We start from the raw sequence: 115,343 nt of genomic DNA, 5'->3' as shown, positions 1-115,343 counted from the left end.
TAACTTTGGTGAATGGAACTTTCCACCTTTTCGCGCACCTCATCATACGGCCTCACCTGTATCTTTAGTTGGTGGAGGAAATCCACCGAAACCTGGAGAAATATCTCTAGCGCATCATGGGGTTTTGTTTCTGGATGAACTACCTGAATTTAACCGACAAGTTCTCGAAACATTGAGGCAACCACTGGAATCAGGAACAATATGTATTTCAAGAGCTGCTGCTCAAATAGAGTTTCCAGCGAAATTTCAGCTCATCGCAGCAATGAATCCCTGTCCATGTGGACAATGGGGTAATCCTCAAGCGAACTGTTTATGCAGCCCTGATCGCATTAAGCGATATCATGCCAAAATTTCAGCACCTTTATTGGATCGTATTGACATGCATATCTCCGTGCAAGCGCTCACTCAAGAGGAATTAATTACCCCGAATATTAATCCTAAGAAACAAAGTGCTCTTATCCGAGAACGAGTGATTAAAGTACGAGCCAAACAATTGGAGCGACAAAATTGTCTTAATGCCCATTTAGGAGCAAACACATGCGAACAAATGTGTGCATTAGGTTCTCAAGAACAAAATTTTTTACGACAGTCTATGCTGCAACTCAAACTGTCTGCTCGGGGATATCATCGTTTATTGAAAGTTGCACGAACTATTGCAGATATGAACGAAAGCAGTGAGGTATGCTTAGATCATTTACAACAAGCATTATCCTTTAGGCATGCTTTACGCACCCCGGGATGAAGGGAAGAGTCATTAAGAAATTTCCCTTCACCCTATGAGGGAGAGGGCTCCAGTAAGGGCTGATGAGGGTATTGATTAGGCTATTAATAGCCTAATTCCAAATTAAACGCTAAATTGATTAAACGTATAAGATAATATATTACCGGAACAAACACTCCTAATCCGATAATAATTTTCATTGTTGATATTGAATAATGCAATGTTTCACCAAATTGGATCTCCTTATTTCCATAGAGTTTTTTTCTTTTACCTAAAAGATAACAGAGAAGCCATAAGCCATAAAAAGAAGAGGAGAACAAACTGATTCGTACTAGAGCATTGGTCATTTTCTGGTTGTTTACATAATCAACAGGAATATTAATAAGAAAAAGACAGAAGAGCCAAAGAAACATTGTTTTTGCTGAAACCTCTTGTTCTTCTAACGCGACAAACCAAATGAGAATCATGGGAAAAATTAATAAAGGAAAATAATAAACCCAGCCAAAAGGACTCATAAATAACATCATGGCCAGGGTCAGGCAAAATGGGTGGTGATTTATAGTCTTCCTTTCAGTTGGTCCTAATTTTCGCCAATACCATAAGAGCACAATAAGAAATAGAACGCTATAAAATAGATTAACCAGTTTTAAATGAAACATGTTAGGGAGTTTCTCACTCCCAAAAAATAGACGAAAAAAGAAACCATAAATTGAGGCATTCCAATTATCACCATACCAAAATACGCCTCTCATCATCCTAAAATAGTGCTCATAAACCATGGAGCCATGAATGAGTAAGGGAAGAAATGAAGCAATTAATAAGGTAACCAGCATGACTGCAAAAACTTGTTTACGACCTTGTTTTAAAACATAGAAAAATAACAATGCAGGAAACAATTTGACCGCAATGATAATACCCCAGGATATACCAGCAAGATAGTCGCGATGATTTAAATAAAAATAATACCCCACCATAATGAAAAACAATAAAATACAACCAAATTGCAGAGTCACAAGATTCATTAGTGTTGGAAAAAAAGCAAAATAAAGTAGATACAAATTGACCTTGTGTTCCTGCAAAAATCGCTTAGAAAAAGCATAATAAAAGGTGATGGTTATACCAATTATTCCTAAAATGAAAGACAGACAAACCCAAACAATTAATGCATCGGAATAACTTAATCGTGTCAAAAAACCAAATCCCCACAAAACAAATGGTGGATTTAAATTAGCCGGTAATATCTTTATGGAGGGCAAAAAAGTTGTATAGAAATTTCTATAAGGATTTTCGCCCTGTATTAATGCGTGAGACGATAGATAAAAAGAAGCGAAATCAACGCGTTGATAATCCTTAAAAATAAAATAGAAAAGCAAACAGTAAAAACTCAGCAATACTAAAATGCATAACTGCTGATAACGATTACTCATGGGTATATCCTTGGATGTTCCGTATTAAATTTCACTGCCCCTGTGAATTCCTAAATCCTACCCTCGATTACTTAAAGCATCAAAAATTGCCATACGCACAAAAACACCGTTAGCAACTTGGCTCAGGATAAAAGAGTTTGCTCCATCTGCAACATTACTGTCTATTTCGACACCTCTATTTATAGGTCCTGGATGCATCACCATGACTTCAGGTTTAGCATAAGCCAGGCTTTCTTGTGTTAGAGCAAAATCACGCCGATAAGAATCGAGATCCAAATGATCGGATTCTAATAAACGCTCATGCTGTACACGCAAACAAATCACTACATCTGCATCAGTTAATCCATCGCGTAAATTATGGGTTACTCGTCCATAATGCACCGTCTTTGGTTGCCAAAGCTCAGGAGCAACCAACACAAGCTCTCTCACTCCTAATTGGGCGCAAATACATTGAAATGAATTGGCCACTCGCGAATGCCTAATATTTCCTAGAATAGCTATTTTTAAGTGCTCTAGTCGCGGTTTTTGCTCAAGGATCGTCATCATATCAAGCAAAGCCTGACTTGGATGTGCATGGGTGCCATCACCTGCATTAATTATATGAACTGAATCCCCAATTTGATTCGCTAAACTTTGCTGTATTCCATCTTGGCGGTGACGAATCACAAAATATTGGATTCCCATAGCAGCAAGGGTGCGAACTGTATCTTCAATGCTCTCTCCCTTTGTCTCTGAAGAGCTCTGTAAGTCTAGATTAATCACTGGCATAGATAATCGATTGGCGGCCAATTCAAAACTTACACGAGTTCGAGTACTGTTTTCATAAAATAAGTTTGCAACAGTATTGTGTGCATACGAAGGATAATGATTATGGTGTTTGAAATAAACTGCGCGTTGCAGTAAAGACTCAATCTGTTGTCGTGATAATTGACTAATTTCTAAAAAATGATTCATAAAACCCTTATCTTTTTAACTTAGCCACCATGTTGCAGCCACTGCTCAAGTATAACACAAGCCGCTATACTATCTACTTCAGATTGTTTGATTTTACGATATCCACCTTGTGCAAACAATTGTTCTCTGGCCTCAACTGTTGTGAGTCGCTCATCAACTAAATGAACAGGTAAAGGAAATCGTTTACGCAATTCTTTGGCAAATCGACGCGCGGCAGGGGTTGTATATAATTCACTACCATCAATACACGTGGGAATACCAACGATTAAGGCTTGAGGTAGCCATTCCGCAATGACTTTGGCAACCGCATTCCAATCAGGAACACCTGCACGAGCACTTAAAGTTGCAAGGGGGGAAGCACTACAGGTTAGTTGTTGACCTACTGCAACACCAATACGTTTGTAACCAAAATCAAAACCTAAATAAACAGGACTAGGCATGGCCGATATTTGAACTCAGTTGACTCATTTTGATCCCTAAAGTGGCCCCTGCATATTCCCAACGATCTTCAAAGGGGACCTCATACAGAATCTCGGAACGATAGGGACAAACCAACCAAGTATTTTCTAGAATTTCTTTTTCCAATTGACTTTCCACCCATCCAGCATAACCTAAAGTAATTAAAACATCTTTAGGACCTTTATCTTCTGCGATGGCACGAATAATATCATTTGATGTAGTTACCGTCACCTCATCTTGTAGAAACAAGCTGGATCGCCAACCACCAAATTGTTTATGAATCACAAATCCCCTCTCAGGTTGTACTGGCCCACCGAACATTAAAGGCTTTCTGCTTTGCTCTATATGAACAGGCTCAATATGTAATTGTTCAAAAACAATAGCGAGAGGAAATTGCATGGGACGATTGATGATTAAACCTACAGAACCTTGTTCATGATGTTCACAAACATAAATCACTGTTCTTTCAAAATTAGGATCATTTAGGGACGGCATTGCAATTAGCAAATGATTAGCCAATGAGCTTATAATTGCCATGAGCCCTCCCGAAAAGTTAATTAGTTATAGGTCTATATTAATTATACACCAATTGCATATTTTTTATGCAAAATATTTAAAAATCATGCACGACTGTTACTTTTACATAAAGTGTTGCTTGCAGAGAAAATGGCCTTCCCGCAGTATAAGATACTGATGAGGAATCGGTATCCTGCGCTCCCTCAGGACTTCCTAAAGAAACCCATTTATTTAATGGCACCATCAACGTTGTATCAATATTTTGGTTATCAAATTGTTGTCCACCTGCGGGATTTTGTTGTTCACGTATTCGACGCACTTTTAATTCTACCTTGGAGCCACGCATAATAGGTTGGACCAATAATCCATTTTTAATCTGATGTTGTTCGTAGGATATTCCTGTAAAATATCCTGCACCTACAGAGGTGACGATTGGCACTTCTTCTCCAGTAGATACGAATGCAGATTCGCCGCTCATGACTTTAACTGATTGTGAGCGCTTTACTTCAGCTGGAGATTGCGAGCTATAGGTTACAGAGTTTTCATTTTGTGCACTGAGCCAATTAGGGTCCCCTTGATAAATAGAAATTTTAAATGTTACAGGAGGCACATCAATTTGATGCAATACGGTTCTAATTTGGGTTAGTGTTTGGGGAGAAACCTGAACAATTAAAGTTTGCCCAGAACCACTTATCTTTTCCCCAGATTGCAACAGGGGTTGCACTAATTGGATAACTTTTTGGACTGGGACATAGTGCAGTTCAATCACCTTGGTAATTAGCGTTTGCGAAAATACATTATTTGCCAACAACAATAAGCCGATTAACCAGAATCGCTTCATCCTGAACTCCTTGTCCCTAGTCATCATCCATGGATTTCAATTAAGGAATATTTTTATTGTGGTAAACCCCTAATATTTTCAATTGTAGACCAATATAAAAAATCAATGGAGTAAAATAAAAATATTTTTATTTTTAGGGCTGTTTACAATTCCCCCACGGGTCTGGGGCAAGATGTTGCAAATACACGAGTATGTAAGTATCGGAACGCATAAAATTGCAAAATTTTGGCCAAGAGGGTAGAATTGCAACCAGATTTGGTCTTGAAAAATCAATGAACAAAAACGAAAAACGATTTGAACCCTAATTCAATAGTTTTGTTCCTGAAAAAGTTTGGGTATACTTCTCCGAAATTTGCTTAAGAGATGCGAACATCATGGGTAGCATATTTAATATGTTTGGTCCTTCACCGATAAGACCAATAGAACAACACATGCGAAAAGTACACCAATGCGCTAAGCAGCTCTACCCATTTTTTGAAGCAGTCCTAAAAAAAGATTGGACAACTGCCAATAAAATAAAAGAAAAAATAATTTCTCTCGAAAAGGAAGCGGATTTAATCAAAAGAGATCTACGCCTTCATTTGCCAACTGGACTTTTTCTCCCTGTTTCGCGTACTGACCTTCTTGAACTTCTCAGTGCCCAGGATTTCATTGCAAATAAAGCAGAAGACATTGCGATACTGATCGTCAGTAGACAAATGATCATTCCGGAGACGCTCATTCCGATTTTTATGCCTTTTTTAAGCCGTTGCCTGGATGCATCAAAACAGGCATGTAAAGCAATCAATGAATTAGATGAACTGCTGGAAACAGGCTTCAGGGGCTCTGAAGTTAAAATCGTGGAAGAAATGATCTTGACACTTTATGAGATTGAACATGACAGCGATGAACGTCTAGCAGATATCAGACATCGTATTTTTGAAGTCGAAAAAGAGTTATCTGCAATTGATGCAATTTTCCTCTATAAATTGGTCCAATGGATTGATGATTTAGCCGATGGTGCTCAACATGTGGGCAGTCGTCTTCAAATTCTAATAGCTCGGTAGTCGAATTCTATGGATTATTCAATTATATATCTTCTTGTAGCAGTCGTTTTGTGTTTTATGATGACTTGGGGTGTTGGCGCTAATGATTTGGCCAATGTCATGAGCACTACCATGGGCTCAAAAGCAGTTACAGTCAAACAAGCCATGTTGATCGCCATAATTTTTGAGTTTGCCGGCGCATTTTTAGGAGGGACTGGTGTTACAGAAACGATGCGTGATGGAATTATTAATTCCAGTCAACTCTCAGGACAACCATTAATCCTTATTGAAGGGATGTTGGGGGTTTTATTAGCCTGCACTATTTGGATGAATCTTGCGAGTTATCTTGGAGTCCCTGTTTCTATTACTAATGCATTAGTAGGGTCAATGGTCGGTTTTGGTACCATAGTATTAGGGACGCAAGCAATTCACTGGAATCAAGTGAGTCGCATTGCCATAAGCTGGGTTACTTCCCCAATGATTTCAGGAATTACCGCTTTTATATTATTTACCAGCATCCAACAAACTATTTTTGTTAAAAGCAATCCACTAACTAAAGCAAAATTGTACATCCCTATTTACCTTTTTCTCATTGGCTCTATTTTGTCATTTATCACTGTATTTAAGGGACTTAATCATTTCCACATTCATCTGAATTTTAAACAAAATTTAGCGGTAACCCTAGCAACCAGCATCCTTATTACGATTATAGGAATGATCATTATTAAGCGTATTCCTGAACCCCATAGAATAAGACGCAGAGAACGATTCATACAAGTTGAAAAGTATTTTGCAGTACTTATGGCTATGACTGCATGTGCAATGGCTTTTGCACATGGTTCAAACGATGTCGCCTTAGCTGTTGGACCACTCTCAATCATTCATAGTTTGGTCATGAGTTCACATCAAACCTTTAATGCGACTGACTATCCTGCATGGATTATATTATTAGGCTGTGTAGGTGTGGTAACTGGACTGCTTATGTACGGTAGAAAAGTAATTGAAACCGTAGGTAGTGCCATCACGGCGCTTACACCCAGCCGTGCCTTCGCAGCAACGCTTTCTGCTGCAACAACCGTTGTGGTAGCAACAAGTACAGGAATTCCGGTTTCTGCAACACAGACATTAGTTGGGGCAGTTCTTGGAGTAGGGTTGGCACGAGGTATTGGTGCATTAAACTTGATTGTCATTCGCAACATCTTCATGTCATGGGTTCTAACTTTGCCTGCTGCATCTATTTTAACGATTCTGGCTTATAAATTATTGCATTTCGCTTTGGGTTAAAGCGGAATAGATTTGTCTACTCCTTAAGGATTTGTAGCCGGGCTACACGTTCTTAAGAAGTTACAAAATGAAGCCAGGGAAACGAAGAATAGATTAAAATTCTTCCCAGATTTCACCCTTTTCGTTCTTATAATCTTTATTATCACGCATCAGAAAAATACGTTTGTGTTTATTAATTTCTTTTATTTGCGATGCAGACTTATCATGAGTTGCATCAAATTCATATAAAAATTTATCATAAGGACTTACATACGCTTTATCTATATCGTTTGAGCTCATAACTAATCCAAAATAACTTTAATTTAAACCGGGTATTTTATAGCTTTTTCATCTAAGTTACCATTATTCTAACTTTAAAAGAAATTAGAGGCGACGATGAGTTTGAAAAAAGCAGAGTTACATGTCCATTTGGAAGGATCGATTACTCCTAAATTAGCAGCAAAACTGGCTGCTCGTAATAAATTAGTGCTCCCTGAAGGCCTCGTCGCTCCCGATGGAAAAAGTTATTTATCCAAAGATTTTCTCGATTTTTTAAAGGTATATGATACGCTCGCAGCGGTAATCCGATATCCCCAGGATTATTATGATATTACTTTAGACTACTTACGCGCTCGTGCCCAAGAGGATGCAATTTATGTAGAAATGATGTATTCCCCTGATCATGCTGAACTCTCCAGCAAGATCCCTTCCGCAGAGCATTTGACGGCAATTCAACAAGCAATTGACGATGCGAAAGAACAATTCAACATAGTAGGACGGATTATAATGACTGCAGTTCGTCATTTTGGTGTTGAAGCAGTAGAACGTGTTGCCAAACAAACTCATAAAGATAGATTTCCTTGCGTCACCGGATTTGGTTTAGGAGGTGATGAAGCAAAATTTCCTCCTAAATTATTCAGCAAGGCGTACCATATTGCAGCTGATGCAGGTTTGCAGTGTACCGTACATGCTGGCGAATTTGCGCCCGCAAGCGGGATGGTCGAAGCGATGGAAAATCTACCAATCCAACGCATAGGACATGGTGTTAATTCAATTTACTCACCAGAAACCATGGCTATGGTAAAAGACCGGGATATTACTTTAGAGGTCTGTCCTACAAGCAATATCTTTTTGGGTTTGTTTAAGAACATGGGGGAACATCCTTTTCCTAAGTTTTATGATGCAGGTATAAAGATCAGCATCAGTTCAGATGATCCACCCTTTATGAGTACTACCTTGGGTCAGGAATATCAACGAGTACAAAAATCTTACGGATATAGTGATGAGACAATGAATAAAATTACACGCATGGCTATAGAAGCCGCTTTTGTTGATGAGCAAACTAGAGCAGAGCTTTTAGCAAAAATTTAATTCGCTAATCTGAAAGTAAAATAGCCTGGTAGCAGCCAAACTGCCCCAGGTTCTCATTGCTAATTAAAATTTATGTATAGACTAAAATAAATAATAAATAGATAAGGAAATCTTATGCGTATTATATTATTTCTAGTTTACTCTTTGTGCTCTTTTAATTTGCTGGCTCAACCAGTTCTCATTGGTACATCAGACTATGGGCCACCTTTTGAAATCGCAGCAAAAGATAAGACTGATTTTTATGGCTTTGAAATTGATCTTATGAGAACAATATGCAAACGTGCACAACTTGACTGTCACTTTAAAAGTTTTAGCTTCAATGATTTATTTAATCAACTTCGAAACAACCAAATCGACTTAGCCATAGGAGCGATCACAATTACCCCCGATCGACAAAAAGATTTTCTTTTCAGCCTCCCTTATCTTATAGGCGGAGGACAATATGCAACTAAGGTATCGAGTTCAATTAAAACGATTCATGATATTAAGGGCAAAACTATTGGAATGGAAAAGGGAACCATTTTTAAGGCCTGGGTTGAATCACAATTTGGTGATACAGTTCAAGTAAAGGAATATGACACTTTAGCAGACGTATTACAAGCCCTTAATGACAATGAAGTCGATGCAGTTCTACTTGATAGCGGTACCGTTGAATTTTGGACTGCGAATAGCAGTGACCAATTGAAGTCAGTTGGCGCTCCAATGGGAGCAGGATATGGTATTATGGCTAATAAAAATAATGAGACCCTCATTGCTACAATTAACAAATATCTTCTTGAATTAGAAAATGATGAAACCTATTTAAAATTATATCGACGTTATTTTTGAGTATGAAGAGATTCAGTAAAAGTAAAATCGGTTATTACTCTCTACGAAGCATCTCTAGGCAAGGCTAATCATTTCGATGCATTTCACCTAATAGTTGTTCAATATAACGTCTGCACGTCAAAGGGTTGTGTAAAAAATTAATGATGCGACGCGTACCACCAGTACCTGTAATACAGACCATCCCATAACTCAGAATGCTGCCCAAGATCGATTGACGGATGTCTATTGCTTCAATCTTACTTAATGGGATATCAATCGTTTGTCTCACAATAACCCCAGTGCGAATAATAACTTGATTTCTCTTGATTGTGATGGAAGAAAAATAATAGGTCATCCAGGTCATACCAATCCATATCAAAGCTAAAGCAGCAAGACCATATCCAACCTTGCGTAGAAAATCTACCTCTACATAGTTAACAATTGCCAAAGCAGCACATAAACATAGAACTGGGTAAAAAAATATTATCCAATGCATTCGGGCAAAAAAAATAACGTTTTTATCGTATGGCTTGTCAAACATTGATTCACCTATAATTCTGAATTGTCTACTAAAAAAATTATAATATTGTATTTAACTCATATTTACTATTCTATACTTTGCACGAAGTATATACTAACTTTACTAAATATTTTTCATTTAAGTAGAAAATGCGTTCTATCAGCCATTGCCTAAATAAACAACTTGCCGACATATGCCAACGCTCTGTTCAGTTAGAAGAACTTTCAGATAAAGTGAGGCAAATGCTTCCTGAAGCTTTAGCAAATGCATGTTATGTAGGAAGTTTTAATAAAGGCTGTTTGCTATTAACAACTACCGATGCTGTCTGGGCATCACAATTACGTTATGCTGTTCCTGAGTTGCGGGATAAATTACGCAAAGAAGGAGGAATGTATCAACTGTCTTCAATTAAAGTAGCTGTTATTGAATCAATGGTTCACTATGAAAAATCCACATCCACTTCAAAACATGTATTATCAGAAAAAGCTAAAGAAATTATCATTAGCGAAAGTCAACAATGTAATTATGAACCGTTACAAAAAGCATTATTGCATTTAGCAGATGGGGATGATTAATTCAATATAAATCTAAATATTGTAGCCATTGTAGCCTGGGTGCTGCGAAGCGGAGCCTGGGAAAAATTTAACTATCTAAACCCGGGTTTCGCTTCGCTGCACCCAGGCTACAATTAAAATAAAAAAATTTAACGATTTGTTTCACTTAGCGCTGTTGCAAAACAGCGAGTCACCCACCCTGAACCAAGATAAACAAAACAATCGTGCAAATAATCAGTTAATTCTTCTTCTTCCATCATGTGCTCTTGACCAACAGGCTCAACATCATGGTGAAAATAAGTTTTAAAATAACGCATGGAAAAATCAACATAATCTCGTGTATGGAGAATAAAGGCATGCCACAGTTCATCAAGAATGAGTAAGGGCCCAAAAAGATAGGTCTTCTTACCTTGTTTTGCTCTTTGTACATTTAACCACATCCATGCGATTAAATCTGCAAATAAGACTTTAACTTCTTGCTCAGAAAACTCAGGATGATGATGGCAAAAATAATCTACTACCACCTGATTTTTGTAATCAAGCAGAGTAGATAAATCAATGTTGCTCATCCGCAACACGCTTTTTTAGTATTTGTTTTTTGTGTTACATAACGCACAATACGACAGATCATTTCTTCTTGAGTCATCATCATCCCCACAATTAATTATAAATAAACGGTGCAGACAGTCTAACCAATGTTCATAATGGAAGCAATTTAATTATCAAAACTCATCCTGAATATTCAGGATGAGTGAGAAATTACCAAATCACACAGCGTTTTTTATTCACCATTGGACTGTCATTTTGAATATGAAAAGCTTCCTGAAATTGAGGTATATTCGCCAGACTTCCATTTACTCTATATCGAGCTGGTGGATGAGGATCCGTAGTTACTTGATTACGTAGTTGTTGGGGTCTCATATTCATAGCCCATACGTGTGCTGTTGCTATGAAAAATTGTTGGTCTGGTGTCAAACCATTAATGGTAGGCGCATTTTTATATGCCTTCGAATGTTTAAATGCTCTATAGGCAAGTGTAATACCTCCTAAATCAGCAGTAGCCTCTCCTACGACCAGTTTTCCTTGCACATGCAAATTATCATCCACAACATATTGTGAAAATTGGTTTACAATGCATTGGGTTGCATTATTGAATTTCTCGAGATCGCTTGGAGTCCACCAATTCTTTAAATTACCATGTCCATCAAATTGCGCCCCTTGATCATCAAATCCATGAGTCATTTCATGTCCCATTACAAAACCAATTGCCCCATAATTCATTGCTGCAGGCGCATTAGGATCAAAAAATGGCGATTGGAGAATTCCTGCGGGAATATTTAAATTATTCATTGAGGGATCATAATATGCATTGATAGTCTGTGGCGTCATTCCCCATTCAGTTCTATCTATAGGTTTACCGATTTTATTCAGATCACGCTGAGTTAAAAACTCATTGGCTCTAATTACATTCAATACATATGGACCTCTATCCACTTTCAATTTGGAATAGTCCCACCACTTGGAAGGATAACCAACGCGTTCCTCCATCATATCAAGTTTTTTTAATGCAGCTTTGCGTGTAGCGGGGGTCATCCATGATAGGGTACTGATGTCTTCACGTAAAACGGTGCGAATATTTTTGAGGATATCCAATGCTTGTTTCTTATCTTCTGGAGAAAAATAGCGCGCTACATACATTTTACCTATAGCAAAACCTAATGCACTATTTTCTGTACTAACTACTCTTTTCCATCGAGGTAATATTTTCTCGGCTCCGGTCAGAACAGCAACCATTTTGAAATTCTGATCGACAAAAGGTTTTGATAAGTAGGAAGCAAAAGCATCAATTAAATGCCAACGCAGATAAGTTTTCCAATCTTCCAGGGACACTGTTTTTAATTGTTTATTCATATCCTTAAAAAAATCAGGCATTGCTAAGTTAATACTTTTAATCCGGGCTTGCCCTACTGCTGAAAAATAAGCAGGCCAGGAAAAATCGGGAGTTATTTGGGTTAGTTTCGCTCTATCCATAATATGGTAAACCGCATGGGGATCACGTTGTTCTACCTGAGACATAGAAACCTTTGCCATTTGCGTTTCTAATTTCATCACTGTATTGGCTTCCATTGCGGCTTTATCTGGAGCATCACCCAATAATTCAAACATCTTGGCAATATGGTTGACATAAGCCTCGCGAATTTGTTTGAATTTAGCATCTTCTTTTAAATAATAATCACGATCAGGCAAACCTAGACCGCCTTGTGTGGCCGCACCGATCATCTCTTTACTGTTTTTAAAATCTTGCATACTCCCAAAATTAAAAAATACATCGACACCGATTTGATGTAAGTGTGCTATTTCACTTTGCAGATCGATTAGATTTTTTAAATGATTAATGCGATCAAATTCAGATTGTAGGGGTTTAATACCGAGTTGGTTAATACTGTTTTCATCCATACCACTATAATAAAAATCACCAACTTTTTGTTCTATACTACCTGGCTTGGCATTGGTATTTTCTGAGGCTTTGATTAACATTTGATGAATAATATCTTGGACTTTCTCGTTAATCATATTAAAGCTTCCCCAGCTTGAATAATCAGGCGGAATTGGATTATTTTTTTGCCAACTACCATCAGCATAAGAATAAAAATCTTTAGCCGGTGAAATATTGGTATCCAACCAATTCATATGAAGTGCTTGTTCAGCTGGAGTTTTTTGTGGTTCAGTAGTTGCAGAATATATTGATGCACTGCATAACAAAGCAAAAGTAAAAAGACCTACATTAAGTTTCATGCCACAATGCTCCTTTACTAACATTTATCGTTAATTCACTAAGAATCTGAATAAAATGTAGCACAGATGGAGGCAAAATCATAACTAGGAATAGGTACGTTCATGCATATAACTATGTACCCATGTGTAGCTTTTTTCCGTAATTGTCAAGTTCTATGTTAATATTTACTCAATCGATTGGATTTTAGAACAGGTTATGGGGATATTTTTCTAAAAAACACAGCATACATCAGTTTCTTGCAAGATGTGCCAAATACAGCCGTTACCGCATAGGGGCTAAGCGCTTACTGTTTTCCTGGGTTCCGCGATTAAGTCTTTACCAAGCAACATTCTTATGCTTCAACTGGATAAAATTCAGTTTGCATTTTAGGAAGATATTCTTCAGTATCAAAATAAGTATATTCCCACGCGTCTTGTCTTGCCATTAATTCACGTAATAATCTGTTATTTAATTCATGGCCTGATTTGTAACCTTCGAATGCACCAATCAAACTAGAACCTAATAGATACAGATCACCGATTGCATCCAATACCTTATGAGAAACAAACTCTGATTCAAAGCGAAGTCCATCATCATTGAGAACACGATAATCATCAACAACAATGGCGTTATCTAAACTTCCGCCTTTAGCCAAATCACATTCTCTTAATTTCTCATAATCGGAAAGGAATCCAAATGTACGTGCTCGGCATACCTCCTTCACATAAGACGTTGTAGAAAAGTCAAAACTTACTGTTTGTGGTTTATCGTTAAAAGCCGGATGATCAAAATCAATCGTAAAGGAAATTTTATATCCATTGTATGGATAAAATTGGACAAATTTCCCATTGTCTTCCACGCGAATGGGCTTAAGAATACGTATGTACTTTTTAGGTGCATTTTGCTCGCGTATCCCTGCTGATTGAATCAGGAAAACAAAAGGAGCGGCGCTACCATCCATAATAGGCAACTCAGGAGCGTTTACATCAATATAGGCATTATCGATACCCAAACCTGCCAAAGCAGAGAGTAAATGTTCTACAGTTGCGATCTTAACAGGTCCATGATGTAAGGTAGTACATAACATCGTATCACCAACATTCTCATAGGAAGCTAGTATTTCTACTACAGGTGATAGGTCTACTCTTCTAAAAACTATACCTGTATTTACAGGAGCTGGTCTCAAGGTTAGAAGCACTTTTTCACCGGAATGCAATCCTACACCAGTTGCCTGGATCACCTTTTTAGGAGTTCTTTGATTTGTCATTCAGTGCTCACCTTGTTCCTCATATATCATTTTTTTAAATTTTTATCCTGCACGCAAAACTTTGTGATCGTAGCAACATTTTAATATTTAGTCTAATTATTTTTGTGCCTAAAGCTTAAATTTCCCTTCATCGACAATAAAGCAGATGAAGGGTCAAATTACTTATGCCTCTTCTTGCCGGCGCAAAAATGCAGGAATATCCAGATAGTCCACATCTGGAATACTATCACCACTTTGTTTTACAGCAGAAGACATACTTGATTGAGCTTGTTTGCGTACAAGAGCTGGTCTATCTAATTGCTGATAGTCCAAAGAACCATCACTACGAGTTGTTTCTAACAAACGGGCGCGATGAGATTGTGGTTGCATTTGCTGATGACGCTGTCTTGCATCCCCTAAACCAGTCACAATCACTGTGACGCGCATTTCATCCGTCATTTCAGGATCGATTACTGTTCCGACTACTACGGTTGCATCATCAGAAATAAACTCCTTGACTACATCGCCAACTTCCTCAAACTCACCAATTGACATATCAAGGCCAGCAGTAATATTGACGAGGATTCCACGGGCACCTGAAAAATTCACATCTTCCAATAAAGGAGAAGCAATCGCCGCTTCGGCAGCTTGGCGCGCTCTTTGTTCACCTACAGCGCTTCCTGTACCCATCATAGCCATGCCCATTTCGGACATCACTGTGCGGACGTCCGCAAAATCTACGTTAATCAAACCTGGACGGGTAATTAAATCAGAAATACCTTTTACTGCGCCAAGTAACACATTATTTGCTGCTTTGAACGCATTCAGAAGACTAATGTTCTTACCTAATACACTTAGTAATTTATTGTTAGGAATAGTGATTAATGAATCAACATGTTCAGCTAAACGACGAATTCCTTCTTCAGCTGCCAATGCTCTTTGTTTGCCTTCAAATGAGAATGGTTTTGTAACAACAGCTACGGTTAGAATACCTAATTCTTTGGCAATTTCCGCAAAAACAGGTGCAGCACCAGTTCCAGTTCCACCACCCATTCCTGCAGTAATGAATACCATATCTGCGCCACTTAAGATTTCTCGAATATGATCTCTATCTTCTTCTGCCGCTTCGCGACCTATTTGTGGGTTTGCCCCTGCACCTAAACCTTTAGTCAGCTCATCACCCAATTGAATGTGTATTTTTGCATTTGAGCCTCTCAATGCCTGAGCATCGGTATTAGCACAAATAAACTCAACTCCATCAATATTTTCTGCAACCATATGCTCAACAGCATTACCGCCACCGCCGCCAACACCAACTACCTTAATCACTGCATTATTACTATGCTGTTGGCCTTCCATTAATTCAAACATAACCTGCTCCCCTCACATGTTTATTCTTTTTAACAAAAAATCCGGCAATGCAACTCTTAATGGAATCAATTACCAATTTTCGTTTTAAATGTTATTTGTAACCTAAAAATTCCCCTGGAACCATTCTCTCATACGTGCCCACAAACTTTGGGTGTTATCATTCATTTTAGGTACATTGTAGTTTGATTCATATTGTTGTTGGTAACCTTGTAACAACAAACCTACGCCTGTAGCAAATGAAGGATTTTCAGTAGCCTCAGCCAATCCAGAAACATAATGAGCGCAACCTTTTCTCACTGGCATTTCAAAACAAAGCTCCGCAAGTTCAATACCACCCCTAACATTGGCAGCACCACCAGTTAAAACAATACCAGCAGCCATTCTGTCTTCAAAACCGCTACGTCGCAATTCATTACGTACTAAAGTAAATAATTCCTCATAACGCGCCGAAACTACATCGGATAAAGCTTTAGCTGATATTTTTCTTCCTGGCCTGTCGTTTACACTGGTAACTTCTAACATATGATCTGAGTTCGCTAACTCAGTTAATGCACATGCATGATTCAGTTTAATTGATTCTGCTGCTTTTGTAGGTGTACGTAGCGCCATAGCGATATCGTTGGTCACTTGATCACCAGCGATAGGAATGACCGCTGTATGTCGGATCGCTCCTTCGCAAAATATTGCAATATCTGTGGTTCCTCCACCAATATCAATTAGGCAAACACCAAGATCTTTTTCATCGTCAGTTAGTACAGCATGGCTTGAAGCCAATTGTTCAAGAATAATATCATTTACTTCTAAACCACAACGACGCACACATTTCACAATATTTTGTGCAGCACTTACTGAGCCAGTAACAATATGTACACGAGATTCAAGACGTACTCCTGCCATACCTATAGGTTCGCGAATGCTGCCTTGGTGATCTATAATAAATTCTTGAGGTAAAACATGTAGAATTTTTTGATCTGCAGGTATTGCTACGGCTTTAGCTGCGTCGATCACCCGTTCTACATCCGCCTGAGATACTTCTTTATCGCGAATAGCAACAATTCCGTGTGAATTTAAGCTACGAATATGGCTACCGGCAATACCAGCAAAAACAGTCCTCACCTCGCATCCTGCCATAAGCTCCGCTTCTTGAACAGCGCGTTGGATGGAGTTTACCGTAGCCTCTATATCAACCACAACACCACGTTTTAGGCCACGAGAAGGATGTCGACCTATGCCGATGATTTCTATTGAGCCATCCGATGTCACCTCTCCAATTAATGCGATTACTTTCGAAGTTCCAATATCCAAGCCAGTGATAATATCTTTTTCTATTTTTTTTGCCATTATCGTTCCGTTTGTTGTTTCCACTGCACTGCCATACCACGTGGATAACGCAGGTCCACGCTAGACAATTGCTCAATTTTTTCGGCAAACACTGCAGGATATGCTTTACAAAAACGCAGCAATCGTTCTTCTAACTCTTTCTTTCCTAAATATATTTTTATATCATTACCTAAAAGCAATACCCAGGATTGATTTTCTCGTAAATGCAGTCCAATAGCGTTTAAGCCGTACATTGATAATATCTTACTCAATTTTTCGTAAACTTGTAAGACTTCTGCTTGTTGAGATAATGGCCCTTTTAATCGGGGTAAGTTTAAACCCTCTGGAACAGCACCCTCATTAAATAATCTGCCGTCTTCAGTCATTAATGAATTATCCCAAATTGCGACTGGTTTTTTTTCAACAAGTCTTATTTTCAATGTATCTGGCCAAACACGCTCCACAGTTGCCGTATCAATCCAGTTCATTTCATTTAACTCATTCTGTAAGCTGCTTACTGATAAAGTAAAGAAGCTATCACTTAAATATTTTGCTAATACCCCTTCCAGCTCCTTATGAGTTACGTGCTCGTAATTTGCAGCAACTTTGATTGTAGTAATTGGAAACCGTTGCGCATCGGATACATAGTAATAACCGAGTCTACAAGCCAAGAATATGGCACTAAAACTTAATACCAATAACCAACAGATATAGCGCAAATTTCCAGAGTCAACATCCCTATTTTTATTCATGGCTTTCACAAATAGTTGGTTACTAAATGCTGGCGACAATGCTGATGTACCATAGCTATACGAATCAATTCATCCAATAATTCAGGATATGATAGACCACTCGCCTGCCATAATTTTGGATACATGCTAATTGAAGTAAAACCAGGCAAGGTGTTTACCTCGTTAAAATAAATGGTTTCGGTCTTGTCATTCACAAAAAAGTCTACACGGGCCATACCCTTACATTTTAATCGGATAAAAATATCTGCAGCTGCCTTTTTTAATTGCTCATATAAGCTTTGACTCAACGGAGCAGGTATAATCAGATCTGTTTGCCCACTCTCCAAATATTTCGCAGAATAAGAATAAAAACCGTCTGGATGATTAACCCTTATTTCCCCGGCAATACTAACTCTTGGTTCACCCGATGGGACAGTGCTCTCAAGAACTGAGAGTTCAATCTCTCGTCCAGAAACAAATGATTCAACTAAAATCTCTTCATCATAGCGTAAGGCATCATCTACAGCGACTAACAATTCAGCCATATCTTTTGCTTTATGGATACCTACACTGGAACCCATTGCACACGGTTTAACAAATAAAGGCCATCCAAACTCTTCTGCAACCCGCTGACAAAAGTGTTGTCTTTCAGATGCTGAACTGTGCCAAGACAAAAGCTTATAATTTGCTGACTTTAACCCATTGACACAGACTATACGTCTTGCCATATCTTTATCCATTCCAATGGATGAAGAAAGTACATCACAACCAACATAGGCCACACCTGATAATTCAAGCATCCCTTGCAAGCAACCATCTTCATATAATGGGCCATGTACTACAGGAAAAACTACATCTGCATCAACAGAGAAACGTCCATTAATAAATAAACCAGCTAACGGTTTTGCATGTTCTGTAACCACTGGAAGTTTTTCTTTATAGGCAAGTAAATCCTGATATTGATGCAGATAAAATAAGCCATCTTTATCCATTGCTATAGGGATAATGTTATATTTTCCAGCATCTAAATGCGCAAGAACAGATGCAGCTGAAATCAAAGAGATTTCATGTTCTCCAGATTTTCCACCATAAAGAAGAACCAGGTTGAGAAGCTTGGACATTAGCGGTCTCCGATTATATGAACTTCGCGCATCAACTCAATTGTTGTCTGCTCACGAACTTTAGTTTGTACCAAATGAATCAATGCTTTAATATCAGTTGCGGTTGCTGAACCTCGATGATTGATAATAAAATTTGCATGCTTCTGAGAAACCATCGCACCTCCAACACGCCAGGTAGTATATTCAACCGAAGGCTCATTATAAAGCAAAGTGCCCGGATACTCACCATTAAGGTTGCAAACATTCTCAGTTGGACTCATGTTGCTCTCACAATTCTTTCATCAAGTTCACAGCAATTTGGCCAATACTTCCAGCACCCTGCATCAAAATCACATCACCATCTTTAATTAACTGATTTAGCTTTGTTTTAAGCGATTGCTCATTCACAAGAGTTACTTTTTTATCTTTATTCCTAATTTTCTGTGCCAAACTCTCACTGGTTATCCCAGGAATTTCAGGTTCACCTGCTGAGTAAATGTCAAATAAGAACAATTCATCAGCAAGACTTAACACATCTACAAACTGATCCTGTAATGATTGAGTTCTTGTATAACGATGGGGTTGAAATACATGGACGAGCCGTTTGTTTGGCCAAACATGTCGAAATGCATCTATAGTTGATAGAATTTCTTGAGGATGGTGACCATAATCGTCAACAATAAGAGCCGAACCATTCTCAAATCTCTTCTCACCTAACATTTGAAAACGACGACCAACACCTTGGAACTTTGCCAAAGCACGTACAATAGAAGCATCATCAACACCTAATTGTGTTGCAATTGCAATGGCAGCCAAAGCATTTAATACATTGTGACGGCCTGGATACTGAAATTGAATTTTTAAAGCGGTATAAGGTACAGGACGTACCACAGTAAACTCACTAAGCAGTTCATTTTGCGTCCAATTAATCGCACGGTAATGTGCTTCTTCAGCAAACCCGTAAGTCAAAGTAGGTCGTTCAATAGCTGGAAGGATTTTACGCACTTCTGGGTCATCGATACATACCACTGCTAAACCATAAAAAGGCAAATGATGTAAAAACTCAAGAAAAGTTGTTCTTAATTTATCGAAATCATTCTCATAGTTATCCATATGATCTGCATCAATATTTGTCACTATTGCCATCATCGGTTTTAAGAATAAAAACGACGCATCACTTTCATCGGCTTCAACAACAAAATATGGGGATTGACCAAGTTGAGCATTGACTCCCAGACTATTTAATTTTCCGCCGATCACGAAACTAGGATCCAGGCCACCTTCAGCCAAGAGACTACTTACAAGACTTGTTGTTGTCGTTTTACCGTGGGTACCGGCTACGGCAATACCATGACGAAAGCGCATGAGTTCAGCAAGCATCGCAGCTCGTGGGATTACTGGAATCATTTGTTCACGAGCAGCCACAATTTCAGGATTCCCCATGCCTACAGCAGAAGAACGAACTACAACATCAGCGCCTTTTATATGTTCGGCTTTATGTCCCATATAAACGGGAATGCCTAATGATTTTAACCTTTGTACCGTACTGCCTTCACCCAAATCGGAACCAGTAATACGATACCCTTGGTAATGTAATACCTCAGCGATACCACACATACCAACCCCACCAATTCCAACGAAATGTATTTGTTCTACACAGCCCATCCTTGAAGCTATAAATTGTCCCGAATTAGCCACAAACTCCCCCTTATGCTGACAATGCCCCTGTGGACCTGTCACGAAATGAACCTTACAGCTAGGATCCCATCTTGCCATGATCTTGCTGCGTTCTTCAATCGCAAAATGCTCAATGTACCTAGAGTACACCTACGCTTTTATTCAATCAGAACGCAACAACCCTATACCAATCTGAGCGCTAGCTGTAAGGTTCATTTCGCGACAGGCCCTAATCCCAGAGCTTGCCAACGATTTTCATGATCGATGCGCAATAATAACGCAATTACAACACAATTGATAACCATACTTGCACCGCCATAGCTCATTAATGGTAAAGTTAGTCCTTTTGTGGGTAGTAAACCCGAGTTAACTCCCATATTAATAGCGGCTTGTAGCCCTAACCAAAAAGTTAAACCATAAGCAGTATATGAAGCAAACAATCTCTCTTGTACATAGGCATTGTATGCAATAGTCATCCCTCTAATTACTAATATAGTGTATAAGATCATGACCATTAAAATACCGATTAAACCCAATTCTTCAGCTAAAACAGCAAATAAAAAGTCGGTATGTGCTTCTGGTAAATACAATAATTTCTGAATACTTTCCCCCAAACCAGCGCCAAACCACCCTCCTCGACCAAATGCTATCAAGGACTGAGTCAACTGATAACCACTATTATACTGATCTGCCCAAGGATCTAAAAACGCAGTTAAACGAGCCACTCGATAAGGAGATGAAACCGCTAAAAAGGCCAGTGCTGCCATAACGACAAACATTAAGCCTATATAATAGCGTAATTTTACACCAGCTAAAAATAACATGGCCATAACCGTGCCTGAAATGACCACCGTAGCACCAAAATCAGGCTCAAGTAATAACAAAAAGGAAACAACTCCCAAAATCACCATGGGCTTAATAAAACCCAAAATACTGTTACTGACTGCTTTTTGTTGACGTACTAAATACCCCGAAAGATAAAAAATCATAGTAAGTTTTGCGAGTTCAGATACTTGGATACCTATTGGTCCTAAAGCTAACCATCGTCGGCTGCCATTGACTGTACGACCTATCCCAGGAATTAGTACAATAAGCAAAAGCAACAAACAAATTAACAGCATTGGCATGCTGATACGTTCCCAAAAACTGCTATCCGTCCGGATCACGATGAGGGCAATCATTAAACCTGCAAATAAATAGCATGCCTGACGAATTAAAAAATGAAATGGTTGATGGAAATATTTAGTAGAGATCATGACTGAACTTGAAGCGACCATCATCAGCCCAATGATCAGCAAACCAATAACTACACTAATTAGCCATTTATCATAAAGTGAAATAGGCCTGCTAACAGGTTTTCCCCTTTGATTTACATGTCTAGGCCGCATCGGTTACAATCCATTCACTAATAAAGCAAACGATTCGCCGCGATGATTAAAATCACGGAACATATCTAAACTAGCGCATGCTGGAGACAATAAAACAACATCGCCTGGTATTGCCTGCGATTTGGCTACCGCTACAGCATTATCCAATGAAGAAGCACGTGAGATTGGAACTACATTAGCTAAAGCAACCTCCATTTTATCTGCGTCTTCACCAATTAAAATGATGGATCTTACATAAGCAGCAATAGGTTGAGCCAACTCACTAAAATCGGCACCCTTTCCTTGCCCACCTGCAATAAGTACAATTTTTCCCTGCATAGAACCTCCTATTCCATTAATTGCAGATATGGTTGCACCAATATTCGTCCCTTTTGAATCGTTAATCCAATCAACGCCATCAAGAGTTCGCACCCATTGGCAACGATGAGGTAACCCCGTAAATGAAGTCAAAACGTTCCTGATGTGTTGATGTGAAATACCTGCCACATCGGCCAAAGCAGAAGCTGCAAGCGCATTAAGCCAATTATGAACTCCTTTGATCAATATAGACTCAACAGGCAAAATACACAGATCACCCTTTGCCAAATATATTTTATCTTCCTGAGTGATCAAACCCCAATTGTTTTTTTCAGGTGCGTCAGCGCCAAAAGAAATATGATTAACCTCGGTATTTGGAACAGTATAGGGATCATCGCGATTAAATAGTGCAACGCGCGCTTGATGATACACTCGTTGTTTGGCTTGGGCATAAGCCTCCATAGTATGGTGTCTGTCTAAATGGTCGGGAGTTACATTCAAAATAGTCGCGGCAATTGGAGCTAAAGAATAAGTTAAATCTAATTGAAAGCTAGATAATTCTAAGACCCACAAATCATACTGATGCCCATCATGAAGGATATCGAGGACGGGTGTTCCTATATTTCCGGCCACAGCAACTCTATATCCTGCAACCTTCGCCATTTCCCCTACTAAAGTAGTAACTGTTGATTTCCCATTAGTTCCAGTAATTGCAATTACCGGGGCATGAATCTCTCGAGCCAAACATTCTATATCACCATATACCGTTACCCCCATCTGCATGGCTTTTTTCAAAAAAGGAGTATCTAAAGGCAACCCGGGGCTTGCAATAATATCTGACAGCTGGGCTATTATTTCGTCAGGAATATGTTGTGTATAAACTGGAACATCGGGAAATTCTTGAGTAAACTCAGCGACACTTGGAGCTTGGGCACGTGTATCAAAAGCAATAAAGGGCTTATTTTTTCTACGTAAGTATCGTGCTACCGACACTCCCGTTTTACCCAAACCAGCAACTAAATACAAAGGATGAGTCATGAGTGTATCCTTTTTATCGAAGTTTCAAAGTGGCTAATCCACATAACACAAAAACAACCGTGATAATCCAAAATCTGACAATTATTTTAGGCTCTGACCATCCTTTTAATTCAAAATGATGATGTAAGGGTGCCATTCGGAATAATCGCTTACCATGAGTGTACTTAAAATAACCTACCTGTAAAATAACAGAAATTGTCTCAATAACAAATAAGCCACCCATCATTAATAAAACCAATTCCTCTCGGATAACTACTGCAACGATACCTAAAGCAGCCCCTAAAGCTAAAGAACCTACATCCCCCATAAATACCTGTGCGGGATAACTATTGTACCAAAGGAAACCAAGCCCTGCGCCAACAATCGAGGAGCAAAAAATCGTTAACTCCCCTGTATTAGGAACATAGGGTATCCCTAAATAAGGCGCATAGACGGAGTTACTGGAAGCATAAGCAAAAATCCCCAAGGCGCCAGCAACCATGACTATAGGCATAATCGCTAAACCATCCAGGCCGTCAGTCAAATTCACTGCATTGGAACTACCGACAATTACAAAATAACCGAGAATAGGAAAGAAGATCCCTAAACCTATAGTTAAGGATTTAAAAAAGGGTACCGTCAACTGAGTATGGACAGGTAAGCTCGCATGCATGTATAAATAAATTACTGCAATAAGGGCAATTACTGATTGCCAAAAATATTTCCAACGTGCAGGTAAGCCTTTGCTGTTTTTTAATACTAATTTACGATAATCGTCCACCCAGCCTACGACTCCATTTGCTAAGGTTACCAAAAGAACAAGCCATAAACTGGACTGTTGCAAATCGCCCCAAAGCAAACAGCTCACAGTAATAGCCAACAAGATTAAGACCCCTCCCATAGTTGGGGTTCCTGCTTTTGACAAATGTGTTTGGGGACCATCATCCCTTACCATCTGACCAATCTGCAAACTACGTAACCAACGAATCATCACAGGACCACAGACTAACCCGACTATAAGTGCAGTCAAAGAAGCTAAAATAGATCTAAAAGTTAGGTATTGAAAAACTCTTAACGCATGATACTGTCCTTGGAATAGCTGCGTTAGCCAGTAGAGCATAATTGTTCCTCTTGTTAACCCCAATTAAAGCCTATTTACAATTCGTTAGACTGAATCGCAAGGCCTTGCGACCAAGATAACAGGCTCTATGGTTTTTTGTTAAATAACGCCCAACAGAATAATGGGCCAAAAAAGCGGCCAAGCATACCATAAACCTATATACCATTCAGCATCATATAAAAAAAAATTCTAGGCTCATAACTCAGTTACTTATTGTCATACAAGTCAGACACACTCCATTCAATCTATATCAATTGGTGTACAATCTTTTCCATTGCACTGGAGCGAGACCCTTTTACCAAAACAACTGTATCTGGTGACAACTGCTCTACTAGACTTTGTATTAATTGTTCCTGGGTAATAAAATGCTCACCACCGGCACCAAATGATTCAGCAGCTAATTTGCTGTTGGTACCACAGCTGAGTAACTGATTAATACCCAACCGACGAGCTGCAAATCCAACTTCCTGATGATGCTGAGTAGCCCAAGTACCCAACTCACCCATGTCCCCGAAAACAAAAATTTTTTTCCCTGGATGCTCTGCTAATACCTCTAAAGCAGCTAAAACAGAGCGTAAATTTGCATTATATGTGTCATCGATTACAGTAGATTTATTTTTTCCCTCAAGAACAGTCAAACGTCCTTTTACCCCACCAAATCGATTTAATCCCTGTTGAATCTCTTTTATGGAAATACCTACTGCATGGCAACACGCTGCAGCAGCTAGGGCATTACGAACATTATGCAGGCCGGGAACTTTTAATTGAATATCTGCTTGTCCATTAGGTATGATTAAAGAAAACTGTCCACAACCAGAGGCATCTAATTGCACATCTTGCGCGTAAATGTCAGCTGCATGATCTAATGAAAAACGGAGTACTTTTTTGTCAAGCAATAGCTCATCCCAAAAATGAGCATAAGCATCATCGTCATTCACTACCGCAACGCCAGCAAGAGACAAACCTTGATGTATTTCTCCTTTGGCACGGGCAACACCATCTATAGAACCGAAACCCTCTACGTGTGCAGGAGCAATGTTATTAATTAATGTTACATCGGGATGAACAATTGCAACCGTATGTGCGATTTCACCAGGATGATTTGCACCTAACTCAAAAACTGCATAACGATGTTGGTTATTCAGTTGTAAAACACTCAATGGTGCACCAATATGATTATTGAAGTTCCCTCGAGTCGCATGAGAGGGAGAAGGTAAAATGGAAGCGATCATTTCTTTGGTTGTGGTTTTCCCATTAGATCCAGTCAGCGCAATAACAGGGCAATGTATATCCTGCCGGTGTGCAGCTGCTATTTTAGCCAAAGCTTGTATTGGATCTGGAACAACAAACTGCGGTATGCGCACACCTTCTACAGCATGACTAACCACTGCGGCTACTGCTCCTTGTGATTCTGCTTCCTTGATAAAATCATGTCCGTCAAAGCGATCACCCCGTATGGCGATAAATAAGCTTCCTGGTTTTAGTTCACGACTATCAGTACAAATACCGGTAAGTTCAGCACTGATCTGACATGGTTGGGCAAGTAATGCAGCAACAGTATTTAAGTTCATAATATTAGGGCTTGGCTAAAAGTCTAGTGTACTAACACTTGAGCGTAGAGTTCAAGGGGGTAATTGCAGTAAAGGAAACTAATTCTTCTCCCTTATAAACACGGTAGCCTGGGTGCAGCGCAGCGGAACCCGGGTTCCGCTGCGCTGCACCCAGGCTACCGTGTGCTACAAATATAGATTCAGATTTATACAGCAGCGAACTCAAAATGGGACTGATTAATTTGCAAAAGACGGTGATAGCGAGCAATGCGTTCTTCCGTCAAGGGCTTACGCTGGTCGTCTAGCAAATGGGCATCTAGGCCTTCACTTAATTGTCGTGCAGTTTCCAACATAACAGCAAATCGCTCTATATCGATACCCGGATTTTTTGAGGAGTGCATGTATAAACAAAGACCACGCACGCTAAAGGCACCAATATTTTGCAAGTCAAAAACTCCCGTAGCAGTTGCAGCTGCTAAGCTGCACAAAACTGGACCTTGGCCGTTGGGAAATTGATGACGATGAAATAAACTCCCTTCGCCAAAACGTAAACCAGCCGCCAAAACAGTTTGTAACAACTCATATCCTGCAAATTGTCTGTTTTCCTTTGCCAGCAAAAACATCATTAAGGTAGTTGAAGCATCCGTTTTTATTGAGGACTCCACTTCCATTTTCGGTGCTGGTTTCGGCTCAATTTCTATCTTTAATTTGATTTGTTCTTCATCATCCAGCGGCATCAAACGTGGTTGTGAGGTTTTTGTCGTGGAATTTTTAAATAATTGCACATCCTCATCCGCTTCCATTTCATCATGGAAATCCGTAGTATTAATTTTGCGTACAGCAATAATGTCATCATTATAATTCTGTGTGTTATCTGAACTCTTTTCTGGTGTTCCCAGATTAGGCTGATAACGTTCTGGATTTAAGCTCTGTCTTCGAGCTTTCATTAAGCGCCCAATTGCTACAATAACGCCTACTAACAACAGGACATTAAGAATTAAGCTCCAATTTGCCTGCATCATTTACTCCATAGCCAAAGCTTGTGTTACATCAACCGCAACCAAGCGAGACACTCCAGGTTCACGCATAGTTACCCCAATCAAATGATCTGCTAATTCCATTGTAACTTTATTATGTGTAATAAAGAGAAATTGTACGAATTGTGACATCTCTTTCACCAAAGCGCAAAAACGCCCCACATTTACATCATCTAAAGGTGCATCAACTTCATCTAGCATACAAAATGGTGAAGGATTTAACTGAAAAATAGCAAAAACTAATGCTACAGCAGTCATTGCCTTCTCTCCTCCGGATAACAAATGAATGGTACTGTTTCGTTTCCCCGGAGGTTGTGCCATTACTACAATACCAGCTTCCAATAGATTATCACAAGTCAATTCGAGCTGCGCTCTCCCACCACCGAACAGACGTGGGAAAAGTGCCTTAAAGGAAGAATTGACCTCTTCAAAAGTATTTTCCAAGCGTGAGCGAGTTTCTTTATCCATTTTCTCAATAGCAGTTTCTAGAGCTGCCAATGCTTGACTTAAATCATCATACTGTTCATCCAAATATATTTTACGTTGTTGTTCTGTTGTAAATTCTTCAATCGCAGCGAGGTTAATAGCTCCCAAACGCTTGATTTTTTCAGAAAGAGCAATTAATTCATCTTCACGCATAACCTGAGTTACGCCTGGAGGTATTTGTTCAAGTAATGCTTGTGCCTGCAGGCCGGACTCATCAAGCGATTCCTGTACAGAGCTGGCACGTACTGTCAAAGCCTGTTCTTCCATTCGAGTTTTGCTTATTTGTTCTTGGATACGCTTTACTTCAAAATCAAAGTTTAAAATATTTTTTTCGCACTCTTCAAGCATCATCCTTAACTGTGATAATTGTTCTCTACTTAAAGTTAATTGCAATTCTATTTCACCATGCTTTTGCAATTGTTGAGCCAGTTGCTCTTTGAGTTCCTCTCCAGGGCCTTCTGTTTGCAAGCAAAGCATTGCTAAGTTTTCCAAACGTTCTTGCAAAATATTTAAACGTTCTTGTTCTCGCTGGATCCGATCATTGAGTTGCTGTATTTTGTTCTTTTCTCTATCGTACTCCAGTTCCGCATGATGCAATAGAACTCGAGACTCTTCCATCTGCTTATTTTTTGATGCTAAGGTTTGCAACCCGTTTTGCTTTTCTCGCAAGCTGTGTTCTTGTTGTTGCTCATACACTTGACATTGCTCTTCCAAAGAATGCAATTTCTCTTTGATAGTACATTGTTCTGCTGCCGTTTCTTCCAAAATAAGTTTCAATTCCTCACATTCAAACGCTAAAGCAGTTGCCTGCTTTTCAGTCTGCACAATAGCTTGTTCATTCGCACTCAAGGCCACACTATTGGTTCTTAATGCCTCATTACTGGCATTGACATTCAACTGTTGTAACTCAATATCTTTTAAGCCTTTTTGTAACTGCTGATGCGTATCATCACGTTCAATCCTTAAGGAACCGATCTTCTCTTGCAACTCCTGAACAACACCAGCTAATTCAGTAATTTTTTGTTGCCGTGCCAATAAACCTAACTCATCCTGTATCTCAGGAGTAGCGAATTTCACCCATCCTTGACCTAACCAGAAACCATCAGGCGTTATGATTGATTCATGCTCCGCCAATGCAGGAAGCCAACTTAATGCTTCATCAAAATGTTCTGCAGTATAGATATGTTCTAAGGGATATACATTTGCTGGAATATTTCCTTTTATTTTATCGATAAGACGAGGATAAGACGTGGGTTCAATCTTGATTTTTCTAAGAGTAACGATACTTTCGCCTTGCCGTTCACAAATAGCGCGTTGCGGCCATAATTCTTCAAAAGTTTCAAGAACATATGCATGTAATGCCTCGTTAAGCACACGTTCACAAGCAGATTGCCATTTGGTTTCAACCTGTAAGATATCCACTAGCCGAGGTTTTTCTGACCATTCATTAATGGCATTTTTACTGCTTTGCAGGCCTTGGCGTGCTGCACGCTGCGCCGCCATTAATGCAGCATGTTCACTGTTCGCATGATGAAAATCATCTTGTAACACATGCAGCTGCTGTTCTATATTCTGTAACTTAGCGCGTAATTGCTCTGTATTTTCTTGACTTTGCTTTAGTTGCAATGCATCAAACTCTTGATCAGCAATTAATTTAATACGCTGTTTTTCTAAGCTATTTTGGAGTTGTTGTAAATCCTCTATCGAAATAGTTTCTTGTTCTAATTGCAGCTTTTCTAATCTTAAAAGTGTTTGTTGATATTTTTCGTCCAAATGGTGTGCGTTCACCTGAGTCACCTGAAACTCTCTTTTCAGATTGCTCGTATGAGTTTGAACTTCTTGCCAGCGGAGATCCCATTCTGTTTGTTGCGTTTGAGTATCTTGCCAATCAGCTTCCAGTTCTTTAAATTGAGTTCTCAATTGCTCAAGTTGCTTTTCTCGATCGTGTGCATTCTGCTGACAATGAAGCAATTCCTCTTTATCGTGTTTGAGCTGTTCTTCAGCAGCCTGCCAATCTGCTTGCATTTGCTGTTGATCCTGCACCAAACGTTTCTTTTCGCGTGTTTGTTGCTGTATGGTTTCTTCCAAACGCGCAATTTCAGTGCCTAATTGATAGAAACTTGCCTGAATTTGTTGTGTTTGTTCATCCACATCATGAAGTGTTTCATTCAATTCAACTCGTTCTTTATTTGCTTTGGCTAGTGCACTTTGTTGCTGTTCGTAATTAACAGCTAATTCTTGTATTTCACGTTGTTTTACTTCTTGCTGAACAATAAAATCATGCCATTTCAGAGCTAAAATTTCTGCTCGACACAATTGTTCTTCGTCTTTAAGAATGAGATAACGTTCAGCCGCCTTGGCTTGTCGTTCTAAACGTTGCAATTGTTTGTCCAACTCATCTCGAATGTCAGCAACACGAGTGAGATTTTCCCGGGTATGATCAATACGTTGTAATGTCTCACGTCGACGTTCTTTATATTTGGAAACACCTGCCGCCTCTTCAAGATACACCCTTAAGTCTTCGGGCCTGGCTTCAATGAGCTGAGAAATAGTCCCTTGGCCAATAATTGAATAACCACGCGCTCCAGCACCAGTACCAAGAAAAATATCGGTAATATCTTTACGTCGACAACGACTACCGTTTAAATAATAAGAAGAATCACCATCCCTAGTGACTACACGCTTTACTGCGATTTCACCATAACTGGCAAAAGGGCCAGTGAGACGCCCAAGACTGTTATCAAATACAAGCTCAACAGAAGCCTGACCTACAGATTTACGATTGGAGGAGCCATTAAAAATCACATCGGTCATGGATTCACCACGCAAATTTCTTGCCGAGCTTTCCCCCATAACCCAACGTACCGCATCGATAATGTTTGATTTTCCACAGCCATTGGGCCCAACAACGGCAACCAACTGGCTCGGAAAATGAACTACTGTTGGGTCAACAAAAGATTTAAACCCGGCTAATTTTAATTGCTTCAAATGCATAGTATGGCAATTATTAAACAAAATAAGCGGCATTATAACTGAGGATGGGCAGGCTATCCACAGGACCTCTTCGTAACAGAGTGCTTGCGTAGAAATGAGACGGAATTGGGTGCTAATTTGACAAACAAATGAACAACGATATAATTCCTCCTTTTAATAGAAAATGGATGGATAATGAAGCGCTTACTCAAAAAATCACTAAACCTAATTACACTTAGTATTGCGTTTCTTTTTGCAAATCCAATTTTTTCAGATCCACCGAACTTAACTTTAGTAAAAATCGAGCTCAAAAATTATCATGACTCGGGTCTTTATCAAAAAGAGTTAACTCAAGTGATTCAAAAAGCACAAAAATATATTGATCAACAGGCCGAAATAAATCAAAAAGAAAAATCACATAAAAAACTCGCGCTTGTTTTAGACATTGATGAAACCAGCTTATCGAATTATCAATACATGATTAAACGTGATTTTGGTGGAAATCGTAATCAATTTCATAAAGACATCATGGCCGCTAATGCTCCAGTAATTAAGCCCATGCTTACCTTGTATCGTGATGCACGTAATCATGGTATCAAAGTATTTTTTGTTACCGGAAGAAATGAGTCTGAACGCCAAGCCACAGAAAACAATTTACATACAGCAGGTTATAATGGATGGTCAGGTCTGTATCTACGCCCAATGAATTATACATCCAAATCCATTATTCCGTTTAAATCGCACGCACGAAAAATGATCACCCAAAAAGGGTATACCATTGTGGCATCAATAGGCGATCAATACAGTGATCTTAAAGGCGGATATGCCCAAAAGGTTTTTAAGTTGCCAAATCCCTTTTATTATTTACCTTAAGCTTTTTTAGGGCCATCAGGTATAATTTCATTTGTATCCTGATGGACAAGATCTTTTAAAACAAGCGACATCAACAATTGAATTTGTCGTTCATACATTTTTTGATTATACCCACCTTCTAATCCCCAATACATCTTTACTATATCGTTTTTATTTTCTTGATACAGTTTAAATAAACTCTCGTAAAAATAAGTTAAGTCTGTTGCATTAAAACGAGTTTTCCTTGCCTCTGTGGTTCCCATTAAATAACCATCAACATACTTTCCACAATAAGCAGTTTCCTCTTCATGTGAATCCCAACCTGTAGGTAAAAATAGAGCTATTTGTTGATCATTCTTTTGAGCCTGCTTGATTTGCTCCTCAATTTTATCTATTGCAAAAACCAAGGCGGGATGTACCGAACCTGGTTTACGTGTCGTGAGACTTAGGTCTACAGCAAAATAATGTAAATTTTCTTGTTGCCATGACTGAATTTTTTGTCCTTCATCTTCTCCACTCTTTTTGAATGTTTTCGTAATGTATGCAGCATCTTGTCGAGGATAAACCCTCGAATCAAAAACATCGATGTGACATATATCCCTATCTGAAGCAAGGTTCATTAAAACATCACATAAACCATTGTCTCGATTGACATCGGTCCCAATAATAATGTGTTTGAGCGGTTTACCGTTTAAGCTTTGCATGTACTTAAGTAATATCGCGGTTTTGTTTAAAATACAAAAGCCACTTCCTTCATCAGCGAACGCATGATGACTAGGTAATCCAAAAGAAAAATGTACTTTTTTAGAATGAAACATGGTCATTGCAATATCTTTGATTAGTACTTCAAATGTCCTCGGAGTAATAAGAATATCTGAATTTAATTGCTTCCATCCTTTTTGTTGTGCTTGCATACAATTCATAATAATTTCCTGTAAATATTCTGATGTATGCACCGCCAATAATGCTTGAAGAATCTCATCTTTTTCAGGAAATTTGGCGAAAATGGCCAATGCAAGCTTCGCATCACCTTTATTCATTGCCGCAAATAAGTGATTCCAGTGCTCAGGCAATTTCACAACATCCGTAGTGGCAACCGGTAATGAAGAATCTTTAGATTGAATTTTCACGATCGCTTGGGTCATGTGCTTGAGACGTTCGAACTGATCCTCATCAGCACCAGCTGGCATCCCATGCATTTGTTCTATATCTTTGGCAGAGGGAATTTGAATACAACATTCTTGCTCTTTATGTGAATCAGAAGAAGTCTTATTTTTATAGAAAAGTTTATGTCTCATCTTCATTTACCTGAAAAAGTAAAAAAAGGAGCTCTTATCAAAGTCAAAACTCCACCGTATTTATTTAGATTATAGGGTATGACTTAATGATGCAATGAGGAAATTAATTAGATACAGCAATACTGTAAGGTGGTGGTTCACCATAATGCTCAATCCCTTCTTTAATCTCCATGAGCTCCTGAGATAAGCCTTTACGTGTTCCTGATTCGATTGCTTTTGGACCTGCAAAAAAGGTTAATCCAATTCCTGTCGCAGCAGCCAGAGAAGAGGCAATTCCGCAAACAAGTTCCATTTCAAATAAAGCAAGTCCTAATGAAATACCCCAGGCACTCAATAGGGAACTCGAACCCAAAGTAGCTAAAAAACCAGCAACACTAGCACCAATGAGTAAAATTCCGAGCACAATAAGAAGTCCGCCTAAAACTTGTTTACCCACAGAGTTACTTCCGGATGCATATTCAGCGATATCGCCCAAACGTTTCCCCACTTGCTTATCTGTGAAATTAGTCAAAACACTGTTCAGAATGAGCACAGTTCGCCCGTAAAAATGGTAATCAATCTCCTCGTGTTTCTGTTTTTTTATTTTAACTTCTGCATCAATTAAATTGACCGCATTAATTATATGCTTTTGAAGTACAGTAAGCTGAGTAGGTGTATTTTGAGCAATAAAAGTAAGCCCTTCATTAAAAATTTGTTCTTCTAAATTAGATAAATTCTGTTCTTCAATTGCGAAAAATCCTGGAGTCATTTTTTTATTACTCTCAAACCAGGCACTCGCACTAAAACCTGTTTGCATGGGGTAAGGTAAATCACCATGCTGAGCCACATGAGTACTTTCAATAAGATTTTTTAAGATCTTTTCAAATTCGGCATCGTTTTTTTCTTGTTTTACCTTGGAGTACATGTCCCATAAGAAACCACATAAACGAAGATAATTACTGCGATGGATTGGGTTTATGTACTCTGGAGTATATCCTTGAGGGTAGGAAGTCAGTAGACTCCAATATCGAACTGCAATCAAGCAAATACGCACTTGCGGGGAAAGACCGGTCAAATGAGTATCTTCGTAATTAATAAATGCGTCCCAAATTTTATCGGTTAAAGCATGCACCGACATCCGAGGATCTTCTTGTAGCGTCTTTAAAAATAACTGGGCAGCGGGAATATGCTCTTTTAACCAGGCACGACGAGAAGACAATTCACGCAGACCGGTCTGGACTTCAATAATTGTCTGCTCATAAGGTTTCATACTTTTTTTGAGCTCATCACGTTGTTTTTGAAAACGGGCTAATTCCAATTGCAACATGATTATATCTACAGTTTGAGTATAGCCTCCATGGTGATGATGCCCAGGATGCATGAAATCCTGGGTGGTACCCATATTCATATCAATCTGGGACTGTATTAAGGAAATGCGTAAGTTTATAGGATCTAATTCTTCTTGGAGTGGTCTCAGGTGTTGCATTTGCTCTTCAATAAATTGCAAATTTTCTCTTATTTGCAGCTCAAGTGGAATTAATTCTTCTTGCCAGGATTGGAGGTTAGTGTAATTGTAAATAACAGGATTAACTGAAGGCATAATGATCCTCACACGTGGGTTGCATTAGAAGCGCTGTCGATTATACATGGTGAGAACTATTGGTTCAATTATTTCATTTTATATTCAAAACCATTTTATCTTATTGAATTTAATGATAATTAAATCATAGGCAGATTTAGAATCCAATCTGTTCCATACACGCTATAAAGTATTTAGAAACTTCTCAGCATGCTTTTGCTTTTCTTAAAACATACATCTATATATAGCCTGATACCCAAGCAAAGAGATACAATAGCAAAGTTCCTAAAAATTTTTAAGGACAATGGTTAATGAGTATCAAAAAAACTTTTGGTTCCTATTTTTTTCCATTTATTTTAATTACCGCTATTCTATTAGGAGGTCTCACAGGCTACTTTTTTGGGCCAATTACCCTCTACTTAAAACCTTTTGGCGAGATTTTTCTTAACCTCATTTTTACGGCGATTGTCCCTTTGATTTTTTTTAGTGTTACTGCGGCAATTACACGGGTTGGCTCCATCGGAAAGCTGAGTAAAATCGCTTTTTATATGGCGGTTATCTTTTTATTTACCGGGATCGTAGCCGCAGTTTATTCCCTTTTTATCGTAAGCATATTTCCCCCAGCTCAAGGAGTTGCATTACCACTCAATGTCCCAGAAAAAACATCTACCTTGAGTGTCTTCGATCAAATTGCTGGTATTTTTACGGTTCCTGAATTTAGCAATCTGCTTTCGCATCAACATATTTTAGCGCTCATTGTATTTTCAATCCTGGTGGGTATTGCAGTATCGAAGGCTAATGAAAAGGGAAAAATTTTTATTGATTTTTTACAGGCAGGCGAAGAAATTTTTATGCGGGTTTTTGCTTTGATTATGTATTATGCGCCAATTGGTTTTTTTGCCTATTTCGCTGTGTTAGTTCATGATCTAGGACCTCAATTGATGGCTAATTACCTCCGAATTGCTGTCCTATATTATACATTTGGAGTAATTTATTTTATTATTGCCTTCACGATGTTTGCCTATTTAGCTGGAAAAACTCAAGGTATAAAATTATTTTGGAGCAGCATTTTTCTGCCCGTAGTTACATCGATTGCCACATGCAGTAGTGCCGCCAGTATTCCTGCTAATTTAACGGCTGCAAAAAAAATGCAAATCGCTCCTGAAATTTATGAGACAGTAATTCCTTTAGGTACAATCATTCATAAAGATGGTTCGGTAATAGGTGGTGTGTTCAAAATTGCTTTTTTATTTGGGATCTTTCATTTAAATTTTTCCAGCCCCAATGTACTGCTTACCGCTTTAGGAATTTCTTTATTGGTTGGTACTGTAATGGGGGCAATTCCGAGTGGAGGAATGCTTGGTGAGTTACTCATACTCAGCGTATATGGATTTCCTTCTTCAGTTTTAATAATAATAGCGGCAATTAGTATTATTATTGATCCACTGGCAACTATGCTTAATGTGACATGCAACACCGTAAGCAGTATGATGATTGCACGCCTTGTAGAAGGGAAAAAATGGTTAACACGCGCGTAAGTCGGCGCTCGTTCATTGAGAAGGTAAATTTATGAAGCAACCGTATAAAAAATTATGGCGTTCACGTAAAGATCGAAAAATTGCAGGAGTATGTGGCGGTTTAGGAGTTTATTTTGGCGTCGACCCAGTATGGATGAGAATCATTTTTGTTATTTTTTTCTTAGCCGGAGGCACAGCATTTATCGCATACATCCTGCTATGGCTGATTATTCCTTTAGAACCTGAAGACTGGCAAGATGCATAAGCATACCAATTATTTGATTTAGGCAGAAAAAAATGACTCGAGGATTAATCGCTTTTCTGATTATAAGTTCTTTTTTCATGACACCCGCTGTATGTGCTAATGAAAAAAGAAACTCTACTCAATTATTCCAAAACATTTTTTCGTCATGGACAAATGCGTTCAACCGCAAAGATTTAGAGAATTCGTGTAACTTATTTTCTCCTGATATTCATGCTAATTATCAAGGTGCCCCACAAAAAAACTATCAATCAATCTGCAATAGCTTTAAGAAGATTTTCCAGGAAGATCGCGACTATAAATACCGTTTCAAACTTCATCAAATCTATCGTTCTGACAATTTAGCAAGTGTTAGGGTCACTTGGTACCTACAAATTTCAGAGCACGGAAAAGTAATTTCAGAAACAGTAGATGAAGGGCTCGATGTCTTTGAGCAAGATCAAACAGGTCATTGGAAGATAGTAAATTATCTAGCATATCCTAAAGCCGATTAGACGGTAAGTTGGGACTTGGCCCAACCTACGAATGACTTTAAAATAAAGAGTTGATTAAGAAAATCTGGGGCTTAAAATCGTGCCCCCACTACCACTCTTACAATTCATCCTGTAATAGAACAAAGGACAACGCATTTAAAACTGCTGCTATTCTAAGTACCGATTGAACCGCAACTTTATCCAACTCATGTTCCAACAATTGCCTAACATGAGAATGGATGCACATGCCACAACCATTAATTGCTGATACTGCCAGTGCAAATAACTCAAAGTCAGCTTTAGGTACCCCAGGATTTAACATACCATTCATGCGCAAATTAGCCGGCATGGATGCAAGCTCTTTATTTTCTGCCAAATGAATTGCACGATAATACACATTATTCATTGCCATCAAAGCAGCTGCGGTTTTTACAGCATGCTCCAACTCAGTAGAGATATAAAGCGTTCCATCTGTTTTAATAGCATCTATAATACGCTTATTTTTCAACGTATAGGCTACAGCCAACGCAACCCCATAAAATTGGGTTTCTGTTAATCCTGATTGTGGAATATTACCAAATAAGCTACTGACATTAAGACGAATATCCTTAGCAAAATCAGGTAGCGCTTGTTTTAATTGTTCTATAGACATAGGATTCTCCTTTTCAGAAGCCCCATAGGAGCTTCTGCAATTTTTGCTAGAATTATAACGTTTCGCCACCAATAGGACGGTTGCATGGACATAATTCATCAGTTTGCAAGGCATCCAAAATACGTAATATTTCTTGAGGATTACGACCAACATTTAAAGAATTAACACTTACATGTTGAATCACATTGTTCGGGTCAACAATAAAAGTTGCTCTTAGAGCACAACCACTTTCCTCTTCTCTAATGCCAAATCCATCAGTGAGCTGCCCACGAACATCTGCAAAACTGTATTGATTTAACTTATTTAAGTCTTGGTGCTCTCTTCGCCATGCCAGTTTGACAAACTCATTATCAGTACTTCCACCCAATACCACTGCGTCCCTATCATTAAATTCACCATTTAATTTGGCAAATTCCACAATTTCTGTTGGGCATACGAAAGTAAAATCTTTAGGATAGAAAAAAATTACTTTCCATTTTCCTGGGAAACTTTTTTCAGTAACAACCTCAAAAGCACTCACACCATGTTCTTCATGATTATTAAAACCAGGTTTTACTGCAACAACAGAAAATTCCGGAATTTTTTGACCAACAGTTAACATAAATTTCTCCTCAGTTCGTTTATTTCAATTAAATTATAGTTATGGTCTATAATTATTTAAAATGAATAAAATAGATAACTTTAATCGGAAAAATCGATGAGCAGATTAGTAAGCCTAAAGCAGTTACATTACTTAGTTACACTCTATGAGCATCAGCATTTTGGTCGTGCTGCGGCAGCGTGTTTTATTAGTCAATCCACTTTAAGTGCAGCAATTACAAATCTTGAAGAAAGTTTGGAGGCGCAATTGCTTGAACGTGATCACAAAACTTTTCTATTCACTCCCCTAGGTGAAGAAATTGTTCGTCGCAGTCGATTGATTATCGAACAAAGCCACGATCTGGTAGATTACGCACGCAACCAAGGAAAAGTAATGCAAGGGGAAATTTATTTGGGCGTAATTCCTACTATTGCTCCTTTTATTCTCAGTGAATTACAAAATCTGTGTCAGAAAAATTACCCAGAACTCACTTTATTTATCCGAGAAGATACGACAGATAATGTTTTGAAGCATTTAGGAGAAGGCAAACTTGATCTCGCGATTTTGGCATTCCCCTACCCAATCCAAGATTTGCAAACACAAATATTATGCAAAGATTATTTTAAACTCGTCCTACCTAAAATGTGGGTACATAAAGGTTTTGACAAAGAAATCAGTGAATTACCTGAAAGCAGTATTTTTCTGCTTGAAAAAGAACACTGCTTGACAGGTCATGCATTACAAGCCTGTCAATTAAAAGAAAGCAAAAAAATCAATCACTTTTTTGCAACCAGTTTACATACCCTAATTCAAATGGTAAGCCATCAACCTGGCATTACCTTTTTGCCCAATCTTGCAATTAACAGTGGCATTCTTACTGGCACTGATTTAGTGGCCGTTCCTTTAAAAACGGATCATGCTTATAGAGAAATTGGGGTAGCCTGGCGCACAACTTCTCATAAGACTCAGAATTATGCCTTACTAACGAAATTGATTCAGCAGATTGTTGTTGCGAAATGTACTGAGATTACTTGAAAATCGAACCATGAGCAGCACTAAGAAGCTGAAGTAGTCCGAAACGGACACTTATTGTCATCACCCATGATAGGACGAGTCTAGGAGTTGTGCTTCATCATCGTAGCCATGATAGGATGGATTTTGCAGTTGTGCCTCATCATCGTAACCATGATGGGACGAATTTAGCAGTTGTGCCTCATCATCGTAACCATGATGGGATGAATTTAGCAATTGTGCCTCATCATCGTAACCATGATGGGACGAATTTAGCAGTTGTGCCTCATCATCGTAACCATGATGGGACGAATTTAGCAGTTGTGCCTCATCATCGTAACCATGATGGGGCGGATTTGGCAGTTGTGCCTCATCATCGTAACCATGATGGGGTTCATTCTGAAGAGTTTTGCTATGATTCGTTAAAACTTCTTTTTGCTTGAAATGTTTTAGGTTTTTAGTCCAAAAAAAACTCAATTCAAAAAGGCTCCCGGGACGCCCTGCTGATTTTTCTTGCCCCGCAGCTTGTCGTGAATTTAATTTTAGTCCAAATTTTGATGTTCTATTGTTGAAACTGGCTAATGGTTTTAAGGTATCGATCGTATGTTTTTCTACGATATCTTTGGCCTTATACTGGTTAATTATTTTTTGGGATGGATTCTTTGAATGATCCTCATAAATTAAATCTGGATTCTGAGCAACAGAATAATAAAATTCAATTTCAGGTTGCATCTCACTATTAGTCGGTGTGTAATGGCCACTTTCATTACTGACCAAACACAGCCTCCCTTTTTCAAATATAAAAGAGCCAGCTGATAATACTTTTTTGCCATTACTTAAGTAAGAGTGATGCGCTACCTCTTCTTCTTTACATGCAAAAATTTTTCCCTCTAATGTGCGAACATAAATATATTTACCATCTGGTAAGACACCATTAGGAAATGAAAAAATGCCATCCTTAACTGTCAATTGACAGGACATTTGGGCAACAAAAGGCTGAAGATAAAGAGATAGTTCAAATTTTTCTTGTAGTTCTCTTTGTTTCTTACGTTCTTTACGAAAATCATCCTTTAATTTAATACCTAACCTGGTTTGATATTTTCGCATCTATTATTACTGAATTAATTTATTTCGAATATTTTAATATAAATAAACTTAAGGGATTCTTAAAATTAAACATATTTAACAAAATAAGGACTTATTGATATTTATTACTTCATCTCGTCGCAAACGAAGTAGTCTCTCTATAGGGAACTCCTACTCAAAATCTCTCATTTAGTGCTCGTGTTGCAAGTAACTCTGATGGCCTCCGTAAAGCGAGTTGAGTTGATTCTTTATTTTTCGTTCCTTTATTCGAATTCATCTTCTTAAATAGAATTCAATGTATTATAGTTCTCCCAAAAACTTATGGAGGACATTATGCGGAACTACATCACTTCAATCCTATGCGTTATTCCATTTTTAGCATCAATAAATTCTTATGCAGATGTAAAAAAATCAGTGCGTACTCCCCAACTGTCTAATGAAAAAGTATCTGTCTGGACAACGGTAATCTACCCTAATAAAGAGCAAAGTCTAAAAATGCATCGGCATGAACACGATAGAGTTGTTGTTGCTTTAGATAGTGGAGAACTGAAAGTAGTCAATAATAAAGGAAAAGAACATTTCCTAAAATTGGAAAAAGATAAAGCATATTATCTCAAAAAAGATGTTCCTGGTGAATTGCACACGGATGAAAACATGGGCAAACACCCAATCCGAGTTGTCGTCATAGAATTGAAAAAATAAACGGTTTCGCAAAAAATGCGAAACCGCCAGATGCATTCTTTTATGATTTTTTTACAAGGTTTTTATTTTGAAAACGACAGTGGTGACCATGATGGTGAATGGGCAGTAATACACCTAATTTTTGGTACGTTTGGAACTGAGTTTGAGTCCATAACGTATTTATCTTCGCGTTAAGCGTATTTCTTTTTTCCACCAAGCGGGATATATCGCTCCATTTTGCGTTAGAAGTAGCTATTTTACCTCTTATTTGCATGCTGAGTGCGCGTTTTTCTTTAATTAAAGGAGCCATTTGCGCACGAAGACTTTTCCTGATTTTTGCCAGCTCAGAACGCTGTTCTGGAGTTAATAACTTACCTACATGCTGGCGATACTGCCCAGTATGATTTATAGAGGCTACCGCAGCCGTTGCTGATGGTTGGGCTGTTGCAATAGAAGCACCTAAAACACCCAAAGACAAACTACTAATTAATAAAAAACGTTTAATCTTCATTTCATTTCTCCTATAAAGTTACATTGTTAAGTCTAATGAGGCAATGTAATAGGAATATGACAAATGAGCGGTTTATTGTAACAACACTGTTACAATGCTAAACATGGGGAATTTTATTGATATAATGTAGGTTCTGTTTACAATTCTACTATCTTGGCCAAAATGGAATGATTTTATGTGCTCCGATACTCACATACTTCGTGTATGCTGCGTTTCGGTGCTCCAAAATCATTCCATTTTGGCTCAATCTAGCGAATTGTAAACAGAACCTAGTCTGTAAAGTTTTAAGCAAATACATTACGACAGCCACATTATTCATATCAGGTGATTCATGAGCGCAAGAAAAAGTCACATATTGATTATTGATGATGATCAAGAAATTACGCACTTGATTAATGATTACTTAATTAAAAACGGTTTTCGAACCACTTGGACATTGAATGGCTTGAATATCAAACAGTTATTAAGAGAGAATAATTTTGATTTAATCATTTTAGATATTATGCTGCCAGGAATTGATGGATTAAGTTTATGTCAAACAATTCGTCAAACACACAGCATGCCGATTATTATGCTAAGCGCAGCAAACAGTATTGCTGATCGAGTCGCAGGACTAGAGCTTGGGGCAGATGATTACATTTCCAAACCTTTTAGTTCTCGTGAATTGCTCGCACGAATCAAGGCACAATTAAGAAGAACCCAAGGCGAATTAGAAAATGATCGTAAAAAACTCACGCCATTGCAACAAATCCATTTTGATAATTGGATTCTCGATCGCAACACTCATTCTTTGATTGATAAGGAATCCGTTGCTATCCCTTTAAGTCAACGAGAATATGAACTGTTGGTTGTTTTTTTGGAGCATCCCGGACGTATTTTAAGCCGAGATCAACTCATGGATTTGTTATATGACAAAGGTTGTGATTCGCAAGACAGAACCATTGACGTCCTCATTGGTCGTTTACGTAAAAAAATAGAGCTTGATCCACGCAACCCACGATTATTGTTAACTATTCGTGGCGGCGGCTATCAATTTAAAACCAAGGTTGACTTAGTATGAGTCAATTAACTAAAACAGCAAAAAAAACCCTTGTTGGATTAATATTAGGTAATTTATTAATAATTTTTTCTCTTATGCAGCTGGGGAAATATTATTATGAAAACATCCGATCGCCACTTCCACCTAAAGCTGTACGCTCATTGACCCATCTCGTTACGTTGTTACAAAAAAATCCTCAATCCATTTGGCCTTTAATCTTAAGAAATCAAGGTATTTCGTGGGCTGAAATCACTTTATCTCCCCAACCGTTATACGATAAAAATGCATTGTTAACTTTAAAAGCTCCTGTGCTTTTTAATTTAATAAAAGAGAATAAAAAATTAGAGTTTTCGGTATTTATAAAGGAAAATAATTGGCTAAATATCAAAGTAATTTCTTTTTTTCCTAGACAAGCAAACTCCATAGTCAGCCTTTTTCTTATCTTAATTGGTGCATTACTTTTTATTAATTATTGGGCCGTCAGAACGCTGAATCAACCAATCCACACATTAATTCAAAGTCTTCATTATAGTGAACATCAAGAAAATTGGTTACCCATCCCCGTTACTGGGAATCAGGATCAAAAAGCGATTTTTAAAAAAATTAATGATCTGCAAGAAAAGGTAAATAAGCTTTTAGCAAATCGAACTCGAGTGGTCACTGCGATTTCACACGATCTACGCACTCCTCTAACTCGCTTAAAATTACGTGCCGAATATTTAGCAGATGATCCCAATTACAATAAAATAATGGCCGACATTAACGAAATGGAACTGATGATCCGTGAAACATTGGATTATTTCAGAGATGTGAATGTTGAAGAAAAACCTCAGCTCTTTGATTTGGTCGCTTTGCTTTCATCATTGAAGGATGACGCAGTTGAATTGAATTATGATGTTAGTTTTATCAGTGAAAGCCCAAAGCTAGTTTATTTTGGTACAGTAAATTTACTCAAACGTGCCTTTAATAATTTGATTAATAATGCAGTTCATTATGGCTATAAAGCGGTGATGCACCTAAATTGTTCGCAAAATAAAATAGAGATTACGATTACTGACCAAGGTCCAGGATTACCAGAAGCGGATCTTGAACAAGTTTTCTTGCCTTTCTATCGAGGAGAAAATTCGCGTTCACGCAGTACAGGTGGTACGGGACTTGGATTGACCATAGCCAGAGAAATTATTCAAATGCATCAAGGTGATATTACATTGACTAATAATTTGCAAGGAGGTTTAAAAGTAATAGTTACCCTACCCCTCAGACCTTCTTAATTGACAGACCAAAGTAGGAGGCCGAAGATATAAAAGTAGCCCCACTAAAAGTTGAAGCCGAAAACAATTATTTAATCAGAATTTGATGGAGCATTAAAAGCAAGATTAAAGACAGTATCTACGCTGACTGCTTATATATCGTCCTTAAAAACAAGATAACTCGTTATCAAGTTTTGGTTCAACCCGCCTAAGATTTTCCCGGAGCTCTGCAAGCTCTTCTGTTCTTACTTTATCAAGATGCTCTAAGGCTTCCAAATCAAGATCTATACCGTCTGCTACGCGTGAAGGATAAATCCACTTAGGGGCGAAGCAGCTGTTTTCATTTACTCGTAGTAAAATAAATCTATTTGGGTATTCATCAGTCAATGGATACCAATACTTTGACGTATTGCGTCTAGAAGTAGTAATATCGAATACTCGTGGCAAGGTCCCATCTTTAAATGTAGGGGTAGGGTAAAACGAACGATCAACGCGGCAATATTCATTCGCCACATGGACTGGTACATCACATTGTGCACGAATGACTTGATGTTCATTTGTTGTTAAAGTGTTGAAGTCAAACCCATTACGTAAATAATCTCTGAAATTTTTTAATGCATTTAGAAGTGGCGTCATATCAAAATGCTTTGAGCCTTTAACCTCGACTCCATCTTGTTCATAGGTCAATCCATTTTTTTCTATTGCTTCACAGCATTTGAGCATTGCCAATTTGGTCTCTCTATCCATATGTCGTTCCAGCATTCGACACATATGGGTATCCTTTGCCCAATAGGCGTACTCATACGCCGTAATGTTTTTAAAGGTTCTACCTGAATAGTCAGTGATTGTACCGCGCTTCAGCTGCAACTCAGGATGCATATCGACTATCTTTTCTGCTTTATCTTGTTGGCCAGTTACAGTATTCCACAGCAACTGTGTGGTTAAATCACCAAGTCGAGTGGGTTGAAATAAGGTATACATTCTTTTATGAGTCGCGACGAATGCGCTGATAGCTTTTTCCTCTTTGGCTCCATCCTTCTGGAGATGAGAGATTATTTCCTCCACAAGCTCTTTGGGAAGCTTATCAAAATAAGGAGTTCGACACATCATATCAGAAAGTAAATTATAGAAATCCAAAAGTTGTCTTTTAATTTTAATGGATAAGGGGGAAGCGGCATTGTTGTTGTTAGTCTGTTCGGCAGCAGTTTTAAAATGGGTATTAAGTTGAGAGCTTTCTATTTTTGAATCTTTCATGTCTCATAGGCTACAAGTGATTTAATTAATGCAGATTATAATGTATTTCCATCAAATTGATCAATACAAATACAATTAAGCTATGACTTAAGCCGGGATTTCTTTGAACCCAGGACTAGCATAGAACCATGTTTAATAAAGAATCAGGGTAATCTATCTTTTCATTATATTTTATTAACTAAGATCAGTCCTTGGTCATAGCGATCAAGCGAAAACTGTCTTATCTAGTTTGAGATCGATTTTACCTATCCCCTACCTCCTGCGGCGTATGCGCAGGATCCAGTCTGGTACTACATTCGGGGTGCCACGAGAACGTCGCGGCACTAAGTTAATCTAAGCTTTAAATTAAATTTATCGAGCCTTCCAAACGAGTCTTAAGCAAGAAAAGAATCGCTTTTTTCTTCTCAGAAGCAAGATTATTTTCTTGAACCCAATTCAAACAATATTCAACAAATGCAGTAAGCTTTTCTTGATTAGTTTGTGTCGCTTCATCATGAGCATGCATTTTTTGATAATTACTTTCCAACTCATTAGCAACCGCATCCATCATTTTTGGATCAGGATTTTTGGTATTTTCTAAGCCCTCTTGTTTGCTCACTACTGCAATTTTTTCTAAAAGTTCGTCCACCTGTTTTGAGGTCACTTCATTAGATTTTACGGATTTTTTCGCAATTGCTTTAAAGTTATTTTGGTTATTACTTTCCCAATACTCTCTGTCTCCCTGAAAAGCAATTACCGTCATCAGCACGCGAGAATCAATTCCTTTCTGCTTGAATAAAGCCTTATTTGTAATATTAAAAGTCCAGTCATTTTTCAGTCTAAAAAATGGTCGATATAAAGTTGCCATTTCTTTATCCGTTACTGGGTCATAAATTGTGAAGGTTGTTCCCCAAAAATTCATACTTGCCTTAGCCAATTTTGTGTACCCATCTTCTCCATAGATGTCGAAGGTTGGGAAAAAGGCAAATAGTTTCTCATCGGCGGCCCCTATAAAATTTTCAAAATTATCATAAACATCAAAATGAGCGGTCAAAGAAAAGAATTTTGAGCGTGCATAGGCTAATTTATTGTCAAAAGGATCAAAAAATTCATAGGTCAACAAAAGACTGAAAAATTTTCTATATAGAGTACCTAATTTTCGTGTTTTTGTTTCTATGTCATAGCTTGTTGTTAAACTGATCCAGTGTTCTTTGATATACATCTCATCTGGAATTTCCGTATTTGAAAAGGCGAAACTTGTATTGATGCTTATCAATAATGAAAACAAAATGACAATTGCATTTTTCATATAGACCTCATTCTTATTAATTAATATTCCATCTATTAGATGGCCTGTGGACAATTCAAAAGGTTAAGACAACATGAGGAGATTTTAGAGCCCCAAAACGTAGCGACACGAAGTATGTGAGTATCGGAGCATATAATCTTCTCATTTGACTTAGACAGTAGCATTGTCATCAGACCCTATCTTTTCAGAATGAATTTGATACACTTAAATTCATTCATGATAAGAACAAGGCCGATTATATTGATATACTCTTAAGGGAATATTAAGGTGAATTCGACATAAAGAAATAGCCGAACTCACGTCAATTTAGCGGGCAGACTCTTAACATCAGGATTTTTTGAATAGGCATCAAGAATTTCGTTAATTAATTGTTCTACAATGCTTTCTTTTAGTTCATCTTCAATTAAACCTACTTTTTCTTTCATATTATTCAATCGAGTTTCTAATTCTTTGGCAACTGAACCATTAGGAAATAATGCAGCCAACACACGTCGTGCTTCTCCTGGACCAAGATGGCGATACAAATGGTTTCTCACTGTAGCATCCTCAGCTGTGGTACTAAAAGCCCATAGCTCAACTGGACCTAGAGTCAGTGTAAGCAACTGTACGTTAACCCCACTTTTAGTAGCATATTGCGCTAGAAAAGTTCCTCCTCCTTGTCTTGGACCATGTACTCGAGTACGTAAAGCTGCTTTTGCGGTATCAGATAGTCCAAATATCGAAGTAGTTTTTTCGACTGCCTGCGAAGGTCCTGCATCCATGATGTAAATCGCTGTAGCAAAATCAATCATTACCGGATCAAAGTCATCAACTGCCTGTGATAATAAGGCAATTTGTACTTTCCATTTACGCCCTTCGCGCATATCAATAATAACTTGCTCACGTACTGCAGCGGATTTTGAAGTTCGGTGAAACTCGTCGTACACAATACGTTTGTGATCTTCTCTAATTTCTTGCACTCGTTCTTTATGATATTCCTTATATTGCTCCGGAATATTATTGAGGCTCTCTTCAGTTAAATAATAGTGTCTTGCCAATACATAACGTGCCAGCATATACATTACTGCAGTTTGTCTGTCTGCGGCATCCCCCCCGCTTTTTGCTACCTCATCAAGGTCAAGTGACACAACTCGCGCATCACCAATATCAAAACTCGTCACACGTGACAAAATAGGATATTCACGAACTGCGGCAGAGATCATTCGCGAAAATGCGTTAATTAATGATTCACCAGTCGGTGCTGTAATTCTTTCATAGAGATCTTCAATCGATGGGGTACGACAAATTGATGCAGCATCAGCCAATAAAGGCATCGCATAACGTTGGGCCAACATCGCTTCATGTACAAAACCTGCTGAATACAGTGAGTCTGTTACTTCCCACCAAGTTGATTTTGAATCACGAACAAACCCAATTTCTTCCAAAATACTGTCAATGAATTCCTCTACTCCAGGAGAATAAGGCGACGGATTAAATTCATCAGCCAAACTTTTATATAATTCATCGACCACCATACCCGCAAGATCTGGCATACCATCATAGGGTTTTTCTGCGCCCAGAGGCGTCGTTAATAAAGTAATAAAGTTAACTAAAAAAGCTCGTTCTAATGCAGTAGGATAACGACATCCCAACTGTGTATCAAAAGGATTAATTGAGTAATCAGGAGTCATTCTCAAACGATGATAAGCAACCAGGTGACGCTTAGATGCTGGAAGTGCTTCCTTCAGCAAAGAAATAAGCCCGCTACTTGAAGGCCCAATATCAATAATTGCAATACGTGGTAAACGTAACAGTCCACCTGATAAACATAGAGCGAGGTTAACTGCATTCGATAAAACAGATTTACCCGAACCTGGGCGCGCATATACAAGATCGATCCAGGTTGTTTGTTCCGTAGATCCCGGCTGGAAGGGCCAAGGTTTGCCATCAGGTGTTCTAAAAAGTAGTGCTCCCTTTAGCCAAGGCGATGCAGGGCGGGTAATTGGTAATATTGAAATCACTGCGCTTAGAGGCGCAACAGTAGGAACTGCGGTACTATTCAGCGTAGCACCTAACATGCCAGAAACAAAACCACCGAATGGATCACCGCAAATTTCAGAAACGTCGGTTGATCCCCAGCCCTCAATTGCTTTTACTAACTCAGAACTGCGTTGCCTCAATAATGCCATTCTATCTTCAGGCGCCCAAGTTGTTGCAACAACTCGTAAACGGACTACGGATTCATCTGTATTTAGCTGTATGTATTTTAATAAATTAACTGAATCGCTGATCAAACGATTTTGTGCTGAACTAAAAGTTAAAATCGCGGCTAATAAGCCTTTAAGTTTAATTGTGGCAAGTCCTTCACTCTCAATCAGAAAGGAGATTCTCCAAGGAATATGCGCGGGTAATATACGTGTAAATAATTGAATAAATGGTCTAATGTCTTTGGGGAATAAATCAATGTAGGTTGATGAATAAATCTTGTCTCCGACCCTAACTGTACGTAAATCTAGTACCTCCGCGTCACGGGGAAATACTTGCTTCGCTAATGAAGGCCATAATAAATCTGAAGGATCTCCTTCAAAAGAATTAATCTCTCTAATTGTAACCTTATCTCCAGGCAAACTTGGTCGCCAATCATCAGCAGTATAATCTGGATCCGCTGTCATACGAACTGCATGTATTGCATCATGTACTTCCATTAATTTAGCAAAAATATGAAGTGAATCGAGATCATTCATAACGGAACGAACATAAGCATCATGCGTATCACGCAACTCAGGGATGGCAGCATAGATAGTTTGGCTGTTTTTAAAAGGAGGGGCCTTCATATCTTTGATCATCTTAAATTTAGTTTTGGTTGCTGCTTTTAATTGCTCAGAGGGTAAATTGAATGGTCGGGTAATCAGTACAAAATAGACGCGCTCTTCTGCGCAATACTGAGCCATATAGTTGACTCGTTCTTCAAACAAGTCCGTTAGATTCAATTCAAGTCGTTTTGCAGTTGCCGTAGCTGGTTCATAAGTGTCTTGAATCAATTTTCTTATGTTTTGTTTATCATGGCTAAAATAAACCTGTAAAGCATGTCCTGGACGCCCCATTGCACCTTGAAATGAGTTGGTTAACCCTGCAACTAAGTTTTCAAACTCTGCAGCACCTACAAGAGCAGATACTCCTTCAATTTTCAAAATCGATACTAAAGAACCATCGTGATTGACCAACACAGTTGGGCTATCCGCTGTTTCCAACTCAATATATGATTCAGTTGTTTGCTTGAGCGAAGTACTTAGCCAGGCAAAGAAGGTATCTATCCCTTCAAAAAATGATTCTGACCAATGCGCCATTCCCTTACCTCACGTTTAACTTGAAATTTCTTCTAGTGCACTTGCAGCCCATTTTTCAATTTGTTTACGAAACTTAGCTCTTGAAGGCAATAGAAGTATATTTTTAAATAATTTAGATCTTCTCTCTTCGTCATTCACACCTGCATCAATCATTAACTGACCAAATATCGCAGGATCACTTGTTCCTTCACCAAACTTTTCCTCCACAAGTTGTGAGCGAAATTTGAATGCTCGATAAATATTCTGCGCACTCGATTTATATCCTGTATCATTAGTAATCGCACAAAATAATACATGACATGTGCTATTTAATTCAGGTTGGGTTAGTTCAGGAAGATAAATTAATGTACCCCCGCCATAACCACCAACACCGACGGATTCAACAAAAAAACACTGTGCACAGAAACAGCAAGAAGTCACCAAATTTTCTAACTTGTTGTTAGCATAATTATTATCAAGATTAACCACTTCTTGAAATAAACGCGCCTGAAATCCACAAAAGCGACAAGTATATCTATCTCTTTGAAATACTTTTTGCTCAAACGCCTTAAATCGTTCGTCAACCTTTCTGGCAGAATACAAACGCCATGAACCAGGCGTAGCCATTAATTTTAATTTGTTTTGTTCTTGATTAACTGCCATATCCTCGGCTCACATTAAATACAATAAACTTATATTGGCAATTATTCTTTTTTCATACCCATTAAAAGATCCTCTTCTCCTTAACGGAGAGAGGATCAAAAATGAATCTTACCATTATTATAAAAGCAACTGCTATGTATTTGCCGTCACTTTTTTAATATACTGTTCCAGTAGGACCAGCAGTTGTACCACCACTACCCCCGAACATTGTTGACCCAGTTACTCCTAAAATTGAAGGTAGGAACAATAAAGCGGCAGCAATAAAAACTAAGGCAATTGGTGTACCTATTGGAATTTGGGTCGGGTTATCTTTGTGCTGTTTAAATTTCATAATAGCACCGATTGAAAATCCCAATCCAGCCAGATAAGAACCTGCAGTTATCAATTTTGTCAAGCTTGTAAATGACCCAGTAATGTTTGATGCCATATTCCCTATGGATATCGAAGTTCCGGAAGCTGCGGCATCTTGACTAACCAAGGCCAGTAAACTTAGGCAAATGAAACTGCCTAACCAATATGTGTAATTAGATTTACTAATGAGTTTGCTCTTCACCTTTTTCTCCTCAAATTTAAATTTTACTAAAACTGATTAAATCAAAAAAATCATACTTTCTGTTCTGTTACGATGCCCCATATAAAGTATTATTAATCATCTCGAGTGTACCTACAATGTTAATTGCTAATATTCCTCCAAACACATGAATTAAACCTTTACCAGTCCCACCTGGTGGTTGTCCTTGCGAGGCGGAACGTGCAATCAATACCCATCCTCTTACGAAAGCGACTAAACCGATAACCTGAATAATAATTGTTAAAGGCCTTCCTACGACGCTTCCAGTACCGAACAAAGTATCAAGTGTAGGGTTACTACTACTTACCGGAGCGTACGAGAGAACATTTGAATAACCGAATGTAGTTACCATCAATGCCGAAAAGGCCGATGGAAAATAAATAAATACCGCTCCAACTAACAAATACATAATTGGTTCTTTAATGCTCGTATTATTCGACATCATCGTACGAGCCTCGCCATACACTTTTAAACTATAGACGGCTTTAAACAAAAAGGCACATCCAATCAGATATGCACCCCCTGTAATCAAGCGTTCTACAGGAATCAACGAATTTGCGATATTAGTTAATATATTTACCTGACCCGATATCCAGCACGCTACCGATCCGCCTGTACATGTATCAGCCATACAAACCTCAACTATCTTCTTGACTAAACCTAATTACTCGCCCGGAACTTGTTAAAACTCGCCCTTGCATAGAGTCGATTAGTCTAACAGTCCCATATCCTGCAATTTTTGTCCCTTCTCTTACTGTAAGTGTAGAACCATTTGTGCCAATTAGCCAAGCCCGACCAGGAATTACTGCATTTATATAGTAATTTATTTGTGGAGTTACTGTATGAACGCGGACAACTCGCTTTACAGGTTTGGGTTTTGTACGCTCCATTAATATATTAATTACCTCAGATTGTTTTGCTACTTGAGTATTCAATTCACTAATCATCTGATTTAATTTTGTAATCTGTGCATTTAATGCGTTTACATTATTATTGACATTACCTACTTGCTGACTCATTGAACTTACTTCAGATTGAACTGTTTGCTGGCTCGCTTCAATGGAAGCAACCTTTTGTTGTAACGCCGGATTCTCTTGTACAACTGGAGGTTGTTGTTGAACCACGGGTTGTGGCTGAATCGGTTCTTTAGGAATTTCAGTTTGAGTTACCTGGGGTTGAGGAGGTGGGGTGACTTCCGCCATGGGGGCAGGACTTACATTCTCTTTAGGAGGAGTGGGGGTAGTTTTAGAGAACATCCCACCGATAAATTTATACATCAACATTGCAAAAACAATTACGCCCACTGCAATTAAAGCATTGCGCTTAATATTTTTTCTTGGTTCCATTCCACCTGATCCTGCAGGGGTAGAACTTTTTGCATCAAACTCTGAGGTCTCCAGAGGTTCATTCTCAAGAGAATCTAACTCAGCGAACTTATACTCATCATTTTGATCATTATCTGCCATTTTTACCTGCCATCAAATTAAATAGATTTTACATCCTGAGTAAATAAAACTCCTACGGGAGTTCCGGAATAAACTTCAACAGTTGTAGGTGTATTAAATAATACTTGTGCTTGCTGTCCCCAAGTCTTACCAACGGTTGCCAAGCCAATTACAGCATTTTCCAGAGTAGATCGTCCAACACCGTTTGCAACGGTTACGTTATTACCACCACCTGTTCCACCAATGGTGACTGTTGTATTGGCTGACTGGAATGCATTACCAAAACCCTCTAAAAATGAGGAGGCAAATAATGAACCGTATCTCAGTAAATAGTGATGATTTGTTTTACTGGAAAGAGCAGTTCTTGCAGTATTCGGATCAATTGCATACGCAGAGATTGGAATTGTTCTTGGTGCACCTGGAATTGACATTGTATTAAATGTAATCACCATCTTGTTAGCATTCGAAGGTAAATTAAAGCTACCAATTAATTTGGCTCCTTTAAGTCTTCCAGAAACAATGCTCGCGAGAATGGGGCCTGGTTCATCACTGTTAACTGCAGTATCAATTACTGCAAACAGTATATCACCTGTTTTAATCATATTGACCTGAGTAACAGATGTAGAAGTGGTTTCGGTAACTGCTGTTCCTCCAGGGCCAGCTGCTGCTACTGCCGCAGCTGCTGGACCTTTTTCTTCTTCTTTACCCGCTGTATAAGTCTGTGCAGGCACACTTTTCCACTCATTAATTAATTGGTTTGCAGCTGCCAACATCTCTGAACTTTTTTGTTGGATTTTTTGTTGATATTTTTGCTCCGCTTGCAGCTGATTTTGTTTATTGATAATGGCTTGCAACTGTTGGTTACTTGCAGCAGATCCTGGTGTTACCACCGCTCCCGGCCCTTGACCTACTGTTGGTACACCACCAATATTAAATGTGCCTTGCTGTAAATTCGGAGCGCCTAAACCCGCTACTTGTGATAATTCAGTAGGACTATAACCAGCATTTTTTAAATCAGCAGCGCTATATCCTGCATCAGCTAAATCTTTAGCACTAAAACCTGCTGCTTTCATTTCTGCTGCTGTAAAGCCCGCATCTTTTAAATCCTTGGCACTAAATCCCGCATCTTTTAAATCCTTGGCACTAAAACCCGCATCTTTTAAATCCTTAGCACTAAAACCAGCGTCCTTTAATTCTTTAGCACTAAATCCCGCATCTTTTAAATCCTTGGCACTAAAACCCGCATCTTTTAAGTCCTTAGCACTAAAACCGGCAGCCTTTAAATCTTTAGCGCTAAATCCTGCATCTTTTAAATCCTTGGCGCTAAAACCGGCATCTTTTAAATCCTTAGCACTAAAACCAGCATCTTTTAAGTCTTTAGCACTAAAACCAGCATCTTTTAATTCTTTAGCACTGAATCCTGCGTCTTTTAAGTCTTTAGCACTAAAACCCGCTGCTTTAAGTTCAGCTGCAGTAAAACCCGCATCTTTAAGTTCTTTAGCTGTATAACCAGCATCTTTTAGTGCCTTTGCAGAACATCCTAATGTTTTCTTTATTGTCAGAGCACTAACACCTGCGGCTCTCGCTTTCTTCAATGACTCAACACTACAATCTGCGACACGTCCATTTGCAATAATATCTGCTGGAGTCAATCCTGCATTTTGCAAGTCCTGGGCAGTAAAGCCGGCATCGAGAAGCTGTGAAGGGGTAAATCCTGCATCAAGTAATGATTTAGCACCATACCCTGCATTTTTTAAATCAGCAGCACTACATCCATTTAATTCTTTAATTCGCTTGGCAGAAACACCTGCTGCAAAGAGTTTTTTCAGATTGGACGGGTCACAACCAGCAGCTTTAATTTGTGCATCCGTAAGAGGGGTTGCAGCACTAATTTGCGCTGGAGTGAAACCTGCATTAGCTAATTCTGCATCAGTAAAGCCGGCAGCTTTTAGTGCCTGAGCACTGCATCCAGCATATTGTTTAATCAGAGTTGCACTAACTCCTGCTGCTCTTTCCCTTTTTAAGGCATCAACATCGCAGCCCGCCTTTTTTATATCTTCAGGAGTAACACCTGGCGGAAGTTCGGCCTCTGCTGCCTTTATATCAGCTGCAGAATACCCTGCTTTGGCAAGATCTTCTGGTGAAAATCCAGCATTTAATAGATCCCTAGCTGTAAACCCTGCCGCTCTTAATTCCTCTGGGGTAAAACCGGCTCGTTTTAAATCGGCTGCGCTAAATCCTGCATCACGCAATTCTTTAGCAGTAAAACCAGCCGCTTTTAATTGCTCTGCACTACATCCGCTTATCCTGCGAATTGCAGAAGCTGTAACTCCGGCTTTCCGTAATTTGGTCAATGCCTCAACACTGCACCCAGCTTTTAATACATCTGCAGCGGATATTCCGTCTGGTAAACCACTGGCCCTAGCGATCTCCTCAGGCGTATATCCAGCTCCTTTTAATTCATCATCAGAAAAACCTGCATCTTTTAGTTCTTGGGCTGTAAACCCTGCATTACGTAATTCGCACGCATTAAAACCACAATCTCTTAATCTGGAAGCAGTATATCCAGCATCTTTAAGTTGTCTTGCATTAAATCCTGCAGCTTTTAATTCTTTACAGGGGCAAACTTGATTTAGTTCCTTTAAAGAAAAACTATCTTTCAACTGTGCGCAGCTGCATGCTTGCTTTAGATCAGTTAATTGTGCTCCTTGGCTAACAACCTGATTCACAACAGTCTTTGAACAACCACCATTTTGTAATGCTTGCAACCAAAGACTTTTTTGAGGGCCTTCTTCAGTCTCACGCGCTAAGGTAGCAAACCCTACGCCACTTTGACCACCTTGAGAGCCAATAACACCAACGCCCTCTCCCAGAGCTTGAGTTCGAATAATTGTTGGAATCGCACTGCCTCCAGTTTGCTCTGCTTTTGCTGCCTGGGTGACATTTTGCTCTTCTTGTAACTTGGCATATTGGGCTGTTGGGTTGAGTACACCAGGAATAGACTGGATGCTTCCGGGAGTATGTCCAAGAGTCGCCTCCGCCGCAGGGCCACTACTTATTGATCTTAATTTTATATACCCTATCACTACAGCAAGCAATAATAATGCTATTGTAAAAATGATAATAACTCGGGTACGAGTATTTGAAAAAAGTGATTTGATATTTTCTTTTTTGCCAGCCATTTATAACCCTTCTACCTTGAGCTGCATGACCTTCCCATGCCAGGAAACCAGTAATACCGGAGATTTACGCATTTCATAAGCATGCGTCCCATCTGCGCTGGTCATACTTGCCAGCCAGCCCGGCGACAATATTGTAAGATTTGTTCTAACATACATTCTGTCATTGACCAACCAAGCACGCGCATCTCCTCCTATAATACTCAGTCGTTTACTTCCAGGAGGCGGTACACCATCTAAAACGTGAAGCAGTAATTCACTAGCTGAGGGCGGAATCCCAGTTTCTAGTGGCATCGTTTTAGCATTTGGTCCAAAACCTTGGACGCGCAAATCAACCCGATAATCAACTGCTTTTTGCCCGGGGATCAGAGTGAGCATTACTGGAGTATTTAAACCTCTCAAACGCACAGCCAAATTACCATAATTGTATAATTTCATTGCTTGAATCATTATTGTATTACTTGTTTTATCCCATTGAATATTAAACGAATTGGGATCTCCCAAATCATAAGCAGCAATCGGCCATGGAGCTCCAGATGAATCTAGAAAAACTAACGAAGACACAAACCCTTGTGCCAAACGGATAACGGGTGGAGTAGAGCCTGGAGACAAATTCACAAATTGAGAAGTTGCTGTAGGTTTCGGTGGCGTGCCCACAGGTGAAACCTTAGCATATTCCATAGTTTCAGATAATTGCTTTAATTGAACAACCTGCTCCGTACTCATTGGATAGATAGTTCTTGTCATATCTTTAAATGCTTTATTCTCAATAACCTCTTCATCACTTTGACTTACAATTTGCGGCGCATTGGGATTAGGCGCAACATTTGCAGGAGGCATTTCAGGTCGTGCAGGTGCACTGTAAATATTATTAGCAAGAGGAATCGGAATATTTGGTCCTTGTTGTTGTGCTGCGGGCGGATTTTGCGCCGGATTTGGATTTTGTCCTGCTTGAGGTTGTCCCGCAGGTTGTTGTCCTGGTGGTAGGTTTTGTCCTGCTGGCTGATTTTGTGCTAAACGTTGTTGCAATATGCGTAACTGTTGTAAAGCCTGCTGCGCACTATCCCCGGACTGCTCCTGTGCATAAGTAGGAGCAGGCAGCCAATAGGCTATACCATGCAACAAACAAAACTTTAAAAACCAGCTCAGCTTTTTCATTAAGACACTCCACCTGTGGCAGGTCCTACAACAAATTGCGATATACCTATTCCTCTAGGCGAATTCAAAGTAGAAACACGGGTAATTAACATGGTAACCACATTATTTTGTTGAGTAAATTCACTGGCGCTCTGATAGGTTACCAATATAGGCATTTGTACTCGCCATGAAAAGTTTCCATTCAACACGCCTTTTTGCAAAATAATGGGAGCTCGTGTTGCCACAGCAGAAACAATTAGTTTTTTGGCCTTTACTGCATCTAAGTTATTTGATTGTTGTAATGCACTTAGAAATTGATCCCAACCTTCAGGGGTAAAAAACCCGGATGAAGCTTGTAGTTCGTCTCTATAGTTAACAAAATTATAAGTAAATGCAGCAATAGCAGCCTGATTCGCCCATTGCAATACAGCAGAATCCGACTGGTTTGGCTCATTTAAAGGGAAAAGCGGAGTGATGCGACCGTTTATGCTGGTCGCAAAATATTTAGGGGCTGGTGGATGAGTAATCATGTACACCAATAGCGCAGCTAAAACAATATTGACAAGAAGAGCAATTAACAACGCAAGTATTACCTTACGTTGGCTGTCTTTATAAAATTTGTTTCTTAATGCTACAACTGTCAAGGAATCTTCAGCCATAATATCCTCTATTTATTACTTATTGCGGTATCAATTTATCCTCATTCTCCGCAGGCGGATCAGGAGGAAGTAACGCGTTCGATGAATAATTTGGAGCCGAAAGAGGCTGCAATTGAATGGGTGGTGCTATACCACTCGTTGCATAAAAATCTCGTTCAGGCTCTGTTAAATGAATATAAGCGATTAAAACTCCAAAAATGCAATTCAATATCAGGGAAAGAATCAATGTAATCAACCCGCGTCTGTATGAGTTAACGTAGAAATTCTTACTGCTTTTTATCAATTCCCATGTTTCACGACTCATTATTTCCCCTACGCCACGGCTCGCCTAAATGTTATTTCTACCCTAGCATTTGCTGAATTATCACCGCCTTGAGTGAATGAAATAATAGGTTTATCACTACCTAACCCCTGTGTAAAGATAAAACGACTATCTACCCCTTGAGACCAAAGATAGTCACTAACAACTCTCGACCGGGCTAAAGTTAATGCATGCTCTCTTTGTGGTGATACATATTTGTTGCTGTAACTGGCTATATTAATTGCAATTTTACGAAATTGTTTCAGGAACACAACAATTTCATTTAACAAAGGATAAGATTTCCATTTTAGACGTGGTGTTTCTGGCTCAAATAAGTAGCTGGCAGGAATACTAATCATATAATCCTGACCAATGGTAATTACTTTTACCCCTTTTCTATTGAGTCTTTTAGCCAGCTTCATGATAGTAGCATCACAGGCGCCCAGAACCTTACATGGATATTTAGGTTCATCTTTTTCTAGCGCCCAATAGTCACCCTTGCAGGCAGTTAACATTAATATGGCAACCAATCCAACAGCCGGAATTAGATTAATACGTACTGATCTCACTCACTATCCTCATATCTCAATAAATGATTCTGACTGTAGCTCTGTTGTGTGTTCCATCTTTGAGAAAAACATACAAATCATTACGTTACAATGAATTCAATAAAATAGCTATTTTTTTAAAAATATATTTATTTCTTTACATTTTTCTGAATAAAAACAAATCGCCAAGGATTATTTTTTCGCAACAATGAAAAAGAAAATAGACTCATTTTGAAACGCGCAGTAGCGAGCAAAATGCAAGGAAAAGCAAAGCATGGGAGTAGTATACACGCGAGTATATGAGGTTTCGAACACCGCACCGACGAAGCAGTTTGCTGCAAGTAGAATTTCGAAAGAAGCCTAATAGCCAAATCGCATATGCTCATAGATAAGAAATTAACTCAATAACTCATACGAAAAGGTATGAACGGCTTCACCTAACTCAATTTTCTAGTATCGAAAAATAATTATGAAAAGAAAAATGAATTATTCTGAGCTGAGCCTTAGTTGTATTTCGCTTAACTATTCTTCAGTTTTTTTACTTGCATTCTCACGTTCTGTAGCAATTTTTTCTGATAAAGTCCTGACCATGTCAGTTAGCTCATCTGGAGCAATAACATCCCTTTCTTCTGGCGGATAACTCGTTGCCAATTGGAAATCTTTAACCAGCTCATTCGCAACCGTACCAGCATATTTATCTTTAGCTCCAGCCAAACGCTCAATATTCATCATCTGATTACGTGTTTCATTAATGGGTAGTAACGCTTCAGAGAATGTAGCCTTATCACTCGCTAAAATTGGCGGGCCATTTGGATTTTCTCGCAAATTACTAAATATTGTTAGTGCACCTTCTACTTCTTCTTCAATCAAATCCTCAACTGGTTCAGGTTCATTATGACCATGAAATGCAATTAAAGCAGACACGCCCCGCTCTATGGGCTCTTCTATGGGTGATTCGCGTAACAGCTTGGAAATAAGGGTAATTTCTTCATTTTCAACTGTCTTATTAATTGACAAATCGCCACTTTCCAAAATGGATTGGAATGAGACTAATTGCTTTTGTAATCTCATTAAATAATCGTCTGGAGGAGCTTCTACCTTTAAAAATTGATTTAATTTTAACTGCTTTACAGGTTTAGGATTCGCATAAAACATTCGTGCACGTACAATTTTTGACTTGAAAAATATATGCGCTTCACCTTCTGTTTGTTCCTTTAAATCCAATAGATCAACACGAGCTCTCTTTTCAAATGAAGAACTTTTACTGTCCATATACGTATTAGCCATGCTGGTATCTTTGGCTTGAAATGAATCAACCTTGGTGACATAAGCCTCGCCTGCTGTTTTAGTGAAGAAATCCCAGGTTTCGGTCGGGTCTTCCAATTTCATACATATTTTAATGTTTGTATTTGCACCGATAGATGCCGCTTCTTCTTTGGATGCTTTTTGGAATGCAGGTAAATCTTGTCCTGCGAAAATCGCAGAGAATCCTAGAGAACGCGCTTGTGCAGGAACCACTGCAAACCCTTGAACAGCATAATATCCATACTCATCAAGGATACACATATAAGGAGTAGGTGCATTGGTTGGTTTTCTCAAGATTACATCTCGATAGTCCCCTTCGACATCTTCTCCCAAACCTGCTGCCATCATCGCTTTCAATGAAGAGACAATAATTTTACCTAAGTTAGATAACTCATCTGGAGATTTTTCCAAAGCGGGCAGTAGTACAACAAGAATTCTCCGATTCAACACCACGTCCTTAAAATCTACCTCGGCCAGATTGGTACGAACAATATGCCCATAAGTATCAGCCAGGGATGAAAACGCTCTTACCAACTGCATGGTAATAAAACCGTGCTGCTCTAGAACCTGTGATACTTGTTTTCCTTTTTTCTCTTTATTATAACCTGGCAAAGTACCTAAATAGTTACGTAAAGGGTCGGTAACCAATTTTGGAATCTGCTCAATATTAACACTTTCCTGATTATCGCGTGGAAATATTTTATCTACGACGATTGTTTCTAATCGGGTTAAATCAAAGTAGTTACGGATGGTATCAGCATCTAAAAGAATTGCACCTTCATCACGCATATAAACCAGAAGACGCATTAACGCTTCGACGAAAGCGATAGCACGGCCTTTCCACATATCACCGTCTCCGCCGCCTTTTGAATCGCCCATCAAACTCACTACAAGTTGGGTCAACATACTAGAAGACCCTTGAGAGAAAGGGTTAAACGTATTAGACAATCTTTTTTCTTGTGGACCAATAATATCTCGCGCACCAGTCATAAAGTTAATCAGAAGTAAATCATCTTCACGCCCCATGCTGCGGACCATAGAAAAAACTTTAGCATAGAGTGAGTTATCCCCTTTACCATCGACATAAATAAAACCACTACCTTGTACCAAAGCATTAAAAGCAAGAGAGACCAAACATTCTGTTTTACCGCTACCGGTGGAGCCGAAAATTAACGCATGGGTACGCATATCATCATTAGCAAACCATAATTCATGCCCCGTTTTGCGATCGTTACCAAAAAACGCTATTCCTCGGGCCATATTGGGCTTGTTCACACCCGGCTTCATATCATTATAATCTTTTACTCGAGAAATTTGAGGAAGACGGAAAGGTAGCTTTTGTTTTCGTGTGTAGCTATAAAGAAAACATCCTCCTCCAATAAGCATCAAAAGAGTAGCTACTTCTGAGAAATAATACGCCATGGCTGACAAAGTAAACAGAACAATTGAAATGTTCGTAGGATCTGCAAAAAAATCCGCCACCCGCTGCCCCAAAGTCCGGGTGTCCCTAAGTAGGAGGGTGGGATCTAACTCATGACGTGATTCAATACCGCGCATCATGGCTCTAACTCCTGCATTTGTCGGGGTGTTAACTTAACTTCTTTTATGGCAATTTCCAAAGCTTTAATCGCCTCATCTACCATAGGCACTAAAGAACGTCGTCCCATTTCTTTCTCAGCTTTCCAATGAGAGAAAGGGCCTGCAACCTCTGAAAAGGGAGTTTGTCTACCAACACAATTGAGCATATACCATAAACGCCTATCAACAGGTCTTAACCATAAAAACTCAGAACTCGGAACAACCCCATCATCCCGAGCCTTCTCAAGTAATGATGCCATTACACTTAAAGTATAGGCGTGTTTTGAAACAACTTCCTGGATAATTTCTGTATTTTTATATTTTTCTATTACTGGTCTAGCAACAGAATAATCAGGTTTTCCTGAAACATAAGTTCTATCTAACACAGCTAAAATATTGTTTGCAGCATCTCTATCCCGATTAATACGTGCCATAAAAACAGCAGCTAAGGCATAAGCTTGTGGCGAACAATGCTCAAAACCATCCCAATAAGGGCCTAATTGCAGAGTAAAAACTCGTTTTGCATCGCCTCTTCTAACTCCCGCCGTCATCTCTTGGCCAGGTACAGGATTGTCTAATAAAACATCTTCTTTTTTTAATAAATTGTATTTACGTGCAAATTCCATTGGGGTCAAAGCCATAGACCATGGGCCTTTATTTATATCCTGAGCTGCTAAATCTTCTTTTACTATAGGCATGATTGCAGGCCAGTTAAATTGTTCTTGCTCACGCAGCTTTTTCATATCGTAAATTTTACGGAATTTTAAAGTGATATTTGATTGATACAGAAACCCTGCTAAAAAAAGGAGGACAATAACTACTGGATAACGCATGAAGTCGCCAACAGCACGCGTTGTTTCTAACAATTGATTCCAATCCACTGCATTAGGATCTATTGTTTGCATAATCTGAATCAAGCTTGCGAGCTGATCACTATGAACAAAAAGGTTGACAAGTTTTGCTTGCAAAATATTAATTTGAAAAACAACCATCACAATATACTGATGTCCCATTTTCCAAATAAGAAACACAGTAATAAACACCAGCACCATGACCCATATTGGACCCATGCCACTATCTTGACCCTGTTGTTGCGGTTGTTGTGCCATTAGTGATTACTTCAAAAAGTTTATTTCTTTATAAGTATATACTGCCCTAGTATAAATTTGCGAGAGATTCGCGAGTATATCTGTGCTTTACATCACAACAAAGAGATATGATAAAACTCACGATTCTTTAGTCAAGCGACCACGTGAATATTTATAAATACCACTGATGTGAACAAAACGAGTAACATTCTCTAAGTCTAAAGATCTATCTTTTAACGTTAATAAAGGATTTCCTAACCTATCATATAAGATTTTATCTGGAGCCAGGTGAATAACATCGGTATTATTGATATAGATGCCTACGTAAGCCTCATTCTGCTTGTTTTCTTTTGATTTGATTAATTCTCTCACCTGATCTTCATTTCCATAGATTGGACGAGAAATCATTTGACGTGGCAAATTAATGATTATCCTTTCCCAAGATTGAATATTAGAACCATCCGAAGTATATAAAGAAACAAAAACTTCTTGCTGATTCCCTCTCAAAGCTAGACGATTTGCTAAATTAGCATCTGATTGAATTTGTGCTTGACTGCGCGCATTAATTTTTTTGCAAAAATTATCGCGAATTCCGATTAAACGATTACCAATTGACCGTAGAAAATTCGACTTATCCCAGGGCCCATTTTGAATCGCATAATCCAATGCTTTAAGGATTGCGTCATTATGTTCTTCTCTGAAATCATCTTTATTCATCACGTCAAATGTAACCTTATAAGAAATGAAACACTCTGCAAAAATCCAAGGCAATATTAGGAGTATAACAGTAATTTCTATGTATAGAAAAAGAAAAAAGATAAAATTCACAAAGAGCCTACGCACTCTTTGTAAATTTCATAAGTGACTAAAATCTAATCAATAAACTATTATTTCATTCCATAACTGGTATTTTCAACTTGTTCTTGTTCTTTAGTCTGAGCCTCAGCCTCACCTTTAACATCTTGAAGGTTTTTCTTAAAGTTAAAGTCTTGCTGAACGCCAAGTTTTTGCAATTCTGCTTCTAAAATTTTCTGAGCTTGTTCAGGCGAAGCATTTGCAACTGTTTGTATCAGGTTTAGATTCCCACTTACCTTTTGAAGATCGCCATCATTACCTTTCATTGACGCCAAACGTCCCACAGTTTCCTTCAATGCCTCAACGCCTTTAGCCACTTCCGTAGATGCGTCTCCAGAGGGCTTAAAAAATCCAAATTTATCTGTTGCCATCACGACACCCCTAAACATAAAACCTTTAATTAACATAGTTTATCAAAATCAATTATAAATGCATCTAAAATTACCAGTACTTACGATTTCTTTACAATATATTTTTTAATAACACACCTAGTCGTACATCAACTCATCTAGAGGGGTATAATCACGACTTGGACCACCTTGTATCAACTCATTTAACACATCAGTCATACATAATAAACGCAATACGTTGGGTGTTACCTCATCAAAAACAACCCTAAGCCCAAGCAAAGCACCTTCCGCTTCATCAAACGAAGCCCCTAATCCATACCCAAGGCATAAGGAACACAATTGATCTGCTCGTTTAGCAATTGCGGGTAACAAACCTGTATCGGCAAAAACCTCCTCATAACTCACAAATCTATCATTAAGATAAAATTTTGCGTTTAAACTTGCAGCAATAACGGACATACTTTTGCTAATATCTCTCTCCATGTTATCGCCACCATGGTTTTGAAGACCTGACTGATCCAGCTAACGTGCTTCTTATCCACCTTAAAAAAACTGGCACTGTAAAACCATAATGCTCAATGATCCCAAAAAACACTGCGGAGATTAAAACAAGTATTCCTGTCCATATTCTAATGTGCATTAGAAATAAAAATATAGGGAATGCCGCTCGAGCATCAACTATAAAAAACCGAGCGCTGCGAGCAGAATCTCTCCAATGTGCTGTTTCAGCAAACCCTGCCATATATATGCCTCAAATAAAAAATAAACCCTTTTAAAAAAGTATATACCTAAATACAGGCTTTAGCACCTTTGTCTTAAGAATATTAATAATATTTTTACTACAATTCGTACTTTTAATGAATATATATCTATGAATATTTTATGATCTTAGCTTTGAAATAAAAACCCTCTCTGACTAGGAGAGGGTTACATGTTACGGATGATTGCTTTTTTTATACGGATAACGGTTACTAAAGAAATTATTTTTTATCCATTGGGGAAGGTCCATTTTGCAAAGGTTGCCCTAAGATATTCGTTAGGACATTTTGCATTTTTAATTCCTCAGATGGTTTTGCAGAAGGCATTAATTGATGTTTCGGTGCAGCAACCTCTTCGCCAACTTCCTCTATCTCCTGCGAAACATCTGCAACCCGAGGGTTGTTCTGTCCAGCAGTCAGTTTTCCTAACATTTTAGAAGTACTGAATTGACTCATCTGAACTCCTCCTATTACACCTATACCTATAACTTAGCATAAACAACTTAAGGAATTATTAAGAACAATTAAATTTTTTATAAAAAATACTATTGAGTAGTGAGTCTGTTTTACGTTATGTTAAAACAACCTATTAGAAAAATAGGTTCAATTGTCATTTATGGATAAATGCAATTGCTCAATTGACAGAAAGAGTCAGGGCGATTGAGAACAATAGAGTCTGGAAATAAGACTCTAGAAAAGGAGGAAACATGGCTAAAGGTGAAGTTAAATGGTTTAATAATGCCAAAGGTTGGGGTTTTATTATTCCAGAAAATGGCGGCGATGATATTTTTGTTCATTTCTCGTCGATTCATGGCACAGGTTATAAAACATTAGTTCCAGGACAAGTGGTCAACTACGATGTAGAAACTGGCGATAAAGGTCTACACGCAGCTAATGTAATTGTGCTCAATGAGAATGCTGATGCTGAAATGGCTTAATTAGCTAACGCAGTATCATGGTGGTGCTGCGTCCATTAGCCAGGAAAGATCAAATTTTGCGCAAATACTGAATTACAAACCGTCTTCATGTATGATGGCCTTATTCTATTTAAGGTCTGAATTGCTGATGAAGCGTGGTTTGTTACTGATAAATCTTGGCACCCCTAACAGTACAGAGATCTCTTCTGTCAGGAGTTATTTACGCGAATTTCTTACCGACAAGCGGGTTGTCGATCTACCGGCATTGTTTCGCTACATCTTAGTTTATGCATTCATTATACCGTTCCGTACAAAACGTTCGGCTCGTGCTTATCAATCTATATGGACTGAACAAGGTTCTCCTTTGCTGATGCATAGCCAGAATTTAGTGAACCAAATACAAAAAGAAGTTGGCGCAGAAAATATAATTGCTCTTGGCATGCGCTATGGAAAACCGTCTATTGAAACAGCTTTAGAGCAGTTAAGACATTGTGAATCCATTACTATTTTACCCTTATACCCACAATATTCATCTGCTGCTACTGGCTCATCTATTGCAGAAGTCATGCGCATCATCAGCACCTGGGATCTCATTCCATCAATCACCATTATTAGTGATTTTTTTCAACATCCAGCATACCTGAACGCGCAAGCCCAAATCATTAAATCGTGTCTTCAAGAACAAACCCATGTTCTTTTTAGCTATCATGGAATTCCTGAACGTCAAATCACCAAAATCAGTTGTAAATCAATTTGCGCCGAATCTTGCCCTGCTTTAACAGACAATATCCATGGATGTTACAGAGCCCAATGTTATGAGACCAGTCGTTTATTGGCACATAAACTGGGTTTGTCTGCCAATAGTTACAGTACCGCTTTTCAATCAAGGCTGGGTAAAACACCCTGGGTAAAACCTTATACCGATCAAATTCTTGCTGAATTGGTTACCAAAGGGGTTAAAAAACTCATTATTGCTTGTCCTTCATTTGTTGCTGATTGTTTAGAAACACTAGAAGAAATAGGTATCCGTCTCCAACAACAATGGACAACACTAGGGGGCAAAGAATTGATTCTCGTTCCGAGCATGAATACCGACCCTTCCTGGATAAAAGCCATAATCACAATGACAGATATTCAATCTGATTCCCAATGTAGGAGCATCTTGTGACTCTGCAATTAATTCTCCAAAAAGTATGGAGTGCCCTATTTTCTAAATATAAGATTATTGGATTATCAAGCGTAACTATCGCGGCCTTAAGCATTTACTCTATATTTTATTATCATGCGAAAATAGCTCCTCCCCCTGCCACTAAAATAGTTGAAGTAGTTACTGTAACGCCATCTACTATTGAAAAAACAATCAAACTTATAGGAACCATACGCCCAAAACATGCAACAATACTTGTTGCCAAAGGATCTGGAATGCTCGATACCCTAATGAGCTCAGGACAAACTGTCAAAAAAGGTGATTTAATTGCTAAAATAACCAATCCAGACATCGAAAGAAGCTATCAACTTTCTAAACAAACGGAACAACTGGAAAGCACGCAATACCAACGTCTCAAAAGTTTGCAAAAAACAGGCTTTGTCAGTGCAAGAGAAGTAGAGGAGAAAAAAAGAATCTGGATCGATTCACAAAAAGAAAAGGCCAGAACTAAAATAGAACTCAAAAATATGCGCTTTTATGCACCATTTGACGGCGTAATAGGTGCATTTAAAATTAAAGAAGGAGCACAAATAACTGAAGGCGTGCCTATTGTTACCATTTACGATCCTCATTCATTAACCGTAGAACTTGATATTCCCTGTACAAATAATCACTCAATTGAAGAAAACCAACCTATTTATATATTTGATCAACTTTTTCATTTAAGTCATGTCCAAAAAATGATAGATGATGAAACGCATATGTGTCCCGCTGATGTTGATATACAATGTACTCATTGCTTAATCGGCGCAAGTGTATCAAGTCAACTCGTAGTGAATAAAAAAACAGGAACATTGATTATTCCAACCCAAGCCTTATTTCTCAAGCAAGGTAAAACACATGTTTATAAGGTAATTGATAAAAAAATAGAACTTGTTGCTGTTAAAACAGGAATACAGGAAAAGGATAAAGTAGAAATTATTTCGGGATTAAAATCTGGGGATAAAATAGTGAGTAAAAATCCCGAACGACTCTATCCAGGACTGGAAGTCTCAATTTATAAAGGTTAACCATCCGGTTATGAAATTTACGAGTTATTTTTTAAAACATCCCGTTATTTCAATTATTCTTAATTGCATGATTCTGCTCTTGGGAATATTGTGTTTCCATTCATTACCCTTGAGAGAATATCCCAACATCAGTTTTCCAATCATTACAATAAATACCAGTTATCCCAATGCCAGCCCTGAATTAGTCGAATCTGTAGTCACTAATGTATTAGAGGATCAACTTGCTGGGGTAGAAGGATTGGAGATGATGACTTCGCGTTCTAATGCAGGAAGCTCATACATTACCTTGCGCTTTCGTCCAGGAACTCCTATGGAGAAAGCTCTGAATGCTACGCATGAGGCAGCACGGCTAGCACAGCTTCCTTCAACAGTAAAAACTCCCATAATCGAACGCCAAAGGCAAGCAGATGGTTTACCTTTTATAGGCATTGCACTGGAATCCTCATCACTTAATTTCGGAGAGCTCACGCATTATGCCAATTTGAATCTTAAAAATGTGTTTCGTAGTCTTAAAGGGGTTGCCTCAGTCGAGGTATGGGGACAACCGTACACTTATGCCGTGCAATTAGATCAAAAGAAGTTATATACATTTGGAATTAATGTCGATGAAATTGCTTATGCAATTGCCAACAACCGCTTATCTCTACCCGCGGGGAATTATCAAAACAGAATCCCTACGACGCTTGATTTTGAATTAAAAACCCCAGAAGATTACGAAAACCTGGTAATTAAAACTCAAAATCATCATCCTGTTTTTCTTAAGTCATTAGCTCAAATTCAATTAACTACGGATAACAACCAATTCCGCGTCAAGGTCAATGGCCATCCAGGCTTAGTGCTTGCGATTAATCGTGCAAATGATGCAAATCCGATCGAAGTATCGCAAAGCGTTCGCAAGGAACTGATGGCCTTGAAAAAAGGGTTACCCGATGACATCAAGACTAGAATTATTATTGATCAATCCGAATTCATTAAAGCATCACTTAAAAACATCCAATCGTCTATTCTTGAGTCCATTTTATTGGTCTTAGTCATCATTTTTATCTTTTTGCGAAATGTGCGCGCTACAATAATTCCACTAATTGCAATCCCAATTTCACTTTTTGGCTCTTTATTATTTTTGAAAATTGCCGGCTTTACTATTAATCAAATGACTCTTCTTGCGATGGTGTTAGCAGTTGGTTTGGTTGTCGATGATGCCATTATTGTTCTTGAGAATATATGGCGTCATATTGAAGATGATTTATCACCCATGGATGCAGCACTTAAAGGATCAAAGCAAATAGGTTTCGCTATTATCGCTATGACGCTCACTTTAACCAGTGTTTATGCACCGATTGCTTTGATTGATGGCATGATTGGTCAGTTATTCATTGAATTTGCTGTTGCTTTGGCCGGAAGTGTATTCATCTCGGGAGTAGTTGCCCTGACACTTTCACCTTTAATGTGCGCTACCTTCCTACACAAAAATACAAACCATTTATGGCCTGCTATCGATAAATTCCTGAGTAAACTGGCACAATACTACTATAAATTACTGAGCATTATAATTTACCGAAAAAAAACCATGCTGTTTATACTCTTCCTGTCACTCGGCCTAAGCATATTTTTTTACAAAGTGATGCCTAGCGAAACAGCCCCAAAGGAAGATCGCAGTTTGATAGGAATCTATACCCCCCCTCTATCCGGGGATAATTTAGATACATTGGAAGCCAATACAAAACGCATACAACAATCCATAGGCAAAATTCCTGAGGCAAACAATACATTAACTTTTCTTGGAAATTGGGGTAGCAGCATCGTCATGCCTTTAAAACCCCATAAGCAAAGAAATCGTTCCGCAGAGCAAATTGTTAATTCATTAAAACCGAAAACAGAACAATTACCCTCTGTGGATGCTTCCGTCTGGAGTTGGGATTCAGGCTTACCTGGAGTAGATGATGCGCGCAACAACTCGGAATTGGAACTCGTCATTTCAACTACTGAAAATTTTCGACAATTATTTGAGGCAACAGAACATTTAAAAAAGATGTTGGATCAGAGTAAGGAATTTGCCTCTACTCGCTATGATTTACGTCTTGATTCCATGGGATACTCTGTAAATATCGACAAAAATGCCTTAGCTCAACTGGGATTGACTCCTGCACAATTGGCTAAAACCATAGAAGTGTTTTTCAGTGGCGATAAATCCATGTCCTTTCAAAAGGATGGTGTGTCCTATAACCTAACCTTACAAGGTTCATCTAAACCCTGGACCTTAGATGAGCTGTATCTTACAACCCCCTCTGGAAAACGTGTTTCTTTAGGTTCAGTAGCACAAATGAAAAGACGTGCGCAACCCACTGCATTGGAACATGTCAATCAAATGCGCTCGACAACTTTATATGCTCAATTACCTAAACAACAATCCTTTAAAAAAGGCATGAATAAACTCATGAAAATAGCGAAAGAAAATCTGTCTAACCAATATAAATTGAGCTGGGCGGGTGCTGCCAAAGCCTATAATGAATCATCACACACTATGGTTTTGTTATTCGCTTTATCTATTCTCTTTATTTATGCCATTCTTGCAGCACAATTCGAGAACTTTATTTATCCATTCATTATTCTGTTCACTGTGCCTTTAGCATGTTTTGGAGCTTTATTATTTGCTTACTTATTTGGCCAATCTCTAAATATTTTTACTCAAATCGGGCTGGTCACTTTAGTAGGACTCATCAGTAAACACGGAATTTTGATTGTAGAATTTGCCAACCAATTACAAAAAGAAGGCTTTACCTTAGCCGATGCAATAAAAAAATCGTGTTCACTAAGGCTGCGCCCTATTCTCATGACTACTGGAGCTATGGTTTTTGGTGCCATCCCATTAGTGCTCTCACATGATGCTGGAGCTGAAGCCAGGCATGCAATAGGTACCGTGCTTATTGGTGGTTTATGCATAGGCACATTATTCACTTTATTTTTACTTCCTACTGTTTATTTCATAACCTCGAAAATAATAAAAAAACCTGAGTAATAAGTGCTCATTTCCAATAAGATTTCCGTTTCTAATTTAGTCTAAAATTAAAGAAAGAGATCATGGACTCGGACAAATGACTCAGACACCTTTGGAATTGGAAATATTAAAAACGGAAAAGTTAAGAACAACAATTTTAGCTTTCTTTTTTTTTGCATTATCTCTTATGTGGATAATATTTATTTCTTACGCCCCACAACAATATTATCAATATTACGGTAAAACATCCGTCATAATTTTTCCGGGTTATTTCGCAGTTGTAGGGATATATTTTTTATTGATGCGTCAAGTTATTTATCACTATATGCTCTATAAAAAAAATTTACCTATTCTTCTACGGTACTTTAACACGTTTATCGAAATGAGTATTCCCACTGTGGCTCTTCTTATCATCGACAACTTTCAAAGATCAGCCTATGTGCTTGTAATGCCGCCTATTTTAATTTATTTCATTTTCATTTTTCTGACTTCACTGACATTAAATATACGGTTATGTTTTTTTGCAGGATTAATCGCAGCATTTCAGTATTTGGGACTGTCCTATTATATTTTGCATTATACGGATACTTCACGCATTGTTTACTATTTAACAGGATGGTTTTCCTATGCTGCTCGTGGTGCATTATTGTTAGTTGGAGGCATAGTTACAGGATTCGTCACAGCTCAAATTAAGCAACAATTTAATGCCGCTTTTGATGCACAACAAGCACGTAATGAAATTGAACATATTTTTGGTATGCACGTTTCTCCTGAAGTTGTATCCAAGTTATTATCAAAAAATTCGAATGCAAGTGAATATATACCTGTTTGTATTATGTTTTTGGACATAAGAAATTTTACTCATTTTGCCGAAGAAACTGAACCAACTGTTGTTGTTCAAAATCTTAATAAACTATTTAAATATATGGTTGAAATCATCCATGAAAATAAAGGGATTATAAATAAATTTTTAGGGGATGGTTTTATGGCAATATTTGGTGCTCCTACGTCCAGTGGAAATGATGTGGAAAATGCAGTGAATGCTGCCTTAAAAATTATTCAACGTACTGAAGAAGAAATAAAAAAAGGCAATATTCCTGATTTCAAATTAGGAATAGGGGTGCATTATGGTAATGCAATCACAGGTACTATTGGTGCAAAAAACCGCCTTGAATATACAGTTGTAGGAGATGTAGTGAATTCAGCAGCTCATATAGAACAGTCCAACAAAACTTATAATACAAACCTACTTATCTCTGAAGAGGCCTTCAACAAATTATCTAATATTCAGGCTGAATTGGTCGGCGATGTGATGCTAAAACATCGTGATCATCCTATTAAATTATACAAGTTAGTTTAATCTCTGACTAAAATCCAAACGCCTCAAATGGTGGTATTCATTAGACTAAGGCCTGACCTAGGCCGATGATAAGCTTTGTGTAGGATACTGATATGGTGCAGTTTGGGGTGGGGTTCGGATTAATTCTCTCTCTATTTCTTTAATGCAACAATAAAAACTTTCACGTTGGAAATGTGTGTTTAAGTAAGCAGACAAATTAGGCCAACGTCCAGCATCTAATGGATAGCCCGAGAAATGCATATTCATAAACATGCTTACAACAGCAACATCAGCAATACTGAATTGTTCACCTACAAAAAATAGTTTATCCCCTAATTTTGCTTCCAAGTACTGCGCAACTGGCGGAAGATTTTGAGTAATCGCTCTGTCAATTGCTGTACTATCTGGTTCTCGTTGATGGTAAAGCGGAACAAGAATCGTTTGATAATAACAAGGGGCAATTGCCTGGAATAAGGCGGTATCAGCATATTCTTCAAACCATAGTGCCGTAGCATAATCTTCTGGGTTCTGTGGATAAAAGCCGGGATAGGGGTATTTTTTGTCAATATAAGCACAAATTGCGGAAGAATCAGCAAGCGTAAAAGAAGCATCTCTTAATGCTGGAATTTTGTTAAGCGGGCTTGCTTGTTGAAAATCTTCATTAACGTATTGATAGAGATTAATTGGATCAATCCAAAAAGAAACGTTCTTTTCATACAGTAATATTCGTGGTTTCCTGACAAATACTGAAGCAGGTGCTCCATATAATGTAATCATTAATATCCCTTAGTGGAAAAAAATTTTAGTTTAACGATCTGAATAAAACATCTGCGTCATACGTTCACAATAACTTAGAAAATGAGGATGGGATTTAGCATAATCTTGCAATGGAGAGGAGATAGGCGGCTGGATGATACTTTTAAGAAATGCATAAGCAGTGGCATCGATGCTGGTAGGTTCATTACCCATACAAAAGTCGCTCTGTTCCAATAAAACACTCAGTGCATGCAAGTCTGCAATACCTAATTGATAAATTTCTGTTGCACTGTGTCGACCTATTCCTTGTCGATAAAGATCCTGACTTACTTTTTTTTGAATCAATTTAGGAATAAAGTAATAAAGTGGTTTTTTAAGATGACCAAAAAAAGCCTCTTTAGTGGTTGGCCAATATCGATTATCAATCCAGCGCGAATAAACAATGACCCAGTACAAGTGCTCTTCAAGCATGCGCCTTACTGCCAACGCCTCTGCTTTTTGAGTCGCAGTTAAATGACCATCTAAAGGGTCGCTGTATTTCTGTTGCAAGTAATCGATAATAAAACCACTATCTGCTATTTTTCGTCCATCATCACTAATGACAGGCAATTTTCCCTTTGGCGCTTTGCGCGGATCAATAACGGTTACAATTTCAAAAGGAAGTTTCGCCATTCGCAAATAGGTTTCTAGCTTCATACAAAATGGACTGGGATTAGGTAGCGACCATGCAGAGGGATATTGATAGAGCTTTATCATTGGTTATTCCTATCGATGTATAGGTTGTTGTTCATTGATTATTATACCAATTTGGTATGTAAGCAAAATAAAGTAAACAAAAAATTTAATATGGTTTGGATTGATAGCAAGAGCACTGCCAAGCATGCGTAGGCTGAGCTTAACAGTCCAGCCTATGCATGTTTGAGTTAGGTTACATCACAATTAATAACAAAAAGAGTACACGCCGTTTCATGGGTGTAACTACTTTTTAATACCTCATAAGGGATAAGTACTTCCTGAACTCCTTTATAACGAGGTGCCACTTGAGCCTCATCAAAAGTAATTAATAAACCACTCAAGGTCAGATTCCAATTTTTATAATTTTCCATTCTGGGTCCAGCCCCAGCTTTAATCATTTCTGCAGGAAATTTTCTAGAACTTAACTGATTTGAACAGTAAGATGAAATTTTGTCCAAATAATTGCTATTTGGCTTAAATAAATTGCTTAACGACAGTAATTTATTATGTCCTAAGTCAAAGTTAAACGTTTGTATTTGCTGACCTGGATGAGCCATGCCTTGTACAAAAGAATCTCTCCTGAAACGAATGCTAATGTATTCAGTATGTTGAGACTGAGACACAAAACCTGCTAAATCATAATTGATCTTTAGGTGGTTTTGCATCACTTCCATCGATTGTGTTGGTGTTGTTTGGTTGATCACATGTCTAAATTGATTTATTTCTTTATCGACAAATGACTGTAACAAATGATTAAAATCTTTAGCGGTCTGAGGTAAGGGGCTCCCAACAATTTGTGGGTAACGCAGCTGAAGAAGATATCTCGTTTTTTCAGTTTGAACCGTTTTAGGGACTAATTGGTTTTTTTGATTCAACACCAACAATGGTCGTGAATCATCTTGGGCATTTGTCCAAAGTGATAAGGGTGGGAGCGGGTCAGCATAGGCAATAGAAATAAGAAAACAACCGAACACCATCAATATAACTCTATTTTTGAGGGAATAAAACATAGAGGATCCTTTTCTTAATAATATTAGATAGTTATATAGCTCAAAAAGTGGAGAAAAAGTAGGAGATTGTTAGCTTTCTCATAAATAAGGAACCACTAATTTTTCTACAATCTCCAAGAACAGAAGACTCAACTGGAGCTACTCATTTTTTATTGCAAAAACTCTTTTTTTCTTTAACAAAGCAAGCCATTATTGTCCTTAAAAGTAACAGGATCTAACAAAAATAAATATAAGGATATAAAAAATGCCAAATATACTAGTAATTGGTGGTGGAACAGGCCTAACAACAGCCTATATGTTAGAAAATGTAATGGGGTTCAACATCACTTTAGCAGAAAAGAGTGAACGTTATGGCGGTCATATTAATAGCCTAAATTTTGGTGACCACGGAATTGCAGAGGGTGGCGCCGAATTTATAGGCGCACCAGAAAGTTACCCTAATGTTCACAAACTATTTTCCATGCTAGGTGTTAAACTAAAACGCTTTGAACTGAATGCTGACTTACATAAAGTCAGTATTGAGCATGGTAAAGATGATCACCTAGTTTTACCTCCCGTTTATCATTCTGCAGAAAAAAATAATCATTCTTTGTCTGATTTTTTTGGTTGTTTTTTTACTGATCACAATGCATCACAGAAAGAAATACGTATTGATTTTGGCACTCTATTAAATAAATTTTCTGATCTATTAACATTGGAATGGGAAATTCTGCGTGCACAACATGAAAGAGAACCTGAAAATATTAATGAAGTTCAAACACTTGAAGAGTTTATGGAAGGATTTAAGAAAAAAAATCCCGGCTTTAAAGAAGAAGATATTGATAATTTTAGCAATCGAGTATTGTATCCCATAGTAGGAGCAGCATGGGGTATCCCTATCTCCGAAGCCAAGAAATTTTGCGCATTTTATGCAATGAATTATTTAGCTTTGAGTAAAGACTGGTATGATGCACCAAGTGGGCTAAGCAGTTACATGGACGCAATGAAAGCCCAATGTAAAAACCTAGACATGCGCCTTAACACAGAGGTTACAAAACTCATCCCCATTACTGATTCAGAAAGCACCAAATATCAGGCCATGCTTAGTGATGGTACTCTAATGCAAACTGAAAAAGGTATTCCCCTGTTGTTTGATGATGTTGTTATTTCTACCCCTGCATACGCATCAGCAGCTATACTACCTGATATAGATACCCAAGACATGCAAGAACTTAAAGAGGCTCTTAAAAAAGTTCGGTATTACGATACTACACTTGCTTTTCATCTTGATCCTAATTATGCCCCACCGCGCGGGACTGTGGTTCATACTCGCGTGGAAGGAGACTTAGCAGCAAATACAGCACAAAAAGACTGGAAAGCAAAAAATGGAGCGACTCCAGTGAAAAAAACATGGGTATTACCTGGTCAACCAATGCCTAATAATATTCTTAAAACGGAACACTATAAACATCCTATTATGGATAAAAACTACTTTATCGCACAGCAAAAACTACATACGATGCAAAAAAAGTATGGACTCTACTTTGGAGGAATTTTAGGCTGGAAGGGGGATTCCCACGAAGATGGAACCATTGCAGCACTGCAAGCAGCACGATCAATACATCTTAAACATCATCGAGCCCCAACTGCGAATAGACGCTTACAAAATTTCCTCGATGAAAGCGGTTACGTTATTGAACGAAATAATCAACTCAGTGCCCATGAAGAAAATAAAACATGTACATTGTCTTGACAACAAAAGTAGGACTACTCCCAAGCGCATCATATGATTTAAAAAACAATGCGCTTGAACCCTATGATTGAAACACTTGGTGCAACACAGCGGAATCTGAAAAAATAATCTCAGTTTCTCCCAGGTTCCGCTTCACTACACTCCGAACACCTATCTTCTTGAATAACCCTATACTCTGCACAATTAATTTAATGTACTATGAAATCGTTCATTTTTTTATAGGAGATTATGTTGAAAAGGATCTGTTTTTTAATGATATTTTTTGTTTCTCAAGCAATAAGTTCTGTATTTAGTACAGAAGACATCCAAAAGCTGAGACAGAATTTTTTTGCCAATATACAATCTAATGGAGCAATAGTTGCCGCCCCTTCAAAACAAAATCCAGATTACTATTATGATTGGATTCGTGACTCCGCAATTGCCATGGGTTTGATTGAAGCATGGTATGAATCCTCTCACGCATATGGATATAAAGAACGCTTATTTAATTATGTTTTCTGGACTCAAAAGCTTCAACACCAAGATGATCCATTACCTGGACAAGATATTTTGGGAGAGCCTAAATTTTATGTTGATGGCTATCCTTTTGACGGCCCCTGGGGAAGACCACAAAATGACGGCCCTGCCATAAGAGCTTCTGTGCTGACTCGTTTTGCCCAACAACTGTTAGACGATGATGAAATGGAATACGTAAAAACCCATCTTTATAATAATAACTTGGACCCATATTCTATGGGCGTAATCAAAATGGATTTGGAATACACTGCCCATCACTGGTCTGACAAAAACTTTGACCTTTGGGAAGAAGTGCTAGGACATCATTTCTTTACAGCTATGGTTCAGCAAAAAGCACTCTACGAAGGTGCAGCTCTTGCACGTCGTCTCAATGATAATAATGCGGCAGTTTACTATGAACAGCAAGCGGAGATGATAAACGCTCGTCTGAAGCAACATTTAGATCGCGATCATAAAACAATTCAAGCAACGCTTTTACCACATCCTGGCCCACAAAAAACTTTAGAACTTGATTCATCAGTGATTTTGGGAGTTTTATTTAATCCTCAAGATGATGGTTTTTTGTCTCCCAGTAGCACTTACGTTCAAAACACAGTTCAAGCCTTATATGAGCAGTTTAATTCCATGTTCCCTATTAATAAAAATCATTCAGGTGAAATTTTATTTGGTCGTTATCCGGGTGATACATACGATGGATATCAAACAAATGGTATAGGAAATCCATGGTTTATTTTAACTGCGACTATGGCTGAATATTATTATACGCTTGCCGATAACCTGCCTTTGGATAAAATACATCAATCCGAGATAGCGAAACACATCCAAGTTGGCGATAATTATTTGAAACTTATAAAAAAATATGCTCCAAACATGAAGTTAAGTGAACAAATAAACTTAAATACAGGGATCCAACAAGGAGCTCCATCACTTACCTGGAGCTATGTGGCTGTTTTACGCGCTATTGAATTAAGAGATAAACTCACAAGTAAATTAAAATAATTTCTTAATAACTATTTCGCACCTGTAGCCTGGGTGAAACGAAGTGAAACCCGGGTTTCGGTCCTACGGACCTTCACCCAGGCTACCCTATTACCCTACAGTTACCATCATCCTGAGGAGTTTACAAATGACATATACCCGAATACATGCAATCCATCCAATCCACTTTTAGGTAGACGCGAAATAAGATGGTTCTTTTTTGCCAATATCCTCGGTAGAAGGAATCTCTTTACGGCCTAATAACCGTAATGGCTTACCTGATACGATATAATTCTCAATTTGTTCCAAGCTGATATTCTTTGTTTCGGGCATATAAAAATAGGTAAAGATTAGTCCCAAAAAGCAAATCACCCCATACAAGGCAAAGGTATATTCAATACCCATCATTTTTTCCAAAAGAGGAAAACTAAAGATGACTACTGTATTAAAGGTCCAATTACTCATGGCAGAGAAACCCATACCAGCTCCACGTACGTGCAAAGGAAATATTTCAGCCATTGCAATATGCGGTATTGGACCTACACTCACTGCAAAAGAAAAAATATAAAGAATGAGGCAAGCAACTGACAAATAAGGAAGCCAAGCGACTTGATTTAAAGAAAAGATACACAAAGCCAGCAAGCTGGCGAACATACCAGAAAAACCAAACAGCAATAGTTTACGACGACCTACTCTATCGACACTAAGCATCGCAATGATCGTCACCAATAAATTAACCAGGCCAATCCCAATGGTTGCCAATATTTGTCCCGTAGTACTATTCATACCTAAATTTTTAAAAATTTCGGGCGCAAAATAAATTACCACATTAATTCCACTCAATTGTTGCAAACAAAACAACATAGTCCCTAGCATCAAAACAGGCAGTAAAGGACTCTTAAATAACAACAACCAACTTCCTTTTTTCGGTTCATTAGCTAATGTGGTTTCAATATCAGTCAACTCATGCTCGATAGAATGGCTTTTTCTTAATTTTTTCAAGGCCTTAGATGCGGCTTCACGGCGCCCTACACTGCACAGCCATCTTGGAGATTCGGGCATAAGTAAAATTCCGAGACTTAAAACCAGGGCAGGAAAAGCACTTGAAGCAAACATGGCACGCCAATCATGATTTTCAAGCAGAAGGTAATTGACTGAATAAGAACAAACAATTCCTACGGTCATTGCTAATTGATAAATAGCAACTACTGCTCCTCGAGTTTCATACGTTGCTGTTTCAGCTAAGTACAAAGGTGCCATTACGGATGCTACTCCAATTGCCAAACCAAGTACCAGTCGTGAGATAATAAGTACAGTAATCGAATCGGCGAATCCAGCGCCTAATGCTCCTAAAAAGAACAACGCACCTGCAAAAGAGAGTAAGGTACGACGGCCAAAACGTTTTACCCCCTTTGATGCGGTAATTGCACCAATCAGCATGGAGCCAAATAAAGCACCAAAGGGTAAGGCCGAGGCCATTATACCAATATGCGCTTCATTCAATTCAAAATGATTTTTGACTAACTCTAAGGAGCCAGCGATGATTCCCTCGTCATAACCAAACAAAAAACCAGCAACCGAACCAATAATTGCAACAACCCATGTCATATTCAACTCCTTGAATTGATAATCCAAAACAGCTAGGGTCAGTTTACAATTCGCTAGATTGAGCCAAAATGCTGCGCTTTTGGAGCACCGAAACGCAGCATACACGAAAGGTGTGAGTATCGGAGCGCATAAAATCGTAGCATTTTGGCCTAGATAGTAGAATTGCAAACAGACCCTAATCCCATCCTCTAACACTTTGACGTGCAGCAAAAGCGAGCTCAGTAATTAATAACCAATTGCCTTTTTTGATTGCTTCTTCGGGTACTATCCAAGAGCCTCCTACACAAGAAACATTGGGCAGGGCTAAGTAGTCAACAAAATTTACTTCATTAATGCCGCCGGTTGGACAAAATTTTGCCTGTGGAAACGGACCATGAATCGCCTGCAGCATATTCACTCCGCCAGCAGCTGCTGCGGGGAAAAATTTAAAGTGTGTATATCCCAAAATTAATCCTTCCATCAATTCAGAAACACTGGATATACCTGGAATTAAAGGGATAGTGGAAGTAGATCCGGCGGTTAATAGTGCTTGTGTTTTCCCAGGACTGAACGCAAATTTTGCACCTAAATCGGCTACTTGTTTTAATTGTTCCGGAGTAGTCACAGTACCTGCACCAATTAAGGCTTCAGGAAAGGTTTCTGAGAGTGTTTTAATCGCATCCAAAGCGATTGGCGTTCTCAGTGCAACCTCGATTACCTGAATACCACCTGCAAATAACGCTGTGGCCAAAGGTACTGCATGTTGTATTTCTTTAATTACAACAACCGGGATTACAGGTGATGTACGGAATATCATTTCCGGTTGCACCTTCTTCTTTGAAAACAACATGAAACCTCTCCTTGTAGTCGGTTATAGGCTAAATGAAACAACAGTGTAACTCGGGATTAAAGCAAATGAAATTCTGGTTATTCCCATTCCGTCATTAAAGTTAAGAAAAAACCCCTTCTTCCACTTTTGTGATAAGTGAAAGAATCCTTAACTTAATAGTTTCTCATTTTACCTAGGCCTCGATTGTTTTAAATAAACTGCAGCACCTAAAATTCCTGGCTGCTCAGCAGTAATTACATAAGTCGGAATTTTCGCATTAAAATTGCTAAAACGACCCTTTTCTTCAAAACGGGTTCTGAAATCACTGCAAGGCAGCAACGAAATTAATCGCGGCACAATACCACCTGCGATATAAATACCGCCAAACGCCGCAATAATTAATGCCAGGTCTCCGGCATAAGAACCTAGAATTGCGAAAAACTGTGCTACAGCTGCTTCAGCAATAGCACATTGTTGTGCTAAAGCCAAAATAATTATCTGCGATGCAGGAATAGGTGGCTTCTCTTTTTGATGGAAAACCGCCAATGCTTGATATAGATTTTCCAAACCATGACCTGACAATAAGCGCTCATAAGATACATGATCATATTTTTTTTTCAGATGAGAATAAATAAACCATTCCTGCTCTGTTCTTGCTCCCCAGCTGATGTGCCCCCCCTCTCCCGCATGGGCTGAGAATCCTTCCTGACCTGGGACTAGGAAAGCGACTCCGAGTCCTGTTCCTGCGCCTAATACAGCTCTTGCTCCGTTTGGGTCTGCTGTGCCTCTTCCTATCTGAAGTATTTGCTGGTTCGATAAAACAGGTAAGCTCATTGCAATCGCATTAAAATCATTCAAAACCTTCAATTCTGTCAGAGCTAATTTATGCTTTAATTCGCTGATCGAAAAACGCCAATGTGCATTGGTCATACAGATCACGTCATCAAGCACTGGGCATGCAATAGCGAGAGCAACCTGCTTAATTTCCTCCAATTTGTGTTGTTCTTTATAAGCCAATAATACTGATTCAAGACTGTTGTATGCGGCGCACGAATAAATTTCTACTTTATCCATGACCAAATTTTCTAAATTGACCCGGCTAAAGCGTGCAAAAGTGCCACCAATATCAGCAACGATCGCATACGACTTGAAATCATCAACACTCATAGCAAGACTCTTTTCCCTGAAACAAACTGCAAGCCCCCTGTTCAGCTCCCGTAAATTGTGACCTTAAACTGGCGAATAATTCTCGCCCCGTACCCAGTTGAAATGCTGCCTCATGTAAAACAGCTTTGGTTCTTAGTTCCAATTCCTGATCAGGAACTAGTAATTGTAATATACCTTGTTCCGCATCAATTAAAATCATATCTCCCGTTTCAACCCGAGAAAGCACCTCATTATTTATTGCTTCAGGTGTGACATGAATTGCAGCTGGAACTTTACCCGAAGCACCAGACATACGTCCATCAGTAACCAAAGCCACTTGATATCCTTTGTCCATGAGCACCCCAAGCTTAGGTGTTAATTGATGGAGTTCAGGCATTCCACAGGCTTTAGGTCCTTGGAAGCGAAGTACAACCACACAATCTTGATTCAAAATACCTTTTTGAAACATCTCCTCAAATTCTTCTTGGCTGGAACAAACTACTGCAGGAGCTTCAATCTTACTTTTTCCAGCGGCTAGTCCAGAGGTTTTAATTACAGCTCTTCCTATATTTCCACTTAACACTTGCAAGCCACCTTGTGGTTTAAAGGGAGTTTGCGCTGAAGTTAATACACGCTCATCAGTTGAACTAGCAGGACCAGAAGTCCATAGCAGTTGTTCATTATCTAATATGGGTTGTTGCGTATATCGTTGCAAACCGTGCCCCATCACGGTATCAACATCTTCATGTAATAACTTGGCCTCAAGCAGAGTGTGAATGAAATATGCCATACCACCGGCTCGCTGAAAATGATTAATGTCTGCATATCCATTAGGGTAAATTTTGGCAATTAAGGGAGTAACTGCAGATAATTGAGCAAAATCATCCCAATTGATCGAATAACCTGCCATGTTCGCTATCGCAATCAGATGCATAGTATGATTAGTTGAACCTCCAGATGCCAACAAAGCTACAATACCGTTAACAATATTTTTTACATCGAGCATTTGACCTATAGGCATGTAGGATTTAGTCAAATCCGTTAAAGAAAGAATCTGTTGTGCTGCATTCCAGGTTAATGCATCGCGCAAAGGTGTGTTCGGATTGATGAATGATGAACCTGGGAGTTGCAAGCCCATAGTTTCAATAATAAGCTGATTGGAATTCGCTGTGCCATAAAAAGTGCATGTACCTGCAGAATGATATGAGGCAGCTTCTGCTTCAAGCAGAGCGTTTTTATCTACCTTTCCCTCTGCATACAATTGGCGAATACGTGCTTTTTCCTCATTTGATATTCCTGAAGGCATAGGGCCTGCTGGAATAAAAATAAAAGGTAAATGACCAAAGCTCAATGCTGCCATCAATAAGCCAGGAACAATTTTATCGCAAATACCCAGCATGAGTCCGCCATCAAACATATTATGTGACAAGCCTATAGCTGCTGACATGGCAATCACATCTCGACTTAATAAACTTAACTCCATTCCCGCCTGACCTTGGGTTATCCCATCACACATTGCTGGAACACCTGCTGCAAATTGTGCGACACCTCCTGCTGCAGAAATAGCTTCTTTAATTAAAGATGAATAATTCAGATAAGGTTGATGTGCGGAAAGCATGTCGTTATAGGCAGAGACAATCGCTATATTTGCTTTGGCCATCCCGCTCAGATTCGCTTTATCCTGCTTCACACAGGCGGCAAAGCCATGCGCTAAGTTACCACAGTGGAGTAGGCTACGCTGAGGACCTTTTATACGCGATTTTTCTATATGCTTCAGATATAAATCTCTGGCATGCATACTGCGTTTACGGATGCGATCAGTGACTTGGGTTACAACCGGGTGCATTCTTTTTCCTTAAGGTGCATACAACACCTGAACATTAGCATCTTCATTATTTAGAAAAGCACTGACCGGCATCACCATAGGATCGTGCTCTGCCATTGCTTGGTGCAATACCGCCAATTTTTTTGGGCCTACTAAATGAAAAAAAATCACACGACTGTTTAATAATCTTTTTTTAGATAAACTTATTCGTTGATGAGGTGCTTTTTTCGGACTAACACGAAGTACTGCTGCAGCATGATCATCTAACCCCTCAACAAGCTCGTCAGCGCAAGGAAATAAAGATGCAGTATGCCCATCCTCCCCCATACCTAAAACCACTGCATCAAATGTGGGTAAAGAAGCAATAATACGCTCTGTTTTTTCTATGGAATGACCTTCATTATATAAACTCAGAAAATGAGCTTTAGATGCATGATTCTGGAGTAAAAATTGTCGAACCAAATGTTCATTTCGTTCGGGATCATGAACAGGAACGCAACGCTCATCTGCCAGAGTTACCGTAACATTACTCCAGGGAATATCAGTTTTTGCCAGAGCCTTAAATAAATCAATCGGAGTTTTTCCACCTGAAACCACTAAATAAGCATAACCACGTTGTTTGACTGCATCACAAAGAATCTTCGTTAACTGATCCACTAAGTCTTCAGTTAATAAAGGCGCCTCACTGAAACTATGTAACTGCATTTTGATCACCCCATACATGTGCTTTGCCATTGTATAAACGAATTACCTCTAAAGGGCCCCAAGTTCCTGATGGATAAGTATAGAGGGGGGTATCTTGTCTTTCCCATGCTTGCTTGATTTCATCAATCCATTGCCAGGCTTGCTCTACCTCTTCGCGACTCACAAACAGATATTGATGCCCTAACATCACTTCCAACAACAACCGTTCATAAGCATCAGCAATTCTTTGTGAATTAAAAAGGTGGTTGAAATTTAAATTCAACTTACTGTCCCTTAATTGCATGCTTTCACTAAGGCCAGGAACTTTGTTCATCATTTGTAACTCCACCCCTTCATCAGGCTGCAGACGGATAATGAGCTGATTAGCAGACAGTTCCTGTTTTAATTGTTTGAAAATGTTGTACGGTTGTGGTTTAAAGTAAATCACTACTTCACTTTGTTTTTTTGATAATCGTTTACCCGTCAATAAATAAAAAGGGACACCGGACCAGCGCCAATTATCAATATAGGCTTTAATTGCAACAAAAGTCTCTGTGGCTGACTCTTTGTGGGCCCCTTCTTCCTCCAAATATCCAGGAATCTGTTGTCCTTTACTTCTGTTTGCTACATATTGAGCTCGTACCGTATGTTCATGCACATGAGCATCTGAAATAGGCCGTAATGACTTGAGTACCTTTAATTTTTCACTACGAATGCATTCAGGAGCGAGACTCATTGGCGGTTCCATTGCCAGAAGCGATAGGATTTGCAATAAATGATTTTGTAACATGTCCCTTACTTGACCTGACTTATCATAGTAAGCCCATCGTCCTTCAACCCCGACCTCTTCAGCCACAGTAATTTCGACTTTATCAATAGCCTGGTGGTCCCAATTTGAGGAAAAAATCGCATTAGCAAATCGAAGTACTAAAAGATTCAATACCGTTTCTTTACCTAAATAATGATCAATTCGATAAATCTGATTTTCAGCAAAAAAATGAGCTACTTCATTATTAATTGCAATAGATGATGGTAAATCATGACCTATTGGTTTTTCTAAAACCACACGAGAGGGTTGCTTCGTTAAACCAATACTGGAAAGACCTTGGCATGTTTGAGCATATAGTGAGGGAGGAATTGCAAAATAGGAAATGGGGACTCGATCTTGTGGGTTCACATAATCTATTATTTTTGCGAAATCTTCAGATTGAGCTAAATCGATCTGACAATAGGCCATTCGGTCAACAAGACGTGACCAAACATTTTCTTCCAGCCCTTCACTTAAAAAAGTTTGCATTTTGGATTTCATTAATCCAGTGAAGTCGGTTAATGTTAAGGAGTCACGCGCACAACCAATGATACGTGTATTGGCGTGAAGCAAATGAGCGTGTTCCAGTTGATATAAAGCAGGAAATAATTTACGACAAGACAGATCCCCCAAGGCACCAAATATAATTAAATCACAAGGATACTTTACAGCAACTTCTTCGATCATGTTTATCCTAAAAACAATCATCTTTTAGAGGTTCAATACTAAATTGAAAGATAGTCCAGATCAACCGAAATCCAGATTATCTTCAAGGCCTACGCACGAGGGAAACTCTTGCAATCCGACGTTCTGTGGTTTATCTGCGGAATCCAGTTATCTTGCCAACAAGTGCACGACGTAAAATACGTAGCCCCTGATATTATCCTACAAAAGCAGGTGCAATTTGAATAAAACTGTTTACTGTATTGAATTTTCAGGATAATACCCAAGTTTTTTAGGTATATTATTGCAAAACCTCATTTTTATGCTATATGAAATAAATAAGGTAGCTGTTCGCTTCTGCCGGACATCCTATGGCTTAGCTTTGGAGCGATGACTTAGATGAGTAGTTGCCGTATTTACTTTAACCTAAATCATTATTAGGAGAAGCAGATGCTTAATAAGAGATTTTCAGAAAGACTAAATAAAGAACTGGATAATATTGGTGCTCCCGAATCAAGTGTGGAACGTATTGAAGTATTATCAAAGCTCGTTAAGATTCCAAAATTTAAAGCAGAAGCGTTACTTAATGGTGCTACAAATCCAGATGAAAAATTACTCAACGCATTAGCACAAGAATTTGAAGTGAGTGCGGATTGGTTAGTTGGTAAAAGCGATTCATCTCATTAATATTTTGTTCAGCTTGAACACGTATAATACATATATTGGCTATAATTAAATCAAAACAGTTATAACTGTGGGATATATGTATTATGCACACACCAATCGATGCATCAATTGTAGTTTCTTTAAAGCAACAAATCGATAACTATGAGAATCATGGTCCATTTTGTATCAGTCAGGAAGGTGAAGAACAGTTATATAAAGGTATAGAGGACTATGAAAGAACGCGCGCTGCCCTAGCAAAATCTTATGCAGGAAAATATGATCAAAATATAGATCCTAGTGTCGCTTCTTCTGACCCTCAGTTTTTTAGAAAGAAATTGATAGAATACATTCAGAAACATCCATTCCCCCGATATAGCGGTGACCCCAAAAAACGTGAAACCAACCCTGAAGAAGCCACCACAGATATGGAAACATTTCTTGGTAAACAAGGCGTTGAATTATACAAACTCGCATTAGACGAAGAAATGAATAGCAAAGACTTTAGGAATGCGGTCGTCATCAAATCAACCACACATTTTGCAGGACCAAAGTGGTCAGAACGTCCCGTGGTAATCGTTGGTGGCCCATCAGCCTCTGGAAAATCCTTTGCTGCTCAAGCGGCAGTGGAAAAAGCCAAAGAATTTTTAGCATCTGATTATAGTGATATGAGTGGAAATCATGTTATCGCGGCGGATGGAGGAATTGTTCGTGAAGTATCACAAATGCGTAAACTAGTCATCCAATTAGCCAACAATCAAGGATATCCTGGTATTGAAGATTTATACAGCAAATCTAAAAAATCTATGGATGGCATAAAAGACTGTGTACGTGAAGCAGCTTTTCGAACCTCTGGATTAGGTGTGGTGATCCCAGAAACTTTTACAGACCCATTAAAAGGAAGAAAACTGCTGAAACAAATTGAAAAGTTACCTGATACAAAACATATTTTTACACGTGTGCAAGGTCACGATGACGATAATTTTCGAAAAGTTGTTGGGTTTATGGGCTCAAGAAGGGCCTGGAAAACGAAAAACTTTATTGAAGAAGAATTAGATTTGAATAAATCCGGTTTAGCAGAATCAAAAGCATACGGCAAAAGCGGGTTTACTTGGGGTAAACTTTTCTCAAAAGAAGCGGAAGATTGGTTTAGAAGACATAGTAAAGATAAATTATATATGCGCATCACTAATGATCTCATTCTTTTAAAACCTGATCCCAATCACCAAGGAAATTGGATTGGCGCAAAACAAAACGATGAAGGGGCGAAGCTATTCTCTGAGAAGGTCTATAAGCAATGGAAAAGCTTAGCTTCTACACCTGATACTCCTAAACCTGACTTTATCGAGTATCACACTAAAAATTCTAAATCTCAAATTACAACATCTCCGCAAATTGACTTTCTCATAGCCCAAAAGAAAGTGGAAGAAAAAATTGCTTTAGGCCAGGAAAAAATTAAGCAAGCTGAGGAACGAAATGTTCATGAAACAAATCCTAAGAAAAAGTCCAAAAATGAAGAAAGAATTAGGTGCCTAAAGACAAGAGAGGCTTTCCTAGATGGCATTATGAGCTTTTCTCTAAAGAATTTGGATAGTTGGCATGATATTGGACAAATGAAATCTCAGGTTGAAGATCAACTTGTCTCTTTACAGCTAGACTCTAATGCGAAAAAGATCCTGAGCAAAAGAACGATGAAGACAGTCAATGAGTTCTTACAAACGCTTGAGAAAGCAAGTAATGAATTCCAAAATAATCCAACTTTCTATGAAGAGCGCAATCATACCGTATTCTTTAAGACGAAATATAACGAAGATAAAAAACAATTTGAAAATGTGGATGATCCAGAAGCGCAAGCTAACCCGAATTCTCCTGCTTAATCAGTTTAAAATTTCATGACAAATCGTGATGGCCTCCCCTGTATCAGCGAGCGTGAGGCCATTTCTACGGTTACCTATAACTCCTGAAGTGCATTTAATAAATTATCAATATCCGTTTCATTGTTGTAGTAATGCAAGGAAATTCTAATACCGCCGTCACGCTGAGTTACCCAGACATTATGGCTTTCCAGGTGTTTCATGATCTTATCTAATTCGTTGAAAGGCCCTAATTGTACAATACCCGATCGATGTTGCTTTTCAGTATTTGAAAGTACGGGAACATTTAATTGGTGCAATCGTTCTACTAAATAATCAGTAAGAGACATAATTCGCTCTTCAATGTTTGAAATGCCAATTTCTTCAATCAAATCAAGTGCCGCATTGAAACCGGAAAAAATAGTCATATTATCCCAGCCTAATTCAAAAACACGAGCAGATTGATAAAATTGGCAACTTCCATCAAAGTTCATCGCAGACTGCACACTCCTCCATCCGATTAAAGCAGGAGTCAATTGTTTGAATAAGTCTGGATGAATATAGATAAATGCTATTCCTTCACCACAACACATCCATTTATAGCAAGAGCAAACTAATGCATCAATTCCTTGCTTTTTAACATCGATAGGGAATGCACCAATTCCTTGAGTTCCATTCACAATAAAATGAGCCTCTTTTTTTAATTCCTTAATTTCTTCTAAATTAAGCTTGTACCCATTGGCATAATGAACAGAGCTGGCGACAATCGAAGAAATTTTTTCATCTTCTTGTTGCGCAGAAACTACTCGTGCAGCAAGATCTGCAGCTGAGTCAACCCATTTTACTGAATGTCCAGCATTTTCCCAGGGTAAAATGGATGAGGAAAAATCATTTTTTACAAGCAAAACAGAATTTTTGCGAGGAAGAGAATGAGCTAATGCATTCATACCGAATGAAACACTGGGAATAAAGGCAATATGCTCTTTTTCTGCATTAATTAACCGAGCAATTTTTTCTCGACATGTTTCCATCAACTGAATGTTGTCACCAAAAATTCTCCCTCCATTCAATGCTAATGATTGGTATCTATCGGTGACCGCTTGGAGTGCTTTTTTTGATAAAGCCCCTCCCCCAGCTGTCATAAAATAGGTTTGCTGATTTACAACAGGAAACAATTCTCTGTATTTTTCCCAATTTATCATTATCTTATAATCCTTCTTCACAACAATAATTTAACTCCAGCCGTTCTTTAGCTTCTTCATCACTCATACCATCTAACACATAAAGAGTGCCTGCCTTAGTTTTTGCAATCCCTAGTTTATTAGCTAATTGACCTGGCATAAAAACGTGGATCTGTTCAACAGCAACAGACAATTGATGCATAATATCTGTTTTTAGTTGTTGAATTAACGCTGAAATTTGTGCTGAATCTAAATTGTTTAATAATTCAATTCTTAACTCAATGGCACCATTTCTTGTGATAATTTGGTAATCACAAGCAATTTCATCATTTTGAAATAAAATATTTTCAATTTCGATTGGAAACGCCGAGTTTCCTGTGGTTTTGCACTGAATTAAATCCGCAGCTCGTCCCATCGCATTGATCACTGGGGTTGAGTATTCACAGCCACAGCCATGTTGTAATTTACCAAAATCACCAGTTTTATAACGTAACAGTGGCATATGATTTTTGTGAGTGTTGGTTAAAACAATATTACCTAATTCCCCCTCATTTTTTATTGGTGTATTAAAATCATCTTCTAATAATTCAATAATCAAGTAAGGTTTTGAAGGTAAATGATACTGATGATTACTACATGATACTAAACCACCACTATCGAGTTCGGTTAAACCATAAACTCCATGAACCGTTGCTCCCCCGTACATCTTACTGATACGAGCAAATTTAGCTTTGGAGATAATTTCCCCAGTTAAAATAATTTTTTTAATTGAAGATTTTGCAGGATCAATGCCTTGAGCACGCATTGCCTCTGCATAACGTAGCGTTTCCAATGGACGAGCAATCAGTAACTCAGGCTTCATACGGGCAAAAATTTCCAACATCTTTCTGGGTGAGCAAAGATGAGTTTTTACACCCGTTGGAATAGCCATAATCCCTAATTGGTTTAACGCAGCAAAATATTTTAAGCCAATAGGATTCATCTCAAAGGGTAATGCAATCACTGCACTTTTAACTTCAGTTTTATCCAAGCCAAGCCATTCATAAATAAAATTCGCGAACTCACGACTGCGTTCTGGTCCTAAATCGGGAATAACAGGAAATGGATTACCTGAAGTACCGCTTGTTTCAAAATAAGCGGGGGGTCTTTTGGCGAGTGCTTCGTCAACAAGGACAGAAATTCCTGGATATTTTTTATCAAGAGCAGGAAAATGGCGCAAATCACTTAAGTCATTAATTGAAGCTGGAACATTCTTGTAGGTGTTTTTATAAAATGCAAAATTCTCTTTTACATATTGAATCAAATCGTTAAAACGATCGCACAACTCTTTTTGATCATTTTGACCTAAAAATATACTTGACATATTAACCCCAAAAAATTGAATAAATAACTTCCGTGTTTCATTGAAGCGTTTTCAATATTTTGATGCTATGCATCCGCTAATGCTTCTTTATCCTTGGCACCTATGTTGTAATTATTGGTGATCTGCTTCATTAAAAAGTCAGCGTATTCCATAGGTTCAAATATTGGCTCTTCCTCAGTATTAACTGGTGCTATCAATGCGTGAGGATCCGGTTCAAAGAAAAGCGGAATAGAATATCTTTCTTTTCCTGAAACATTAATTACACGATGTGGCGTTGAAATATATTTGCCATTACTTAGGCGATGCATCATATCCCCTGTATTTAAAATAAAAGCACCTTCTAAAGGGGGTACATCCAACCATGTATCATCACATTGCTTCACTTGCAAACCACCAACAGAATCTTGAGCTAACAAAGTCAACGCGCCCCAATCAGTATGTGGTGCAATTCCATATTGATGCTCAGGGATCACTTCAGGCTGAGCTGGATAATATTGCAAACGTAAAAAAGTAGTTGGCTTGATAAAGAATTTATCTAAAGCGTAATAATCTTGATTCAATGATAGAGAAAAAACGCGAACTAAATTACGTAAAAGAAGTAAAACATTTTCACGATAATGGAGTAATACATTCTTAAAATCCGGTAATAAATGTTCTGAAGGCCACTGATTAGGTCCTGCAAGATTAACTCCTAATTTATAATCAGGATCTGTATCTGGTACTTCATGACCCAATATGAATGCTGCGCTTTGATTTGGTATAATCGTTTCACCTAAAGTCGATAACTTAAACCGAGATCCCTGAATCGCCATATATCCGCGAAAAAATTGATTTTGCTTTATTTTTAATTTTTCTTCTTCAGGTAAATGGTGAAACAATCTTGATTGTTCAAAAATCGTATCAAACATGTGTGGGGAAATACCATGATTAACAACATATGCGAAGCCAATATTGGTATAAACTTCTTTAAACTTTTGAGCTAAAGCGTACAAATCGTGCACTGAGCGCGCAGTGTATAAGGCTGAAACATCAATTACTGGGACTTGGCTAACTTTTATCATAAAAATTCCTTAATAAACGGCCTATAACAAAACAATTTTTGGTAAAAATGCAGCATCCCTAGCATTTTGGCATCCTAAAAAAGGATGCCTCCTGATGTTTTATTATTTCTTTTTAAAGCGTAGATAAATCCACTGGCATTTATCACCATATTCATCTGCAACAAATAATTCCCGAGTTTTAGCCATACCAGGTGTTAAGGGTTTAGGATAAATAATGTAGTCATAGCCCATTTTTGCCCAAAGTGGCATTACAATAGGACATTCCTCAATGAGATAATTCAATCCATGCTTAAATAGCGTACTAGTATCTGTAGAAGGATTAATCAATGTTAAACGATCAATATACGTCAAAACATTAGTGTGAAGAGCTGCCCTATATTCTTCATTTTCATTATAGGCAGCATCGATACGCTCTTTCAGCCCTGCATATTCTTCATGAAATAGAAAATCATCCCAACGAATAATGCTGTGTGGAACGTTCAATTTACTCAGCGCAAGAGCACTTCTTTCGAGCCACAAATCTCCTGCCTCTTTAGCAAAGATATATGCCTTTTCTTCGCCCAATCTGCCGTAGTGATTATGCTTTTGTAGGGTATCAGCTAATACAATATCACAGCGTGCAAATGGATGTTTATTAACTAATTCAATTGTTGCTAAAAACTTCCCTTTTTCATGATAAGCCTGTCCGACACTAATAAATAACAGCGCTTTCTTTCCTTCAAAATTCATTTTTTTATTTTCACTCTCGATATCCAAATCGGAATATCTGAATGACGCCTTATGTGTATTTAACTCCTCCGTGTTTAATGGGATCCATTGTTCCTCACTTTTGTGCTCGACAGAAAACATCTATAGCTTCCTCTTGAAAATGGTTGTTTTTATGCACACTCAAATTTGCTAACTCTTTAATTTTAATAACTAAAAAAACTTACAATTTGAGAGTGTGGGTGATTATATATCAATTATCAGTACTGTTTCACTATTTTTTTTTCACAAAACATTAAAAATATTCATTTTGCTATTTACTAATTCAATAAATTTGTTTTTAATGAGCTCGAAATAAACGATTAATTTAAGTACTAAACATATAGGATTAAAGATGAAGCAGATGAATCCGTTAAAATGGTATAGCAATGAGGTTAAGGAAGGCCCTGCTAATTCTCGAGAACTTTCTATACATGAAAAAAAGATAGTCATACAAGTTCTGGATCTTTTGGAACACAGTGATTTCTCATGGGATAACAGTACTGTCAAAAATACATTGCACCATGAACTTCTACCATTATTTGACGAAATCATGCACTCCCTAATTCATGTTCGAGGATTTATAACATTAACTGGATTTCCCTCTGCCAATGATAAATACAGTGCCGATGTAATTAAAAAATTCCTTTTAGCGTTCTGTTCACATCTAGGTTCCCCCTTAATCCAAAATAAAAATAATGACCTTATATTTGATGTTAAAAGCATCGAAGGAATGACTCTAGATACTAGAGATTCGCGTGGTCCCTACGTGAAAGAAGCTTTGCCAATGCATACCGATGCAGGAGCTATTCTTGGGATGTATTGTCTTGCATCAGCTGATGTTGGTGGCCATACGATACTTGCCAGTTCTCGAACTGTTCATGATGAAATACAGAAAATAAGACCTGATCTTCTTGATGTGTTATATCAACCTGTTTATGCAGATCGACGTGGAAATGAACCTGCAGGCGCATCACCTTATGATTTAAGTCCTGTCTTTGCTATGCATGGGGATGAATTACGTTGTCAATATCATCAACCTTTTTATAACGATGCGCAAAAAAAATTCCCTGAGCTACCCCGTTATACTCCTCAACAAATTGAAGCCATGGAACTATTCGATCAGGTTTCCCTGCGTAAAGACATTGCATTTGAAACAAAAGTAAAACCAGGTAGCATAATTTTTATAAACAATGAAGAAATCCTCCACGGCAGAACGTCCTTTGACCATCCTGAAAATCAAACTGTTCGTCATTTATTAAGGATTTGGTTAAATACCCCTAAAATTAAACATACCTTTCCTAGTTTTTTAGGATATCCAGGATAAAATAGATACAACAAGGATGTTGTTCACATTCATCTATTAAAAATTTCATTTGTTTTAAAATAGATATTACTTTACAATTTCCCCGCATATTTGGCTAAAAATTATCATTTATAGCTTTTTTTTAAACATAATCATTAGGATGGAACGTGTCTACAATCAGTAAAGTCGATAACTATCAGTATAAATGGTATGCATTTATTGGAATCGCCCTGCTTTCTTTTGGGTGTTATCTCGATTATACCGTAGTAAATGTTGCATTACCCACCATACAACACGAATTGCAAGCAAACCTAGTCTCAATGCAATGGATAATGAATATTTACTTCTTAGCATTATGCGTTTTAGCTACTGTAATGGGCGGTTTTGGTGATTTATATGGCCGTCGACGTTGTCTGTATCTGGGTGGAGGGATTTTTGTCATTGCCTCGATTATTGCCGGTGTTTCGTCTCATATTCATTGGTTAATTTTAGGTCGATTATTGCAAGGAGTCGGTGCTGCAATTATATTTCCCTTGGGTCTTTCATTACTACCACAATTTTTTCCTGAGCAAGAACGAGGTAAAGCGGTCGCTTGGTTTGGCAGTATAGGAGGCATTGCTTTGGCCTTAGGCCCTCTTTTAGGTGGTCTTATTGTTACTTATTTGGGGTGGAGATGGATTTTCTTCATCAATATTCCTATCTGCTTGTTAGGGTATGTTTTTTGCTTCAAATCGGTTACGGAATCGCAGACAAATTCCCAACAGGTCTCTTTAGATATAAAAGGGATGCTCTTACTTGCATTCACTATGGGTAGCATCGTACTGGGCTTAATTTACAGCCAAAGTTATGGCTGGACCGCACCAATCACTTTAACCTGCTTTGCAGTGACTCTAGTTACAGGCACTTTATTAGTCAAAGCTGAAAATAATCACCCTAATCCCCTCATTGATTTTAAAGATTATTCCAATCTACTCTTCTCATCTGGGGCTATTCTTGTCTTTTTAGCGGGGATATTAAGCGCCGTTACTTTATTTTTTGATCCTCTATATTTACAAATCATAAAAGAGCAATCAGCGGAATTATCTGGCTTTGTTTTATTTGCCATTCCTGTCTCAGTATTCTTAATTGCTTTTTTTGTAGGAAGACTAATCAGCAGCCTAGGCCTAGTGCATACTATTTTATTAGGATTATTCTTGGCATGTTTCTCTACCCTCTTACAAGTGTTTTTTACGAGTAATGCCTCAATATTCTACATTATTTTTGCATTTATTTGTCTTGGAAGCATGTGGGCAATGGGGAACACCGTTTCAATCATTGCGGCTCAAACCGCAGTAGGCCCTGAACGTGCAAGTGTTGCGACAGGATCTATGGTTACCTTATTTAATATTGGTGGCTCTATAGGCTTATCTCTTGCTATTGTTGTTTATAATTTTGTAACAAATCATTCTCTATCTTCATTATCAACGTCCAATCCGAATGGACTAAGTGAAACACAAATTTCCAGTTTGAAAGATTTTATTGCAAATCCTACTCATTCATTACAACTTTCAGAAAATGATTTAACCCATCAATTGTTTAATAAAATATTCATGAATGGTTTTACTGGCGTGATGGCGTTGCTATTTATCGCTTCTCTTATTGCATTCTCGGTTGTTTGGCGGGGTAAAAAAGCTGAAAGGAAAGCGAACTTAAATAAAGTTGCCAATGTTAAAGGCAATGGTTCCATAGCCTAATCGGTGGCCGGGTTGCTTGCAACTGCCTCTTCAACACAAGTTTGTATCGATTTTTTCGACCTATCTTCGACGTACTGCGGACAAGCGCGGTAGGTCGAGGATATGGGGTAAGTGTAAAAACTTATACAGACTTGTGACTAAGAGTCAGCTGTAAACAACCGGGCACTTACTGTTTCTTCGTCAAAAAGTAAAGAGTCTCGATTTTCACTCAAGATACGCCAAATATGGCTTTTCAGTGGGATGTTTATAAGATCTGCAACTATCCGTGAAATCGATCATTAGCACTGATCGGTTTTGCATGTTTCTCAATGTATTCAATAACTTTTCCAGCAATATTGATGCCAGTCGCTTTTTCTACACCTTCTAGGCCAGGTGAAGAATTAATTTCCAAAACTAAAGGTCCATGATTCGAGCGTATTAAGTCAACACCAGCAACTTTTAAACCCATGGTTTTAGCAGCACTGACTGCAATTGCACGTTCTTGTGGTGATAACTTTACCTTAACTGCTTTTCCACCTTGATGGACGTTCGCACGAAACTCTCCATCTTTTGCCTGCCGTTTCACAGCAGCAATCACCTTATCCCCTACGACAAAGCAGCGAATATCAACTCCGCGTGATTCCTCAATAAATTCTTGCACCAAAATATTGGCATGCATTTCTTTAAAAGCATTAATGATGCTGATGGCAGATTGATGACTATCGGCTAGGATTACTCCTTTTCCCTGTGTTCCCTCCAATAACTTAATAACTAAGGGCGCGCCGCCAACCATGCGCACTAAATCTTCAGTATCATCAGGTGATTGAGCAAAACTAGTTAATGGCATAGGGATACCTTTACGCGCTAATAACTGTAGTGAACGAAATTTATCTCGAGAGCGCGCTATAGCTAAAGATTCATTTAAAGCATACATACCCATCGTTTCCATATGACGCAAAACTGCGGTTCCATAATAAGTATTCGATGCGCCAATTCTAGGAATTACCGCATCAAAATGAGGCAAAGGTGAGCCACCTCGATAATGCACTTTGGGACAAGAAGCAGCGACATTCATGTAACAATATAATGGATTGATAATTCTAATTTCATGACCAGCAGCTTCACCCTCGGCTTTCAAACGCTTATGCGAGTACAAATGTGGATTAGTGGCCAATATTGCAATTTTCATGAAAACGCTTTCCTCAACTTTTTATTTTTATTATTAGGGTCTGTTTACAATTTGCTATCTTGAGCCAAAATGCTGCGATTTTAGAGCACCGGAACCAGCATATACGAAGCAAGTGCATATCAGAGCACATAAAATCACAGCATTTTGGCCATGATAGTTGAATTGTAAATAGACTCTAGAAATCCATGCTAAAATTTACTTATAACTGACTCATATAAATAAAGCCTAGTCTAAAAAATGTAAAAATCACATTGGTGTTAAAAAAATATATTTATAAAAAAATCCTCGATTAGGAGACCAGTACCAGATAATCTTTTGCTAATAAATCGGCATGATGCGGTGTGGTAAAAAATGCATTCAATTCTCCGTGAGGATTAAATAGCATCAAAGCACCACTGTGCTGAATATCATAGTTTGTAGCGTCATTAATTCCTTTTTCAATTACCTTCGCATAAGCAATACCCATTTCGCGAGTCATAGCCTTAATGGATTCCTCATCTCCCCGAGCCCCATAAAAATTAGGATGGAAAGAAGTCACGTAACCACGTAATTTCTCTTGGTTATCACGCTCTGGATCGATGGAGATCATAACGATGCGAGGTAAGTTCTTCACACCCTTGTCTTCAAGGATATGATACATTTTTGTTAATTCAGCCATTGTCGTTGGACAAACATAACCGCAGTTTGTAAAACCAAAAAACATTAAAGTCCATTTTCCTTTTAAGCTTTTATTATCGAATGACTTATCATCAATTCCTGTTAAACTGAACCGGTTCACAGTCCTTGGATTTTCAAGGTATGTACCATGAAACTTAGTTACATCAATTCTTTTCTTAAAATGAAAATGTTGGCCTACAAAAACCCCTGAGAATAATCCTGCAAGAGCCAGCAAAACAACTACAGTAAAGGTAACACTTTTAGCCTTTAAACTCATTTTACCCCCTTATAAGAATGTACAGGAAATAAGTCTCACAACTCGCTTCTTAAAAATATCTATTTGAATTGTGGCATGGGACTTATTTCAAAACATTCCCTATAAATAATGATCGAACAATAAAAAAACAAACAATAACATCAAATACACTATTGAAAATCTAAATGTTTGCATCGCAACTACTGGCTTATCTGTGCGATATAACTTGTGAGACCAAAATAAAAAACGCCCACCAAGCACTATAGCCCCTATTAAATAAAACAAACCACTCATTCCGATAACAAAAGGCAAAATGCTTACTACCAATAATAAAATGGTATATAAATAAACATTCAATTTAGTAAATTCAATGCCATGAGTCACGGGTAACATTGGAATTTGCGCATCTTTGTACTCTTCATAGCGATAGATCGCTAAAGCCCAAAAATGGGGCGGCGTCCAAATAAAAATAATTAATACCAACAATAATGCTTGGGGGTCCAATTGATTCGTCACTGCCGTCCATCCAAGTAATGGTGGAGCAGCCCCAGCTAATCCTCCTATGACTATGTTTTGGGACGTGGCTCTTTTTAAATAGCCTGTATAAATACCAGCATAGCCAATCAGGGTAACAAAGGTCAGCAAGGCAGTTAATTGATTTACAAAAACTACTAAAATGATCAAGCCAAGGGTTCCCATGATTAAAGCAAACCCTAAAGCCTGACGTACTGAAACATGGCCACTGGCAACAGGCCTTTTTTTAGTTCTGGCCATGATGGCATCAATTCGTTTATCCACTAAATGATTAATTGCAGCGGCACTTCCTGCACACAGACCAATACCAATTAAGGAAAAAAATAATAATGACAGACTGACCCAGCCTGGTGTTGCCAAGTACATACCAACAACTACAGTCAGCAACATCAGTAACACCACTCGAGGCTTACATAACTCAAGATAATCACGCCAAGCAGCTGACGAGGGTTGAACTACATGATCAACGTGCATCATTTTGCCCCTTACGCGTAAAATGAAGTGTACTAAATACCGTTGCCAATAATAGAGCCGCAACTCCGTTATGCGCTACAGCGACACTGATTGGGAGTAGATAAACTACATTGAGAATGCCTAAAGTAAATTGCACTAATACTAATAGGAATATCAGCACAGCAGCTTTTTTGAGATAATTGAAACTGCTTCGCAACAGGATTAATAAAACAAGCACAAAAAGATAAGTAGCAGTAATTACTGCTCCTAATCGATGAATCCATTGAATTGTTACCCGAACATCATGATCTAATAAACCACCTTGATAATTAGCCCCTACTGGTGAAAATAAATTAAATCCTTGTGCGAAATGCAAATCAGGCAACCACACCCCATTACACTGAGGGAAACCAATACATGAGATTCCTGCATAGTTTGAGCTCACCCAACCACCCAAAGCGATTTGTAAGAATACGATGATTACTCCAAGACGCAACCAAGGGCGCCATTGCGGTAAATCCTGCCCACTTAATGAACTGATTTGCAATCGAAAACGGCTTAAACAAGCAACAATAAGCATCCCGCCTAAAAGATGCCCCATGACCACTACCGGCAGTAACTTTAAGGTTACTGTCCACATTCCCAAAGCAGCTTGAAAAAAAACCAGTATGAATAATGCAGTCGGTAAATGCCAAGGCATCAAATAATTACCTTGTAAGCGCTTGCGTAGTGCATAAAAAACAATAAAAAAGATCAATAAAGCTAAAGACCCCGCGGCATAACGATGGACCATTTCAGTCCATGCCTTTCTCGATTCGATAGGAATTTTTGGATAGTGAGTCTGAGCTGCCTGTAACTTTTCTTTAGCACTCGGAAGAACCATCTGTCCATAACAACCAGGCCAATCAGGACAACCTAAGCCAGCATCGGTCAAGCGCGTATATGCCCCTAGCATCACGACTAATAATGATAAAAGTACAGCAAATGATACTACATACCGTAATAATTTATTCTGCATCAGGTTAATCACTCTTGTTTTCTGTTGTATTCAGCAACAATTTCAAATCTTTATATACATCCTCAGGATTAGCCTGAGGTGCGTAACTGAGAATTAAATAATTACCTGGATCAGCTACAAATACTTTCGATTTTGAGAATAAAGTACCTTTTGCAACAAGCTCTGTCGCAGATAATTTCGCCACTTTAAAATCTATATCCTTTAAAAAGGATTGTTGCTCTTGCGATAAAGGAGGTGCTTTATCACTGATAAGAAGCCATTGATCGACCTGGTACAATTTACGCCCTAATGCCAGACGAATTCGAGCCAAGACATCCAATTGTTTCACACATGCCTGATCACAAGTTTTTGGACTCCAAAAAATGATACTCCATTTAGACTTTCCTTCCAAAGCACCCAATTGTACTGGTGGATTCAGTAAAGTCCCTTTATTGACCCGTGCAGATCCCAACCAGGAAGGGTGCTGAAAAAACACATAAGCAGCTACTCCAGGAGTGGCGAATATTACAACTAACAACAATAAAATATAATATTTACTAGTTTGTTTTCTCATCTTTTTTCTTCAGATTTAATGCTACAAATATAATTAGAACCACCAATGCCATAACAAACCACTGCAAAGCATAAGCCAGATGCCGCTGCGGAGGCATGGATACCGTCTCCCATTCACGCACAAATCCATTTGTATCTTGCTTGTCGAGGCGAATAATAAACGGAGAGACTGATTTTTGCAAAATTTGACTCATCAATTGATCATCCACACGTTCTAAAATGATCATTTTATTCCCCTTTTCTTCCAAAGCAGGGCCCAAAACCCATTGATTTTTGCTTGGAAAGTATGTTGAACCCTGTAATTCTACTGTCCCTTTGGGAATTTGAACATTGGGGAGAACTCGGCGTGTCAACTCACCAGGTACCCAGCCTCGATCAACTATAATGATGGTGCCATCAGATAATTCAAGGGGAGATAGTACATCGTAACCAAATTGATGCTTATGATGCTGATTATCCAATAAGAATATTTGAGACAAATACTTCCCTTTCAATACGATGCGTTCGTATTGCAAAGGCAATTTTTTCTGTGAGGTCCAAAGAACTGGTTTTTGCCTTTCTTGTGTCTTTTGTGCAAAAATCATTTTTGTTTTTTCATCTGCACGAGCAACTTGCCAAAAGCCAAGGCGTACAAATAAGGAAAAAAACAAGATAGCAAGAATCAACATCGGCCAGCTTGGGGTGAAACGAAATTTAAAACAGGTTAAACTAGGCATCATTATTTAATTGTTCAAACGTTAGTCATAATCAGACGGCAATTTCAGGAGTATAACAAATGATCACCAAAATTATCATCATCTTTGCCATGATTATCATCGCTGCTTCTCTAGCAAGCGGTCTTATTTTTCTTATTCGTGATTCAGGTAACTCCAAACGAACCATTAAAGCCTTAACCATAAGAATAAGTATTTCAGTGAGTTTATTTATATTTTTATTAATTGCTTTTAAACTGGGTTTAATTAAGCCTCATGGCATTTAATTTGTAACCATTCAGGGAATATGCTTCAATCTTGGTAAAAAGTCAGGTTTGAGCTTAGGTTGAACGGAAAATATGCTGAGGAAAGTGCAGCATACATTAAATATTTTCCGTTCAACCTGAGCTCAAATCGGACTTGCTGATGATACAGCGTGAATGCTTACATCAATTTTAAGGGTATAATTATGCGTATTTTATTATTCAGTTTCTTATTCTTTTGTCATTGCATACATGCTGACACCATAAAAAACTATATGAATATTGCTAATAATATTCCGCAGATGGAAGTTAAAGCAGATCCCCAAGCCCAAGCCTGGGCTCGGTCTGCCCGCCATGTTTTGACAATAACCTGCGAAAGCATTGCTGAAACAATGATTCAGGCGAATGAAATTGCAAGAAATCAGGGTAACCCTATTTTTTGCTTACCACCAAGTGTACAACTTACTGCACCGACTCTTTGTGAGCTGATTCAGCAAACTTACAAAGAAATATCAAGCCAGCAAAGTGATAAAGACTCCATGACGGTATCACAAGTTGCCTGGTTAGGTGCGAGTAAACACTACCCATGTCAACAGAATACTGCAGCCAAAAATGAAATGATTCATGTTTCTGCGGCGTTAGGACAACCATCAGCAGTGCAGCCACCAACACCACAACCATCAGCTGAACCACATTAGCAGGGTCGGGTCAAGACCCGACCATTTGATCGATTCTTAAGTGGTATTATTTACTGAACTCTTCAAAAGCTTCTAAAGCTTCTGCAGCATACATTAGGGATGGGCCACCCCCCATATATACAGCCATGCCTAAAGTTTCTAAAAATTCTTCGCGTGTTGCTTGTAATTTAATTAACGTTTGCGCATGAAATCCGATGCAACCATCGCATTGTTTTGCAACAGCAAGAGCCATAGCAATTAATTCTTTTGTTTTTTTATCGAGTACACCGTCTTTAGTGGCGCCTTGCGCAAGAGCTGAAAATCCAGACATTACTTCCGGCATTTCCTTACGCATTTTCGCTAATTGAGTACTGATGTCTTTGGTGATTTGAGAAAATTTATCTGACATTTAGAACGCTCCTTTTTGAAACTACCCATTTCCACTTATCTTTCTTATGATTTATAAGACAAATAAGTGATTCAGTTGAGTAATCATATTTAATAATTATGCTAAGGCACACGATTATTTTGAACTGGATCTCGTACAAATACTAGTATCCCTGCCTTTGCAGAGATAAACTTTACGGGATACGTTCACTGAGCGATACACAAGGCATAAAAAAGTCTTGCATCTCGAACTCACGAAATTTACCGCATTACTTTATTAAGAAAAAGATTGATGATCAAGAAACAGCTCGATTTAGCGTTTCTTTAGCCAAAGTTAGGCGACGCGCTACTTCCCCCAATTCCGCTTTCAAATGCAAAATTGCGCTGGAGTTATGATTATGTCTCAGATGTTCTAACGCTTTAGTCATGGCTTGTTGCTGTTCTTCTAAGGTTTTAATTTCCGCCTCAAGATCATTTATCCATTGCCGCCTGGTACTTAACATCTTGATGCCGAATGAACGTTTTTCCTCTGGTTTATTGCTTGTTTGATGCATTTGACACAAAACAACCAAAACATTAATTTTTCGTCTGATTCGCTCTGCCAAATAAAAGGCACTTTGCCTATTTTGTTGTTTACTTAAAGCATGTATGTCCGCTTTGATTTCTGCAATACATGCAACACCACTTACCCCTTCATCAATCCGAAACAACCCTTTGGGCAAACGATGACTTGAAAAAAAGGAGCCGAGCTCGTTAATTTTCCATTCCAATTCAGGTAATCTTGCCATTAACTGGCTCAGTAATTCATTAGATTCAGCTGGGATATCCGCCATGCTTTTTGACCATAAATGCCCTTTCTACAGGGCAAGAAACGTGTGCAAGAATCTTTAATCAGGAACAACAGCTTCCAATGCCACTGTCTTTTCTCGCGACCAAGAACTTATAAATGGAGGTAAACACATTAAAATTAAGCCTCCAATTAGTGTCAATTCATAACGCGCCATGCTACCTACATTAATTCCATCTGGTGGAATAAAACTCACTGCCAAGGTAGCACATACACCAATAATGCCTATACCTGCGACAAATAACATACCCAACATCCCCCCTGGAATTGCAAAAGGTCGCTGATGATGAGGTTCAGCAAACCGCAATTTAATTGCTGCTGCAAACATAATGAAATACATCAACATATACAATTGCGCTGCTAAAGCAGTTAATAACCAATAAGATCCATTCACACTGGGCATAAATAAGAATAAGCCTGATAAGATTGTGACAATACTCGCCTGAGTATAAAGCATTACGGCTGGAGCACCTTTTGCATTCGTACGTTGAAAATAATCAGGCAAATTCCCATCTTCTGCAGCAACCAGTAGCCCTTTTGTGGGAGCAATTATCCAGTTACTCACACCGCCCAGTCCTCCCAAAACCAGCATTATAGCAACTACTGGCATCATCCACGATAATTGATAGCTGGAGAAGAATGCCTCGAATGCTTGCATAATGCCGGCCACTAAATTGATATCTTTGCCTGGTAAAACAATGGCAATGGCTAAAGACCCAAGAATTAAAGTACTTAAAATAATTCCTACTGAATAAATTAAGACTTTGGGAAAAGCATGCTGTGGGTTATTTACGTCATTGGCATGAACTGTCGCGATTTCTATACCACAAAAAGACATAATAATTGCAGTTAAGGACACCCACATGGATTTATCGGACGGATGTGGCACGATACTTGGAATATCAAATTGAATTTGTAAAGGATTACCTTGAGTAACCCACACGGCTCCAAGACCAATAATTAATGACATAGGCAATAATAAACCTGCAAGAGAACACAGATTACTGAACGCGGCAGATGATTTCATTCCCCGCAAATTCAATATCGTCGCGCCCCAAAATGAACTAACGATTACCGCCCAGAGAAAATAAGGATTGCTCGTTAACTGAGGATTAATTAAGTAGCCAATAGTTCCTGCGACAAAAGATAAAATCGTTGGATACCAAATTACATTTTCTATCCACTGCAACCAAATGGCCAAGAAGCCCATTTTTTTGCCAAAAGCCTGTTTTACCCATATGTAAATCCCACCCTGTCGTGGCCATCCTGAAGCCAACTCTGCTGAAACCAAAGCTGTGGGGATTAGAAAAAATAAAGCACCCAAAACAAAATAAAAAATTAATTGACTACCAAATAAGGCTGTAGCAGGCAAATTGCGTATGCTGTCCACAGAACCAACTGTTATCATAGTCAGACTGAAAATTGTCAGTGAATGTTTTTTATCGATCATCGCATTCCTTCAGTGCATTTTGGGGCTTGCAGAAGCTTAATTATATAAAAATTAGCTTAAGAAACCCTTAATAATAGGGTAATAATTAAACAAAATGTTCCTTAATTTCATTTAACAACCCGCAGATTTTTAACACGCATTGTAAAATAACATGATTTAATCAGAAAATCTCTGCCTTTTTTCCTGTCTTTATGCACAAAATCACCCGCCCTCGCATGAGAAGTGAACATTAAACTTTTTATATGTAGCCCGGATTAGCGTAGCATATACAGGATTTAGCCTAACTCAAATTACGACTTCGTCTATCCGGGCTACACAACTCCAACTTTTATACGCAGTAACCTTAAGTTGATACCATGGCCTTGGCAGTTTCATATCATAGCTTCTCTGTGCTATAGTTCCTATTTTTTTCGGGCAACATATCATGTTTGAAACCTTAACCGAACGTTTGACTCGCACCTTTAAAAATTTACGAGGACAGGGTCGATTAACAGAAGAGAATGTACAGCACGCCCTGCGTGAAGTCAGGCTTTCACTGCTTGAAGCAGATGTTGCCTTACCTGTTATTAAAGAATTTATTGAACAAGTAAAACAAAAGGCTTTGGGGCAAGAAGTCTTAACTGAATTAAATCCCGATCAAGCCTTTGTTAAAATCGTTCATGACGAATTAATCCATATCATGGGCGATGAACGTGCCGAGCTTAATTTTAAAACCCAACCTCCTGCGGTATTCTTAATGGCAGGATTGCAAGGCTCAGGTAAAACAACCAGTACTGCTAAATTAGCTCGTTACTTGAAAGAATCTGAGAATAAAAAAGTAATGGTAGCCAGTGTCGACGTTTATCGACCTGCGGCAATACAACAGCTGAAAGTATTAGCGGATCAAATAGGTGTCGCCTTCTTCCCAGCAGAAGCAAATGAACAACCACTTACCATTGCAAAAAAAGCACTTGATACAGCTAAGAAACAATATATGGATGTCTTGCTGATTGATACGGCAGGCCGATTGCATATTGATGCCGATATGATGGCTGAAATTAAGGGCTTGCACAAAGAAATACATCCCATTGAGACTCTGTTTGTTGTTGATAGTATGACAGGGCAGGATGCTGCAAATACAGCAAAAGCATTCCATGAAGCGTTACCGTTAACCGGGGTCATTCTGACCAAAACGGATGGTGATGCGCGCGGTGGAGCAGCTCTTTCTGTAAAGCAAATTACTGGACAACCTATTAAATTTATTGGTAGTGGTGAAAAAGTAGATGCTTTGGAGCCGTTTCATCCTGAGCGAATTGCCTCAAGAATTCTTGGCATGGGAGATATTCTCACGCTTATTGAAGAAGTTGAACGCAAAGCAGATAAACAAGCGAGTGAAAAGCTTGCTAAAAAACTGAAAAAGGGCAAAGGCTTTGATCTAGAGGACTTTAAACAACAGCTCCTGCAAATGAACAATATGGGTGGCATTTCCGGGATGATGAGTAAACTACCTGGTGTTGGTCAAATGATGCCTCAGCAGGCAATGAAACAAGTTAGCGATAAAGCCATGGCGCAAACCATTGCCATTATTAATTCCATGACCCCCAAAGAGCGTCGTATACCTAAGCTTATTGTGGGATCACGCAAAAAACGCATTGCCTTGGGTTCAGGAACACAAATACAGGATGTGAATAAGTTATTAAAGCAATTTGAGCAAATGCAAAAAATGATGAAGAAATTTACTAAACCCGGTGGAATGCAAAAAATGATGCGTGGACTTGGTGGGATGGCTGGTTTAAAAGGCATATTACCCGATGATTTTAAATAATTCGCAAGAATTACTTCACATGCTGAATTAATTTTCGTACAATACACGGCATTTTTACGTAACCACTCTAAAGTAGAGGAAAACAATGGTCGTTATACGTTTATCAAGAGGTGGCGCTAAAAAGCGTCCGTTTTATAATATGGTCGTTACTGACAGCCGCAAGCGCCGCGATGGTAGTTATATTGAGCGTATCGGTTACTTTAACCCTATAGCTCGTGGGCAAGAAGTTCGTCTGCACATTGATACAGAAAAATTAAGCCAATGGCAAAAAGTAGGTGCACAATTGTCTGATCGCGTAAGCGCTTTAGTCAAAGAGTTTAATAAAAAAGGCGAAGCTGCTTAATAACGTGAATAATCAGGAAAACTGGATAGTAATTGCCCGTTTTGGGCGGCCACATGGTGTTAAAGGTTCTGTTACGGTTCACTCCTTTACAGAACCTCGTGATAATGTCCTGAAGTATGCAAATTGGCATGCCTTTATAAATAATAAATGGGAGCCAATTAAACTATTGCGTGCTGAGGTACAAAATAAATCCATCATAGTCCAAATTGAAGGTTATCCTGAACGCGAATCAGTAGCTTACCTCACCAATGTAGAAATTGCAGTGCAACAGGAACAACTGGAAACACTGAAACCTGGTGAATATTACTGGCACCAACTTATAGGTATGAAGGTGATAAACCAACAAGGTGAGTCTTTTGGAAATGTCACTGAAATAATTCCTACAGGCTCAAATGATGTGTTGGTTGTAGAAGGTAATAAAAGGCATTTAATACCTTATTTACTCGGCCAATTTATATTAGATATTAATACCGAGCAGCAAGTAATTACTGTTGATTGGGATATGGATTTTTAAGTGGTGCTTCATCTCGGAGTAATCAGCTTAATACCTGAAATACTTAATGCTTTGAATTATGGCATTACGGGCAGAGCAATTGAGCAAGAATTGGTCAAAATTGATTACTGGAATCCAAGAGATTGGTCTTCCAGGCCCTATAGGCAAGTTGATGATAAGCCTTATGGTGGCGGCCCGGGGATGGTCATGATGTATGAGCCCTTAAAAGGGGCAATTATGCAGGCGCGAAGTCAAATGCCGGGTCATTGTAAAACGATTTATCTGAGTCCTCAAGGTAAGGTAATTCGACAAAATGACTTAAATCAAGTGGCAAATGACAGACAACCTTTGCTTTTTATTGCCGGGCGATATGAAGGAATTGATGAGCGTATTCTTCAACAGTATGTTGATGAAGAATGGTCTCTTGGGGATTTTGTTTTAAGTGGTGGTGAGCTGGCTGCTACGGTATTTATCGATGCAATTATTCGTTTAATACCAGGGAGTCTAGGGCATCTTGGTTCAGCGGAACAAGATTCTTTTATGAATGGTTTGTTGGATTGCCCTCATTATACTCGACCGGCAACCGTTGACGGGTTAGAAGTACCACCCGTTTTATTAGGTGGTAATCACAGAGATATAGAACTGTGGCGAAGAAAACAATCTCTGGGTAAAACCTGGCTAAAACGTCCAGATTTACTTGAAAAAATACAGTTAAGTGAAACAGACAAGCAATTGCTTGCTGAGTTTAAGTATGAACACGGTGATTCCTAAAAGAAGAACCAATTTGAGGAGTAGTCCATGACTAATATTATTGACCAACTGAATGCTGAGCAAATGCAAGGCAAAGAAATCCCTGATTTCAACCCAGGTGATACTGTTTTGGTTCAGGTGAAAGTAATTGAAGGTAACCGTGAGCGTTTACAAGCTTTTGAAGGTGTTGTCATAGCAAAACGTAATCGTGGTTTAAACTCTGCATTCACTGTTCGTAAAATTTCTCACGGTGTTGGTGTTGAGCGTGTATTCCAAACTTATAGCCCAATTGTTGATAGCATTTCAGTAAAAAGACGTGGCGATGTACGACGTGCTAAACTTTATTACCTCCGTAATTTAGCTGGTCGTGCTGCACGCATCAAAGAAAAGCTAGCGGGTAAAAAAGCAGATTAATATTTAATTCCCTCTACCCTAAATTTAATTATCCCCGCACTTGCGGGGATTTATTTTTAAGCTATTCCAGCAATAATCTACTTTATCCCATCAATCTTAATCTAGAGTTTTTCTAAAAACCAAAGTACCCAAAACAATAATAAGTATCGTAAATAAAATAATTGGCCATACATCAGGCCAAAGAATATTAAAATCAGCACCTTTCAACATAATATTGCGTGTAATTCTAATAAAATGGGTTAGTGGTATTATTTGACCGATGTATTGGGCCCAATTTGGCATCCCACTAAAAGGAAATAAAAAGCCGGAAGTCATTACAGCGACCAATATATAAGCACTTATTACCGCAACAGCTTGGAATTGTGTTTTAGCGAACGCTGAAATGATAAGCCCCATGGAGAGATTGCTCATGGAATAAAACGCCATGATGAAAAGATATAGAGATACGCTGCCATAAAATGGAACGGAGAACACAAAAATGGAAATCATTAATAAGATAAACAAAATAAGATAGCCGACAAAAAAATGAGGAATCACTTTTCCAAAAATAATATTTACTGCACTAAGAGGGGTCATTAACAGTGTTTCGAAGGTTCCTACTTCATACTCTGCAGTAATGGACATTGCAGTAAGAAGAGTGAGCGTGGTAAAAATTAATACAGAAATTAGGCCAGGTACAGTATTGTATTGTGCAATACCCTCAGGATTAAATTTAGGATGAATATCAAATACAAATGGTGCCGGGCGAGGAGCAAGGTAATCGAGTGAACCACGCAAATCGCGCTCAAATACCTTAGAAGGAAGTTCAGCTGCAGCACGAAATGCATTTGAGATTGAAATCGGATCAGATGCATCTGCTTCTATTAATACATGCGGTTTTTTTCCTCGAATTAAATCTCTGGAAAAATTAGGCGGAATGTTAATCACAAAAAGTCCTTTGCCACTAAGCAATAACTTCTCTGCTGATTTTTCTGAAGAAGAAATAGAGTCTAATGAGAAATAGCCTGTATGTTTGAAACCTTCTAACAAGGCATGGGTAAACGTGGTCTCTTCAGCAGAAATTACAGTAGTTGGTAAATTTTTAGGATTCGTATTAATCATGAATCCAAACAAAAGTATTTGCATTACAGGAATTAAGAATAAAAAGATAAAAGTAGCAAGATTCCGTTTAATCTGAATAAATTCTTTTTTAGCAACTGAGAAAACCCGCCAAAGTTCCATTTTTATCATTTATAATCTCTGCGCTCCGAATGTCGCGAGCCAAACAAAAGCATCCTCTAAAGTTGAATCGATTATTTTTCCTTGAAAAAATTCATTATTAATATAAGGTTGTATTGCCTTAGATAATTCTTCGTGATTTTTACTACTTGCATGCAAGGTATTATGAAATCGTAAAACCTGTTCCACTCCTTCAGTCGCTTCTAGTTGATGCGCCAACATTGCTAAATTGACTCCTTTTATAGCCCAGGTAGTTAAGTTCACGGTTTTTAAGATTTCCTCGATAGTTCCTGACAAGAGCGTACGTCCATAATACATGTATGCAATTTTGTCACACTTATCTACTTCATCCAAATTATGTGAGCTCAATAAAATTGTAATGCCTTCTCGCGATAGTTGGTGCATTAGGTCCCAAAATTCACGTCTGGCTTTGGGATCAATGTTAGCGGTAGGTTCATCCAATAATAACAATAAAGGATCATGCAACAAAGAAACTGCAAGGGAAAGGCGTTGTTTCCATCCCCCAGACAATGTACCTGCAATTTGATTTTTATGTTTATATAAATCAAATTTATGTAAGTATTTTTCAATCTGATTCTTTCTATCCATTACCCCATATATTTCAGCAAAAAAAAGCATATTTTCATAAACAGTAAGATCTTTATATAGACCAAAATTTTGTGACATATAACCGACAAGTGTTTTGATCTGTCGTGATTCAGTCAGAATATCAAAACCAACACATTGCCCAACTCCAGAGTCTGGGGTAATAAGACCACATAACATTCTTATCGAAGTAGTTTTCCCTGCCCCATTAGGACCAATAAAACCAAAGATATCGCCATATTCCACCTTAAGTTCAAGATCTTTGACTGCATGATTTTCATTGAATCGTTTAGTAAGATGTCTTACGTCAATGATATAATTACTTTTCTCCATAAAAATCCTATAAAAATTATATACATACAGAAAAGATTGAAAAAACCAATGCTATTTTCTTCTAAGTCTCGATATAACTTTTTTAAACAGTGAGGGCGAGTGTTCAATGGGGATCAATTTTCTTACGACCTCAGCCTCCATAATTAACACCTCACTATCCACTTTTGCATAAGCACTTTCCTTTCTTTTTATATTGGTTAAAAACTCTGCATCACCAAACATCTGATTTATTTTAACTACAGTGGAACTACTTCCCTTTAAATTTAAAAGAGCTACTTCGCCGTTGAGAAGATAATAACAGGTATCAGCGACATCTCCTTCTTTATACAAACTTGTTCCCGCAGAAATTTTGATATTTCGTGCAGTTTTTACCATAGTTTGTATTTTTTCATGAGAAAAATTTTGAAAGGTGTGGTGAGCGCGAATGAATTGAATTAAAAGAAATTCCTCACTCAATTTCTTTAAATTAGGATATCTAATTTGGGGTTGTTTTAAAAATTGAAGGAAATCATAAAGACTTATTTTAAGTAAATGCATCGTAGTTAGCGCTCTTACCGAAGCGGTACGCAAACCTGTATGCGAAGCAAAGCCCTCTGACGATAAACCAATGATATCCCCTTTTTTTACTGTAGCAATGCGCGTTTCACGATTTTTTCCTAAAGCATGTACTGTTCTAATTACTTCTGCTTTTCCCGAAATAACAAGGTAAATACAATCTATAGGATCTCCATCAACAACAATAATGTGTTCTGCCTCTACAAATTCAGACATCGCATGCCCTATCAGCTGATGAGCACTTTGATAATCAAGCAGACAAAAAAGTGGATGATGTAAAATAAGATCCTCATATCTCTCTGAATTTTTTTTCATAGGAAATCAGTACCTTTAAAATTCGGATGCTTAAGCATAGTTCTTCATTAGTCTAATGTTTTTCTAAATAAAAGGGTTGCTAAAAAAATAATAAATACAGTAAAGAGAATAATTGGCCATGTATCCGGCCATAAAATATCAAAACCAGCCCCTTTTAACATACTGTTTCGAGTGATTCTTAAAAAATGAGTCAACGGCATGACTTGACTGAGGTATTGAGCCCAGTGAGGTATTCCATTAAATGGGAATAAAAATCCAGAAATTAATGTGGCTACAAGTATATAAGCATTTGATAAACTTACAGCTGTAAACTGTGATTTGGTGAGCGCTGAGATGGCAAGTCCTGTACCTAAATTGGATATTGAATAAGGAGCTAATAGCAACAAGTAGAGAGGCAAGCTACCATAAAAAGGAATAGAAAAAATAAAATAAGCAATTATTAATAATATAAAAAAAAGTAAATAGGCCAATATAAAATGAGGTATCACTTTACCAAAAATAATATTTATAGGAGTTAAGGGAGTAATTAACAGCGTTTCAAAAGTGCCTCGTTCAAATTCTGAGTTAATAGATACCGCTGTTAGCACGGTAAACGTTGCGAATATTAGATAAGCAATTAATCCAGGTATGGTGTTGTACTGTGGAATATTTTCAGGATTGTACTTAGCCTGAATCTCGAACTCAAATGGCACCTCATCTTTAGGAGCCAGGTATTCAAGAGCACCATGTAAGTCATGCTCAAATGCCCTGGAAGGGAGTTCAGATGCGGCACGAAATGCATTTGCTACGGTAAGCGGATCTGAAGCATCTGCTTCAATTAATACATGTGGATATTTTTCTCGTATTAAATCCCGAGAAAAATTAGGTGGAATATTAATAATAAATAACGACTTGCCACTAAGTAATAGACGCTCTGCAGTTTTTTCATCTTTTGCCACTGTTTCTATCGAAAAATAATGAGTGTTTTTCAGTCCTTCCAATAAACTGCGGGTAAAAGGAGTATCTTCTGAGGAAATAATTGTTGTTGGTAAATGTTTTGGATCCGTGTTAATAATAAAACCAAACAAAAGAATTTGCATTGCAGGAGCAAACAATAACCATAAAAAAACGACTCTGTCCCTTCGAATTTGAATAAATTCTTTTTTTGCAATGGACCAAACTCGAAGAAACTTATCCCCTATCATTCACATTCCTTAATGTCGAACATTAAAAACCATTGAAATTAAGCCCAACCTGTAGAAACTACCCTGAAAAATTGCATTAAAGTTCTGTTTCAATTGCAGGAATCAGTTCAACTTCTTGCTTGACATCCAAGATAGAAAGTTTGATTTAACTGCATAAGAATAGGAAAAATTAACTATAAATATCCTATCTTAACAATAATCGAACTGACAATCATTGTTTCTCATGAACTTACATATTTACCTTTGGAAACAGATACATTATCGTTTTAGACATTGTCAACCAATGTAATTTGGTGGTACTTTTCAATTCTACCGGTTAGGTTTTTATTATTTAACAATGAGATAATATGCAAGAATTCTTCCCGAGATGGTTGATTGTTTTAATCTTATGCATAACGATTGTTGCTTGTAAAAAAGAAAATAACTCCTTACAAGGATATGTCGATGCTGATTATACCTATATATCAAGTAATTTTTCAGGAAATCTCATAAGCTTAGATACTGAAAAAGGAAACCTGGTTTATAAAGGTGATCCCCTATTTACCTTGGATGTACAGCCACAAAAATCCCAACTCTCAAAAGCCAAAGCAAATCTTGCACATGCTTTAGTAGTGACTAAGTTAAAACAATCGGATCTTGACTACCAAAGTAATTTATTTAAAAGGTATCAAAAATTGCTGGTCTCAGGGGGGGTAAGTCGTGAGGAATTTGAAGAAGTCAAAAGAAATTATAATAATGCCAAAGCGGCATTATTAGCTCAAAGAGCAACAGTCAAGTCTTCTATGGCAGAACTCACACAAGCAAAATGGAGCAAGTCGAATAAAAAAATATACTCCCCCATCTCAGGATATGTATACGACACTTATTTTACAATCGGAGAACTAGTGAGTAAGGAACGCCCTGTTGTATCGATTGTCTCTTCTGACAATCTCAAAGTTATTTTTTATGTTCCTGAACCTTTATTGGCAAAACTAAAATTAAAAAATCAAGTGATGATCAGTTGTGATGGCTGTAAAAAGGCTTATCCAGCAACTGTAAGTTATATTTCTTCTAAAACGGAATATACGCCTCCTTATATATTTAGTGAAACATCGAGAACAAAATTTGTTTATCGAATTGAAGCCAAGCCAGTAAAAACGGCATTTAGTGACTTACATCCAGGGCAACCTGTGAGTATTAACCTGACTTATAATTCAACAAGTATTGATTGAACTGATTTATTCTATGTCACTGATAGGTACACAACAGAAACGAACAAGAAGAGCAAATGCAAAAAATTTATTTGTTTTTATGTACGATACTACTCACAAGCTGCAAGGTTGGGCCTAATTTTCATTCTCCTGCAGCACCAAAGGCAACACTTTATAATAAAGGCCCTTTAATCACAAAAACAGTGAGTGCTTCCACTCCGGCAGGAAAATCACAACACTTACACTATAATCGTGATATTTCCAATTCCTGGTGGACCCTTTTTCATTCCAGGGAGTTAAACTCACTTATCGAGCAAGGATTAAAAAACAATCCTACCGTAGAGATGAGTAAAGCAAATTTACATAAAGCACATGCCAATTTGTTGTTCGTTGCTGGCCCCAAATTGTTCCCGACAGCCAGTACTCAATTTTTTGGAAGCCGCGAAAGAAATACTTTGCTTGCCACGGGAATAAATATTACACCCCTGCCTGGGCAAAAACTCCCATTTACCCTTAAGAATCAATTTGATCTTTATAATGCATCGGTTAATGTCTCTTACAGTCTCGATTTATTTGGAGGCAATCTTCGGCAAGTGGAGGCTTTGCGTGCTGAGATTGATTATGAACGATTTGAATTGGAAGCTGCCTATTTAACTTTAACTGCAAACATAGTAACTACAAGTATTACTATCGCCTCATTACAGGATCAGTTAAAAACAACACAAGACCTTATCAATTGCCAAAGAGAATTGTTGCGAATAACAACAAACAATTATAATTTAGGGCATATTTCTCGCCTTGATTTATTAAGCAATGAAAACCGTCTAAAAAAGACTCTGGCTACTTTACCCTCGATTAAAGACAGTTTAGCAAGAAAATATAATGCTCTTGCCGTACTTGTTGGATCATTACCTAGTGAGAGTCATCACATTAATTTCACCCTGAACAGTCTTCATTTACCTACGGAATTACCAGTTAGCTTACCCTCTCAACTTGTAAGACAACGTCCTGATTTACGAAGTGCCGAAGCGATGTTGCATAAAGCCAGCGCAGAGATAGGAGTTGCTACGGCGGATCTATTTCCTAAATTCAATATATTAGCTAATTATGGTTGGTTCTCAACAACCTTAAGTAACTTATTTAATCCTATGAATAGTGTATGGAGTTATGGAGGTCAGATTGCACAAACTTTACTTAAAGGAGGTGCCTTACGTGCGAAACGAAAAATGGCCATCGCGGAATACGAGTATGCATTCGCTAAATATAAAAAAATTATGCTTGAAGCCTTTTTAGATGTAGCAGATGTATTACATGCTCTTGAATTTGATGCGGAACTTCTCCAAGCTCAGGTCAATGTAGAACAAAATACACGAGCTCGATTCAATCTAATCGCCAATCAACACCAACTGGGCAAAATAAATTATATCTCTGTTTTAAGTGCAAAAGAAGCATATCTAAATGCCCATTTAAATGTAATTCGAACAGCTGCAACGCGTTATAATGATACCGCAGCACTATTCCAATCTTTGGGAGGAGGATGGTGGAATAACCCTCAAAACAAAGAATAACTTGTAATTTGGATTAAAGAATAAAAAATTATTATTATTAATCTATACTTTTAAATTATAGTTTCCCATTATCTTTAGATAGTATGAACCAAGGTTTTTTAATGAAACCCATTGCCTGGATTACTGGCGCTGCCTCTGGTATAGGTGAAGCGGTAGCCAAAGAAATGTATGCTCGCGGTTATCAGCTTATTCTTTCAGACTGTAATCAAACAGCACTACAAGAGATAGCACAGAGTACCCAGGCCGATTTTTTTGTGTTTGACGTAAGAGAAAGAAATCAAAATTTAGAGGTTGGAGCGAAAATAAAAGAAAAATACGGTTATGTTGATGTGGTTTTTCTTAATGCGGGTAAGTATGAACCGCTTGATGTGAAAAATTTTGACAGCACGATCGTTGAAGAGATCATGCAAACCAATTTCTTAGGTATGATTTATGGTATTGAGGCTGCTCTTCCTCTTTTACGAGCAAGTACTCGTCCTCATCTTGTTGGCATGAGTAGTGCCATGTCGAATATTTGCTTACCACGGGCAGAGGCTTATGGAGCAAGCAAAGCTGCAAGTCGTAATTTTTTTCAGGGATTAAGAATTGAATTGGCAAAGGAAAAAATTACTGTTTCAACAGTGCTGCCTACCTTTATAAAAACTCCATTAACAGAACAACTTAAGATTCCCCAATTCATTCTTTACAGTACAACAAAAGCTGCTAAAAAAATCGTAAATGGAATTGAACGAAAAAAGGCAGAAATCAAAATACCCGCGCTGCTGGCCAATATCACGAATTTATTGAAATATTTTCCAGATAAATTCATTTTATTCTTAATTAATCGATATGCTTAACATGCATTATATCTGTAAGTCACTCAGATAATTTTATGGGTTAAAATCTTTTTTTCCTTTATTTCTATTACATTAGGGTAAATTATGATTTCTTTTCTTTAATTGACCAAAAATTAAACTATACTATAAAAATATGTATATTAGCCCTGATTATACGAACATACTAAAAAACTAAAGCTAATTTGGACAAAATAGGTAGTAACTGTTGGATATGCAAAATTTTTAATTAGTTTATCTCAATAGTACCTAGGGATTTTTGATAATTTTAGGTACCGCCCCAAAGTTGTATAGGTGTTGTTATGAAAAAATCTAATTCAGCTCTAATCGAATCGATTGTTCTCTCAGTTATTGTATTAGGATGTACCTGGACATTGGCAATAAAATACCCCTCATTAAGATATGGTCTCTTAGGAGTATATTGGCTATACGTTTTAATCTTTTTTATATTTTCCCTGCATCTATTACCCTGGCGTCTAAAAGTTATTGATTTTATGTGATATTCTACGCGCTTTTGACTAAATCAATTTGTTGAGATGAG

Annotated in this window: 107 protein-coding genes and 1 pseudogene (1 of these 108 running past the window's edge); 35 read left to right on the top strand and 73 right to left on the bottom strand. The window is 38.2% G+C overall.

The window, feature by feature from the left end; all coding sequences use genetic code 11:
• Positions 1-742, top strand: the end of a protein-coding gene (locus tag Lstg_RS08365) for a YifB family Mg chelatase-like AAA ATPase (protein ID WP_058477217.1). Its footprint begins 770 nt before the window's first position; the window shows 742 of its 1,512 coding nt (coding positions 771-1,512); the start codon falls outside the window, past its left edge; its stop codon occupies positions 740-742.
• Positions 743-825: 83 nt separating this feature from the next.
• On the opposite strand, the gene Lstg_RS08360 is transcribed toward Lstg_RS08365, so the two are convergent.
• The 5 genes from Lstg_RS08360 to Lstg_RS08340 form a co-directional block, all read right to left on the bottom strand.
• Positions 826-2,148 carry a glycosyltransferase family 87 protein gene (locus Lstg_RS08360; RefSeq protein ID WP_058477216.1) on the bottom strand — a complete coding sequence of 441 codons (1,323 nt, stop codon included), beginning with the start codon at positions 2,146-2,148 and terminating at the stop codon, positions 826-828.
• Between the two features lie 57 nt (positions 2,149-2,205).
• Complete coding sequence (locus tag Lstg_RS08355) at positions 2,206-3,102, bottom strand: aspartate carbamoyltransferase catalytic subunit (RefSeq protein ID WP_058477215.1); 897 nt, start codon at positions 3,100-3,102, stop codon at positions 2,206-2,208.
• 20 nt (positions 3,103-3,122) lie between these two features.
• Positions 3,123-3,542, bottom strand: a complete 420-nt coding sequence (gene ruvX, locus Lstg_RS08350; protein WP_058477214.1) for a Holliday junction resolvase RuvX — start codon at positions 3,540-3,542, stop codon at positions 3,123-3,125.
• Positions 3,535-4,098: a YqgE/AlgH family protein gene (locus Lstg_RS08345; protein WP_058477213.1), complete on the bottom strand. Its 564-nt coding sequence runs from the start codon at positions 4,096-4,098 to the stop codon at positions 3,535-3,537. Before Lstg_RS08345 ends, ruvX begins: the two co-directional genes overlap by 8 nt.
• A 76-nt stretch (positions 4,099-4,174) precedes the next feature.
• Positions 4,175-4,918, bottom strand: coding sequence for a type II/III secretion system protein (locus Lstg_RS08340; RefSeq protein WP_058477212.1), 744 nt, complete (start codon positions 4,916-4,918; stop codon positions 4,175-4,177).
• 374 nt (positions 4,919-5,292) lie between these two features.
• Here Lstg_RS08340 and Lstg_RS08335 point away from each other — a divergent pair, with 374 nt between their 5' ends.
• On the top strand, positions 5,293-5,964 hold the full coding sequence (locus tag Lstg_RS08335) for a TIGR00153 family protein (RefSeq protein WP_058477211.1): 672 nt from the start codon (positions 5,293-5,295) through the stop codon (positions 5,962-5,964).
• Positions 5,965-5,973: 9 nt separating this feature from the next.
• Positions 5,974-7,227, top strand: a complete 1,254-nt coding sequence (locus Lstg_RS08330; protein ID WP_058477210.1) for an inorganic phosphate transporter — start codon at positions 5,974-5,976, stop codon at positions 7,225-7,227.
• A 93-nt stretch (positions 7,228-7,320) separates the two neighbouring features.
• Here Lstg_RS08330 and Lstg_RS08325 read toward each other — a convergent pair whose 3' ends face one another.
• Positions 7,321-7,506, bottom strand: a complete 186-nt coding sequence (locus Lstg_RS08325; RefSeq protein ID WP_058477209.1) for a CBU_0585 family protein — start codon at positions 7,504-7,506, stop codon at positions 7,321-7,323.
• A gap of 96 nt (positions 7,507-7,602) precedes the next feature.
• Between Lstg_RS08325 and Lstg_RS08320 the strand changes: the two genes are divergently transcribed.
• Positions 7,603-8,577, top strand: coding sequence for an adenosine deaminase (locus tag Lstg_RS08320; RefSeq protein ID WP_058477208.1), 975 nt, complete (start codon positions 7,603-7,605; stop codon positions 8,575-8,577).
• Between the two features lie 114 nt (positions 8,578-8,691).
• A complete protein-coding gene (locus Lstg_RS08315; protein WP_058477207.1) occupies positions 8,692-9,405 on the top strand; it encodes a transporter substrate-binding domain-containing protein in 714 nt (237 codons plus the stop codon).
• A 64-nt stretch (positions 9,406-9,469) separates the two neighbouring features.
• On the opposite strand, the gene Lstg_RS08310 is transcribed toward Lstg_RS08315, so the two are convergent.
• Positions 9,470-9,925: a PH domain-containing protein gene (locus Lstg_RS08310; protein WP_058477206.1), complete on the bottom strand. Its 456-nt coding sequence runs from the start codon at positions 9,923-9,925 to the stop codon at positions 9,470-9,472.
• Between the two features lie 128 nt (positions 9,926-10,053).
• On the opposite strand from Lstg_RS08310, the gene Lstg_RS08305 reads away from it, so the two are divergent.
• The gene (locus Lstg_RS08305) at positions 10,054-10,479 is read left to right on the top strand and encodes a DciA family protein (protein WP_058477205.1); all 426 of its coding nucleotides are present in this window, start codon (positions 10,054-10,056) and stop codon (positions 10,477-10,479) included.
• A 128-nt stretch (positions 10,480-10,607) separates the two neighbouring features.
• Here Lstg_RS08305 and Lstg_RS08300 read toward each other — a convergent pair whose 3' ends face one another.
• The 15 genes and pseudogenes from Lstg_RS08300 to smc form a co-directional block, all read right to left on the bottom strand.
• Positions 10,608-11,027, bottom strand: coding sequence for a glycine-rich domain-containing protein (locus Lstg_RS08300; protein WP_058477204.1), 420 nt, complete (start codon positions 11,025-11,027; stop codon positions 10,608-10,610).
• 190 nt (positions 11,028-11,217) lie between these two features.
• Positions 11,218-13,254, bottom strand: a complete 2,037-nt coding sequence (locus Lstg_RS08295) for a M13 family metallopeptidase (protein ID WP_058477203.1) — start codon at positions 13,252-13,254, stop codon at positions 11,218-11,220.
• 332 nt (positions 13,255-13,586) lie between these two features.
• Positions 13,587-14,501: a UDP-3-O-acyl-N-acetylglucosamine deacetylase gene (gene lpxC / locus Lstg_RS08290; protein WP_058477202.1), complete on the bottom strand. Its 915-nt coding sequence runs from the start codon at positions 14,499-14,501 to the stop codon at positions 13,587-13,589.
• A gap of 162 nt (positions 14,502-14,663) precedes the next feature.
• Positions 14,664-15,851 (bottom strand): cell division protein FtsZ, encoded by a 1,188-nt coding sequence (ftsZ, locus tag Lstg_RS08285; RefSeq protein WP_058477201.1) that lies wholly within the window; start codon positions 15,849-15,851, stop codon positions 14,664-14,666.
• A 102-nt stretch (positions 15,852-15,953) separates the two neighbouring features.
• Complete coding sequence (gene ftsA, locus Lstg_RS08280; protein ID WP_058477200.1) at positions 15,954-17,192, bottom strand: cell division protein FtsA; 1,239 nt, start codon at positions 17,190-17,192, stop codon at positions 15,954-15,956.
• Entirely contained in the window at positions 17,192-17,923 is a 732-nt protein-coding gene (locus tag Lstg_RS08275) for a cell division protein FtsQ/DivIB (RefSeq protein ID WP_058477199.1), read from the bottom strand. The genes ftsA and Lstg_RS08275 overlap by 1 nt, the downstream gene beginning before the upstream one ends.
• A gap of 5 nt (positions 17,924-17,928) precedes the next feature.
• A complete protein-coding gene (locus Lstg_RS08270; RefSeq protein WP_058477198.1) occupies positions 17,929-19,023 on the bottom strand; it encodes a D-alanine--D-alanine ligase family protein in 1,095 nt (364 codons plus the stop codon).
• Positions 19,023-19,190 (bottom strand): annotated as a pseudogene (locus Lstg_RS08265) (UDP-N-acetylmuramate dehydrogenase); the annotation flags it as partial. The gene Lstg_RS08270 and the pseudogene Lstg_RS08265, both read right to left, overlap by 1 nt.
• Positions 19,191-19,290: 100 nt before the next feature.
• Positions 19,291-20,700 carry a UDP-N-acetylmuramate--L-alanine ligase gene (gene murC, locus Lstg_RS08260; RefSeq protein WP_058477196.1) on the bottom strand — a complete coding sequence of 470 codons (1,410 nt, stop codon included), beginning with the start codon at positions 20,698-20,700 and terminating at the stop codon, positions 19,291-19,293.
• A gap of 191 nt (positions 20,701-20,891) precedes the next feature.
• Positions 20,892-22,067 carry a putative lipid II flippase FtsW gene (gene ftsW / locus Lstg_RS08255; protein WP_058477195.1) on the bottom strand — a complete coding sequence of 392 codons (1,176 nt, stop codon included), beginning with the start codon at positions 22,065-22,067 and terminating at the stop codon, positions 20,892-20,894.
• Positions 22,068-22,070: 3 nt separating this feature from the next.
• Positions 22,071-23,402 carry a UDP-N-acetylmuramoyl-L-alanine--D-glutamate ligase gene (gene murD, locus Lstg_RS08250; protein WP_058477194.1) on the bottom strand — a complete coding sequence of 444 codons (1,332 nt, stop codon included), beginning with the start codon at positions 23,400-23,402 and terminating at the stop codon, positions 22,071-22,073.
• Positions 23,403-23,415: 13 nt separating this feature from the next.
• On the bottom strand, positions 23,416-24,501 hold the full coding sequence (mraY, locus tag Lstg_RS08245; protein ID WP_058477193.1) for a phospho-N-acetylmuramoyl-pentapeptide-transferase: 1,086 nt from the start codon (positions 24,499-24,501) through the stop codon (positions 23,416-23,418).
• 245 nt (positions 24,502-24,746) lie between these two features.
• Positions 24,747-26,072 (bottom strand): UDP-N-acetylmuramoyl-tripeptide--D-alanyl-D-alanine ligase, encoded by a 1,326-nt coding sequence (locus Lstg_RS08240; RefSeq protein WP_058477192.1) that lies wholly within the window; start codon positions 26,070-26,072, stop codon positions 24,747-24,749.
• A 185-nt stretch (positions 26,073-26,257) separates the two neighbouring features.
• Complete coding sequence (locus Lstg_RS08235; RefSeq protein ID WP_058477191.1) at positions 26,258-27,070, bottom strand: cell division protein ZipA C-terminal FtsZ-binding domain-containing protein; 813 nt, start codon at positions 27,068-27,070, stop codon at positions 26,258-26,260.
• Positions 27,071-27,073: 3 nt separating this feature from the next.
• Entirely contained in the window at positions 27,074-30,568 is a 3,495-nt protein-coding gene (gene smc / locus Lstg_RS08230) for a chromosome segregation protein SMC (RefSeq protein ID WP_058477672.1), read from the bottom strand.
• 174 nt (positions 30,569-30,742) lie between these two features.
• Here smc and Lstg_RS08225 point away from each other — a divergent pair, with 174 nt between their 5' ends.
• The gene (locus Lstg_RS08225; protein ID WP_058477190.1) at positions 30,743-31,420 is read left to right on the top strand and encodes an HAD family acid phosphatase; all 678 of its coding nucleotides are present in this window, start codon (positions 30,743-30,745) and stop codon (positions 31,418-31,420) included.
• Here the strand turns inward: Lstg_RS08225 and Lstg_RS08220 are convergent.
• Both Lstg_RS08220 and Lstg_RS08215 read right to left on the bottom strand, forming a co-directional pair.
• Positions 31,417-32,697: an arginase family protein gene (locus Lstg_RS08220; protein ID WP_058477189.1), complete on the bottom strand. Its 1,281-nt coding sequence runs from the start codon at positions 32,695-32,697 to the stop codon at positions 31,417-31,419. The genes Lstg_RS08225 and Lstg_RS08220 overlap by 4 nt on opposite strands.
• A gap of 103 nt (positions 32,698-32,800) precedes the next feature.
• Entirely contained in the window at positions 32,801-34,276 is a 1,476-nt protein-coding gene (locus tag Lstg_RS08215; protein ID WP_058477188.1) for a hypothetical protein, read from the bottom strand.
• Between the two features lie 290 nt (positions 34,277-34,566).
• On the opposite strand from Lstg_RS08215, the gene Lstg_RS08210 reads away from it, so the two are divergent.
• Genes Lstg_RS08210 through Lstg_RS08200 form a run of 3 tightly spaced genes read left to right on the top strand, consistent with a single transcriptional unit; the run spans position 34,567 to position 36,528 of the window.
• On the top strand, positions 34,567-35,793 hold the full coding sequence (locus Lstg_RS08210; RefSeq protein WP_058477187.1) for a dicarboxylate/amino acid:cation symporter: 1,227 nt from the start codon (positions 34,567-34,569) through the stop codon (positions 35,791-35,793).
• Positions 35,794-35,824: 31 nt separating this feature from the next.
• Positions 35,825-36,037: a PspC domain-containing protein gene (locus Lstg_RS08205; RefSeq protein ID WP_058477186.1), complete on the top strand. Its 213-nt coding sequence runs from the start codon at positions 35,825-35,827 to the stop codon at positions 36,035-36,037.
• 32 nt (positions 36,038-36,069) lie between these two features.
• Complete coding sequence (locus Lstg_RS08200) at positions 36,070-36,528, top strand: YybH family protein (protein WP_058477185.1); 459 nt, start codon at positions 36,070-36,072, stop codon at positions 36,526-36,528.
• 97 nt (positions 36,529-36,625) lie between these two features.
• On the opposite strand, the gene Lstg_RS08195 is transcribed toward Lstg_RS08200, so the two are convergent.
• Together Lstg_RS08195 and Lstg_RS08190 are read right to left on the bottom strand one after the other, a co-directional pair.
• Positions 36,626-37,159 (bottom strand): carboxymuconolactone decarboxylase family protein, encoded by a 534-nt coding sequence (locus Lstg_RS08195; RefSeq protein ID WP_058477184.1) that lies wholly within the window; start codon positions 37,157-37,159, stop codon positions 36,626-36,628.
• A gap of 52 nt (positions 37,160-37,211) precedes the next feature.
• Entirely contained in the window at positions 37,212-37,760 is a 549-nt protein-coding gene (locus Lstg_RS08190; protein WP_058477183.1) for a peroxiredoxin, read from the bottom strand.
• Between the two features lie 96 nt (positions 37,761-37,856).
• Between Lstg_RS08190 and Lstg_RS08185 the strand changes: the two genes are divergently transcribed.
• Positions 37,857-38,774 carry a hydrogen peroxide-inducible genes activator gene (locus Lstg_RS08185; RefSeq protein ID WP_058477182.1) on the top strand — a complete coding sequence of 306 codons (918 nt, stop codon included), beginning with the start codon at positions 37,857-37,859 and terminating at the stop codon, positions 38,772-38,774.
• Between the two features lie 60 nt (positions 38,775-38,834).
• On the opposite strand, the gene Lstg_RS08180 is transcribed toward Lstg_RS08185, so the two are convergent.
• Positions 38,835-39,857 (bottom strand): hypothetical protein, encoded by a 1,023-nt coding sequence (locus Lstg_RS08180; RefSeq protein WP_058477181.1) that lies wholly within the window; start codon positions 39,855-39,857, stop codon positions 38,835-38,837.
• Between the two features lie 312 nt (positions 39,858-40,169).
• On the opposite strand from Lstg_RS08180, the gene Lstg_RS08175 reads away from it, so the two are divergent.
• On the top strand, positions 40,170-40,538 hold the full coding sequence (locus Lstg_RS08175; RefSeq protein WP_058477180.1) for a cupin domain-containing protein: 369 nt from the start codon (positions 40,170-40,172) through the stop codon (positions 40,536-40,538).
• Between the two features lie 40 nt (positions 40,539-40,578).
• Here the strand turns inward: Lstg_RS08175 and Lstg_RS08170 are convergent, their stop codons facing one another.
• Positions 40,579-41,028, bottom strand: a complete 450-nt coding sequence (locus Lstg_RS08170; RefSeq protein WP_058477179.1) for a Spy/CpxP family protein refolding chaperone — start codon at positions 41,026-41,028, stop codon at positions 40,579-40,581.
• Positions 41,029-41,359: 331 nt separating this feature from the next.
• Between Lstg_RS08170 and Lstg_RS08165 the strand changes: the two genes are divergently transcribed.
• The gene (locus Lstg_RS08165; RefSeq protein WP_058477178.1) at positions 41,360-42,088 is read left to right on the top strand and encodes a response regulator transcription factor; all 729 of its coding nucleotides are present in this window, start codon (positions 41,360-41,362) and stop codon (positions 42,086-42,088) included.
• Positions 42,085-43,338 (top strand): sensor histidine kinase, encoded by a 1,254-nt coding sequence (locus tag Lstg_RS08160; protein WP_058477177.1) that lies wholly within the window; start codon positions 42,085-42,087, stop codon positions 43,336-43,338. The genes Lstg_RS08165 and Lstg_RS08160 overlap by 4 nt, the downstream gene beginning before the upstream one ends.
• A gap of 144 nt (positions 43,339-43,482) precedes the next feature.
• On the opposite strand, the gene Lstg_RS08155 is transcribed toward Lstg_RS08160, so the two are convergent.
• The 19 genes from Lstg_RS08155 to Lstg_RS08065 all read right to left on the bottom strand — a co-directional run bounded on the left by Lstg_RS08155 (position 43,483) and on the right by Lstg_RS08065 (position 64,057).
• Positions 43,483-44,571: a hypothetical protein gene (locus Lstg_RS08155; protein WP_058477176.1), complete on the bottom strand. Its 1,089-nt coding sequence runs from the start codon at positions 44,569-44,571 to the stop codon at positions 43,483-43,485.
• Between the two features lie 340 nt (positions 44,572-44,911).
• Complete coding sequence (locus Lstg_RS08150; RefSeq protein WP_058477175.1) at positions 44,912-45,859, bottom strand: LURP-one-related/scramblase family protein; 948 nt, start codon at positions 45,857-45,859, stop codon at positions 44,912-44,914.
• 296 nt (positions 45,860-46,155) lie between these two features.
• Complete coding sequence (locus Lstg_RS08145) at positions 46,156-49,185, bottom strand: type IV secretion protein IcmB (RefSeq protein ID WP_058477174.1); 3,030 nt, start codon at positions 49,183-49,185, stop codon at positions 46,156-46,158.
• 15 nt (positions 49,186-49,200) lie between these two features.
• On the bottom strand, positions 49,201-49,827 hold the full coding sequence (icmJ, locus tag Lstg_RS08140) for a type IVB secretion system protein IcmJDotN (protein ID WP_058477173.1): 627 nt from the start codon (positions 49,825-49,827) through the stop codon (positions 49,201-49,203).
• Between the two features lie 154 nt (positions 49,828-49,981).
• Positions 49,982-50,380: a hypothetical protein gene (locus Lstg_RS08135; protein WP_058477172.1), complete on the bottom strand. Its 399-nt coding sequence runs from the start codon at positions 50,378-50,380 to the stop codon at positions 49,982-49,984.
• A gap of 67 nt (positions 50,381-50,447) precedes the next feature.
• Positions 50,448-51,029: a hypothetical protein gene (locus Lstg_RS08130; protein ID WP_058477171.1), complete on the bottom strand. Its 582-nt coding sequence runs from the start codon at positions 51,027-51,029 to the stop codon at positions 50,448-50,450.
• Positions 51,030-51,036: 7 nt separating this feature from the next.
• Entirely contained in the window at positions 51,037-51,864 is an 828-nt protein-coding gene (gene icmG, locus Lstg_RS08125; protein ID WP_058477170.1) for a type IVB secretion system protein IcmG/DotF, read from the bottom strand.
• 17 nt (positions 51,865-51,881) lie between these two features.
• Positions 51,882-55,025 carry a type IVB secretion system protein DotG/IcmE gene (gene dotG / locus Lstg_RS08120; RefSeq protein ID WP_058477169.1) on the bottom strand — a complete coding sequence of 1,048 codons (3,144 nt, stop codon included), beginning with the start codon at positions 55,023-55,025 and terminating at the stop codon, positions 51,882-51,884.
• Complete coding sequence (locus Lstg_RS08115) at positions 55,026-56,180, bottom strand: DotH/IcmK family type IV secretion protein (protein WP_058477168.1); 1,155 nt, start codon at positions 56,178-56,180, stop codon at positions 55,026-55,028.
• Entirely contained in the window at positions 56,180-56,818 is a 639-nt protein-coding gene (locus Lstg_RS08110) for a type IVB secretion system apparatus protein IcmL/DotI (protein ID WP_058477167.1), read from the bottom strand. The genes Lstg_RS08115 and Lstg_RS08110 overlap by 1 nt, the downstream gene beginning before the upstream one ends.
• A 19-nt stretch (positions 56,819-56,837) precedes the next feature.
• Positions 56,838-57,122, bottom strand: coding sequence for a type IVB secretion system protein IcmM/DotJ (icmM, locus tag Lstg_RS08105; RefSeq protein ID WP_058477166.1), 285 nt, complete (start codon positions 57,120-57,122; stop codon positions 56,838-56,840).
• A gap of 8 nt (positions 57,123-57,130) precedes the next feature.
• On the bottom strand, positions 57,131-57,688 hold the full coding sequence (gene icmN, locus Lstg_RS08100) for a type IVB secretion system protein IcmN/DotK (RefSeq protein ID WP_058477165.1): 558 nt from the start codon (positions 57,686-57,688) through the stop codon (positions 57,131-57,133).
• Positions 57,689-58,189: 501 nt separating this feature from the next.
• A complete protein-coding gene (locus tag Lstg_RS08095; RefSeq protein WP_058477164.1) occupies positions 58,190-60,532 on the bottom strand; it encodes a TraM recognition domain-containing protein in 2,343 nt (780 codons plus the stop codon).
• Complete coding sequence (icmP, locus tag Lstg_RS08090; protein ID WP_058477163.1) at positions 60,529-61,659, bottom strand: type IVB secretion system coupling complex protein DotM/IcmP; 1,131 nt, start codon at positions 61,657-61,659, stop codon at positions 60,529-60,531. The genes Lstg_RS08095 and icmP overlap by 4 nt, the downstream gene beginning before the upstream one ends.
• A gap of 117 nt (positions 61,660-61,776) precedes the next feature.
• Positions 61,777-62,355: a Dot/Icm secretion system protein IcmQ gene (gene icmQ, locus Lstg_RS08085; RefSeq protein ID WP_058477162.1), complete on the bottom strand. Its 579-nt coding sequence runs from the start codon at positions 62,353-62,355 to the stop codon at positions 61,777-61,779.
• A 170-nt stretch (positions 62,356-62,525) separates the two neighbouring features.
• Positions 62,526-62,864 (bottom strand): hypothetical protein, encoded by a 339-nt coding sequence (locus Lstg_RS08080; protein ID WP_058477161.1) that lies wholly within the window; start codon positions 62,862-62,864, stop codon positions 62,526-62,528.
• Between the two features lie 117 nt (positions 62,865-62,981).
• Positions 62,982-63,326 carry a type IV secretion IcmS family protein gene (locus tag Lstg_RS08075; RefSeq protein WP_058477160.1) on the bottom strand — a complete coding sequence of 115 codons (345 nt, stop codon included), beginning with the start codon at positions 63,324-63,326 and terminating at the stop codon, positions 62,982-62,984.
• A 1-nt stretch (position 63,327) separates the two neighbouring features.
• Positions 63,328-63,585, bottom strand: a complete 258-nt coding sequence (gene icmT / locus Lstg_RS17955) for an IcmT/TraK family protein (protein ID WP_058477159.1) — start codon at positions 63,583-63,585, stop codon at positions 63,328-63,330.
• Positions 63,586-63,823: 238 nt separating this feature from the next.
• Positions 63,824-64,057: a hypothetical protein gene (locus Lstg_RS08065; RefSeq protein WP_058477158.1), complete on the bottom strand. Its 234-nt coding sequence runs from the start codon at positions 64,055-64,057 to the stop codon at positions 63,824-63,826.
• Between the two features lie 251 nt (positions 64,058-64,308).
• Between Lstg_RS08065 and Lstg_RS08060 the strand changes: the two genes are divergently transcribed.
• The 5 genes from Lstg_RS08060 to Lstg_RS08040 all read left to right on the top strand — a co-directional run bounded on the left by Lstg_RS08060 (position 64,309) and on the right by Lstg_RS08040 (position 71,090).
• Positions 64,309-64,539 (top strand): cold-shock protein, encoded by a 231-nt coding sequence (locus Lstg_RS08060; protein ID WP_058477157.1) that lies wholly within the window; start codon positions 64,309-64,311, stop codon positions 64,537-64,539.
• Positions 64,540-64,666: 127 nt separating this feature from the next.
• Entirely contained in the window at positions 64,667-65,686 is a 1,020-nt protein-coding gene (hemH, locus tag Lstg_RS08055) for a ferrochelatase (RefSeq protein WP_058477156.1), read from the top strand.
• Positions 65,683-66,735 carry an efflux RND transporter periplasmic adaptor subunit gene (locus Lstg_RS08050; RefSeq protein WP_058477155.1) on the top strand — a complete coding sequence of 351 codons (1,053 nt, stop codon included), beginning with the start codon at positions 65,683-65,685 and terminating at the stop codon, positions 66,733-66,735. The genes hemH and Lstg_RS08050 overlap by 4 nt, the downstream gene beginning before the upstream one ends.
• Positions 66,736-66,745: 10 nt before the next feature.
• A complete protein-coding gene (locus Lstg_RS08045) occupies positions 66,746-69,751 on the top strand; it encodes an efflux RND transporter permease subunit (RefSeq protein WP_058477154.1) in 3,006 nt (1,001 codons plus the stop codon).
• Between the two features lie 76 nt (positions 69,752-69,827).
• Positions 69,828-71,090 carry an adenylate/guanylate cyclase domain-containing protein gene (locus tag Lstg_RS08040; RefSeq protein ID WP_058477153.1) on the top strand — a complete coding sequence of 421 codons (1,263 nt, stop codon included), beginning with the start codon at positions 69,828-69,830 and terminating at the stop codon, positions 71,088-71,090.
• A 57-nt stretch (positions 71,091-71,147) separates the two neighbouring features.
• On the opposite strand, the gene Lstg_RS08035 is transcribed toward Lstg_RS08040, so the two are convergent.
• From Lstg_RS08035 to Lstg_RS08025, 3 genes are all read right to left on the bottom strand, one after another.
• On the bottom strand, positions 71,148-71,846 hold the full coding sequence (locus Lstg_RS08035; RefSeq protein WP_058477152.1) for a glutathione S-transferase family protein: 699 nt from the start codon (positions 71,844-71,846) through the stop codon (positions 71,148-71,150).
• 30 nt (positions 71,847-71,876) lie between these two features.
• Positions 71,877-72,581, bottom strand: a complete 705-nt coding sequence (locus Lstg_RS08030) for a glutathione S-transferase family protein (RefSeq protein ID WP_058477151.1) — start codon at positions 72,579-72,581, stop codon at positions 71,877-71,879.
• A gap of 167 nt (positions 72,582-72,748) precedes the next feature.
• Positions 72,749-73,570, bottom strand: a complete 822-nt coding sequence (locus tag Lstg_RS08025) for an RsiV family protein (RefSeq protein ID WP_058477150.1) — start codon at positions 73,568-73,570, stop codon at positions 72,749-72,751.
• Between the two features lie 244 nt (positions 73,571-73,814).
• On the opposite strand from Lstg_RS08025, the gene Lstg_RS08020 reads away from it, so the two are divergent.
• Both Lstg_RS08020 and Lstg_RS08015 read left to right on the top strand, forming a co-directional pair.
• The gene (locus tag Lstg_RS08020) at positions 73,815-75,302 is read left to right on the top strand and encodes an FAD-dependent oxidoreductase (protein WP_058477149.1); all 1,488 of its coding nucleotides are present in this window, start codon (positions 73,815-73,817) and stop codon (positions 75,300-75,302) included.
• Positions 75,303-75,554: 252 nt separating this feature from the next.
• Positions 75,555-76,817, top strand: a complete 1,263-nt coding sequence (locus Lstg_RS08015; protein ID WP_058477148.1) for a glycoside hydrolase family 15 protein — start codon at positions 75,555-75,557, stop codon at positions 76,815-76,817.
• Positions 76,818-76,985: 168 nt separating this feature from the next.
• Here the strand turns inward: Lstg_RS08015 and Lstg_RS08010 are convergent, their stop codons facing one another.
• The 6 genes from Lstg_RS08010 to zwf all read right to left on the bottom strand — a co-directional run bounded on the left by Lstg_RS08010 (position 76,986) and on the right by zwf (position 84,362).
• On the bottom strand, positions 76,986-78,431 hold the full coding sequence (locus tag Lstg_RS08010) for a sugar porter family MFS transporter (protein ID WP_274519322.1): 1,446 nt from the start codon (positions 78,429-78,431) through the stop codon (positions 76,986-76,988).
• Between the two features lie 148 nt (positions 78,432-78,579).
• A complete protein-coding gene (locus Lstg_RS08005) occupies positions 78,580-79,233 on the bottom strand; it encodes a bifunctional 4-hydroxy-2-oxoglutarate aldolase/2-dehydro-3-deoxy-phosphogluconate aldolase (RefSeq protein WP_058477146.1) in 654 nt (217 codons plus the stop codon).
• Positions 79,234-79,401: 168 nt separating this feature from the next.
• The gene (gene glk / locus Lstg_RS08000; RefSeq protein ID WP_058477145.1) at positions 79,402-80,379 is read right to left on the bottom strand and encodes a glucokinase; all 978 of its coding nucleotides are present in this window, start codon (positions 80,377-80,379) and stop codon (positions 79,402-79,404) included.
• Positions 80,369-82,204, bottom strand: a complete 1,836-nt coding sequence (gene edd / locus Lstg_RS07995) for a phosphogluconate dehydratase (RefSeq protein WP_058477144.1) — start codon at positions 82,202-82,204, stop codon at positions 80,369-80,371. Before edd ends, glk begins: the two co-directional genes overlap by 11 nt.
• Positions 82,205-82,213: 9 nt before the next feature.
• Entirely contained in the window at positions 82,214-82,888 is a 675-nt protein-coding gene (gene pgl / locus Lstg_RS07990) for a 6-phosphogluconolactonase (RefSeq protein WP_058477143.1), read from the bottom strand.
• Entirely contained in the window at positions 82,875-84,362 is a 1,488-nt protein-coding gene (gene zwf / locus Lstg_RS07985; RefSeq protein ID WP_058477142.1) for a glucose-6-phosphate dehydrogenase, read from the bottom strand. The genes pgl and zwf overlap by 14 nt, the downstream gene beginning before the upstream one ends.
• 426 nt (positions 84,363-84,788) lie before the next feature.
• Here zwf and Lstg_RS07980 point away from each other — a divergent pair, with 426 nt between their 5' ends.
• On the top strand, positions 84,789-85,025 hold the full coding sequence (locus Lstg_RS07980; protein WP_058477141.1) for a hypothetical protein: 237 nt from the start codon (positions 84,789-84,791) through the stop codon (positions 85,023-85,025).
• A gap of 83 nt (positions 85,026-85,108) precedes the next feature.
• Positions 85,109-86,878, top strand: coding sequence for a hypothetical protein (locus Lstg_RS07975; RefSeq protein WP_058477140.1), 1,770 nt, complete (start codon positions 85,109-85,111; stop codon positions 86,876-86,878).
• A gap of 74 nt (positions 86,879-86,952) precedes the next feature.
• Here Lstg_RS07975 and Lstg_RS07970 read toward each other — a convergent pair whose 3' ends face one another.
• From Lstg_RS07970 to Lstg_RS07955, 4 genes are all read right to left on the bottom strand, one after another.
• A complete protein-coding gene (locus Lstg_RS07970) occupies positions 86,953-88,056 on the bottom strand; it encodes an aminotransferase class V-fold PLP-dependent enzyme (RefSeq protein ID WP_058477139.1) in 1,104 nt (367 codons plus the stop codon).
• Positions 88,057-88,060: 4 nt separating this feature from the next.
• A complete protein-coding gene (locus Lstg_RS07965; RefSeq protein WP_058477138.1) occupies positions 88,061-89,398 on the bottom strand; it encodes a phenylacetate--CoA ligase family protein in 1,338 nt (445 codons plus the stop codon).
• 65 nt (positions 89,399-89,463) lie between these two features.
• The gene (locus tag Lstg_RS07960; protein WP_058477137.1) at positions 89,464-90,459 is read right to left on the bottom strand and encodes an isopenicillin N synthase family dioxygenase; all 996 of its coding nucleotides are present in this window, start codon (positions 90,457-90,459) and stop codon (positions 89,464-89,466) included.
• 102 nt (positions 90,460-90,561) lie between these two features.
• Positions 90,562-91,188 (bottom strand): tRNA-dependent cyclodipeptide synthase, encoded by a 627-nt coding sequence (locus Lstg_RS07955; RefSeq protein WP_065235611.1) that lies wholly within the window; start codon positions 91,186-91,188, stop codon positions 90,562-90,564.
• Between the two features lie 370 nt (positions 91,189-91,558).
• Between Lstg_RS07955 and Lstg_RS07950 the strand changes: the two genes are divergently transcribed.
• Both Lstg_RS07950 and Lstg_RS07945 read left to right on the top strand, forming a co-directional pair.
• Positions 91,559-92,530 carry a TauD/TfdA family dioxygenase gene (locus Lstg_RS07950; RefSeq protein ID WP_058477136.1) on the top strand — a complete coding sequence of 324 codons (972 nt, stop codon included), beginning with the start codon at positions 91,559-91,561 and terminating at the stop codon, positions 92,528-92,530.
• 146 nt (positions 92,531-92,676) lie between these two features.
• On the top strand, positions 92,677-94,242 hold the full coding sequence (locus Lstg_RS07945; protein ID WP_058477135.1) for an MFS transporter: 1,566 nt from the start codon (positions 92,677-92,679) through the stop codon (positions 94,240-94,242).
• Positions 94,243-94,501: 259 nt separating this feature from the next.
• On the opposite strand, the gene rimK is transcribed toward Lstg_RS07945, so the two are convergent.
• The 6 genes from rimK to Lstg_RS07915 form a co-directional block, all read right to left on the bottom strand.
• Entirely contained in the window at positions 94,502-95,410 is a 909-nt protein-coding gene (rimK, locus tag Lstg_RS07940; RefSeq protein ID WP_058477134.1) for a 30S ribosomal protein S6--L-glutamate ligase, read from the bottom strand.
• 289 nt (positions 95,411-95,699) lie between these two features.
• Positions 95,700-96,344, bottom strand: coding sequence for an SCO family protein (locus Lstg_RS07935; RefSeq protein WP_058477133.1), 645 nt, complete (start codon positions 96,342-96,344; stop codon positions 95,700-95,702).
• Positions 96,345-96,443: 99 nt separating this feature from the next.
• Positions 96,444-97,331, bottom strand: a complete 888-nt coding sequence (gene cyoE, locus Lstg_RS07930) for a heme o synthase (protein WP_058477132.1) — start codon at positions 97,329-97,331, stop codon at positions 96,444-96,446.
• The gene (locus Lstg_RS07925; protein ID WP_172462821.1) at positions 97,321-98,328 is read right to left on the bottom strand and encodes a COX15/CtaA family protein; all 1,008 of its coding nucleotides are present in this window, start codon (positions 98,326-98,328) and stop codon (positions 97,321-97,323) included. The genes cyoE and Lstg_RS07925 overlap by 11 nt, the downstream gene beginning before the upstream one ends.
• A gap of 4 nt (positions 98,329-98,332) precedes the next feature.
• Entirely contained in the window at positions 98,333-98,881 is a 549-nt protein-coding gene (locus Lstg_RS07920; RefSeq protein WP_058477130.1) for a hypothetical protein, read from the bottom strand.
• Entirely contained in the window at positions 98,865-99,596 is a 732-nt protein-coding gene (locus Lstg_RS07915; RefSeq protein WP_172462843.1) for an SURF1 family protein, read from the bottom strand. Before Lstg_RS07915 ends, Lstg_RS07920 begins: the two co-directional genes overlap by 17 nt.
• Before the next feature lie 59 nt (positions 99,597-99,655).
• On the opposite strand from Lstg_RS07915, the gene Lstg_RS07910 reads away from it, so the two are divergent.
• Positions 99,656-99,859 (top strand): twin transmembrane helix small protein, encoded by a 204-nt coding sequence (locus tag Lstg_RS07910; RefSeq protein ID WP_058477128.1) that lies wholly within the window; start codon positions 99,656-99,658, stop codon positions 99,857-99,859.
• A gap of 182 nt (positions 99,860-100,041) precedes the next feature.
• On the top strand, positions 100,042-100,533 hold the full coding sequence (locus tag Lstg_RS07905) for a hypothetical protein (RefSeq protein ID WP_058477127.1): 492 nt from the start codon (positions 100,042-100,044) through the stop codon (positions 100,531-100,533).
• 46 nt (positions 100,534-100,579) lie between these two features.
• Here the strand turns inward: Lstg_RS07905 and Lstg_RS07900 are convergent, their stop codons facing one another.
• From Lstg_RS07900 to Lstg_RS07890, 3 genes are all read right to left on the bottom strand, one after another.
• Positions 100,580-100,921, bottom strand: coding sequence for a carboxymuconolactone decarboxylase family protein (locus Lstg_RS07900; RefSeq protein ID WP_058477126.1), 342 nt, complete (start codon positions 100,919-100,921; stop codon positions 100,580-100,582).
• 274 nt (positions 100,922-101,195) lie between these two features.
• A complete protein-coding gene (locus Lstg_RS07895) occupies positions 101,196-101,732 on the bottom strand; it encodes a hypothetical protein (protein ID WP_058477125.1) in 537 nt (178 codons plus the stop codon).
• Between the two features lie 54 nt (positions 101,733-101,786).
• A complete protein-coding gene (locus Lstg_RS07890; RefSeq protein ID WP_058477124.1) occupies positions 101,787-103,196 on the bottom strand; it encodes an APC family permease in 1,410 nt (469 codons plus the stop codon).
• Between the two features lie 424 nt (positions 103,197-103,620).
• Between Lstg_RS07890 and ffh the strand changes: the two genes are divergently transcribed.
• From ffh to rplS, 5 genes are all read left to right on the top strand, one after another.
• Entirely contained in the window at positions 103,621-105,000 is a 1,380-nt protein-coding gene (ffh, locus tag Lstg_RS07885; RefSeq protein WP_058477123.1) for a signal recognition particle protein, read from the top strand.
• Positions 105,001-105,085: 85 nt separating this feature from the next.
• Complete coding sequence (gene rpsP, locus Lstg_RS07880; RefSeq protein WP_058477122.1) at positions 105,086-105,343, top strand: 30S ribosomal protein S16; 258 nt, start codon at positions 105,086-105,088, stop codon at positions 105,341-105,343.
• Positions 105,344-105,347: 4 nt separating this feature from the next.
• Positions 105,348-105,857, top strand: coding sequence for a ribosome maturation factor RimM (gene rimM, locus Lstg_RS07875; protein ID WP_058477121.1), 510 nt, complete (start codon positions 105,348-105,350; stop codon positions 105,855-105,857).
• Complete coding sequence (gene trmD, locus Lstg_RS07870) at positions 105,858-106,607, top strand: tRNA (guanosine(37)-N1)-methyltransferase TrmD (protein WP_058477120.1); 750 nt, start codon at positions 105,858-105,860, stop codon at positions 106,605-106,607.
• A 27-nt stretch (positions 106,608-106,634) separates the two neighbouring features.
• Positions 106,635-107,000, top strand: a complete 366-nt coding sequence (gene rplS, locus Lstg_RS07865) for a 50S ribosomal protein L19 (protein ID WP_058477119.1) — start codon at positions 106,635-106,637, stop codon at positions 106,998-107,000.
• A gap of 96 nt (positions 107,001-107,096) precedes the next feature.
• Here rplS and Lstg_RS07860 read toward each other — a convergent pair whose 3' ends face one another.
• Genes Lstg_RS07860 through Lstg_RS07845 form a run of 4 tightly spaced genes read right to left on the bottom strand, consistent with a single transcriptional unit; the run spans position 107,097 to position 111,211 of the window.
• Positions 107,097-108,230, bottom strand: coding sequence for an ABC transporter permease (locus tag Lstg_RS07860; protein ID WP_058477118.1), 1,134 nt, complete (start codon positions 108,228-108,230; stop codon positions 107,097-107,099).
• Entirely contained in the window at positions 108,231-109,157 is a 927-nt protein-coding gene (locus Lstg_RS07855; RefSeq protein WP_058477117.1) for an ABC transporter ATP-binding protein, read from the bottom strand.
• Positions 109,158-109,208: 51 nt separating this feature from the next.
• Entirely contained in the window at positions 109,209-110,027 is an 819-nt protein-coding gene (locus Lstg_RS07850; protein WP_058477116.1) for a cyclic nucleotide-binding domain-containing protein, read from the bottom strand.
• Positions 110,028-110,074: 47 nt separating this feature from the next.
• Complete coding sequence (locus tag Lstg_RS07845) at positions 110,075-111,211, bottom strand: ABC transporter permease (RefSeq protein WP_058477115.1); 1,137 nt, start codon at positions 111,209-111,211, stop codon at positions 110,075-110,077.
• Positions 111,212-111,558: 347 nt separating this feature from the next.
• Here Lstg_RS07845 and Lstg_RS07840 point away from each other — a divergent pair, with 347 nt between their 5' ends.
• From Lstg_RS07840 to Lstg_RS07830, 3 genes are all read left to right on the top strand, one after another.
• Positions 111,559-112,422 (top strand): HlyD family secretion protein, encoded by an 864-nt coding sequence (locus Lstg_RS07840; RefSeq protein WP_058477114.1) that lies wholly within the window; start codon positions 111,559-111,561, stop codon positions 112,420-112,422.
• Positions 112,423-112,478: 56 nt separating this feature from the next.
• The gene (locus Lstg_RS07835; RefSeq protein ID WP_058477113.1) at positions 112,479-113,969 is read left to right on the top strand and encodes an efflux transporter outer membrane subunit; all 1,491 of its coding nucleotides are present in this window, start codon (positions 112,479-112,481) and stop codon (positions 113,967-113,969) included.
• Between the two features lie 101 nt (positions 113,970-114,070).
• Positions 114,071-114,805 carry an SDR family NAD(P)-dependent oxidoreductase gene (locus Lstg_RS07830; protein WP_058477112.1) on the top strand — a complete coding sequence of 245 codons (735 nt, stop codon included), beginning with the start codon at positions 114,071-114,073 and terminating at the stop codon, positions 114,803-114,805.
• Positions 114,806-115,343: the final 538 nt, after the last annotated feature.

The sequence above is a fragment of the Legionella steigerwaltii genome (assembly GCF_001468065.1).
Classification (GTDB): Bacteria; Pseudomonadota; Gammaproteobacteria; order Legionellales; family Legionellaceae; genus Legionella; species Legionella steigerwaltii.
The sequence above is the reverse complement of the archived record's forward strand: the minus strand, read 5'-3'. Positions and strand labels throughout refer to the sequence as shown.

What these genes read in the sequence shown, in the direction of transcription:
- Lstg_RS08160 (WP_058477177.1), top strand. Translation starts at nt 42,085, where the DNA reads ATGAGTCAATTAACTAAAACAGCAAAAAAAACCCTTGTTGGATTAATA.
- Lstg_RS08130 (WP_058477171.1), bottom strand. Translation starts at nt 51,029, where the DNA reads ATGGCTGATACATGTACAGGCGGATCGGTAGCGTGCTGGATATCGGGT.
- edd (WP_058477144.1), bottom strand. Translation starts at nt 82,204, where the DNA reads ATGCACCCGGTTGTAACCCAAGTCACTGATCGCATCCGTAAACGCAGT.
- Lstg_RS07860 (WP_058477118.1), bottom strand. Translation starts at nt 108,230, where the DNA reads ATGATAAAAATGGAACTTTGGCGGGTTTTCTCAGTTGCTAAAAAAGAA.
- Lstg_RS08110 (WP_058477167.1), bottom strand. Translation starts at nt 56,818, where the DNA reads ATGGCTGAAGATTCCTTGACAGTTGTAGCATTAAGAAACAAATTTTAT.
- Lstg_RS08335 (WP_058477211.1), top strand. Translation starts at nt 5,293, where the DNA reads ATGGGTAGCATATTTAATATGTTTGGTCCTTCACCGATAAGACCAATA.
- Lstg_RS08190 (WP_058477183.1), bottom strand. Translation starts at nt 37,760, where the DNA reads ATGTTAACTGTTGGTCAAAAAATTCCGGAATTTTCTGTTGTTGCAGTA.
- Lstg_RS08270 (WP_058477198.1), bottom strand. Translation starts at nt 19,023, where the DNA reads ATGTCCAAGCTTCTCAACCTGGTTCTTCTTTATGGTGGAAAATCTGGA.
- Lstg_RS08205 (WP_058477186.1), top strand. Translation starts at nt 35,825, where the DNA reads ATGAAGCAACCGTATAAAAAATTATGGCGTTCACGTAAAGATCGAAAA.
- Lstg_RS08020 (WP_058477149.1), top strand. Translation starts at nt 73,815, where the DNA reads ATGCCAAATATACTAGTAATTGGTGGTGGAACAGGCCTAACAACAGCC.
- icmT (WP_058477159.1), bottom strand. Translation starts at nt 63,585, where the DNA reads ATGGCAGGGTTTGCTGAAACAGCACATTGGAGAGATTCTGCTCGCAGC.
- ruvX (WP_058477214.1), bottom strand. Translation starts at nt 3,542, where the DNA reads ATGCCTAGTCCTGTTTATTTAGGTTTTGATTTTGGTTACAAACGTATT.
- Lstg_RS08295 (WP_058477203.1), bottom strand. Translation starts at nt 13,254, where the DNA reads ATGAAACTTAATGTAGGTCTTTTTACTTTTGCTTTGTTATGCAGTGCA.
- Lstg_RS07855 (WP_058477117.1), bottom strand. Translation starts at nt 109,157, where the DNA reads ATGGAGAAAAGTAATTATATCATTGACGTAAGACATCTTACTAAACGA.
- Lstg_RS07960 (WP_058477137.1), bottom strand. Translation starts at nt 90,459, where the DNA reads ATGATAAAAGTTAGCCAAGTCCCAGTAATTGATGTTTCAGCCTTATAC.
- icmJ (WP_058477173.1), bottom strand. Translation starts at nt 49,827, where the DNA reads ATGGCAGTTAATCAAGAACAAAACAAATTAAAATTAATGGCTACGCCT.
- Lstg_RS08340 (WP_058477212.1), bottom strand. Translation starts at nt 4,918, where the DNA reads ATGAAGCGATTCTGGTTAATCGGCTTATTGTTGTTGGCAAATAATGTA.
- icmP (WP_058477163.1), bottom strand. Translation starts at nt 61,659, where the DNA reads ATGGCACAACAACCGCAACAACAGGGTCAAGATAGTGGCATGGGTCCA.
- Lstg_RS08165 (WP_058477178.1), top strand. Translation starts at nt 41,360, where the DNA reads ATGAGCGCAAGAAAAAGTCACATATTGATTATTGATGATGATCAAGAA.
- Lstg_RS08305 (WP_058477205.1), top strand. Translation starts at nt 10,054, where the DNA reads ATGCGTTCTATCAGCCATTGCCTAAATAAACAACTTGCCGACATATGC.
- rimK (WP_058477134.1), bottom strand. Translation starts at nt 95,410, where the DNA reads ATGAAAATTGCAATATTGGCCACTAATCCACATTTGTACTCGCATAAG.
- Lstg_RS08065 (WP_058477158.1), bottom strand. Translation starts at nt 64,057, where the DNA reads ATGAGTCAATTCAGTACTTCTAAAATGTTAGGAAAACTGACTGCTGGA.
- cyoE (WP_058477132.1), bottom strand. Translation starts at nt 97,331, where the DNA reads ATGCACGTTGATCATGTAGTTCAACCCTCGTCAGCTGCTTGGCGTGAT.
- ftsZ (WP_058477201.1), bottom strand. Translation starts at nt 15,851, where the DNA reads ATGTTTGAATTAATGGAAGGCCAACAGCATAGTAATAATGCAGTGATT.
- Lstg_RS08240 (WP_058477192.1), bottom strand. Translation starts at nt 26,072, where the DNA reads ATGAACTTAAATACTGTTGCTGCATTACTTGCCCAACCATGTCAGATC.
- Lstg_RS08195 (WP_058477184.1), bottom strand. Translation starts at nt 37,159, where the DNA reads ATGTCTATAGAACAATTAAAACAAGCGCTACCTGATTTTGCTAAGGAT.
- Lstg_RS08080 (WP_058477161.1), bottom strand. Translation starts at nt 62,864, where the DNA reads ATGGCAACAGATAAATTTGGATTTTTTAAGCCCTCTGGAGACGCATCT.
- Lstg_RS08175 (WP_058477180.1), top strand. Translation starts at nt 40,170, where the DNA reads ATGCGGAACTACATCACTTCAATCCTATGCGTTATTCCATTTTTAGCA.
- ftsW (WP_058477195.1), bottom strand. Translation starts at nt 22,067, where the DNA reads ATGCGGCCTAGACATGTAAATCAAAGGGGAAAACCTGTTAGCAGGCCT.
- Lstg_RS07920 (WP_058477130.1), bottom strand. Translation starts at nt 98,881, where the DNA reads ATGAGAAAACAAACTAGTAAATATTATATTTTATTGTTGTTAGTTGTA.
- Lstg_RS07970 (WP_058477139.1), bottom strand. Translation starts at nt 88,056, where the DNA reads ATGATAAATTGGGAAAAATACAGAGAATTGTTTCCTGTTGTAAATCAG.
- Lstg_RS08275 (WP_058477199.1), bottom strand. Translation starts at nt 17,923, where the DNA reads ATGAATAAAAATAGGGATGTTGACTCTGGAAATTTGCGCTATATCTGT.
- Lstg_RS08035 (WP_058477152.1), bottom strand. Translation starts at nt 71,846, where the DNA reads ATGATTACATTATATGGAGCACCTGCTTCAGTATTTGTCAGGAAACCA.
- Lstg_RS08330 (WP_058477210.1), top strand. Translation starts at nt 5,974, where the DNA reads ATGGATTATTCAATTATATATCTTCTTGTAGCAGTCGTTTTGTGTTTT.
- Lstg_RS08360 (WP_058477216.1), bottom strand. Translation starts at nt 2,148, where the DNA reads ATGAGTAATCGTTATCAGCAGTTATGCATTTTAGTATTGCTGAGTTTT.
- Lstg_RS07900 (WP_058477126.1), bottom strand. Translation starts at nt 100,921, where the DNA reads ATGTCAGATAAATTTTCTCAAATCACCAAAGACATCAGTACTCAATTA.
- Lstg_RS08345 (WP_058477213.1), bottom strand. Translation starts at nt 4,098, where the DNA reads ATGGCAATTATAAGCTCATTGGCTAATCATTTGCTAATTGCAATGCCG.
- mraY (WP_058477193.1), bottom strand. Translation starts at nt 24,501, where the DNA reads ATGCTCTACTGGCTAACGCAGCTATTCCAAGGACAGTATCATGCGTTA.
- Lstg_RS07935 (WP_058477133.1), bottom strand. Translation starts at nt 96,344, where the DNA reads ATGAGTTTAAAGGCTAAAAGTGTTACCTTTACTGTAGTTGTTTTGCTG.
- lpxC (WP_058477202.1), bottom strand. Translation starts at nt 14,501, where the DNA reads ATGACAAATCAAAGAACTCCTAAAAAGGTGATCCAGGCAACTGGTGTA.
- Lstg_RS08095 (WP_058477164.1), bottom strand. Translation starts at nt 60,532, where the DNA reads ATGATGCGCGGTATTGAATCACGTCATGAGTTAGATCCCACCCTCCTA.
- Lstg_RS08015 (WP_058477148.1), top strand. Translation starts at nt 75,555, where the DNA reads ATGATATTTTTTGTTTCTCAAGCAATAAGTTCTGTATTTAGTACAGAA.
- Lstg_RS08025 (WP_058477150.1), bottom strand. Translation starts at nt 73,570, where the DNA reads ATGTTTTATTCCCTCAAAAATAGAGTTATATTGATGGTGTTCGGTTGT.
- icmQ (WP_058477162.1), bottom strand. Translation starts at nt 62,355, where the DNA reads ATGAATAAAGATGATTTCAGAGAAGAACATAATGACGCAATCCTTAAA.
- Lstg_RS08220 (WP_058477189.1), bottom strand. Translation starts at nt 32,697, where the DNA reads ATGAGACATAAACTTTTCTATAAAAATAAGACTTCTTCTGATTCACAT.
- Lstg_RS08315 (WP_058477207.1), top strand. Translation starts at nt 8,692, where the DNA reads ATGCGTATTATATTATTTCTAGTTTACTCTTTGTGCTCTTTTAATTTG.
- Lstg_RS07915 (WP_172462843.1), bottom strand. Translation starts at nt 99,596, where the DNA reads ATGCCTAGTTTAACCTGTTTTAAATTTCGTTTCACCCCAAGCTGGCCG.
- Lstg_RS07835 (WP_058477113.1), top strand. Translation starts at nt 112,479, where the DNA reads ATGCAAAAAATTTATTTGTTTTTATGTACGATACTACTCACAAGCTGC.
- Lstg_RS07895 (WP_058477125.1), bottom strand. Translation starts at nt 101,732, where the DNA reads ATGGCGGATATCCCAGCTGAATCTAATGAATTACTGAGCCAGTTAATG.
- Lstg_RS07955 (WP_065235611.1), bottom strand. Translation starts at nt 91,188, where the DNA reads ATGAATTTTGAAGGAAAGAAAGCGCTGTTATTTATTAGTGTCGGACAG.
- Lstg_RS07910 (WP_058477128.1), top strand. Translation starts at nt 99,656, where the DNA reads ATGATCACCAAAATTATCATCATCTTTGCCATGATTATCATCGCTGCT.
- Lstg_RS08170 (WP_058477179.1), bottom strand. Translation starts at nt 41,028, where the DNA reads ATGAAGATTAAACGTTTTTTATTAATTAGTAGTTTGTCTTTGGGTGTT.
- Lstg_RS08040 (WP_058477153.1), top strand. Translation starts at nt 69,828, where the DNA reads ATGACTCAGACACCTTTGGAATTGGAAATATTAAAAACGGAAAAGTTA.
- rplS (WP_058477119.1), top strand. Translation starts at nt 106,635, where the DNA reads ATGACTAATATTATTGACCAACTGAATGCTGAGCAAATGCAAGGCAAA.
- Lstg_RS07965 (WP_058477138.1), bottom strand. Translation starts at nt 89,398, where the DNA reads ATGTCAAGTATATTTTTAGGTCAAAATGATCAAAAAGAGTTGTGCGAT.
- Lstg_RS07905 (WP_058477127.1), top strand. Translation starts at nt 100,042, where the DNA reads ATGCGTATTTTATTATTCAGTTTCTTATTCTTTTGTCATTGCATACAT.
- Lstg_RS07840 (WP_058477114.1), top strand. Translation starts at nt 111,559, where the DNA reads ATGCAAGAATTCTTCCCGAGATGGTTGATTGTTTTAATCTTATGCATA.
- Lstg_RS07890 (WP_058477124.1), bottom strand. Translation starts at nt 103,196, where the DNA reads ATGATCGATAAAAAACATTCACTGACAATTTTCAGTCTGACTATGATA.
- Lstg_RS07830 (WP_058477112.1), top strand. Translation starts at nt 114,071, where the DNA reads ATGAAACCCATTGCCTGGATTACTGGCGCTGCCTCTGGTATAGGTGAA.
- smc (WP_058477672.1), bottom strand. Translation starts at nt 30,568, where the DNA reads ATGCATTTGAAGCAATTAAAATTAGCCGGGTTTAAATCTTTTGTTGAC.
- Lstg_RS08155 (WP_058477176.1), bottom strand. Translation starts at nt 44,571, where the DNA reads ATGAAAGATTCAAAAATAGAAAGCTCTCAACTTAATACCCATTTTAAA.
- rpsP (WP_058477122.1), top strand. Translation starts at nt 105,086, where the DNA reads ATGGTCGTTATACGTTTATCAAGAGGTGGCGCTAAAAAGCGTCCGTTT.
- Lstg_RS07950 (WP_058477136.1), top strand. Translation starts at nt 91,559, where the DNA reads ATGAAGCAGATGAATCCGTTAAAATGGTATAGCAATGAGGTTAAGGAA.
- Lstg_RS08180 (WP_058477181.1), bottom strand. Translation starts at nt 39,857, where the DNA reads ATGCGAAAATATCAAACCAGGTTAGGTATTAAATTAAAGGATGATTTT.
- murD (WP_058477194.1), bottom strand. Translation starts at nt 23,402, where the DNA reads ATGACTCATCCTTTGTATTTAGTTGCTGGTTTGGGTAAAACGGGAGTG.
- Lstg_RS08115 (WP_058477168.1), bottom strand. Translation starts at nt 56,180, where the DNA reads ATGAAAAAGCTGAGCTGGTTTTTAAAGTTTTGTTTGTTGCATGGTATA.
- icmM (WP_058477166.1), bottom strand. Translation starts at nt 57,122, where the DNA reads ATGAGTCGTGAAACATGGGAATTGATAAAAAGCAGTAAGAATTTCTAC.
- Lstg_RS07975 (WP_058477140.1), top strand. Translation starts at nt 85,109, where the DNA reads ATGCACACACCAATCGATGCATCAATTGTAGTTTCTTTAAAGCAACAA.
- Lstg_RS08145 (WP_058477174.1), bottom strand. Translation starts at nt 49,185, where the DNA reads ATGGCGCATTGGTCAGAATCATTTTTTGAAGGGATAGATACCTTCTTT.
- Lstg_RS08355 (WP_058477215.1), bottom strand. Translation starts at nt 3,102, where the DNA reads ATGAATCATTTTTTAGAAATTAGTCAATTATCACGACAACAGATTGAG.
- dotG (WP_058477169.1), bottom strand. Translation starts at nt 55,025, where the DNA reads ATGGCTGGCAAAAAAGAAAATATCAAATCACTTTTTTCAAATACTCGT.
- Lstg_RS07925 (WP_172462821.1), bottom strand. Translation starts at nt 98,328, where the DNA reads ATGCAGAATAAATTATTACGGTATGTAGTATCATTTGCTGTACTTTTA.
- ffh (WP_058477123.1), top strand. Translation starts at nt 103,621, where the DNA reads ATGTTTGAAACCTTAACCGAACGTTTGACTCGCACCTTTAAAAATTTA.
- zwf (WP_058477142.1), bottom strand. Translation starts at nt 84,362, where the DNA reads ATGATCGAAGAAGTTGCTGTAAAGTATCCTTGTGATTTAATTATATTT.
- Lstg_RS08210 (WP_058477187.1), top strand. Translation starts at nt 34,567, where the DNA reads ATGAGTATCAAAAAAACTTTTGGTTCCTATTTTTTTCCATTTATTTTA.
- Lstg_RS07845 (WP_058477115.1), bottom strand. Translation starts at nt 111,211, where the DNA reads ATGATAGGGGATAAGTTTCTTCGAGTTTGGTCCATTGCAAAAAAAGAA.
- Lstg_RS08150 (WP_058477175.1), bottom strand. Translation starts at nt 45,859, where the DNA reads ATGAAAAATGCAATTGTCATTTTGTTTTCATTATTGATAAGCATCAAT.
- Lstg_RS08185 (WP_058477182.1), top strand. Translation starts at nt 37,857, where the DNA reads ATGAGCAGATTAGTAAGCCTAAAGCAGTTACATTACTTAGTTACACTC.
- icmG (WP_058477170.1), bottom strand. Translation starts at nt 51,864, where the DNA reads ATGGCAGATAATGATCAAAATGATGAGTATAAGTTCGCTGAGTTAGAT.
- Lstg_RS08045 (WP_058477154.1), top strand. Translation starts at nt 66,746, where the DNA reads ATGAAATTTACGAGTTATTTTTTAAAACATCCCGTTATTTCAATTATT.
- Lstg_RS08060 (WP_058477157.1), top strand. Translation starts at nt 64,309, where the DNA reads ATGGCTAAAGGTGAAGTTAAATGGTTTAATAATGCCAAAGGTTGGGGT.
- hemH (WP_058477156.1), top strand. Translation starts at nt 64,667, where the DNA reads ATGAAGCGTGGTTTGTTACTGATAAATCTTGGCACCCCTAACAGTACA.
- Lstg_RS08300 (WP_058477204.1), bottom strand. Translation starts at nt 11,027, where the DNA reads ATGAGCAACATTGATTTATCTACTCTGCTTGATTACAAAAATCAGGTG.
- Lstg_RS08310 (WP_058477206.1), bottom strand. Translation starts at nt 9,925, where the DNA reads ATGTTTGACAAGCCATACGATAAAAACGTTATTTTTTTTGCCCGAATG.
- Lstg_RS08200 (WP_058477185.1), top strand. Translation starts at nt 36,070, where the DNA reads ATGACTCGAGGATTAATCGCTTTTCTGATTATAAGTTCTTTTTTCATG.
- glk (WP_058477145.1), bottom strand. Translation starts at nt 80,379, where the DNA reads ATGAGTGTTGATGATTTCAAGTCGTATGCGATCGTTGCTGATATTGGT.
- Lstg_RS07980 (WP_058477141.1), top strand. Translation starts at nt 84,789, where the DNA reads ATGCTTAATAAGAGATTTTCAGAAAGACTAAATAAAGAACTGGATAAT.
- Lstg_RS08075 (WP_058477160.1), bottom strand. Translation starts at nt 63,326, where the DNA reads ATGGAGAGAGATATTAGCAAAAGTATGTCCGTTATTGCTGCAAGTTTA.
- Lstg_RS08215 (WP_058477188.1), bottom strand. Translation starts at nt 34,276, where the DNA reads ATGCCTTCAGTTAATCCTGTTATTTACAATTACACTAACCTCCAATCC.
- Lstg_RS08225 (WP_058477190.1), top strand. Translation starts at nt 30,743, where the DNA reads ATGAAGCGCTTACTCAAAAAATCACTAAACCTAATTACACTTAGTATT.
- Lstg_RS07850 (WP_058477116.1), bottom strand. Translation starts at nt 110,027, where the DNA reads ATGAAAAAAAATTCAGAGAGATATGAGGATCTTATTTTACATCATCCA.
- Lstg_RS08030 (WP_058477151.1), bottom strand. Translation starts at nt 72,581, where the DNA reads ATGATAAAGCTCTATCAATATCCCTCTGCATGGTCGCTACCTAATCCC.
- Lstg_RS08325 (WP_058477209.1), bottom strand. Translation starts at nt 7,506, where the DNA reads ATGAGCTCAAACGATATAGATAAAGCGTATGTAAGTCCTTATGATAAA.
- Lstg_RS08320 (WP_058477208.1), top strand. Translation starts at nt 7,603, where the DNA reads ATGAGTTTGAAAAAAGCAGAGTTACATGTCCATTTGGAAGGATCGATT.
- Lstg_RS08235 (WP_058477191.1), bottom strand. Translation starts at nt 27,070, where the DNA reads ATGCAGGCAAATTGGAGCTTAATTCTTAATGTCCTGTTGTTAGTAGGC.
- Lstg_RS08005 (WP_058477146.1), bottom strand. Translation starts at nt 79,233, where the DNA reads ATGTTGTTTTCAAAGAAGAAGGTGCAACCGGAAATGATATTCCGTACA.
- pgl (WP_058477143.1), bottom strand. Translation starts at nt 82,888, where the DNA reads ATGCAGTTACATAGTTTCAGTGAGGCGCCTTTATTAACTGAAGACTTA.
- ftsA (WP_058477200.1), bottom strand. Translation starts at nt 17,192, where the DNA reads ATGGCAAAAAAAATAGAAAAAGATATTATCACTGGCTTGGATATTGGA.